The 115,343-nt window shown below is 66.6% G+C and carries 102 protein-coding genes and 2 tRNA genes (2 of these 104 cut by a window edge); 29 read left to right on the forward strand and 75 right to left on the reverse strand.

Annotation, left to right across the window (positions count from 1 at the left end; all coding sequences use genetic code 11):
* On the forward strand, positions 1-767 hold the 3' portion of the coding sequence (locus WI26_RS09990) for a hypothetical protein (protein WP_069225858.1). Its footprint begins 505 nt before the window's first position; the window shows 767 of its 1,272 coding nt (coding positions 506-1,272); its start codon lies off the left edge, out of view; the stop codon is at positions 765-767.
* Here the strand turns inward: WI26_RS09990 and WI26_RS09995 are convergent.
* Positions 747-1,301: an FKBP-type peptidyl-prolyl cis-trans isomerase gene (locus WI26_RS09995; protein WP_059980389.1), complete on the reverse strand. Its 555-nt coding sequence runs from the start codon at positions 1,299-1,301 to the stop codon at positions 747-749. The two genes, WI26_RS09990 and WI26_RS09995, sit on opposite strands and share 21 nt — an antisense overlap.
* Positions 1,302-1,333: 32 nt before the next feature.
* Between WI26_RS09995 and WI26_RS10000 the strand changes: the two genes are divergently transcribed.
* Positions 1,334-2,554, forward strand: coding sequence for a cupin domain-containing protein (locus WI26_RS10000; RefSeq protein WP_059464166.1), 1,221 nt, complete (start codon positions 1,334-1,336; stop codon positions 2,552-2,554).
* 54 nt (positions 2,555-2,608) lie between these two features.
* Positions 2,609-2,854, forward strand: coding sequence for a hypothetical protein (locus tag WI26_RS33400; protein ID WP_011657350.1), 246 nt, complete (start codon positions 2,609-2,611; stop codon positions 2,852-2,854).
* Positions 2,855-2,874: 20 nt separating this feature from the next.
* Here the strand turns inward: WI26_RS33400 and WI26_RS32680 are convergent, their stop codons facing one another.
* From WI26_RS32680 to WI26_RS10050, 11 genes are all read right to left on the reverse strand, one after another.
* Entirely contained in the window at positions 2,875-3,057 is a 183-nt protein-coding gene (locus tag WI26_RS32680) for a hypothetical protein (protein WP_162499716.1), read from the reverse strand.
* A 116-nt stretch (positions 3,058-3,173) separates the two neighbouring features.
* Positions 3,174-3,950 carry an MBL fold metallo-hydrolase gene (locus WI26_RS10005; RefSeq protein ID WP_069225859.1) on the reverse strand — a complete coding sequence of 259 codons (777 nt, stop codon included), beginning with the start codon at positions 3,948-3,950 and terminating at the stop codon, positions 3,174-3,176.
* A gap of 4 nt (positions 3,951-3,954) precedes the next feature.
* The gene (gene bamC / locus WI26_RS10010) at positions 3,955-5,100 is read right to left on the reverse strand and encodes an outer membrane protein assembly factor BamC (protein ID WP_059464168.1); all 1,146 of its coding nucleotides are present in this window, start codon (positions 5,098-5,100) and stop codon (positions 3,955-3,957) included.
* Positions 5,101-5,211: 111 nt separating this feature from the next.
* The gene (dapA, locus tag WI26_RS10015; protein ID WP_059464169.1) at positions 5,212-6,114 is read right to left on the reverse strand and encodes a 4-hydroxy-tetrahydrodipicolinate synthase; all 903 of its coding nucleotides are present in this window, start codon (positions 6,112-6,114) and stop codon (positions 5,212-5,214) included.
* 47 nt (positions 6,115-6,161) lie between these two features.
* Complete coding sequence (locus tag WI26_RS10020; protein WP_059510863.1) at positions 6,162-6,764, reverse strand: class I SAM-dependent methyltransferase; 603 nt, start codon at positions 6,762-6,764, stop codon at positions 6,162-6,164.
* Positions 6,765-6,773: 9 nt separating this feature from the next.
* A complete protein-coding gene (locus WI26_RS10025) occupies positions 6,774-7,976 on the reverse strand; it encodes a tryptophan--tRNA ligase (RefSeq protein WP_059450434.1) in 1,203 nt (400 codons plus the stop codon).
* 8 nt (positions 7,977-7,984) lie between these two features.
* Positions 7,985-8,647, reverse strand: coding sequence for a site-2 protease family protein (locus WI26_RS10030; protein ID WP_069225860.1), 663 nt, complete (start codon positions 8,645-8,647; stop codon positions 7,985-7,987).
* Positions 8,648-8,692: 45 nt separating this feature from the next.
* Positions 8,693-9,325 carry an L-threonylcarbamoyladenylate synthase gene (locus tag WI26_RS10035; RefSeq protein ID WP_059537904.1) on the reverse strand — a complete coding sequence of 211 codons (633 nt, stop codon included), beginning with the start codon at positions 9,323-9,325 and terminating at the stop codon, positions 8,693-8,695.
* Positions 9,326-9,397: 72 nt separating this feature from the next.
* Positions 9,398-10,228 carry a 3',5'-nucleoside bisphosphate phosphatase gene (locus WI26_RS10040; RefSeq protein WP_059464173.1) on the reverse strand — a complete coding sequence of 277 codons (831 nt, stop codon included), beginning with the start codon at positions 10,226-10,228 and terminating at the stop codon, positions 9,398-9,400.
* Between the two features lie 79 nt (positions 10,229-10,307).
* Positions 10,308-11,198 carry an alpha/beta fold hydrolase gene (locus tag WI26_RS10045; RefSeq protein WP_069225861.1) on the reverse strand — a complete coding sequence of 297 codons (891 nt, stop codon included), beginning with the start codon at positions 11,196-11,198 and terminating at the stop codon, positions 10,308-10,310.
* A 199-nt stretch (positions 11,199-11,397) separates the two neighbouring features.
* On the reverse strand, positions 11,398-12,255 hold the full coding sequence (locus WI26_RS10050) for a ferritin-like domain-containing protein (protein ID WP_069225862.1): 858 nt from the start codon (positions 12,253-12,255) through the stop codon (positions 11,398-11,400).
* Positions 12,256-12,399: 144 nt separating this feature from the next.
* Between WI26_RS10050 and WI26_RS10055 the strand changes: the two genes are divergently transcribed.
* From WI26_RS10055 to WI26_RS10065, 3 genes are all read left to right on the forward strand, one after another.
* Positions 12,400-12,924, forward strand: coding sequence for a gamma carbonic anhydrase family protein (locus tag WI26_RS10055; RefSeq protein ID WP_069225863.1), 525 nt, complete (start codon positions 12,400-12,402; stop codon positions 12,922-12,924).
* Between the two features lie 25 nt (positions 12,925-12,949).
* Entirely contained in the window at positions 12,950-13,900 is a 951-nt protein-coding gene (gene hslO, locus WI26_RS10060; RefSeq protein WP_059464177.1) for an Hsp33 family molecular chaperone HslO, read from the forward strand.
* A gap of 136 nt (positions 13,901-14,036) precedes the next feature.
* Positions 14,037-14,390 (forward strand): hypothetical protein, encoded by a 354-nt coding sequence (locus WI26_RS10065; protein ID WP_059537898.1) that lies wholly within the window; start codon positions 14,037-14,039, stop codon positions 14,388-14,390.
* A gap of 103 nt (positions 14,391-14,493) precedes the next feature.
* On the opposite strand, the gene ftsB is transcribed toward WI26_RS10065, so the two are convergent.
* From ftsB to WI26_RS10110, 9 genes are all read right to left on the reverse strand, one after another.
* Positions 14,494-14,919, reverse strand: coding sequence for a cell division protein FtsB (gene ftsB / locus WI26_RS10070; RefSeq protein WP_059537896.1), 426 nt, complete (start codon positions 14,917-14,919; stop codon positions 14,494-14,496).
* Between the two features lie 82 nt (positions 14,920-15,001).
* Positions 15,002-16,285 (reverse strand): phosphopyruvate hydratase, encoded by a 1,284-nt coding sequence (eno, locus tag WI26_RS10075; protein ID WP_027784848.1) that lies wholly within the window; start codon positions 16,283-16,285, stop codon positions 15,002-15,004.
* A gap of 106 nt (positions 16,286-16,391) precedes the next feature.
* A complete protein-coding gene (gene kdsA / locus WI26_RS10080) occupies positions 16,392-17,246 on the reverse strand; it encodes a 3-deoxy-8-phosphooctulonate synthase (RefSeq protein ID WP_014896643.1) in 855 nt (284 codons plus the stop codon).
* A complete protein-coding gene (locus WI26_RS10085; protein ID WP_059464180.1) occupies positions 17,243-18,901 on the reverse strand; it encodes a CTP synthase in 1,659 nt (552 codons plus the stop codon). Before WI26_RS10085 ends, kdsA begins: the two co-directional genes overlap by 4 nt.
* Before the next feature lie 173 nt (positions 18,902-19,074).
* Positions 19,075-19,920: an alpha/beta fold hydrolase gene (locus tag WI26_RS10090; protein WP_059464181.1), complete on the reverse strand. Its 846-nt coding sequence runs from the start codon at positions 19,918-19,920 to the stop codon at positions 19,075-19,077.
* A gap of 134 nt (positions 19,921-20,054) precedes the next feature.
* Positions 20,055-22,544, reverse strand: coding sequence for a DNA internalization-related competence protein ComEC/Rec2 (locus WI26_RS10095; RefSeq protein ID WP_069225864.1), 2,490 nt, complete (start codon positions 22,542-22,544; stop codon positions 20,055-20,057).
* 54 nt (positions 22,545-22,598) lie between these two features.
* A complete protein-coding gene (locus WI26_RS10100) occupies positions 22,599-23,387 on the reverse strand; it encodes a TatD family hydrolase (protein ID WP_069225865.1) in 789 nt (262 codons plus the stop codon).
* A 61-nt stretch (positions 23,388-23,448) separates the two neighbouring features.
* Positions 23,449-24,207 carry a lipoprotein-releasing ABC transporter ATP-binding protein LolD gene (gene lolD / locus WI26_RS10105; RefSeq protein WP_081051465.1) on the reverse strand — a complete coding sequence of 253 codons (759 nt, stop codon included), beginning with the start codon at positions 24,205-24,207 and terminating at the stop codon, positions 23,449-23,451.
* The gene (locus WI26_RS10110; RefSeq protein WP_059464184.1) at positions 24,200-25,453 is read right to left on the reverse strand and encodes a lipoprotein-releasing ABC transporter permease subunit; all 1,254 of its coding nucleotides are present in this window, start codon (positions 25,451-25,453) and stop codon (positions 24,200-24,202) included. Before WI26_RS10110 ends, lolD begins: the two co-directional genes overlap by 8 nt.
* A gap of 153 nt (positions 25,454-25,606) precedes the next feature.
* On the opposite strand from WI26_RS10110, the gene WI26_RS10115 reads away from it, so the two are divergent.
* The 5 genes from WI26_RS10115 to WI26_RS10130 all read left to right on the forward strand — a co-directional run bounded on the left by WI26_RS10115 (position 25,607) and on the right by WI26_RS10130 (position 32,331).
* Positions 25,607-26,683, forward strand: a complete 1,077-nt coding sequence (locus tag WI26_RS10115) for a regulator (protein ID WP_069225866.1) — start codon at positions 25,607-25,609, stop codon at positions 26,681-26,683.
* 10 nt (positions 26,684-26,693) lie between these two features.
* Entirely contained in the window at positions 26,694-28,391 is a 1,698-nt protein-coding gene (gene recJ, locus WI26_RS10120) for a single-stranded-DNA-specific exonuclease RecJ (protein ID WP_069225867.1), read from the forward strand.
* 160 nt (positions 28,392-28,551) lie between these two features.
* Positions 28,552-29,656 (forward strand): peptide chain release factor 2 gene (gene prfB / locus WI26_RS31060; RefSeq protein ID WP_155623234.1). Its coding sequence is split into 2 segments (ribosomal slippage): positions 28,552-28,632 and positions 28,634-29,656, totalling 1,104 coding nucleotides; the frame shifts between segments, so codons are not numbered across the junction.
* 74 nt (positions 29,657-29,730) lie between these two features.
* Complete coding sequence (gene lysS / locus WI26_RS10125; RefSeq protein WP_059450453.1) at positions 29,731-31,257, forward strand: lysine--tRNA ligase; 1,527 nt, start codon at positions 29,731-29,733, stop codon at positions 31,255-31,257.
* A 345-nt stretch (positions 31,258-31,602) separates the two neighbouring features.
* Positions 31,603-32,331 carry a glycine zipper 2TM domain-containing protein gene (locus tag WI26_RS10130; protein ID WP_069225868.1) on the forward strand — a complete coding sequence of 243 codons (729 nt, stop codon included), beginning with the start codon at positions 31,603-31,605 and terminating at the stop codon, positions 32,329-32,331.
* A 131-nt stretch (positions 32,332-32,462) separates the two neighbouring features.
* On the opposite strand, the gene iscX is transcribed toward WI26_RS10130, so the two are convergent.
* The 12 genes from iscX to WI26_RS10190 all read right to left on the reverse strand — a co-directional run bounded on the left by iscX (position 32,463) and on the right by WI26_RS10190 (position 41,603).
* Entirely contained in the window at positions 32,463-32,672 is a 210-nt protein-coding gene (iscX, locus tag WI26_RS10135; protein WP_040144569.1) for a Fe-S cluster assembly protein IscX, read from the reverse strand.
* Positions 32,673-32,716: 44 nt separating this feature from the next.
* Positions 32,717-33,058 (reverse strand): ISC system 2Fe-2S type ferredoxin, encoded by a 342-nt coding sequence (fdx, locus tag WI26_RS10140; RefSeq protein ID WP_059464189.1) that lies wholly within the window; start codon positions 33,056-33,058, stop codon positions 32,717-32,719.
* An 84-nt stretch (positions 33,059-33,142) separates the two neighbouring features.
* The gene (gene hscA, locus WI26_RS10145) at positions 33,143-35,011 is read right to left on the reverse strand and encodes a Fe-S protein assembly chaperone HscA (RefSeq protein ID WP_069225869.1); all 1,869 of its coding nucleotides are present in this window, start codon (positions 35,009-35,011) and stop codon (positions 33,143-33,145) included.
* Positions 35,012-35,065: 54 nt separating this feature from the next.
* Entirely contained in the window at positions 35,066-35,593 is a 528-nt protein-coding gene (hscB, locus tag WI26_RS10150) for a Fe-S protein assembly co-chaperone HscB (protein WP_069226396.1), read from the reverse strand.
* A 94-nt stretch (positions 35,594-35,687) separates the two neighbouring features.
* Positions 35,688-36,011: an iron-sulfur cluster assembly protein IscA gene (iscA, locus tag WI26_RS10155; RefSeq protein WP_011885413.1), complete on the reverse strand. Its 324-nt coding sequence runs from the start codon at positions 36,009-36,011 to the stop codon at positions 35,688-35,690.
* Between the two features lie 64 nt (positions 36,012-36,075).
* Positions 36,076-36,483 carry a Fe-S cluster assembly scaffold IscU gene (gene iscU, locus WI26_RS10160; RefSeq protein ID WP_009691729.1) on the reverse strand — a complete coding sequence of 136 codons (408 nt, stop codon included), beginning with the start codon at positions 36,481-36,483 and terminating at the stop codon, positions 36,076-36,078.
* A 68-nt stretch (positions 36,484-36,551) separates the two neighbouring features.
* Entirely contained in the window at positions 36,552-37,775 is a 1,224-nt protein-coding gene (locus WI26_RS10165; RefSeq protein WP_059450456.1) for an IscS subfamily cysteine desulfurase, read from the reverse strand.
* 63 nt (positions 37,776-37,838) lie between these two features.
* Positions 37,839-38,378 carry a Fe-S cluster assembly transcriptional regulator IscR gene (iscR, locus tag WI26_RS10170; protein ID WP_009691731.1) on the reverse strand — a complete coding sequence of 180 codons (540 nt, stop codon included), beginning with the start codon at positions 38,376-38,378 and terminating at the stop codon, positions 37,839-37,841.
* A gap of 117 nt (positions 38,379-38,495) precedes the next feature.
* Positions 38,496-38,978, reverse strand: a complete 483-nt coding sequence (locus tag WI26_RS10175) for a low molecular weight protein-tyrosine-phosphatase (protein WP_069225870.1) — start codon at positions 38,976-38,978, stop codon at positions 38,496-38,498.
* A gap of 101 nt (positions 38,979-39,079) precedes the next feature.
* Positions 39,080-39,307, reverse strand: a complete 228-nt coding sequence (locus WI26_RS10180) for a hypothetical protein (RefSeq protein ID WP_059510854.1) — start codon at positions 39,305-39,307, stop codon at positions 39,080-39,082.
* Between the two features lie 127 nt (positions 39,308-39,434).
* Positions 39,435-40,847, reverse strand: coding sequence for a lactate utilization protein B (locus WI26_RS10185; protein ID WP_069225871.1), 1,413 nt, complete (start codon positions 40,845-40,847; stop codon positions 39,435-39,437).
* Positions 40,848-40,880: 33 nt separating this feature from the next.
* On the reverse strand, positions 40,881-41,603 hold the full coding sequence (locus WI26_RS10190) for a (Fe-S)-binding protein (RefSeq protein ID WP_059510853.1): 723 nt from the start codon (positions 41,601-41,603) through the stop codon (positions 40,881-40,883).
* A 180-nt stretch (positions 41,604-41,783) separates the two neighbouring features.
* On the opposite strand from WI26_RS10190, the gene WI26_RS10195 reads away from it, so the two are divergent.
* Positions 41,784-42,593: an IclR family transcriptional regulator gene (locus WI26_RS10195; RefSeq protein WP_059464196.1), complete on the forward strand. Its 810-nt coding sequence runs from the start codon at positions 41,784-41,786 to the stop codon at positions 42,591-42,593.
* Between the two features lie 97 nt (positions 42,594-42,690).
* Here the strand turns inward: WI26_RS10195 and pbpG are convergent, their stop codons facing one another.
* On the reverse strand, positions 42,691-43,842 hold the full coding sequence (gene pbpG, locus WI26_RS10200) for a D-alanyl-D-alanine endopeptidase (protein WP_069225872.1): 1,152 nt from the start codon (positions 43,840-43,842) through the stop codon (positions 42,691-42,693).
* A 653-nt stretch (positions 43,843-44,495) separates the two neighbouring features.
* Here pbpG and WI26_RS10205 point away from each other — a divergent pair.
* Entirely contained in the window at positions 44,496-45,062 is a 567-nt protein-coding gene (locus WI26_RS10205; RefSeq protein ID WP_059450463.1) for a phasin family protein, read from the forward strand.
* Between the two features lie 212 nt (positions 45,063-45,274).
* Here the strand turns inward: WI26_RS10205 and lpdA are convergent, their stop codons facing one another.
* From lpdA to aceE, 3 genes are all read right to left on the reverse strand, one after another.
* A complete protein-coding gene (lpdA, locus tag WI26_RS10210; protein ID WP_069225873.1) occupies positions 45,275-47,044 on the reverse strand; it encodes a dihydrolipoyl dehydrogenase in 1,770 nt (589 codons plus the stop codon).
* A 276-nt stretch (positions 47,045-47,320) separates the two neighbouring features.
* A complete protein-coding gene (aceF, locus tag WI26_RS10215) occupies positions 47,321-48,970 on the reverse strand; it encodes a dihydrolipoyllysine-residue acetyltransferase (RefSeq protein ID WP_069225874.1) in 1,650 nt (549 codons plus the stop codon).
* Positions 48,971-49,040: 70 nt separating this feature from the next.
* On the reverse strand, positions 49,041-51,737 hold the full coding sequence (gene aceE / locus WI26_RS10220; protein WP_069225875.1) for a pyruvate dehydrogenase (acetyl-transferring), homodimeric type: 2,697 nt from the start codon (positions 51,735-51,737) through the stop codon (positions 49,041-49,043).
* A 273-nt stretch (positions 51,738-52,010) separates the two neighbouring features.
* Here aceE and fixL point away from each other — a divergent pair, with 273 nt between their 5' ends.
* The 4 genes from fixL (at position 52,011) to WI26_RS10240 (ending at position 58,595) form a co-directional block, all read left to right on the forward strand.
* Positions 52,011-54,527: an oxygen sensor histidine kinase FixL gene (fixL, locus tag WI26_RS10225; RefSeq protein WP_059464201.1), complete on the forward strand. Its 2,517-nt coding sequence runs from the start codon at positions 52,011-52,013 to the stop codon at positions 54,525-54,527.
* Complete coding sequence (fixJ, locus tag WI26_RS10230) at positions 54,524-55,162, forward strand: oxygen response regulator transcription factor FixJ (RefSeq protein ID WP_006493245.1); 639 nt, start codon at positions 54,524-54,526, stop codon at positions 55,160-55,162. The genes fixL and fixJ overlap by 4 nt, the downstream gene beginning before the upstream one ends.
* A 233-nt stretch (positions 55,163-55,395) precedes the next feature.
* Complete coding sequence (gene folD / locus WI26_RS10235) at positions 55,396-56,253, forward strand: bifunctional methylenetetrahydrofolate dehydrogenase/methenyltetrahydrofolate cyclohydrolase FolD (protein ID WP_059537876.1); 858 nt, start codon at positions 55,396-55,398, stop codon at positions 56,251-56,253.
* A 254-nt stretch (positions 56,254-56,507) separates the two neighbouring features.
* Positions 56,508-58,595 (forward strand): M3 family metallopeptidase, encoded by a 2,088-nt coding sequence (locus WI26_RS10240; RefSeq protein WP_059915578.1) that lies wholly within the window; start codon positions 56,508-56,510, stop codon positions 58,593-58,595.
* Between the two features lie 70 nt (positions 58,596-58,665).
* Here WI26_RS10240 and dinB read toward each other — a convergent pair whose 3' ends face one another.
* The gene (gene dinB, locus WI26_RS10245; protein WP_069225876.1) at positions 58,666-59,877 is read right to left on the reverse strand and encodes a DNA polymerase IV; all 1,212 of its coding nucleotides are present in this window, start codon (positions 59,875-59,877) and stop codon (positions 58,666-58,668) included.
* Positions 59,878-60,042: 165 nt separating this feature from the next.
* On the opposite strand from dinB, the gene WI26_RS10250 reads away from it, so the two are divergent.
* Positions 60,043-60,735 (forward strand): aspartate/glutamate racemase family protein, encoded by a 693-nt coding sequence (locus WI26_RS10250; RefSeq protein WP_069225877.1) that lies wholly within the window; start codon positions 60,043-60,045, stop codon positions 60,733-60,735.
* A gap of 82 nt (positions 60,736-60,817) precedes the next feature.
* Here WI26_RS10250 and WI26_RS10255 read toward each other — a convergent pair.
* A tRNA-Met gene (locus WI26_RS10255) sits at positions 60,818-60,894 on the reverse strand.
* Positions 60,895-61,064: 170 nt separating this feature from the next.
* Between WI26_RS10255 and xth the strand changes: the two genes are divergently transcribed.
* Positions 61,065-61,841 carry an exodeoxyribonuclease III gene (gene xth, locus WI26_RS10260; protein ID WP_196480708.1) on the forward strand — a complete coding sequence of 259 codons (777 nt, stop codon included), beginning with the start codon at positions 61,065-61,067 and terminating at the stop codon, positions 61,839-61,841.
* Between the two features lie 24 nt (positions 61,842-61,865).
* On the opposite strand, the gene WI26_RS10265 is transcribed toward xth, so the two are convergent.
* The 4 genes from WI26_RS10265 to glnA all read right to left on the reverse strand — a co-directional run bounded on the left by WI26_RS10265 (position 61,866) and on the right by glnA (position 68,368).
* Positions 61,866-63,983, reverse strand: coding sequence for a prolyl oligopeptidase family serine peptidase (locus WI26_RS10265; RefSeq protein ID WP_069225878.1), 2,118 nt, complete (start codon positions 63,981-63,983; stop codon positions 61,866-61,868).
* 80 nt (positions 63,984-64,063) lie between these two features.
* On the reverse strand, positions 64,064-65,602 hold the full coding sequence (ntrC, locus tag WI26_RS10270) for a nitrogen regulation protein NR(I) (RefSeq protein WP_069225879.1): 1,539 nt from the start codon (positions 65,600-65,602) through the stop codon (positions 64,064-64,066).
* A gap of 46 nt (positions 65,603-65,648) precedes the next feature.
* Positions 65,649-66,791, reverse strand: a complete 1,143-nt coding sequence (gene glnL / locus WI26_RS10275; RefSeq protein ID WP_059464208.1) for a nitrogen regulation protein NR(II) — start codon at positions 66,789-66,791, stop codon at positions 65,649-65,651.
* Positions 66,792-66,952: 161 nt separating this feature from the next.
* Entirely contained in the window at positions 66,953-68,368 is a 1,416-nt protein-coding gene (gene glnA, locus WI26_RS10280) for a type I glutamate--ammonia ligase (RefSeq protein ID WP_040144590.1), read from the reverse strand.
* 406 nt (positions 68,369-68,774) lie between these two features.
* Here glnA and WI26_RS10285 point away from each other — a divergent pair, with 406 nt between their 5' ends.
* Entirely contained in the window at positions 68,775-69,239 is a 465-nt protein-coding gene (locus tag WI26_RS10285) for a rhodanese-like domain-containing protein (RefSeq protein WP_059537864.1), read from the forward strand.
* Between the two features lie 148 nt (positions 69,240-69,387).
* Here WI26_RS10285 and WI26_RS10290 read toward each other — a convergent pair whose 3' ends face one another.
* From WI26_RS10290 to hrpA, 5 genes are all read right to left on the reverse strand, one after another.
* Positions 69,388-70,203, reverse strand: coding sequence for a competence/damage-inducible protein A (locus tag WI26_RS10290; protein WP_059464210.1), 816 nt, complete (start codon positions 70,201-70,203; stop codon positions 69,388-69,390).
* Positions 70,200-71,027, reverse strand: a complete 828-nt coding sequence (locus WI26_RS10295) for an EI24 domain-containing protein (RefSeq protein ID WP_059464211.1) — start codon at positions 71,025-71,027, stop codon at positions 70,200-70,202. Before WI26_RS10295 ends, WI26_RS10290 begins: the two co-directional genes overlap by 4 nt.
* 111 nt (positions 71,028-71,138) lie before the next feature.
* Positions 71,139-72,113 carry a sterol desaturase family protein gene (locus WI26_RS10300; protein WP_059464212.1) on the reverse strand — a complete coding sequence of 325 codons (975 nt, stop codon included), beginning with the start codon at positions 72,111-72,113 and terminating at the stop codon, positions 71,139-71,141.
* Positions 72,114-72,129: 16 nt separating this feature from the next.
* On the reverse strand, positions 72,130-73,119 hold the full coding sequence (locus tag WI26_RS10305) for a beta-propeller fold lactonase family protein (protein WP_059451787.1): 990 nt from the start codon (positions 73,117-73,119) through the stop codon (positions 72,130-72,132).
* A 178-nt stretch (positions 73,120-73,297) separates the two neighbouring features.
* Complete coding sequence (gene hrpA / locus WI26_RS10310) at positions 73,298-77,488, reverse strand: ATP-dependent RNA helicase HrpA (RefSeq protein ID WP_069225880.1); 4,191 nt, start codon at positions 77,486-77,488, stop codon at positions 73,298-73,300.
* Between the two features lie 23 nt (positions 77,489-77,511).
* On the opposite strand from hrpA, the gene argA reads away from it, so the two are divergent.
* Both argA and WI26_RS10320 read left to right on the forward strand, forming a co-directional pair.
* Positions 77,512-78,891 (forward strand): amino-acid N-acetyltransferase, encoded by a 1,380-nt coding sequence (gene argA / locus WI26_RS10315; protein ID WP_059464214.1) that lies wholly within the window; start codon positions 77,512-77,514, stop codon positions 78,889-78,891.
* A gap of 49 nt (positions 78,892-78,940) precedes the next feature.
* Complete coding sequence (locus tag WI26_RS10320; RefSeq protein ID WP_006478357.1) at positions 78,941-79,216, forward strand: oxidative damage protection protein; 276 nt, start codon at positions 78,941-78,943, stop codon at positions 79,214-79,216.
* Between the two features lie 176 nt (positions 79,217-79,392).
* Here the strand turns inward: WI26_RS10320 and WI26_RS10325 are convergent, their stop codons facing one another.
* The 3 genes from WI26_RS10325 to WI26_RS10335 all read right to left on the reverse strand — a co-directional run bounded on the left by WI26_RS10325 (position 79,393) and on the right by WI26_RS10335 (position 83,986).
* Positions 79,393-80,805 (reverse strand): MFS transporter, encoded by a 1,413-nt coding sequence (locus WI26_RS10325; RefSeq protein ID WP_059539809.1) that lies wholly within the window; start codon positions 80,803-80,805, stop codon positions 79,393-79,395.
* A gap of 200 nt (positions 80,806-81,005) precedes the next feature.
* Positions 81,006-82,235, reverse strand: a complete 1,230-nt coding sequence (locus tag WI26_RS10330) for a CaiB/BaiF CoA transferase family protein (RefSeq protein ID WP_420480775.1) — start codon at positions 82,233-82,235, stop codon at positions 81,006-81,008.
* Positions 82,232-83,986 carry an acyl-CoA dehydrogenase family protein gene (locus WI26_RS10335; protein WP_069225881.1) on the reverse strand — a complete coding sequence of 585 codons (1,755 nt, stop codon included), beginning with the start codon at positions 83,984-83,986 and terminating at the stop codon, positions 82,232-82,234. The genes WI26_RS10330 and WI26_RS10335 overlap by 4 nt, the downstream gene beginning before the upstream one ends.
* A gap of 174 nt (positions 83,987-84,160) precedes the next feature.
* Here WI26_RS10335 and WI26_RS10340 point away from each other — a divergent pair, with 174 nt between their 5' ends.
* Entirely contained in the window at positions 84,161-85,063 is a 903-nt protein-coding gene (locus WI26_RS10340) for a LysR family transcriptional regulator (RefSeq protein WP_059539807.1), read from the forward strand.
* A gap of 36 nt (positions 85,064-85,099) precedes the next feature.
* On the opposite strand, the gene WI26_RS10345 is transcribed toward WI26_RS10340, so the two are convergent.
* The 4 genes from WI26_RS10345 to WI26_RS10360 all read right to left on the reverse strand — a co-directional run bounded on the left by WI26_RS10345 (position 85,100) and on the right by WI26_RS10360 (position 89,393).
* Entirely contained in the window at positions 85,100-86,518 is a 1,419-nt protein-coding gene (locus WI26_RS10345; protein WP_069225882.1) for an amino acid permease, read from the reverse strand.
* A 92-nt stretch (positions 86,519-86,610) separates the two neighbouring features.
* Positions 86,611-87,681 (reverse strand): porin, encoded by a 1,071-nt coding sequence (locus WI26_RS10350; protein WP_420480776.1) that lies wholly within the window; start codon positions 87,679-87,681, stop codon positions 86,611-86,613.
* An 80-nt stretch (positions 87,682-87,761) separates the two neighbouring features.
* A complete protein-coding gene (locus WI26_RS10355) occupies positions 87,762-88,148 on the reverse strand; it encodes a RidA family protein (RefSeq protein ID WP_059510841.1) in 387 nt (128 codons plus the stop codon).
* Between the two features lie 30 nt (positions 88,149-88,178).
* Positions 88,179-89,393: an amino acid aminotransferase gene (locus WI26_RS10360; protein ID WP_069226398.1), complete on the reverse strand. Its 1,215-nt coding sequence runs from the start codon at positions 89,391-89,393 to the stop codon at positions 88,179-88,181.
* Positions 89,394-89,584: 191 nt separating this feature from the next.
* Between WI26_RS10360 and WI26_RS10365 the strand changes: the two genes are divergently transcribed.
* From WI26_RS10365 to WI26_RS10375, 3 genes are all read left to right on the forward strand, one after another.
* Entirely contained in the window at positions 89,585-90,067 is a 483-nt protein-coding gene (locus tag WI26_RS10365) for an Lrp/AsnC family transcriptional regulator (protein WP_059510840.1), read from the forward strand.
* Positions 90,068-90,150: 83 nt separating this feature from the next.
* Positions 90,151-90,225, forward strand: a tRNA-Val gene (locus tag WI26_RS10370).
* A gap of 173 nt (positions 90,226-90,398) precedes the next feature.
* Positions 90,399-91,643 carry a tyrosine-type recombinase/integrase gene (locus WI26_RS10375; RefSeq protein ID WP_069225884.1) on the forward strand — a complete coding sequence of 415 codons (1,245 nt, stop codon included), beginning with the start codon at positions 90,399-90,401 and terminating at the stop codon, positions 91,641-91,643.
* A gap of 67 nt (positions 91,644-91,710) precedes the next feature.
* Here the strand turns inward: WI26_RS10375 and WI26_RS10380 are convergent, their stop codons facing one another.
* Positions 91,711-92,148 carry a hypothetical protein gene (locus WI26_RS10380; RefSeq protein WP_050376386.1) on the reverse strand — a complete coding sequence of 146 codons (438 nt, stop codon included), beginning with the start codon at positions 92,146-92,148 and terminating at the stop codon, positions 91,711-91,713.
* Between the two features lie 398 nt (positions 92,149-92,546).
* Between WI26_RS10380 and WI26_RS10385 the strand changes: the two genes are divergently transcribed.
* A complete protein-coding gene (locus WI26_RS10385) occupies positions 92,547-93,284 on the forward strand; it encodes a DUF5677 domain-containing protein (RefSeq protein ID WP_141366110.1) in 738 nt (245 codons plus the stop codon).
* Positions 93,285-93,541: 257 nt separating this feature from the next.
* Here WI26_RS10385 and WI26_RS10390 read toward each other — a convergent pair whose 3' ends face one another.
* The 17 genes from WI26_RS10390 to hutH form a co-directional block, all read right to left on the reverse strand.
* Entirely contained in the window at positions 93,542-94,234 is a 693-nt protein-coding gene (locus WI26_RS10390; RefSeq protein ID WP_050376411.1) for a hypothetical protein, read from the reverse strand.
* Between the two features lie 265 nt (positions 94,235-94,499).
* Positions 94,500-94,931, reverse strand: coding sequence for a single-stranded DNA-binding protein (locus WI26_RS10395; protein ID WP_081334253.1), 432 nt, complete (start codon positions 94,929-94,931; stop codon positions 94,500-94,502).
* 142 nt (positions 94,932-95,073) lie between these two features.
* The gene (locus WI26_RS10400; protein WP_050376383.1) at positions 95,074-96,186 is read right to left on the reverse strand and encodes a helicase RepA family protein; all 1,113 of its coding nucleotides are present in this window, start codon (positions 96,184-96,186) and stop codon (positions 95,074-95,076) included.
* Entirely contained in the window at positions 96,173-96,985 is an 813-nt protein-coding gene (locus tag WI26_RS10405; protein ID WP_236849277.1) for a DUF7146 domain-containing protein, read from the reverse strand. Before WI26_RS10405 ends, WI26_RS10400 begins: the two co-directional genes overlap by 14 nt.
* The gene (locus WI26_RS10410) at positions 96,982-97,362 is read right to left on the reverse strand and encodes a hypothetical protein (protein ID WP_229768994.1); all 381 of its coding nucleotides are present in this window, start codon (positions 97,360-97,362) and stop codon (positions 96,982-96,984) included. Before WI26_RS10410 ends, WI26_RS10405 begins: the two co-directional genes overlap by 4 nt.
* Positions 97,313-97,516 (reverse strand): helix-turn-helix transcriptional regulator, encoded by a 204-nt coding sequence (locus tag WI26_RS10415; RefSeq protein ID WP_025404896.1) that lies wholly within the window; start codon positions 97,514-97,516, stop codon positions 97,313-97,315. Before WI26_RS10415 ends, WI26_RS10410 begins: the two co-directional genes overlap by 50 nt.
* 147 nt (positions 97,517-97,663) lie before the next feature.
* A complete protein-coding gene (locus tag WI26_RS10420) occupies positions 97,664-98,323 on the reverse strand; it encodes a hypothetical protein (RefSeq protein WP_141366132.1) in 660 nt (219 codons plus the stop codon).
* A gap of 479 nt (positions 98,324-98,802) precedes the next feature.
* Entirely contained in the window at positions 98,803-100,209 is a 1,407-nt protein-coding gene (locus WI26_RS10425; RefSeq protein ID WP_069225887.1) for an aspartate aminotransferase family protein, read from the reverse strand.
* A 38-nt stretch (positions 100,210-100,247) separates the two neighbouring features.
* Entirely contained in the window at positions 100,248-101,585 is a 1,338-nt protein-coding gene (locus WI26_RS10430) for a glutamine synthetase family protein (RefSeq protein WP_059511331.1), read from the reverse strand.
* Between the two features lie 12 nt (positions 101,586-101,597).
* Positions 101,598-102,404, reverse strand: coding sequence for a gamma-glutamyl-gamma-aminobutyrate hydrolase family protein (locus tag WI26_RS10435; protein ID WP_069226400.1), 807 nt, complete (start codon positions 102,402-102,404; stop codon positions 101,598-101,600).
* A gap of 730 nt (positions 102,405-103,134) precedes the next feature.
* The gene (hutG, locus tag WI26_RS10440) at positions 103,135-103,932 is read right to left on the reverse strand and encodes an N-formylglutamate deformylase (RefSeq protein WP_059540996.1); all 798 of its coding nucleotides are present in this window, start codon (positions 103,930-103,932) and stop codon (positions 103,135-103,137) included.
* 58 nt (positions 103,933-103,990) lie between these two features.
* Positions 103,991-105,367: a formimidoylglutamate deiminase gene (locus WI26_RS10445; RefSeq protein WP_069225888.1), complete on the reverse strand. Its 1,377-nt coding sequence runs from the start codon at positions 105,365-105,367 to the stop codon at positions 103,991-103,993.
* A gap of 18 nt (positions 105,368-105,385) precedes the next feature.
* The gene (gene hutI, locus WI26_RS10450) at positions 105,386-106,609 is read right to left on the reverse strand and encodes an imidazolonepropionase (protein ID WP_059511328.1); all 1,224 of its coding nucleotides are present in this window, start codon (positions 106,607-106,609) and stop codon (positions 105,386-105,388) included.
* A gap of 4 nt (positions 106,610-106,613) precedes the next feature.
* Positions 106,614-107,252: a HutD family protein gene (locus tag WI26_RS10455; protein ID WP_069225889.1), complete on the reverse strand. Its 639-nt coding sequence runs from the start codon at positions 107,250-107,252 to the stop codon at positions 106,614-106,616.
* Positions 107,253-107,254: 2 nt separating this feature from the next.
* Positions 107,255-108,943, reverse strand: coding sequence for a urocanate hydratase (gene hutU, locus WI26_RS10460; RefSeq protein ID WP_059467790.1), 1,689 nt, complete (start codon positions 108,941-108,943; stop codon positions 107,255-107,257).
* Positions 108,944-108,982: 39 nt separating this feature from the next.
* Positions 108,983-109,678 carry a histidine utilization repressor gene (gene hutC / locus WI26_RS10465; RefSeq protein ID WP_044847652.1) on the reverse strand — a complete coding sequence of 232 codons (696 nt, stop codon included), beginning with the start codon at positions 109,676-109,678 and terminating at the stop codon, positions 108,983-108,985.
* 4 nt (positions 109,679-109,682) lie between these two features.
* The gene (gene hutH, locus WI26_RS10470; protein ID WP_059467791.1) at positions 109,683-111,206 is read right to left on the reverse strand and encodes a histidine ammonia-lyase; all 1,524 of its coding nucleotides are present in this window, start codon (positions 111,204-111,206) and stop codon (positions 109,683-109,685) included.
* 224 nt (positions 111,207-111,430) lie between these two features.
* Here hutH and WI26_RS10475 point away from each other — a divergent pair, with 224 nt between their 5' ends.
* Positions 111,431-112,351: a glutamate/aspartate ABC transporter substrate-binding protein gene (locus WI26_RS10475; protein WP_069225890.1), complete on the forward strand. Its 921-nt coding sequence runs from the start codon at positions 111,431-111,433 to the stop codon at positions 112,349-112,351.
* 21 nt (positions 112,352-112,372) lie between these two features.
* On the opposite strand, the gene WI26_RS10480 is transcribed toward WI26_RS10475, so the two are convergent.
* The gene (locus WI26_RS10480; protein ID WP_069225891.1) at positions 112,373-113,125 is read right to left on the reverse strand and encodes a 4'-phosphopantetheinyl transferase family protein; all 753 of its coding nucleotides are present in this window, start codon (positions 113,123-113,125) and stop codon (positions 112,373-112,375) included.
* 149 nt (positions 113,126-113,274) lie between these two features.
* On the reverse strand, positions 113,275-114,318 hold the full coding sequence (locus tag WI26_RS10485) for an alpha/beta fold hydrolase (RefSeq protein ID WP_069225892.1): 1,044 nt from the start codon (positions 114,316-114,318) through the stop codon (positions 113,275-113,277).
* 119 nt (positions 114,319-114,437) lie between these two features.
* Between WI26_RS10485 and WI26_RS10490 the strand changes: the two genes are divergently transcribed.
* Positions 114,438-115,343, forward strand: the 5' portion of a protein-coding gene (locus WI26_RS10490; RefSeq protein ID WP_069225893.1) for a LysR substrate-binding domain-containing protein. The gene runs 36 nt beyond the window's last position; the window shows 906 of its 942 coding nt (coding positions 1-906); the start codon lies at positions 114,438-114,440; its stop codon lies off the right edge, out of view.

Here is a 115,343-nt window from a genome sequence, read left to right on the forward strand (position 1 = left end):
CCTATCGCGAAAACGCGCGTTGGTTGCATGACGACGTCGTCTACGTCGCACTGAACGCACCGGCGCCGAACAATCACTATCTGACGGCCGGCGGCCGCAACGGTGAATTCGAGGACCGCATCATCGCGAACGGTTTCTGGATCGACCACGCGGCCGAGTATGCGAAGCGACGCGAAGCGCGCGCATTGGTCGTGATTTTCGAAGGCGATCCGCAATTCGACCGCTATGAACGCGCCGAACGCTTTGCGTGGTTGCGTTTCAACCGGCCGCGCGTGCGCGACGGCTTCCGTGAACTGAAACGAACGCTGGTGAAGGCGGCGGCGACCTTCCGCGGCCCGATCCTGGTGATGCACGCGAGCAGCGAGCCGCTTGCGAACGGCTTCCTGATCGATCGCCCGCTGCATGCGGACGACGGCGTGCTGGTGGGAAATGTGACGCGTGTCGCGATCGGACCGCGTCATCCTGCGAATCAGTGGGTGAAGGTCAGCGTGTCACCGGCACGGCAGACGATCTTCAACGTGAGCGTGCAGGACGTCCCGAAGAATCTGCCGATCCCGCCCGCGCTGCCGGTCGTGCCGCGCGATGAGGTCCCGCTGCCGCAGATGCCGGAGATCCCGGCCTTGCCGGCACTGCCCGACTCGTCGTCGGTCGCGCCGCCGTTACAAGGCGACGGCACGACACCGGGCGGCGCTTCGTGGCCCGCGCCGCCCCCTGCTTCAGGGCCGGCGCCCGGCCTGCCCGCCAGCTCAGTGCAGGGTACGCCCTGACGGTGCGTCGCCGTCCTCGTCCTCGTCCTCGTCTTCGTCCTCATCGACGATTTCGAGGCCTTCCGCGCCATGCGCGTGCTCATGCTCGATCTCGTCCTCGGTCGCTTCGCGAACGTCCTTGACCGTCAGCGCGAAACGCAGTGCCATGCCCGCGAGCGGGTGGTTGCCGTCGAGCACGACCTTGTCCTCTGCGATGTCGGTGACCGTGTAGATCAGCGAATCCACTTCCTCATCGCCGTCTTCCGGCGTGCCTTCGAACTGCATGCCCACTTCGATCGGCTCGGGAAAACGATCGCGCGGCTCGATCTTCACGAGTTCGGGATCGTAGTCGCCGAACGCGTCCTGCGGCTCGAGCTGAATCTGCGCCTGGTAACCGGGCTCCTGGCCGTCGAGCTGTTCCTCGATCTTGGGGAACGTGCCATCATAGCCGCCGTGCAGATAAACCATCGGCTCGTCGCTTTCCTCAATCAGATTGCCTTGCGCATCCGACAGCTTGTAAGCGACCGACACGACGGTGTTTTTTGCGATTTTCATCCAATTCTCCCAAATACAAGTCTCATTATACGATGCGCAACCGGTCTCAAGCCGAACCGCGGGATGCCGCTGCCGCCCCGCTCGGCGCGCCGCCCTCCGATCTTCCCACGCCGCTGCTCGGCGGTCTCTCGCCAGCGCAATTCATGCGCCGCTACTGGCAGAAGAAGCCCCTGCTGATCCGCCAGGCGATCCCCGATGTGAAGCCGCCGGTCTCGCGCGACGCACTGTTCGAGCTGGCAGCGGACTATGACGCCGAATCGCGACTGATCACCCATTTTCGTAACAAGTGGCAACTGGCCCACGGTCCGTTCGAGCCGGGCGCGCTGCCTGCCGTTTCGCGCAAGTCCTGGTCCTTGCTCGTGCAGGGGCTCGACCTGCACGTCGACGCGGCACGCGCGCTACTCGACCGCTTCCGCTTCATCCCGGACGCACGCCTCGACGATCTGATGATTTCGTACGCGACTGACGGCGGCGGCGTCGGCCCGCACTTCGACTCGTACGACGTATTCCTGCTGCAGGTCGAAGGCCGGCGCCGCTGGCGCATCGGTGCGCAGAAGGACCTGTCGCTGCAGCCGGACGTCCCGCTGAAGATCCTCGAGCATTTCGAGCCGAGCGACGAGTGGGTGCTGGAGCCGGGCGACATGCTGTACCTGCCGCCGCACATCGCTCACGACGGTGTGGCCGAAGGCGAGTGCATGACCTGCTCGATCGGCTTTCGGGCGCCGTCCGCCGGGGAGCTGGGCGCGCAATTCCTGTATTACCTCGCGGAACGCGGCGGCCTGCGCAACGAGCGCGGCGACGCGCTTTACCGCGACCCGAAGCAGCCGGCGGTCGACACCCCTGCGCAACTGCCGCCGGCGATGGTCGATCGCGTCGCCGAGATCGTCGATGCGATCCGCTGGCGCAAGCGCGACGTCGCCGAATTCCTCGGTTGCTACCTGAGCGAGCCCAAATCAAACGTCGTATTCGAGCCGCCTGCGCGTCCGCTATCCGAGGCCGCGTTCGTCGCGCAGGCGTCGCGCCGAGGCGTATATCTCGACAGACGGACCGCATTGATGTATAACGCGCGCTCGTACTTCGTTAATGGCGAGGAAGAACCACTCGAGCAGGCCGGCGAATGGCTGCCCGAACTGGCCAATCTGCGCCACATGGAGGCGAAACGGTTTGTAACACTATCCCGGGTTCCCTCAATGACAGCCTTGCTGCACGAATGGTATTGTGCGGGCTGGATACGGGTCGGAAACCGGATTTAGTGAGCCGCCCCGTATGCCCGTGCAGATCAAATTCTGTATGGGAAAGACAACGTATTGACCCCGCATTTGTCGACGGTCGATAGGAAAGTGCATATAATTTCCGCCCAAGCCGTAGGGAAGATTCACGCTCTAGAAGTGCGTCTCCACCAGCGGCCCAGGTCGGTGTTGGAGCACATTACCGGTATTGTTTCGCGCTGTTGCTTACCTTTAACCATAAAAGGACGTGATCATGAAGAAATCCCTCCTCGTAGCTTCCCTGTTGGCTGCTGTTGCACTGGCTGCTTGCAACAAGAGCGCTGATCAAGCTGCTTCGTCGGCTGCTAGCGACGCATCGGCTGCTGCTTCGTCGGCTGCTTCGGCAGTTGCTGGTGCTGCGAGCGACGCTTCGGCTGCTGCTTCGTCGGCGACGGCTGCTGCGAGCGACGCAGCTGCTGCTGTGGCGTCGGCTGCTTCGGCAGCGACGGCTGCTCCGGCTTCGGGCGCAAGCCAGTAAGCCTCAGCATCAGCTGAAAAAAAACCGGCCCTTCGGGCCGGTTTTTTTACGTCTGTCGGTTCCGTGGATCGACTCCGGCAGGCGGCCGGCACGGGCGCCGCCCCGCCCCCCCCTTCCTGCGTGCGCTCAACCGAGCGTCAGCCAGTCGAAACCCGCGTCCTGCGTGGCCACGACCACTTCCTCCCCGTCCGTTCCCAGCACACCGGCCAACGCCTGGCGGGCCAGCTCGGGCCGATTGTTCTGCTGGCTCAGGTGCGCCGCGACGAGGTGCTGGAGGCGGCTGCGCTCGAGCGAGGCGAGAATGCCCGCGGCGGCATCGTTGCTCAGATGGCCGTGATTGCCACCGATCCGTGCCTTCAGCGACTGCGGATAGCGGCTTCCTGCGAGCATCGCGGTATCGTGGTTGGATTCAAGCACCAGCGCGTCACAACCGCTCAGAACGGCCGTGATATGCGGCGTGGCCATCCCGACGTCGGTCAGCACGCCGAGCCGGCGGCAACCGTCCATGAAGACGAACTGGAGAGGTTCCCGTGCGTCATGGGGCACGGTATAGGGAATTACGGCCAGATCTCGGATCGCGGCCGTCTCGTCGCCCCACAACACGTGCAGGTCGACATCGGCTTCGTCCGCGCCCACCGCGCGCGCCGTGCCCCAGCTCATGTAGAGCGGCAGCGACCCGCGCCGTGCGAGCGTCAGCGCGCTGCCGACGTGGTCGCTGTGTTCGTGGGTGATGAGAATGGCATCGAGATCGTCGATGCCGAGATTCAGGCGACCGAGGCGGCGCTCGACCTCCTTCGCGGAAAAACCGCAGTCGAGCAACACGCGGGTGGTCGTCGTGCCGCTCGAGACCTCGACGACCAGCGCGTTGCCTTCGCTGCCGCTACCGAGGCTGGCGAAGCGCACGCGATCAGTTCAGCTGGGCGTGCAGCAGCGAGATGATCCGCTGCGCGTCCGACGAGTTGTCGACCTTGCCATTCGCGTCGACTACCGCGACCTGCGTGCCGCCACTGCCCTGCGCGCGCACGTTGACCAGGTATTCCTTGCCCGGCTTGGCCGCCGACGGGCCGCCGTAGAACAGCTTGCCGAACAACCCGTCGCGCTTGAGCTCTTCCATCGTGTTCGCGTAGCGGACCGTGTACACGCCCTTCTCGCGATCGCGATTGTCGACCGCGAAGTTGGTGCGGTCGAGCGCGAGACCGACGCGCAGCCACGCACGGTCGAACGATTCCGCCAGTTGCAGCGTCGCGGCGCCGCCGCTCGTATCGCTGACCTGCGCCGGCGCCGTCGCGGGACGCGCATCGGTCAGCAGTTGCTTCGCCTGCGCATCGCTCAGGCCGAACTTCTGCATGAGCTTCGACAGGAACACGGCCTCGAGCACCGGGTTGCGCGGACGCTCTTCCCAGCGCGACGACGTGCCGCCCTGCGGGCCGACCATCATTTCCTCCATCGCGCTGTGCGTGATCGAGATGTCGGTGTTGCCGTCCGGCGTACGGTTCACGAGCGTGCGGAAACGGTCGCGCGTGCCCGACGAGTACGCGAAGTCGATGACCTTGCCGATCGTGCGGCGGAACCAGTCATCGGGAATGTTTGCGCGGTTCTCGGCCCAGTCCGTGGCCATGATGCCGGTCGACGGTGCGTCGGTCTTCAGCGAGAAGCCGTTCTCCTGCCAGAATTCCTTCAGGATCGGCCACAGCTGCTCGGGCGTGCGTCCGTCCACGACGAGCCAGCGGCGGTCGCCGTCGCGCTCGATATGCATGCCGAGCGGATCCTGCGCGCTCGGAACACCGTCGGTTGCGTTACCGGCGGCAGTCGCCGCCCGCGGCGGCAGCGTGCCGAGACCGGCGTTGCTCGGCGGCGCGACGAACTGCTGGGTCGTCGGCACCGGCTTCAGGTCGCTCGGCACCGCGAGCGGCGGCGCCGAACCCGTGTTCTTGTAGTTGACCCGGTCAGGAGCCAGATAATCGTTCAGCGTATCGCAGCCGGCGAGCGCGCCCAGCGCCAGCGCCACCACCGAAACCTGGATGGCGCGAGAGGAAAAGGCGAAACGTTTCATGAAATCCTTCGTCTTGCTAGAACGCTCGTCAGGAGCGGCGCCGGACGGAGCCGGCCGGTGCGGGTTGATGAGGAGTCGAGCCGGCGGCCGCAGGACGCGGCCGCCCGAGCATCAGAGGACGCCGGCCTCGACGAGGGCCGAACGCACGACATCGTGACAGCGCTCGTCGAGCGGCGTGAGCGGCAGGCGGATGCCGCCCTGCATCTTGCCCATTGCCTGCAGCGCCCACTTCACAGGAATCGGGTTCGCCTCGACGAACAGGTTCTTGTGCAGCGACAGCAGCTTCATGTGCAGTTCGCGCGCCGTTGCGACGTCGCCGGCCAGTGCCGCGCGGCACAGGTCGCTCATCGCGCGCGGCGCGACGTTCGCCGTCACCGAGATGTTGCCATGGCCGCCGAGCAGCATCAGCGCGATAGCGGTCGGATCGTCGCCGCTGTAGATCGCGAAATGCTTCGGCGCGGCCTTGATCAGGTGCGCGGCGCGGTCGATGTTGCCGGTTGCGTCCTTCACGCCGATGATGCCCGGCACCTGCGCGAGGCGCAGCGTCGTCTCGTGCGCCATGTCCGCGACCGTCCGGCCGGGCACGTTGTACAGGATCACCGGCAGGTCGACCGCCTCGGCGATCGTCTTGAAGTGCCGGTACATCCCTTCCTGCGTGGGCTTGTTGTAGTACGGCACGACCTGCAGCGTCGCGTCGGCGCCAACGGCCTTTGCGTGCTTCGTCAGTTCGATCGCCTCGGCGGTCGAATTGCCGCCCGCTCCCGCGATGATCGGGATGCGCTTCGCCGCATGCTCGACCGCCGTACGGATCATCAGGATGTGCTCTTCGACGTTGAGCGTTGCCGACTCGCCGCTCGTGCCGACCACGACGAGTGCGTCGGTGCCTTCCGCGATGTGCCAGTCGATCAGTTTGCGAAACGCCGGCAGGTCGAGACTGCCGTCTTCGAGCATCGGGGTGACGATCGCGGGGATGCTGCCGCGGATTTGAATGCCGTCTTGGGTGCCGTTAGCCATGAAACGCGATTGATTGATGTACCGGTAAACGTTGAGATTGTAGCGGATTAGCCGGGCAGTTCGTAACGTGGAATTCCCGCCCCCGCCGTCGGGGTCGCGCCCTCGCGTACCGCGCAGATGCGCTGCACGAACGCTTCGCGCGGCGCGGCGACGAATCCGTCCTCGTATGCGACCACCCGGAGGGGGCCGCGCACCGCGTCCAGCAGTTCGCCCGGGGCGAGCAGGAACGCGGGGTTGGACGGCTTGCCGACCGTTTCGTTTCCTTGCGCGAAGGTTTCGTAGATCAGCACGCCGCCCGGCGCCACCGCGTCGAGCAGTTGGGGCCAGAGCGGGCGATGCAGATAATGGGTGACGATCACCGCCGCGAACGACGCATCGGCCGGCAGCGGCCAAGGCGCGCCCTCGAGATCGGCGTCGCGCACATCGACGCCGGGAATCGCGCGCAATGCGGCCAGCGCGGCCGAATCGCGATCGAGCGCGACGACCGGATGCCCGCGCGACGCAAACCAGCGTGCATGGCGGCCGCCGCCCGCGGCGACGTCGAGCACCGTGCCGCCCGCCGGGACGAGCCGCGACCAGCGGGCGACCCAGCGCGACGGTTCGGTCTGGACGACGTGACCGCCCGCGGCAGCAATGACAGGTTCGCGCATGCGGTCAGGTCAGGTGTACGACAGGCCCATCGCCTCGCGCACGTCGCGCATCGTTTCGACCGCGTGCTTGCGCGCCTTGTCGCAACCGTCCGCGACAATCGCGCGCAGCAGCGACGGATCGTCCATGTATTTCTGTGCACGCTCGAGCATCGGCTGCTGCTCGCGCAGGATCCCTTCGACGACCGGCTGCTTGCAGTCGAGACAGCCGATGCCCGCCGAGCGGCAACCGCTCTGCACCCACTGGTGCGTCGTTTCGTCCGTATAGACCTGATGCAGCTGCCACACCGGGCACTTGTCGGGATCACCCGGATCGGTGCGGCGCACGCGCGCCGGGTCGGTCGGCATCGTGCGGACTTTCTTCGTGATCGTCTCCGCGTCCTCGCGCAGGCCGATCGTGTTGCCGTACGACTTCGACATCTTCTGGCCGTCGAGGCCCGGCATCCGGGACGCTTCGGTCAACAGCGCCTGCGGCTCGACCAGGATGATCTTGCGCGCGCCTTCGAGATAGCCGAACAGGCGCTCGCGGTCGCTCATCGACAGGCTCTGCGATTCCTGCAGCATCGCACGCGCCTGCTCGAGCGCCTCGTCGTCGCCTTCCTGCTGGTACGCATTGCGCAGCTCGTGATAAAGCTTCGCGCGCTTGCCGCCGAGTTTCTTCGCGGCTTCGAGCGCCTTCTCCTCGAAACCCGGCTCGCGGCCGTACAGATAGTTGAAGCGGCGAGCGATCTCGCGCGTCATCTCGACGTGCGGCACCTGGTCCTCGCCGACCGGCACGAGCGAGCCGCGATACAGCAGGATGTCAGCCGCCATCAGCACCGGGTAGCCGAGGAAGCCGTAGGTCGACAGGTCCTTGTCCTTCAGCTTCTCCATCTGCTCCTTGTAGGTCGGCACACGTTCGAGCCAGCCGAGCGGCGTGCTCATGCCGAGCAGCAGCGCGAGTTCCGCATGCTCGGGCACCTTGCTCTGGATGAACAGCGTCGCCTGCGCGGGATCGATGCCGGACGCGAGCCAGTCGATCAGCACGTCCCACACGTTCTTCTCGATGACCTCGGGCGTTTCATAGTGCGTCGTCAGCGCGTGCCAGTCGACCACGCAGAAGAAACACGGATACTCGGACTGCAGTTTCACCCAGTTTTTCAGCACACCGTGGTAGTGGCCGAGGTGCAGCGACCCGGTGGGCCGCATGCCGGAGAAAATACGATCTGGGAACATGATTGTCGTTAGAAAAGCGAGGCGAAGGGAGACAGGATGGCGCTCAGCACGCCGGCCGCGACGTTCACGAGCGGACGCAGCCAGAAGTTCGTCAGCACGCCCGTCATGACCAGCACGAGGACGATGATGAAACCGTACGGCTCGATGCGCGACAGCGCGATCGATTGCTTCGGCGGCAGCAGCGCGGCCAGGATGCGACCGCCGTCGAGCGGCGGCAGCGGAAACAGGTTCAGCACGCCGAGCACCAGGTTCGCGCTGACGCCTGCGTAGGCCATCCGCGTGAAGAACGGCTCGTCGATGCCGGCAGCGGGCAGCACGATGGTCAGCACGCCCCAGATCAGTGCCTGCACGAAGTTGCAGGCCGGGCCCGCCAGCGACACCCAAAGTGTGCCCCAGCGCGGATCGCGCAGATTGCCGAACGATACCGGCACCGGCTTCGCATAGCCGAACAGGAACGCGCCGCCCGTCAGGAAATACATTGCGAGCGGGATCGCGATCGTGCCGAGCGGATCGATGTGACGCATCGGGTTGAACGACACGCGCCCCATCATGTAGGCGGTGTTGTCGCCGAGCAGGCGCGCGGCATAGCCGTGCGCGGCCTCGTGCAGCGTGATCGCGAAGATCACGGGCAGCGCGTAGACGGCGATGGTCTGTATCAGGGAAGCGTCCATATCGCGTTATTGTAACAAGCGCACTCGCGCAAAAATGAATGGCGCTTACGCGGCAGAAAGCCCGAACGGTTCGAGCGCACCGCGCCCCGCCCGCAGGAGCTGCGGCTCGTCGCCCGTCAGGTCGATCACCGTCGACGGCTCGCGCGGACACGCGCCACCGTCGATCACGAGATCGACCTGCTTCTCGAGCCGTGCGCGGATGTCCTCGGGATCGTTGAGCGGCTCGTCGTCCGGCGGCAGGATCAGCGTCGTGCCGAGCAGCGGCTGGCCGAGCGATTCGAGCAGCGCAAGCGTGATCGCGTGATCGGGCACGCGCAGCCCGATCGTCTTGCGCGACGGATGCGACAGCCGACGCGGCACCTCCTTCGTCGCCTGCAGAATGAACACGTACGGGCCCGGCGTCACCGACTTGATCTGCCGGTACTGACGGTTGTCCACCATCGCGAAGTTGGCCAGTTCCGACAGGTCGCGCACGAGCAGCGACAGGTGCTGCTTCTCGTCGAGGCCACGGATGCGGCGCACGCGTTCGACCGCATCCTTGTCATCGAGGTGGCACGCGAGCGCATAGCTCGAATCGGTCGGCATCGCGATCACGCCGCCCTTGCTGACGATGTCCGCGGCCTGCTTGATCAGGCGCGGCTGCGGATTATCCGGATGAATCCTGAAGAACTGGGACATGGGGACACGTAAAGAGGGAGAAGTCGGATGCGCGCCTCGGCGGCAGCGCCAACGGCAAGCGGCCGCGGTACGTCAGAGCCAGCGCTCCCAGAGCGGTTTCAGGTCGGGCGGCAACGGCGGTAGGCTGCCGAGCTCGATGCGGCCCTCGCCCGGCGCATGGAAATCCGAGCCGCGCGACACTTCGAAACCGAAGCGGCGCGCGACGTCCGCGTATTCGCGGTATTGGTCGGGCGTGTGGCTGCCCGTAATGACCTCGATCGCGCAACCGCCGAGATCGATGAATTCGCCGAAAAACGCATCGAATTCGACCGGCGTGTAGCGATAGCGGCCCGGATGCGCGACCACGGCCTCGCCGCCCGCCGCGCGAATCCACGCCACGGCGTCGGACAGCGTCGCCCAGCGGTGCGGGACGAACCCCGGCTTGCCGTCGCCGAGCAGGCGGTCGAACACGTCGGAGGTCGATTCGGCATGGCCGTTCTCGACCAGGAAGCGCGCGAAGTGAGTGCGGGAGATCAGATCGGGATTCGATACGTACTTCAGCGCGCCTTCATACGCGCCCGGAATGCCGAGCGTCTCGAGTTGCGCGGCGATCGCCCGCGCACGAGCGGCGCGGCCGTGGCGTGTGCGGTAGAGACCGTCGACGAGCGTCGGGTTCGACGGATCGATGTTCAGCCCGACGATATGCACGGTGCGCGACGCCCACGTAACCGAAATCTCGACGCCGCTCAGGTAGCGCATCCCCAGCGCCTCCGCCTCGCTGCGTGCCGCCGCCTGGCCGCCGATCTCGTCGTGGTCGGTCAGCGCCCACAGGGTCACGCCGCCGGCATGGGCGCGGCGCGCGACGTCGGCAGGCGACAGCAACCCGTCGGAAACATTCGAATGGCAGTGGAGATCAGCGTTCATTGTCGGCATGGCAGGTGAAGCTTCATTCTACTGCAATGCGGCAATCGCGCCGCCCGCTTGCCCCGCCGCCGCCGCAGGCCTATGCGCAAAACGCCTCGATCAGCGCGGCGATCTGCTCCGGCTGGTCGTGGTGAACCATGTGGCCGGCATCCTCGACGAGCTTTTCGCGCCAGTCGGGGAACGCGCCGAAGCGCGCCTTGAACTCCGGCAGCGGGATGTCGCCGGCGAGATACGCGAGCGTCGGCGAATTGACGGCCTCGACGTGCAGCACCTTCGCGCGCACCTGCTTCCACACGGCCATCACCTCGTCGAGCCGGTACAGCTGCGGGCCTGCCATCTTGTGCGCGGGGTCCGCCAGCAGATGGTAGAGCCCATCGTCGCCACGCTTCGACCAGTGCGCGGCGAGGAACGCGGCGCGGCGCGGATCGAGCCGCGGATTGGTCTTGATCAGCCGGGCCGCCACATCGTCGAGCGACGCGTACGGGCGCAACACGGGCGGCTCGCGCAGCTCGTCGAGCCAGCCGCGCAGCCGGCGCGGCGCCTGCTCCGCCCGCGCGGGGGCGAGCCCGAACCCTTCGAGGTCGACCACGCGCCGCACGCGCTCCGGGCGCGCGCCCGCGTACAGGCAGACGACGTTCGCCCCCATGCTGTGCCCGACCAGATTGACTTCGCCGCTGGGCGCATAGTGATCGACAAGCGCATCGAGGTCGCCCAGGTACTCGTGGAACCAGTAATGCCCGCCGCCCTGCCTCGCGACCGGCCAGTCGGACAGGCCGAAGCCGCGCGCATCCGGCGCGATCACCTGCCAGTCGCCCGCGAGCGCGTCGACGACGAACTGGAACGATGCCGCGACGTCCATCCAGCCGTGCAGCATGAACAGCGTCGGCGCATCGGGCCGGCCCCAGCGCCGCACATGCAGCTTGACGCCGCGCACCGTGACGAAATCGGAAACAGAACTCGACGCACTCATTGCAACCGCCAGAAAAAAGAATGATCGTTCGATTATAGCGATGACGCTTCCGTTCCGGCGCCTGGCAGTGGAGGCAGCTCTCTAGCGATGGCGCGTGGAATCGGCGTATCCGACGCCGCGGACATGCCGCCGAACGATCCACAAGGCCGGCGTAGCGACATCCTTCGCCCGCCTGTCGGGAGCCGGCGACGCCCACGCCCTAATCCGCCGCCTTGCCGTCCGCCGCGTCCTGCGCGGCAAGTTCGTCCAGCTCCGCCTGCTCGAATCCGGCGGTTCGGCGCGCGTCGAAATTGAACGGACCGCGCAGCCGTGGCGCATGGTACTGCGCGGCGAGCGCGCGATAGGCCGGCACCGGATCGCGGCCCGCCTCGTCGCACAGGTACCGGAACCAGCGATTCCCGATCGCGACATGGCCGATCTCGTCGCGCAGGATCACGTCGAGGATCGCCGCGGACGCGTCGTCGCCCGCCTGCACGAGCCGCGCACGGATCGGCGGCGATGCGTCGAGCCCGCGCGCCTCGAGCGTGCGCGGCACGAGCGCCATCCGCGCGAGCACATCGGCCTTGGTCCGCTCGCACATCTCCCACAGCCCGTTGTGCGCGGGAAAATCACCGTACGCATGCCCGAACTCGGCAAGCCGCCCGGACAGCAGCATGAAGTGATGGGCCTCCTCGGACGCGACCTTCAGCCAGTCAGCATAGAATGCATCGGGCATCCCGGCGAAGCGCCACACGGCGTCGAGCGCGAGGTTGATCGCGTTGAATTCGATATGCGCGAGGGCGTGCAGCAGCACCGCGCGCCCCGCCGGCGAACGCATGCTGCGACGCTCGAGCTGGCGCGGTTCGACGAGCGGAGGGCGCGCCGGACGGCCGGGCAGGTCAGCCGGTTCGTCCAGATCGAGCGTCGACGCGATCGCGGCCTGCCCGGCCAGCAGCGCGTCATGCAGCGCGCGGACCCGCGCGGCTTTCGCGGCCGGCTCGGACATCCGCAGCGCGTCGAGCGCGGTGCGTCGCACGCAGTGCGGCGCAGCCATGAAAGAAGAAGGCTCCATGTTCATCAAACGGGGGCACCGCCCTTGCGCATCGCGAGAGCGCATGCACGCGACGGTTTACAATGTGCGTTTGTGCCGTCACGCAATGCGCCCGGCACGCCAGACGCGCCATTCTACCGGCGCCCATCATCGAAGAGACCAGGAGACTCCGTGACGATCTACAAACTGGGCGAAACGGCCCCGACGATCCACGAAAGCGTATTCGTCGCCGATACGGCGGCCATCATCGGCAAGGTCGTGCTCGAGGAAAACGCGAGCGTATGGTTCAGCGCGACGATTCGCGGCGACAACGAGACGATCACGGTCGGTGCCGGCAGCAACGTCCAGGAAGGCGCGGTCTTGCATACGGACCCCGGCTTTCCTCTGACGATTGCCGAAAACGTGACGATCGGGCACCAGGCGATGCTGCACGGATGCACGATCGGCGAAGGTTCGCTGATCGGGATTCAAGCGGTGGTCTTGAATGGAGCAGTCATTGGCCGCAATTGTCTGGTTGGTGCCGGCGCGGTCGTGACGGAAGGCAAGACGTTCCCGGACAACTCGCTGATTCTCGGCGCGCCGGCGAAAGTCGTGCGCGAGCTGTCGGCAGACGACATCGCGCGGCTGCGCGCAAATGCCAAGACGTACGTCGAACGACGCGCGCATTTCAAGGAGCAACTCGTGCGGATCGGCTGATTCGCGCGGATTTCAAGGAAGAAGAGTGAGCGACCAGTTACAGAAATTCATGTTCAATTCGGCACCCGTGCGCGGCGAAATCGTATCGCTGCGCAACACGTGGCAAGAGGTGCTTTCCCGCCGTGACTACCCTGCCCCGGTGCGCACGGTGCTCGGCGAGATGATGGCCGCGTGTGCGCTGCTGTCCGCGAACCTGAAATTTCACGGCACCCTGATCATGCAGATCTTCGGCGACGGGCCGGTCCAGATGCTGGTCGTCCAGTGCAGCTCGGACCTGTCGATGCGCGCGACGGCCAAGTTCGCCGGCGACGCCGCGCAGACGATCGGCGACGACACGCACTTCGCGTCGCTCGTCAACGCGAGCGGCCACGGCCGTTGCGTGATCACGCTCGACCCGGCCGAGAAGCTGCCGGGCCAGCAGCCTTACCAGGGCATCGTGCCGCTGAACGGTGTCGACGGTCCGCTCGAATCGGTGTCGCAAGTGCTGGAGCACTACATGCACCACTCGGAGCAGCTCGACACGAGGCTGTGGCTCGCGGCCGATCGCGACCGCGCGGTCGGCATGCTGCTGCAGAAGCTGCCGGGCGACGGCGGCATCGTGCCGCGCAACGCCGAGACCGACGCCGACACGTGGGAGCGCGTCTGCACGCTCGGCGGCACGCTGTCCGCGAAGGAACTGCTCGAGGTCGAACCGGAAGTCGTGTTCCGCCGGCTCTTCTGGCAGGAAAACGTGCAGCACTTCGATCCGGCCGGTACGCGCTTCCAGTGCTCGTGCTCGCGCGAAAAGGTTGGCGCGATGCTGCGCATGCTCGGCCGCGATGAAGTCGACAGCGTGATCGTCGAACGCGGACACGTCGAGATCCACTGCGAGTTCTGCAACCAGCGCTACGAGTTCGATCCGGTCGACGTCGCGCAACTGTTCGCCGCGCCGGAACTCGCGACCGGCATCACGCCCGCGACCGACCAGCGCCACTGAGCGAGTCGCGCGCCTGTGCTCGCCATGCGCGCGCGGGCGCATAATGGCGCATGAGCGTCGCTCGCACGGCCCTGCGCTGAAGGCCCGCCTTCGGCGCAAACCGCTTTCCGCTGTCGGCGCGCTGCTGGAGAAACACATGAATCGCCCGTTCCGCACCCTCGTCCTGACCAGTGCCGCAGCCGGCACACTGACCCTCGTCGGCTGCGCGGTGCAGCCGCCTTCGTCGACGATCCTGAGCCGCCTGCCCGAACCGGGCGCATCGGGCGGTCAGCCGCCCGCACTGTCGAGTGCGGAGCGCAAACGCTACGACGAAATCGACCGGCAGGTGCTGCGCGAGCAGAACAACGCGATGGCGGCAGAAGCCGCCGCACGTGCGTGGTCGTATTACTCGCCGCCCCCCGTGACGGTCTACGGCGGCTATTACGGCGGCGGCTGGGGAAACCGGTGGGGCACCGGCATCGGCTACGGTTACCCGGGCTGGTGGTGGTGATGCGCGATCACGTCGACCAACTCGACCGGCTCGATTGACGACTGACAGGAAATAAAAAAGCGCGGTATTTCCCGCGCTTTATCAATGGTTCGGACTCCCGCGCTCAGTGATGCGCGGCCTTGCCCTTCTCGCCGCCATGATGCCGCGACGGCTTCGCGATCGACTGCGGGTTCGGCACGACACGCACGGGCGCCGCGGACACGGTGCCGCGCGTCGACGTGTTCGAAGGCGCGTTGCTCAGCGGCGCGGCTGGCGCATTCGGCGACACGAACTGCACGAATACTTCGCCGTCCTTCACCATGCCCATTTCGTAGCGCGCGCGCTCCTCGATGGCCGCGGTACCGCCCTGCAGATCCTGCACTTCGCCCGCGATCCGTTCGTTGCGCAGCTTCTCGTCCGCATTCTTCTGCAATTGATCGCCGAGCTGCTGGCGCAATTCGTGCACCCGCAACCATCCGCCGTGTCCCCACCATAGGGGGTACTGAATGAGCGCCAGCAAGGCAATCAGGACGACAGTGACAAGCCGCATGTACGAGACGCAGATATAAGAAGCGCCGCTCCGCGCGACATGCACAGAGCGGCGTCGAGATGACGAACCCGATAGTAGCGCGTTAGCGCAGGTTATAGAAAGCCGATTTGCCCGGGTAGCTCGCGATATCGCCGAGGTCTTCCTCGATGCGCAGCAGCTGGTTGTACTTCGAGATACGGTCGCTGCGCGACAGCGAGCCCGTCTTGATCTGACCGGCGTTCAGGCCGACCGCGATGTCCGCGATCGTCGAATCTTCCGTTTCGCCCGAACGGTGCGAGATCACGGCCGTATAGCCTGCGCGCTTCGCCATTTCGATTGCCGCGAATGTTTCGGTCAACGTACCGATCTGGTTGATCTTGATGAGGATCGAGTTCGCGATGCCCTTCTCGATGCCTTCCTTCAGGATGCGCGTGTTCGTGACGAACAGATCGTCGCCGACGAGCTGAACCTTCTTGCCGAGGCGCTCGGTCAGCAGCTTCCAGCCGTCCCAGTCGCTTTCGTGCATGCCGTCCTCGATCGACACGATCGGGAACTTGTCGGCGAGCGTCGCGAGGTAGTCGGTGAATTCGGCCGACGACAGTTGCAGACCTTCGCCCGCGAGCTGGTACTTGCCGTCGTGGTAGAACTCCGATGCCGCGCAGTCGAGTGCGAGCAGCACGTCCTCACCCGCACGGTAGCCTGCCTTCTCGATCGCCTGCAGGATCGTCGACAGGCACTCGTCGTTGCTGCCGAAGTTCGGCGCGAAGCCGCCTTCGTCGCCGACTGCCGTGCTCATGCCGCGGTCGCTCAGAATCTTCTTCAGTGCGTGGAACACTTCCGCGCCGCAACGCAGGGCTTCACGGAACGTCGGCTGGCTCACCGGGACGATCATGAATTCCTGGATGTCGAGGCTGTTGTTCGCGTGCGCGCCGCCGTTGACGATGTTCATCATCGGAACCGGGAGTTGCATCGCGCCCGAGCCGCCGAAGTAGCGGTACAGCGGCAGGCCGGCTTCTTCAGCCGCTGCCTTCGCGACGGCCATCGATACGGCCAGCATCGCGTTCGCGCCGAGGCGCGACTTGTTGTCGGTGCCGTCCAGCTCGAGCAGCGTCTTGTCGAGGAACGCCTGTTCCGACGCGTCGAGGCCCATGATGGCTTCGGAGATTTCGGTGTTGATGTGCTCGACGGCCTTCAGCACGCCCTTGCCGTTGTAGCGGCCGGCTTCGCCGTCGCGCAGTTCGATCGCTTCACGCGAGCCGGTGGACGCGCCCGACGGCACCGCCGCGCGGCCCATCGTGCCCGATTCGAGCAGCACGTCGCATTCGACGGTGGGGTTGCCGCGCGAATCCAGAATCTCGCGGCCGATGATATCTACGATTGCACTCATGGGTTTCCTCTGAGAATGACGATGGATTCTTCAAACTGCGACGGCACGCACGCCGAAACTGCCTACGCTACTGACGCGCGAAGCCGCCGCAAGGTTCATTCGATCTTTAGTTGAAATCGTTTTCCAGGAACGGATTGCGCTTCACCGCCTGGTCGAGCGTGACGAGGGTCTCCAGCAGCGCGCCCATCCGGTTCAGCGGCACCGCGTTCGGGCCGTCCGACTTCGCTTCCGCCGGATTCGGGTGCGTTTCCATGAACAGGCCCGCAACACCCGTCGCGACTGCGGCACGCGCGAGCACCGGCACGAATTCGCGCTGGCCGCCCGAGCTCGTGCCCTGCCCGCCCGGCAGTTGCACCGAGTGGGTCGCGTCGAACACGACCGGCGCGCTCGTCTCGCGCATGATCGCGAGCGAACGCATGTCGGACACGAGGTTGTTGTAGCCAAACGAGACGCCGCGTTCGCACGCCATGAAGCGGTCTTCCGACAGGCCGGCTTCACGCGCCGCGTCGCGCGCCTTGTCGATCACGTTCTTCATGTCGTGCGGCGCGAGGAACTGGCCCTTCTTGATGTTGACGGGCTTGCCCGAGCGCGCGCACGCGTGAATGAAGTCGGTCTGACGGCACAGGAACGCGGGCGTCTGCAGCACGTCGACGACCGACGCGACCTGCTCGATCTCCTCGATCGAATGCACGTCGGTCAGCACCGGCAGGCCGAGCTGGCGCTTCACCTCGCCGAGGATCCGCAGCCCCTCGTCCATTCCGAGGCCGCGAAACGACTTGCCCGAGCTGCGATTCGCCTTGTCGTAGGACGACTTGTAGATGAACGGAACGTTCAGCTTCTCGCAGATTTCCTTCAGGCGGCCCGCCGTGTCGATCGTCATTTGCTCCGATTCGACGACGCAGGTACCCGCGATCAGGAAGAAAGGCTGGTCGAGACCGACCTCGAAATCGCACAGCTTCATGCTTGCACTCCGCGCGCTTGCTTGTTGGCGAGCGCGGCTTCGACGAACGACTTGAAGAGGGGATGACCGTCACGCGGCGTGGACGTGAATTCCGGGTGGAACTGGACGCCGACGAACCACGGGTGCATCGAACGCGGCAGCTCCATCATTTCCGGCAGATCCTCGCTCGGGGTACGGGCGCTGATGATAAGGCCGCCGGCTTCGAGCTGGGGCACGAAGCGGTTATTGACTTCATAACGGTGGCGGTGGCGCTCGTTCACGTCCTTGCCATAGATCTCTTCGGCCATCGTGCCGGGCTTGATCGGGCAACGTTGCGAGCCGAGGCGCATCGTGCCGCCGAGATCGGATTCCTCGGTGCGCGTCTCGACCTTGCCTTCGCGGTCGTACCACTCGGTGATCAGCGCGACCACGCGTTCCGGCGTGTCCGGATCGAATTCCGTGCTGTTCGCCTGCTTCAGGCCGACGACGTCGCGTGCGAATTCGATCACCGCGAGCTGCATGCCGAGGCAGATGCCGAGGTACGGCACCTTCGACTCGCGCGCATAGCGGATCGCGGCGATCTTGCCTTCCGTGCCGCGACGGCCGAAACCGCCCGGCACCAGCACGGCGTCGAGATGCTTCAGGCTGTCGACACCGTTCGTCTCGATTTCTTCCGAGTCGATGTACTCGATGTTGACCTTGGTCGACGTGTGCAGCGATGCGTGGCGCAGCGCCTCGATCAGCGACTTGTACGACTCGGTCAGGTCGACATACTTGCCGACCATGCCGATCGTGACTTCGTGCTTCGGGTTTTCCAGCTTCTCGACGAGCGCCGACCACATGCTCAGGTCAGCGTCCTTCGGCGACAGCTTCAGTTCCTCGCAGATGATCCGGTCGAGGCCCTGGTCGTGCAGCATCTGCGGAATCTTGTAGATGCTGTCGGCGTCCCACACCGAGATCACGGCGTCTTCCGGCACGTTCGAGAACATCGAGATCTTCTTCGATTCGTCGTCGGGAATGCGGCGATCCGCACGGCACAGCAGCACGTGCGGCAGGATGCCGATCTCGCGCAGCTTCTGCACGCTGTGCTGGGTCGGCTTCGTCTTCAGCTCGCCGGCCGTCGCGACGTACGGCACGAGCGTCAGGTGCACGAAGCACGCGCTGTTGCGGCCGAGGCGCAGGCTCATCTGGCGCGCGGCCTCGAGGAACGGCAGCGATTCGATGTCGCCGACCGTGCCGCCGATCTCGACGATCGCGACGTCCGGCTCGCCGCAGGTGGCCGATGCCGCCCCGCGCTCGATGAACGCCTGGATTTCGTTCGTGATGTGCGGAATTACCTGCACGGTCTTGCCGAGATAGTCGCCGCGGCGTTCCTTGCGGATCACCGATTCGTAGATCTGGCCGGTCGTGAAGTTGTTGGCCTTGCGCATCTTCGTGCTGATGAAGCGCTCATAGTGGCCGAGGTCGAGGTCGGTCTCCGCTCCGTCTTCCGTCACGAACACTTCGCCGTGCTGGAACGGGCTCATCGTGCCGGGGTCGACGTTGATGTAGGGATCGAGTTTGAGGAGGGTGACTTTCAGACCGCGCGATTCGAGGATCGCGGCGAGGGAGGCGGCGGCAATACCCTTGCCGAGGGAAGAAACTACGCCGCCGGTGACGAAAACATATTTGGTCATCGCTGGATGCTCGCGGGAAAAACGGATTATACCGTAAAGCCCGCCCTTCTCTCAGCAATTGACGCGATGATCCCGCCCTTTCGCGCTGTGCCGCGTCAGCCGTGCGCGCCCGGGCGAACCGGCCGGCCGGTCGGTGCAACTGCGCACGCCGGCGGGCGCACCGGACCGATGTATCAGGCGCTTTTCGCGAGCGCCGCGCTGCCGTGCGGCACGCCGCCCTCCACCGTTTTCAGCACACTCAGCATCCGCTGCAATGCGCGGGCCGTCTCGATCGGCCGCTCCATCGGGAACAGGTGGCTCCCCTCGATCCATTCGATGCGCCCGCGCGCCGCGCGACGCGTCGCGTCGAGCCCGACCTGCCGCACCTCGCGCGAGCGCGTGCCGGCCAGAAAGCCTAGCGGTACCGGCGCGCCATGCGCGAGCCGCGGGCCGAGCGTATGCGGCAGCGTCCGGTAGATCAGGTATTCGACCTGCCGGTCGAACGCGAGTGCGCGTTCGCCGTCGGCGCCCGCCTGCGGAATGCCGTAGTCGATGTAGTCAGACAACATCCGCTCGTCCCAGCGTGCGAATGCGGGTTTCTCGTGAAAGTGCCGCCAGGCCTCGTCGCGACTGACCCAGCGCGTGCGCCGGTTGCGCGTCGCTGCAGCCGGCGACAGCCGCTCGTCAAGCCCCGCCCATTGGCTTGCGCGCAATGCGCCGGCGCGCCATCCCGCGATGATCGGCGAATCGATCATCACCACGCCGCGCACCCAGTGCGGCTTCTTCAGCGCGGCCATCAGCGACAGGTAGCCGCCGAGCGAATGGCCGACGAGCCAGACCGGGCGCTCGTAGCGGCTGCCGATGTCGTCGAGCAGTTGCTCGACGAGATGCGGCCAGTCGCGCGTCACCGGGTAGCGGCGATCGTGACCGATGCGCTCGATGTAGCGCAGCTCATAGTCGTCTGCCAGCTCCGCGAAGATCGTCCGGTACGTCGATGCCGGAAAACCGTTCGCATGCGAGAAATGGAGGATGTCCTTCAAACGCCAATGTCTCCTTTGTCGACCGGAGTTAGCGCTTCAGCGCTTATTCCGGTCCCATGCTTCGCGGTCGACCGGAGTTAGCGCTTCAGCGTCTATTCCGGCCTCCTCTTTCTTGACCCGCGCCATCGCGCCGCTCACCGGTCCATCCAGTACCGCCGCCGTGCATCGCGATGACGCTCGAATGCGAAACCGCCGCCCGGGGCGACGTCGAACCTCACGGCCCCGTCGCGATCGGTGCGCGGCAACGGAATCCCGCGCATTTCGTAGCGCGCGAGGACCGTCCGGTGCGGATGCCCGAATCGATTGCGATAGCCTACAGGAAATACCGCGACGCGCGGCCCGACCGAATCGAGGAAAGGCTCGACCGAAGACGTGCGGCTGCCGTGGTGCGGCACGACGAGGATCTGCGCGACCAGCGCGTCGCGCGCGTGCTCCACCAGCCGGCGCTCGGCGCGTGCCTCGATGTCGCCCGTCAACAGCGCCGACGTGTCGCCTGCGTCGATGCGCAGCACGCACGATCGTTCGTTCGTGGCACCAGCGCCGGCAGCACCCGGCGGCCACAACATCGTGAATACGACGCCGTCCCAGGCCCACCGCTGCCCGCCCGCGCACGGCAGCCGATCCGCCACACCGGCCACCTGCGCGTCACGCCACAGCCGGTGCTGCGGCGCAATGCCAGCAAGCAGCTGACGGACGTCGGCGGCCGCATAGACGGCCGCCGCGCCGCCCGCGTGATCGGCATCCGCGTGACTCAGCACGAGCGAATCGATCGTCCGGATCCCCCGCGCGCGCAATGCCGGCGCGACGATCCGCGCACCGGCATGGGTCGACTCGGCCCCCGGCCCCGCATCGAACAGCAAAGTCCGGCGCGCGGTTTCCACCAGCACCGACGCGCCCTGCCCGACGTCGAGCACGGTCAGCCGGAAGCCGCCGAGCGGCGGCACATCGGGCGCCGGCGCGACCAGCGGCAGCCATGTCATCGGCGCCGCCCAGCGCAGCGGCCAGCCGCGCGGCATCAAGACCCACGCGACGCCCACGCATGCGAGCGTCAGCGCCGGCCAGTCGGGCATGCGTAACCAGAACACGCCGGCCGGCCAGTCGGCGAGGTGCCGGAGCAGCGCCATCATCGGTTCGAGCGCCGCATGCGCGAGTCGGAACGCGTACGCGTCCAGCGGCGCGGGCAATCCGATCCCGGCGAGCACGACCGGCGTCACGACTGCGCTGACCCACGGGATCGCAAACGCATTGCCGAACGGGCCCGATACCGAGATCTGGGCGAACCACGCGGCCGTCAGCGGCGCGAGACCGATCGTCACCGCGTACTGCACACGCGTCGCCTCCGCGACACGGCGCCCGGCACGCTTGCACCAAGCGCACAACCGGCGCCAGCGGTCGACCGCGGCTGTACCGTCCGTCCCACGGTCGTCGCCGCGGTCGAATTCGCGTACCGCGCGCCAGCCCGCCACGGCCATCAGGATCACCGCAACCGCGCCAAAGGACAGCCAGAATCCGGCCGACACCACCGCCCACGGATCGACAAGCAGCACGCCGCCGAGCGCCGCGCACAACACGGCGGACGTCGGCACGCTGCGTCCGGCAAGGTACGCAGCCGCCCCGGCCGCGATCATCCACCACGCGCGCTGTGCCGGCACGTTGAAACCGGCGAGCGCCGCATAGCCGGCGGCGGCCGTCAGCGCCGCCACCGAAGCCGCATAGGGCGCCGGCATCGCGAGCGCCGCGGCATGGCCGCGCCAGCGCAGACGCCGCCAGACCCACGATACGATCCCGCCCGCGATCGCGCCGATGAGCCCGACGTGCAGGCCCGAAATTGCGACCAGATGGCTCGTGCCCGTATTGCGCAGCACGCGCCAGTCGGCGTCGCCGATGCCGGATTGATCGCCTACCGCGAGCGCGGTCACGATGCCGCGATGGCGCGCGTCGCTGCCGAGCGCGTCATCGATACCGCTGCGCAGCGCGTCGCGCATCCGATCGATCGACGCGCGCCATCCCGATGCACGCGCGTCGAGCAGCTCCGCTCGCTCGGGCGCAACCACATAGCCGATCGCACGAATGCCCGCGGCAAGCCACGTCGCCTCGCTGTCGCGCACACCGGGGTTCGCCTCGGCATGCGGGCGCTTCAGGCGCACGACGAGACGCCAGCGCTGCGCGGCGCGCAAATCGGGTACCGCGCCGCGTGCGGCGGGCGCGCCGTACGTGCGCCACGACAACCGGATCACCGGAGGGAAACGGTCCAGCCCCGCATCGTTCGATTCGACGGCCAGCAGCAGTCGCGCGCCGGTGCCGTCGATCACCGGCAACCCGCTGATCACGCCCGTGACGACGATGTCGCGCCCTTCGCGCTCGACAGGCAGGCTGTCACGCAGCCGCCATTCGGCGCGCGCGGCGGCATAGCCGAATCCGATCGCGCAGGCGACGCATGCGCAGAGCATCCACCGAAGCGCGACGATCGCGCGAGTTCGACCGCGCCGTGCGCACCATGCGAGCAGCGCGCCGCACCCGGCCAGCACGATCGCCCCGCTTATCCAGCCGCCCATGCCCGGCAACGCCGCCTGCCGCTGCAGCACGACGACGCCGAGCGCGAACGCGATCCACCACACGCGCATCGCACCTCCTCGTCGACCTGGCGCCGCCGTCGATGCGGCACCTTCCGGCGACGATTATGCGGACGAACGTGCGAGACGCGGCAGCGCGGCGAGCGCGTTAGCCGTTGTGGATAGGGATAGCGCGTGCGCGTCGATCCCGCGCAGCTCGGCGAGCACGCCGCCGATGCGCGGCACCTGGTCGGGCGTGTTGCGGGACTTGTACGCCCATTCGGGCGCGATGTCGGGCGCGTCCGTCTCGACGACGATGGCGTCAAGCGGCAACTGCGCGGCGAGCCGACGAATCTGCAACGCGCGTCCGAACGTCACGTTGCCGCCGAAACCGAGATGCAACCCCTGTGATAGATACGCGTCGGCCTGCTGAAAACTGCCGTTGAACGCATGCGCGATGCCGCGCCGCACGCCGAAGCGGCGCAGCCCGGCGAGCACGCGGTCCTGCGACTTGCGCACGTGGCAGAGCACCGGCAAGTCGAATTCGCGTGCGAGCTTGAGCTGCCCCTGATAGAAGAATTGCTGCCGCCCTTCGTCCAGGCCAGGCACGAAATAGTCGAGGCCGATCTCGCCGATCGCGACGAAGCGCGAATCATCGAGGCTCGCTTCGATCTCCATGCGCAAGCGGTCGAGATCCTCGTCGCGAGCGTGCGGCGTATACATCGGATGGATGCCGAGCGCATAGACCGCACCGGGCGTACGCTGCGCCAGTTCGCGCACGGTCGTGAAATTGTCGCGCCCGATGCTCGGGATCACGATGCGTGACACGCCTGCCGCGCGCGCCGCGTGCGCGACGGCGTCGCGGTCGGTGTCGAACTCGGCGGCATCGAGATGGCAATGCGTATCGATCCACATGACGGCTTTCCTGCACCCTCGCCGCCGCGTCGGAACTCGCCCGGCACGGCGGGGTGTTGGTTCATACCGGCAGCGCCGGCTCCTCGTGCAGCACGCCGTCGCGCAGGCGCATGATGCGGTCGCAACGCGCCGCAAGCTCGGGGTCGTGCGTGACGATCACAAAGCTCGTTTCGAGCGTCTCGGACAGTTCGAGCATCAGGTTGAACACCGTGTCGGCGGTCGTGCCGTCGAGATTGCCGGTCGGCTCGTCGGCGAGTACGCACGCGGGCTTCGTCACGAGCGCGCGCGCGATTGCCACGCGTTGCCGCTCGCCGCCCGACAGCTCGCCCGGCCGGTGCTTCGCGCGCGGACCGAGACCGACTCGTTCGAGCATCGCCTGTGCCTGTGCGCGTGCGTCCTCGGTCGTCATCCGGCGGATGCGCAGCGGCATCGCGACGTTGTCGAGCGCGGTGAATTCCGGCAGCAAATGATGAAACTGGTAGACGAAGCCGAGCGCGCGGTTGCGCAGCTCGTTGCGCTCGCGCTCGGCGAGTTGCGTAAACGGCTTGCCGAGCAGCGACACCTCGCCCGCGCTCGGTTCGTCGAGGCCGCCCAGCACGTGCAGCAGCGTGCTCTTGCCGGAGCCCGACGCGCCGACGACCGCGAGCTTCTCGCCGCGCCGCACCGTCAGTTCGGTGTTGTTGAGCACCTGCACGTTGAAGCCGCCCTGCACGAACGCCTTCGTGATGCCGCGCGCCTGAAGCACGTATTCCTGCATACCTGCCGAATCCTGTCTGATGGGTTGTCGTGAATCCGCGAATGCGGTCGCGCGGTCATTCATAGCGCAGCGCCTCCGCCGGCTTCACCTTCGCGCCGCGCCAGCTCGGATAGAGCGTCGCGACGGCCGACAGCGCGAACGCGATCAGGCCGATCTTGATGACGTCGCCCGCGACGAGTTCGGACGGCAGCTCGCTGATGAAGTACACCGACGGCGGCAGGAACTGCACGCCGAACAGATGCTCGATCATCGGGATCAGCCATGGGATGCTCCACGCGATCAGGCAGCCGAGCGCGACGCCCGATGCGGTGCCGACAAAGCCGATCGTCACACCCTGCACGACGAAGATCTTCATGATCGAGCCGGGCTGCGCGCCGAGCGTGCGCAGGATCGCGATGTCGGCCTGCTTGTTGGTCACCGTCATCACGAGCGACGACACGAGGTTGAACGCGGCCACTGCGATGATCAGCGTGAGGATGATGAACATCATCCGCTTCTCGATCTGAACGGCCGAGAACCAGGTCTTGTTCTGCTGGGTCCAGTCGCGGATGTACAGGCTGCCCGACAGCGTATGCGACAACTCGACCGCGACCTGCGGCGCCTTCTGCATGTCGGTGAGGCGCAACCGCACGCCGGTCGGCGCGGACATCCGGAACAGCGCCTGCGCATCGCGGATGTCGATCATCGCGAGCGTGCTGTCGTATTCGTAGTGGCCGGACTCGAACACGCCGACCACCGTGAACTGCTTGAGCCGCGGCATCATCCCGGCCGGCGTGATCGTGCCTTCCGGCGCGACGAGCGTGACCTTGTCGCCGACCGTCACGCCGAGGTTGCCGGCGAGCGCGTCGCCGAGCACGATGCCGAACTGGCCGGGCACGAGCGCGGAGAGCTGGCCCGCCTTCATGTCCTTGCCGATGTCCGACACCTGCGGTTCGAGCGACGGCTCGATGCCGCGCAGCATCACGCCGCTCACCGCGTCCTGGCGCGTGAGCAGCGCCTGCGCATCGACGTAAGGCGCCGCGCCGATCACCGACGGATTGCGGCGCGCTTCCTGCGCGGTCAGTTGCCAGTCCGGCATCGAACCGGTCGGCGAGAACACCTCGACGTGCGCGAGCACCGACAGCATGCGGTCGCGCACCTCCTTCTGGAAGCCGTTCATCACGGACAGCACGACGATCAGCGCCGCGACGCCGAGCGCGATCCCGAGCATCGATACCAGTGCGATGAAGGAAATGAAGCCGTTGCCGGTCGTGCGTTTGCCGGCGCGCGTGTAGCGCCAGCCGATCTGCCATTCGTACGGAAGTTTCAAGCGAATCCTTTCTGCTGGTTACGGCGGGGATGGCGGCCCGCGGCCGGAGCGCCGTCCGGCGGCGGAAGGCCGCCCCGGGCACGGCCGAAAAAACGGTCGCCGGATGCAATCGGGCCGTCCGCCGGCCCGATCACGCGCGCAGTTTGCCATACAATGCGCACCATCATGCACGACCGACGCCTCCATTTTCTCGTTCCGTTCGCGCTGCCGTCGGCGGCCGATGCGGCCTCGTCCCTGCACACGCTGGACAGCCCCGCGCTCGAAAAGTTGCTCGCCCGCGCGAGCCTCGTCGAGCGCGTGGCCGGCGAGGACTTCCAGCGCACGCTGCCGCACGAGCGCTGGCTGGCCCGCCAGTTCGGCGCGACCCAGGGCAACGCCGCCGACGAGGCGCCGCTCGCGCCCTACATGCTGCTGGCGGACGGCGGCGACCCGGGCGCCCAGGCCTGGGCGTGCGTCGAGCCCGTCCACGTCGAAATCGCGCACGATCACCTCGTGCTCGTCGACCCGGCAAGCCTCGCGCTCGATGACGGCGACGCCGCCGCATTGCTGGCGGTCGCGCGCCCGCTTATAGAGGAGCTCGGCGTGCGACTGGAGGCGCCGCAGCCGGCGCGCTGGTACTTGTCCAGCGAGCAGCTCGCCCGCCTCGCCGGCGCAGCGCCGCTGCGCGCGAGCGGCCGCAACATCGAGATCTGGCTGCCGCACGAGGCGCACACCGGCGAACGCTCGCGGATGTGGATGAAGCTGCAGAACGAAGTGCAGATGGCGTGGTTCCAGCATCCGGTCAACGAAGCGCGCGAAGCACGCGGGTTGCCCGCCGTCAATTCGATCTGGTTCCATGCGCAAGGCACGATGAAGCCGGTCGACAAGCCGTTCGCGCGCGTGCTGTCCACATCGCCCGCGGCACTCGGCCTCGCGCGCGCCGCGCGGGCCGAGGCCGGCACCGTGCCGGCGGCATTCGGCGCCGTGCCCGTCGCCGCGGGCACGACACTCGTCGAGCTGCCCGCGCTGTCCGCCCCGTTCATCGAACAGGACTGGGCACGCTGGCACGAGGCGCTCGCCGCGCTGGAGCGCGACTGGTTCGCGCCATCGCTCGCCGCGCTGCAGAACGGTGAACTGGCCGGCGTCGATTTCACGCTGTGCGGCGACACCAGCTCGGTGACGCTGCGCGCGACGCGCGGCGACCTGCGCAAGTTCTGGCGCCGCCGCGCGCTGGCATCCCTGTTCGAATAACCCGACCTGTATGACCCGGATCGTTACCCGCCCCGTCGCGCCCGCCGACGCCGAAGCGCTCGCCCGCCACGGCCTGCACCCCGTCCTCGCGCGCCTGTATGCGTCGCGCGGCGTGCAGTCCCCGACCGACATCGAGACGGCGCTCGCGCGCCTCGTCCCGCCCACCGAACTGAAAGGCTGCGCGGACGCCGCGGCGCTGCTCGCCGACGCAATCGCCGACAAGCGGCGCCTGCTGGTCGTCGCCGACTACGACTGCGACGGCGCGACCGCCTGCGCGGTGGCGGTGCGCGGCCTGCGGATGTTCGGCGCGCAGATCGACTACCTGGTGCCGAACCGCTTCGAATACGGCTACGGGCTCACGCCCGAGATCGTCGAACTCGCGGCCGCGCGCAAGCCGGACCTGCTGATCACCGTCGACAACGGGATCGCGAGCGTCGCGGGCGTCGAAGCCGCGAACGCGCGCGGCATCGACGTGCTCGTCACCGACCACCATCTGCCGGGCGACGCGCTGCCGGCCGCGCGCGCGATCATCAACCCGAACCAGCCGGGCTGCGCGTTCCCGAGCAAGCATATCGCCGGCGTGGGCGTGATGTTCTACGTGCTGCTCGCGCTGCGCGCCGAACTGCGCCGCCGCGGCGCGTTCGCGAGCAAGGAGGCCGAACCGCGCCTCGACGGGCTGCTCGACCTCGTCGCGCTCGGCACGGTCGCCGACGTGGTGCGGCTCGACGGCAACAACCGCGTGCTCGTCGCGCAGGGGCTGCAGCGCATCCGCAACGGCCGCATGCAGCCGGGCATCGCCGCGCTGTTCCGCGCGGCCGGCCGCGACGCGCGCACCGCGTCGGGCTTCGACCTCGGCTTCGGCCTCGGCCCGCGCCTGAACGCCGCCGGGCGGCTCTCGGACATGTCGCTCGGCATCGAGTGCCTGATCACCGACGACATCGGCCGCGCGTGGGACCTCGCACAGCAGCTCGACACGATGAACCGCGAGCGCCGCGAGATCGAGGCCGGCATGCAGCAGCAGGCGCTCGCCGATCTCGCGGACGTCGATCCGGCCGACGCATGCACGATCACGCTGTTCAACCCCGAATGGCACCAGGGCGTGATCGGCATCGTCGCCGGGCGGCTCAAGGAGAAATTCCACCGCCCGTCGTTCACGTTCGCGCATGCGGACGAAGCCGGCACGCGGGTCAAGGGTTCGGGCCGCTCGATCCCGGGCTTCCACCTGCGCGATGCGCTCGATCTGGTGTCGAAGCGCGAGCCCGACCTGATCGTCGCGTTCGGCGGCCACGCGATGGCTGCCGGCCTCACGCTCGACACCGACAATGTGCCGCGCTTCGCGGCCGCGTTCGAGGCCGTCGCGCGCGAGTGGTTGTCCGACGACGCGCTGGCACGCGTGATCGAGACCGACGGCGAGCTCGAGGACGCGTATTTCACGCCGCAGTTCGTCGGGCTGCTCGACGAAGCCGTCTGGGGCCAGGGCTTTCCGGCCCCGCTTTTCTCCGGTGAATTCGACGTCGTGTCGCAGTCGCTCGTGAAGGAAAAGCACCTGAAGCTGCAGTTGGCGCGCGGCCGCCAGCGCTTCAACGCGATCTGGTTCAACCACACCGAGCCGCTGCCGGCGAGCGCGCTGATCGCGTACCGCCTCGTGGCCGACACATGGAACGGCGTAACGCGCGTTCAGCTGATCGTCGAGCACGCAGCCGGCTGAACCACGCCCGCCTGGCCGACCGGCCCGCCGCACTGGCGGGCCGCATGCGCGCCGCGCCGAACCGGCCGCAGCGCGCATGCGAGCACGTTCCGCGTCACCGGGAAAGCCCGCCGATCGGCTATAATTCCGCTTTTTTACGAAGCAAGAAAAGCGAACGATCATGGAAGCGGAACGTCTCAACGCGATCGAAAGCTCCCTGCTCGACCTGCGCACGCGCGCGGGCGAGCTTCGGGGGTATCTTTGACTACGACGCCAAAGCTGCGCGTCTGAACGAAGTCAACAAGGAACTCGAAGACCCGAACGTCTGGAACGATTCGAAGAACGCCCAGGCGCTCGGCCGCGAGAAGAAGCTGCTCGAAGGCGTCGTCACGACGCTGACGGCACTCGATAGCGACCTGCGCGACGCGCTCGACCTGTTCGAACTCGCACGCGAGGAAGGCGACGAAGACACCCTCGTCGCATCCGAAGACGACGCGAAGAAGCTCGAAGCGCGCGTCGGCGACATCGAATTCCGCCGGATGTTCTCGAACCCGGCCGACCCGAACAACTGCTTCATCGACATCCAGGCCGGCGCCGGCGGCACCGAGGCGTGCGACTGGGCGTCGATGCTGCTGCGCCAGTACCTGCGCTACTGCGAGCGCAAGGGCTTCAAGGCCGAAGTGCTCGAAGAGTCCGACGGCGACGTCGCAGGCATCAAGAACGCGACGATCAAGGTGTCCGGCGAATACGCATACGGCTTCCTGCGCACCGAAACCGGCATTCACCGTCTCGTGCGCAAGTCGCCGTTCGACTCGTCGGGCGGCCGCCACACGTCGTTCTCGTCGGTGTTCGTGTATCCGGAAATCGACGACTCGATCGAAGTCGAAGTCAACCCGGCCGACCTGCGCATCGACACGTACCGCGCATCGGGCGCGGGCGGTCAGCACATCAACAAGACCGACTCGGCGGTGCGCATCACGCACATGCCGACCGGCATCGTCGTGCAGTGCCAGAACGACCGCTCGCAGCACCGCAACCGTGCCGAAGCGATGGCCATGCTGAAGTCGCGCCTGTACGAAGCCGAGATGCGCAAGCGCCAGGCCGAGCAGGACAAGCTCGAATCGAGCAAGACCGATGTGGGCTGGGGTCACCAGATCCGCTCGTACGTGCTCGACCAGAGCCGCGTGAAGGACCTCCGCACGAACGTCGAAATGAGCAACACGAAGGCCGTGCTCGACGGCGATCTCGACGACTTCATCAGCGCGAGCCTCAAACAGGGCGTGTAAGCGCCGCGGCGCGGCCCCTCCGGTCGCGCCGCCCTTCCCGTTGCGTTGCCGCACCACTCCGAATTCCGACCATCATGACCGAACCGACCCAAACGCAGCCCGCCGTCGCCGCGGACGAAAACCAGATCATCGCCGAGCGCCGCGAGAAGCTGCGCGCATTGCGCGAGCAAGGCGTCGCCTATCCGAACGATTTCCGGCCGACGCATCACGCCGCCAATCTCCAGGCAGACTTCGCCGATTCGGACAAGGCCGCGCTCGAGGCAAATCCGGTCGAGGTGGCGGTCGCCGGCCGCATGATGCTCAAGCGCGTGATGGGCAAGGCGAGCTTCGCGACGGTGCAGGACGGTTCGGGCCAGATCCAGTTCTTCGTGACGCCGAACGACGTCGGCGCGGAAACCTACGACGCATTCAAGAAGTGGGACCTGGGCGACATCGTCGCCGCACGCGGCGTGCTGTTCCGCACCAACAAGGGCGAGCTGTCGGTCCAGTGCAAGGAGCTGCGCCTGCTGTCGAAGGCGCTGCGCCCGCTGCCGGACAAGTTCCACGGCCTCGCCGACCAGGAAATGCGCTATCGCCAGCGCTACGTCGATCTGATCGTCACGCCGGAAACGCGCGACACGTTCCGCGCGCGCACCAAGACCATCGCGTCGATCCGCAAGTTCATGGACAACGCCGACTTCATGGAAGTCGAGACGCCGATGCTGCACCCGATCCCGGGCGGCGCCGCGGCGAAGCCGTTCGTCACGCACCACAACGCGCTCGACATGCAGATGTTCCTGCGCATCGCGCCGGAGCTGTACCTGAAGCGCCTGATCGTCGGCGGCTTCGAACGCGTGTTCGAGATCAACCGCAACTTCCGGAATGAAGGCGTGTCGCCGCGCCACAACCCGGAATTCACGATGATGGAGTTCTACGCCGCGTACACCGACTACCGCTGGCTGATGGACTTCACCGAACAGCTGATCCGCCAGGCGGCGATCGATGCGCTCGGTACCGCGACGATCCAGTATCAGGGCCGCGAGCTCGATCTCGCGAAGCCGTTCCACCGCCTGACGATCACGCAGGCGATCCAGAAGTACGCGCCGCAGTACACCGACGGCCAGCTGTCGGACGACGCGTTCCTGCGTTCCGAGCTGAAGCGCCTCGGCGTCGACGTGTCGCAGCCGGCCTTCCTGAACGCCGGCATAGGCGCGTTGCAGCTCGCGCTGTTCGAGGAAACCGCCGAATCGCAGCTGTGGGAGCCGACCTACATCATCGACTACCCGGTCGAGGTGTCGCCGCTCGCGCGCGCATCGGATACGGTGCCGGGCATCACCGAGCGTTTCGAGCTGTTCATGACCGGCCGCGAAATCGCGAACGGCTTCTCCGAGCTGAACGATCCGGAAGACCAGGCCGCGCGCTTCAAGAAGCAGGTCGAGCAGAAGGATGCAGGCGACGAGGAAGCGATGTTCTTCGACGCCGACTACATCCGCGCGCTCGAACACGGGATGCCGCCGACGGGCGGTTGCGGGATCGGCATCGACCGTCTCGTGATGCTGCTGACCGACAGCCCGACGATCCGCGACGTGCTGCTGTTCCCGCACCTGCGCCGCGAGGACTGACGGCCAAGCCCGCGTGTGCGCCGCGCTTGGGGCGCGCACGCGTCAGCTTTGTAACCACGCGTAAATCCCGCCTGCCGGCGTTCGCCGGCTTTCGATCCTCCCCCGTTTTATCTCCTCGTCGCGACAGCATTCTACTGGTTTTCCCCGCAACGCGCGCCGGCTCCCCGCTGCAATTCGTTACACCTTGATACGGTGCGCCCCTCGCCCGTGGACGACACTCCTGTTGCGTCACCACGCATGACCACGGGACCAGAACGCGGCGCCGGAACGCCAAGTCTGCTCGCTCCCGAGCGTGGGATCCGGCCAGCGCCAACACGCGAAGCCGGGTCGACACCGGAGAACAAAATGGACAACCAGAATCAAACCACGCCGCAAAAGCAACGCCTTCACCCGCTCATCGCGACCGCGGCAGGCGCCGTCATCGTCGCGAGCCTCGCGGCCACTGCCGCGATCACGGGCATCTTCCCGAAGGCCAACAGCAACAACGCGCAGAATGGCCAGACCCAGGCGGCGCTGATCGCGTCGCAGCCGGCCGTCGATACGGCCGCGGCAGCCAGCGCCGCGCTTGCCGCGCAGGCGCAGCAGCAGGCAGCCGAAGAGGCCGCGCGGCAGAAGGCAGCGGCAGTCCAGGCCGAATCGAAGCCCGCGCCGCGCCCTGCAGCCACGCACCGCCGCCACACGCCCGCGCCGCAACCGCCGCAATACGCGCAGCAGCCGTCCGCGCCCACGCAGCCGGCCTATTGTCAGACCTGCGGCACGGTCGTCGCGATCACGCAGACGCGTACGCCGGGCCAGAGCTCGGGGATTGGCGCGGTCGGCGGCGCAGCGGCCGGCGGCCTGCTCGGCAACCAGTTCGGTCATGGCAACGGCCGCACCGCGATGACGATCATCGGCGCGCTCGGCGGCGGTCTCGCCGGCAACCAGGTCGAGAAGCAGGTGCGCGCGGAGACTGACTATCAGGTGCAGGTCCAGATGGAAAGCGGCGCGACGCGCACGTTCACGTACCACAACCCGCCGCCGTTCGGTCAGGGCCAGCGCGTGCGGATCGAGAACGGCACGCTGGTCGGCGCGTAACGCCTGACGCGTCGCCGGGCGGCCCCGGCGCCGCGCCTGAAATGAAAAAGGCTCGTGAAGCATCACGAGCCTTTTCCTTTTGCGCGGGGCTTTTGCCGGGCCACCGCCTTGGTGCGACCCCAGCGCGAGCGTCAGTCTTCGTCGTCGAAGTCGGATTCGTCGATCCAGTGGGCCTGGATCGCTTCGAGGATCTTCTCGCCCGAGTGTGCCGGGTCGTCGGTGAAACCGTCCAGTTCGATGACCCATTGGCGCAGGTCGACGAAATTGATCCGCTGCGGATCGACGTCCGGATGCTTGTCTGCCAGCGCGATGGCGATTTCGCGCGAATCGGTCCACTTCATGGCCTGCTCTCCCGTGTACACGGCGAGTCCGCCCCGCCGAACCGTCAGTGATTTTCCTTCGCGTGGTTGATCGAGTACTTCGGGATCTCGACCACCAGGTCAGAATCTTCCTTCACGATTGCCTGGCACGACAGGCGCGACGTCGGCTCGAGGCCCCACGCCTTGTCGAGCAAGTCGTCTTCGTCTTCGTCGGACGGGTCGAGATCGTTGAAACCCTCGCGAATCACCACGTGGCAGGTCGTGCATGCGCACGACTTCTCGCACGCATGCTCGATCTCGATGCCGTTGTCGAGCAGGTTGTCGCAAATACTCTTGCCGGGCGTCGCGTCGATCACTGCGCCGTCCGGGCACAGTTCGACGTGAGGCAGCACCACCAGTTGAGGCATGTCCGTTCCGTCAGTCAGGGTGCGGCGACTGGCGCCGCACGGTTCAATATCGCGCGGGCCGTCGCCAGCCCGCGTGCAGTTCGTTCAGATCTCGTCGAGGCGTCGGCCCGATAGCGCGCGCTTGATGCTCTTGTCCATCCGGCGCGCCGCGAATTCGTCGGTGCCGTCGGCCAGCGTCTTGGTCGCCGCTTCGATCGCGTCCGTGTCGTCGCCCTGCGCGACCGCGCGCAATGCCGCGACGAGCGCGTCGATCTGCGCGCGTTCGGTGTCGTCGAGCAACTCGCCGTCGGCGGCCAACGCCGCCTGCGTCGCCTCGATCATCCGCTGGGCCTCGACCTGCGCTTCGCGCAGCGCGCGCGCCCGCATGTCGACCTCGGCGGTCTTGAAGCTGTCTTCGAGCATCTTCGCGATGTCGTCGTCGGCGAGGCCATACGACGGTTTCACGACGACCGATGCCTCGACGCCCGACTGCTGCTCGCGCGCGAACACCGACAAGAGTCCGTCCGCATCGACCTGGTACGTCACGCGGATGCGCGCCGCACCGGCCGTCATCGGCGGAATGCCGCGCAGCTCGAAGCGCGCGAGCGACCGGCAGTCAGCCACGAGCTCGCGCTCGCCTTGCACGACGTGGATCGCCATCGCGGTCTGGCCGTCCTTGAAGGTCGTGAATTCCTGCGCACGCGCGATCGGAATCGTCGAATTGCGCGGAATGATCTTCTCGACGAGGCCGCCCATCGTCTCGACGCCGAGCGACAGCGGGATCACGTCGAGCAGCAGCCAGTCGTCGCCGCTGCCGCGATTGCCGGCGAGCAGGTCGGCCTGGATCGCCGCGCCGAGCGCGACGACCTGGTCCGGATCGAGATTGACGAGAGGCGGCTGGCCGAAATATTTCGCGACCGCCTCGCGGATCACCGGCATGCGCGTCGCGCCGCCGACAAGCACGACGCCCTTGATGTCGGCCGGCGTGACCTGCGCATCGCGCAGTGCCTTGCGGGTCGGCGTCAGCGTACGCTGCACGAGCGGCTCGACGAGCGCGGCGAACGTGTCGTGCGAGATGGTCTGCTCGAGTCGGGCACCGCTCGACAGCGTCACGTCGAGCAACGCCTGCGGCGCGGACGACAGCGCTTCCTTCAGCACACGCACGCGATCGAGCAGCAGGCGCACGTCCTCGGGCGCCAGCGCCTTCGCATCGATGCCGGCCTGTGCGAGCACGTGGTCGAACAGCGCGTGGTCGAAATCGTCGCCGCCGAGCGCGGAATCGCCACCCGCGGCCAGCACTTCGAACACGCCCTTCGTCAATTTCAGGATCGACAGGTCGAACGTGCCGCCGCCGAGGTCGTACACCGCGTAGAGGCCTTCGGCCCCGTTGTCGAGACCGTAGGCGATCGCGGCCGCGGTCGGTTCGTTCAGCAGGCGCAGCACGTTGAGGCCCGCGAGACGCGCGGCGTCCTTCGTCGCCTGGCGCTGCGCGTCGTCGAAATACGCGGGCACCGTGATGACCGCGCCGACCAATTCGTCGCCGAGCGTGTCTTCCGCGCGGTAACGCAGCGTCGCGAGAATCTCGGCCGATACTTCGACCGGGCTCTTCACGCCGTCGATCGTGCGGATCTGCACCATGCCCGGTGCATCGACGAATTCGTAGGGCGCGTTCGCCGCGCCTTCGACCTCGGCCTTGCCGCGTCCCATGAAGCGCTTGACCGACACGATCGTGTTGCGCGGATCGGTCGCGGCCTGCTCCTTCGCTTCGTGACCGATGCGGCGGCCGCCCTTCTCCAGATAACGGACCACCGACGGCAACAGCACGCGGCCCGCCTCGTCCGGCAGCACTTCGGGCACGCTGTTGCGCACGGCCGCGACGAGCGAGTTCGTCGTGCCGAGATCGATCCCGACAGCGAGTCGCCGCTGATGCGGCGCCGGCGCCATGCCCGGTTCGGAAATTTGCAGTAAAGCCATCTTGGTTCGTTCGGGCGCTCGGCCCGTTTGCTGCGCGTGCCGCGAGGCACGCGGTTAAGTTTCGAGGCGCTCGATCTGCGCGCCCACTTCCGACGCGACCCGTTCGATGAACATCAGCTGGCGCACGGCTTCGGCGGCGGCTTGGTCGGCCCCGGTGTCGAGCAGCGTGCCGAGGCGCTCGAGGCGTACGCGCTTTTCGTCGCGCAGTTCGGCGAGCAGCGCATCGAGCGCGTCGATGTTGCGGGCAGCCGCGGCATCCTCGATGCCTTCGCGCCACTCCATCTGCTGCATCAGGAACGCCGGCTCCATCGCGGTGTTGTTTTCGGCGCCGATGTCGACGCCGCGCAGCGACAGCAGGTAGGTCGCCCGCTTGAGCGGGTCGCGCAGCGTGCGATACGCTTCGTTCGCACGGGTCGCCCATTGCATCGCGATGCGCTTTTGCGCATCGCCGGCCGCCGCGAAGCGGTCCGGATGCACCTGCGTCTGCACCGTGCGATACGCGCTGTCGAGCGCCGCCTCATCGAGCGCGAATTGCGCCGGCAGGTGAAACAGGTCGAAGTGGCTGTCTTTCAGCGAAACCATCGTCGCGTTCAATTCCGGTTCGTCGCGCGGCAAGCGCCGCACATTAAAAAGGCGGCCCGTGCCGCCTCTTGCCCGCATCGCGCGGAAACCCGCGTCACACGCGGAAGGATTCGCCGCAGCCGCACTCGTCCTTCACGTTCGGGTTGTTGAACTTGAACCCTTCGTTCAGGCCTTCGCGCGCGAAGTCGAGCTCGGTGCCGTCGATGTACGCGAGGCTCTTCGGGTCGACAACGACCTTCACGCCATGGCTCTCGAACACCTGATCCTCGGGGGCCAGCTCGTCGACATACTCGAGCTTGTACGCGAGCCCCGAGCACCCGGTCGTGCGAACGCCAAGCCGCAGGCCCACACCCTTGCCGCGACGGACGAGGTATTTCTGGACGTGCTGTGCTGCTTTTTCGGTCAGTGTAATTGCCATGATGTCCTTGCCGCGGCGCACCACCCGGGCTCGCCGCGATCCTTCACAAGCCGCTCAATGCCGCTCAGGCCGCTGCCTGATCGCCTTCCTTGGTGTCGTGGCGCTTCTTGTAATCGGCCACGGCTGCCTTGATCGCGTCTTCCGCGAGAATCGAGCAGTGAATCTTCACCGGCGGCAGGGCCAGCTCTTCGGCGATCTGCGTGTTCTTGATCGACAGCGCCTCGTCGAGGGTCTTGCCCTTCACCCATTCGGTCACGAGCGAGCTCGACGCGATCGCCGAACCGCAGCCGTACGTCTTGAACTTTGCGTCTTCGATCACGCCGTCCGCGCCGACGCGGATCTGCAGCTTCATCACGTCGCCGCAGGCCGGCGCGCCGACCATGCCGGTGCCCACCGCGTCGTCGTCCTTCGCGAACGAACCGACGTTACGCGGGTTTTCGTAGTGATCCAGAACCTTGTTGCTGTATGACATGACTCAGACTCCTTGACTCGTTACGTCTGCGTGCGCAAATCCGCCCGCGAATGTATTCAATGCCGCGTTCAGTGTGCGGCCCATTCGATCGTCGACAGATCGATACCTTCCTGGTGCATTTCCCAGAGCGGCGACAGTTCGCGCAGCTTCGCGATCTTGCTGTTCAGCAGGTCGATCACGAAGTCGACGTCCTGCTCGGTCGTGAAGCGACCGACCGTGAAGCGGATCGAGCTGTGCGCCAGTTCGTCGTTGCGGCCGAGCGCACGCAGCACGTACGACGGCTCCAGCGACGCCGACGTGCAAGCCGAGCCCGACGATACCGCGACGTCCTTGATCGCCATGATCAGCGATTCGCCTTCGACGAAGTTGAAGCTGATGTTCAGGTTATGCGGGACACGGTGCTCCATGTCGCCATTCACGTACGTTTCCTCGATCTGCGACAGGCCGCGCAGCAGCTTGTCGCGCAGCATGCGGATGCGCTCGTTCTCGGTGGCCATTTCTTCACGCGCGATGCGGAATGCTTCGCCCATGCCGACGATCTGGTGCGTCGGCAGCGTGCCCGAACGCATCCCGCGCTCGTGACCGCCGCCGTGCATCTGCGCTTCGATACGCACCCGCGGCTTGCGGCGCACGTACAGCGCGCCGATGCCCTTCGGGCCGTAGGTCTTGTGTGCCGAGAACGACATCAGGTCGACCTTCAGCTTCGCGAGGTCGATCTCGACCTTGCCGGTCGACTGTGCGGCGTCGACGTGGAAGATGATGCCCTTCTCGCGGCAGATCTCGCCGATCGTCTCGATGTCCTGGATCACGCCGATCTCGTTGTTCACGTGCATCACCGACACGAGGATCGTGTCCGGGCGCAGCGCGGCCTTGAACACGTCGAGGTCGATCAGGCCGTCTTCCTTCACGTCGAGATAGGTGACTTCGAAGCCGTCGCGCTCGAGCTCGCGGCAGGTGTCCAGCACGGCCTTGTGCTCGGTCTTCACCGTGACGATGTGCTTGCCCTTGCCCTTGTAGAAGTTCGCGGCGCCCTTGATGGCGAGGTTGTCCGATTCCGTCGCGCCGGACGTCCAGATGATCTCGCGCGGATCGGCGTTCACGAGCGCGGCCACCTGCTCGCGCGCTTCCTCGACCGCGCGTTCCGCGTCCCAGCCGTACGCGTGGCTACGCGACGCCGGGTTGCCGAACTGCTCGCGCAGGTACGGCACCATCTTGTCGACCACGCGCGGGTCGACGGGCGTCGTCGCGCTGTAATCCATGTAGATGGGCAGGTGGAGAGTCTCTTGGGTCATCTGTCGCTCCGGGAATTCTGTGCAGGGACTATGTGCGTTATGGGGTGTGCGGCGCGTTCGCGCTCACGAACTCGCGATGTTGAACACCGAATTGGGACCGAGCGGCATCGTGCGCACCGGTTCGGCCGGCGCCGCGACAGGCTCCGGCGTGCGCCGGTCGCGCAACACCGCGGGCGCGCCCTCGCGCGCGCGCTGCTGATCGACGAGATCCTGCAGCGATACCGAATCGAGGTATTCGACCATCTTCTGATTCAGGGTCGACCACAGCTCGTGCGTCATGCAATGGCCGTCGGGCTGCTTCGAGCCGTCGCACGTGCCTTTGCCGCCGCACTGCGTGGCGTCGAGCGGTTCATCAACCGCGATGATGATGTCGGCAACGGTGACGTCCTGCGCACGGCGCGCGAGGTTGTAGCCGCCGCCCGGGCCGCGCACGGATTCGACGATTTCATGCCTGCGCAGCTTGCCGAACAGCTGTTCGAGATACGAGAGCGAAATCCGCTGGCGCTGGCTGATGCCTGCAAGCGTCACCGGGCCCTGCTCCTGGCGCAGTGCCAAGTCAATCATCGCCGTGACGGCGAAACGGCCTTTGGTGGTGAGTCTCATGGTGTCTAGGGGACTGCAATCTTGACGATTTTGGTCAAGTATAAATATTTGACGTTTTTAGTCAAGTATCCATGTCTTCGACAGGGTATTCGCAGATCGCTGAATACCTCGCCGCGATCAGCGTGCAGCGCCGCTCCGGATGGCTTCGAGCAGGCCCGCGCACGCGCGCTCGACCTGATCGAGCACCGCTTCGAAGCCCTGCGCGCCGCCGAAATAAGGATCCGCCACTTCGGTCTCGGTCGCGCCCGGCGCGAATTCCATCAGGAGGCGCACCTTGTCGCGATGCTCGGGCGGGCAGCGCCGCCGCAATTCCGCGAAATTGGCCTCGTCCATCGCCAGCAGCAGGTCGAACCGCTCGAAATCCGCCGCACTTACCTGCCGCGCCCGCAGCGCCGACAGGTCGTAGCCACGGGTGCGGGCCGCCGCCTGCGCGCGCGTGTCGGGCGGCTCACCGACGTGCCAGTCCCCGGTGCCGGCCGACTCGATTGCGATCCGATCGGCCAGCCCAGCCGCATCGACCTGGTGGCGCATCACGCCTTCCGCCGTTGGCGAACGGCAGATATTGCCGAGACAGACGAAACAGATGGCAACGCGGGTCATCGCACTATCGGAAAGCCGCGGCGAACCGCGTGGGAGAAGAACGCGCCATTATACAAAGGCGCCCGGAATCGCGCCGCCGCGCAAAGCGACGGCGGCGTGCCTTACAGCGCCTTCGGTGCGGCGAGCACGACGTCGCCGGATGCCGCCGGCAACGGCTGCGCCACGTCGCCGACCAGCCCGAACGACACCGCGCGCGCGAGTTCGGCCGATGCCTGATGAACGGCGATCGGGCCACGCGCCGGCGCGTCGGCCATCGCGTGCAGATAAGCGACCGCGGCGAGCGGGACGACGATTGCCAGCGGCCAGTACATCGATATTGTCTTTCTCATGATGCGGCTCCTTGACCTCATGCCCCGGAACCCGATTCCGGAGACTACAGGCAGGATTCTATAGATCGCATCTATCGAGATAAATACATGAATAGCGAACGCACTGTTGCCCCTCGATGAACAGTCGTCAGCCGAGGTGACTTTGCGAAGCCGCGTACAGTTCGCGAAACGTGCGGCCGGTCGGCGTCGGCATGTCGCGCGTGTCCATCCAGCCACTCATCATCGGCAAGCGCCGCAGCGTGCCGCCATTGCCGCCCAGCCGCTCGAGGATGCGCACCGCGAGCTTGGTCGTCAGCGCGTACAACATGGGCCGGCGCGCGAAAAAGCCCCAGGCGGCAAGCGCGGCCCGCTCGCGCCACGGCCGCAGATGCCGCTCGACCTGTTTCTCGCGCAGCGTGCGCAGCAAGTGCGACAACGAGATACCGGCCGGGCACACGCTGTCGCATTCGCCGCACAGCGTCGCGGCCTGCGGCAAATCGAGCGCCCGGTCGATTCCCACGTAGCTCGGCGTCAGCACCGAGCCCATCGGGCCCGGATAGACCCATCCGTACGCGTGCCCGCCAACCTTCTGGTATACGGGGCAGTGGTTCATGCATGCGCCACAGCGGATGCAGCGCAGCATCTCCTGGAATTCGCCGCCGATCAGTCCCGTCCGGCCCCCGTCGACGAGCACCACGTAGTTGTGCTCCGGCCCATCCTCGTCGCCGGGGCCGCGCGGCCCGGTGAGCAGCGAAAAATAGTTGGAAGTCTTCTGCCCGGTCGCCGAACGTGGCAGCAGGCGCATCGCGGTCGCGAGATCCTCGAGCGTCGGCAGCACCTTCTCGATGCCCGTCACCGCAACGTGCACGCGCGGCATCACCGTGCACATCCCTTCGTTGCCTTCGTTCGTGACGACCGCGACGGATCCCGTCTCGGCGATCACGAAGTTGCCGCCCGTCACCCCCATGTCGGCCGACAGGAAATGCGGGCGCAGCACTTCACGCGCCTCGCGCGTCATGTCGGGGATCTCGGTCAGCCGCTCGCGGTGGTGCGTGCGCGCGAACAGGTCCGCGATCTCGTCCTTGTCCTTGTGCACCACGGGCGCGATGATGTGGCTCGGCGGCTCGTTGTCATTGATCTGCAGGATGTATTCGCCGAGGTCCGTCTCGATCGACTGCACGCCCATCTCGGCGAGCACCGCGTTCAGGCGCATTTCCTCGGACACCATCGACTTCGTCTTGATGACCTTCTTCACTTCGTGGCGTCGCGCGATGTCGGCGACGAGCCGCGCGGCGTCGGCGGTCGTTTCCGCGTACAGCACCGTCGTGCCGCGCCGCGTCGCCTCGCGCTCGAATGCCTCGAGCCACACGTCGAGGTTTTCCAGCGCCCGGTTGCGCCTCGCCTTCAGCGCGGCGCGCGTCGCCGGGAAGTCGATCGCCGTCATCGCGTCGGCGCGTGCGGACACGAATTTCGTCGACAGCTTCTTCAGGTTCTGCTGCAAGCGCTGGTCGGCCAGCTTCTGGCCGGCTCGCGCCTTGAAATGCATCGATTGGACTTGCATCGCGGTATCGGGAAAAGTGAGCGGAACCGGGCGTCAGACGTCGCCCGCCAGCACCTGCGCGACGTGCAGCACGCGCGTTTCGCGGTCGCCGGTGCGGCGCAACCGCCCTTCGATGTTCAGCATGCAGCCGAGATCGCCGAGCACGACGGCGCCGGCACCGGACGCACGCACGTTCGCGCACTTCTCGTCCGCGATGGCCGCCGAAATATCACCGTACTTGACCGCGAACGTGCCGCCGAAGCCGCAGCAGTGCTCGCAGTCCTTCATCTCGGTGATGGCCACGCCGCGCTGCGCGAGCAACGCGCGCGGCTGCGCCTTCACGCCGAGCTCGCGCAGGCCCGAGCACGAGTCGTGATAAGTCACGGGCCCGGTGAATTCGCCGGGCGCGAGCGTCACCTTCGCGACGTTCGCGAGGAAATCGGTCAGCTCATGGACCTTCTGCTGGAGTCTCGCATAACGCCCCATCAGTTCGGGGTCGTCGCGGAACAGGTCGCCATAGTGCGCGCGGATCATGCCACCGCACGAACCCGACGGCACGACGACGTAGTCGAACTGCTCGAACTCGCGCAACGTCTTTTCGGCGAGATCACGTGCGAGGGCACGGTCGCCCGAATTGTAGGCTGGCTGGCCACAGCAGGTTTGCGCGGGCGGCACGAACACCTCGTAGCCGGCATCGCGAATCAGTTTCAGCGCCGAGAAACCGATTTCCGGACGCATCAGGTCGACCAGGCAGGTCACGAACAAACCGACTCGCATACGCGCTCCTTCGAGAAAACGGCTCTCATTATCCGCCGTTTGGCCGGCAAGACCAACGCCGGCGCGCGCGCAAGGGCGCACGGCCGGAAACGAGGACTTCCTCGAACGGCGTTCGCTTTTTTCACGATACGAGATACAATCGACGCAACACCGCTTGATGCGTCAACATTCTCCCCCGACATGAGCCAACCCACCCCGGACTCCAAAACGTCGATCCAGGTGATCGAACGCATGATGCGATTGCTGGACGCGCTCGCCGCGCACAGCGACCCCGTCAGCCTGAAGGAGCTTGCCCAGCGCACCGATCTGCATCCATCGACCGCGCACCGTATCCTCAACGACATGGTGACCTGTCGCCTCGTCGATCGCTCCGACCCCGGCACCTACCGGCTCGGCATGCGGCTGCTCGAACTCGGCAACCTCGTGAAGGCGCGACTGTCGGTACGTGACGCCGCGCTGATGCCGATGCGCGAGCTACACCGCCTGACCGGCCAGACCGTGAACCTGTCGGTACGCCAGGGCGACGAAATCGTCTATATCGAGCGCGCGTATTCGGAGCGCTCGGGGATGCAGGTCGTCCGCGCGATCGGCGGCCGCGCGCCGCTGCACCTGACGTCGGTCGGCAAGCTGTTTCTCGCGGTCGACGAAACGTCCCGCGTGCGCGCGTACGCGACGCGCACCGGGCTGTCCGGCCATACGCAGAACAGCATCACCGACATCGCGAAGCTCGAGCGCGAACTGACGCTCGTGCGCCAGCAGGCGTGCGCGCGCGACAACGAGGAGCTGGAGCTGGGCGTGCGCTGTATCGCGGCCGGCATCTACGACGACTCCGGCAAGCTCGTCGCGGGCCTGTCGCTGTCGGCACCGGCCGATCGCCTGCAGGATGCGTGGCTCGGCCAGTTGAGCCGCACTGCGCTGACCATCTCGGAATCGCTCGGGTACCGGCCGGAGCCGGCGAAGGACGCCGAAGGGCTGCAACGGCACGCATGATCCGGGCCGCACGGCGACCAGACGAAAAAGCCCCGCGATTGCGGGGCTTTTTCTTTGCGGCGCGGGTACGGCACGGCGGCGAACCGCCGTGGTGCGATCAGGTGCCCCCGTTCGCCGTGTTGGCCGCCGTCAGGCGCTCGCCGCCGCCGGCGTCGAGCCAGTTGCGCAGGCGCGACGCGTCGGCGAAACGCGAGTACTTGCCGAACGAATCCAGCAGCACCATCACCATCGGCCGACCATGGATGGTCGCCTGCATCACGAGACATTCGCCTGCCTCGTTGATGAAGCCCGTCTTCTGCAGGCCGATATCCCACGACCCGTTGCCGCGAATCAGCGCGTTCGTGCTGTTGTAGACCAGGTTGCGCTTGCCCGTATTGACGTCGTACGTACGGTCGGTCGAGAACTGGCGAATCATCGGGTACTGGTACGCCGCATTGACCATCTTCACGAGGTCGCGCGCGCTCGACACGTTCGAGCTCGACAGGCCCGTCGAATTCTCGAAGTGCGTGTCGTTCATGCCGAGCGATTTCGCCTTCGCATTCATCGCGGCGATGAACGCCGGACGGCCGCCCGGGTAGTAGCGCGACAGCGCGGCAGCGGCACGGTTTTCCGACGCCATCAGCGCGATGTGCAACATGTCCTCGCGCGACAGGACCGAGCCGACCGACAGGCGCGAGCCCGTGCCCTTCTCGTAGTCGCGATCTTCGTCCGTGACCTCGAGCTGATCGGTCATCGGCGCCTTCGAGTCGAGCACGACCATCGCCGTCATCAGCTTCGAGATCGACGCGATCGGCACGACCGCGTGCGAATTCTTGTCGAACAGCGGCTCGCCGGTGTTCTGGTCGACGACGTACGCGACGCTCGAGCGCAGCGCGAGCGCGTCCGGCGTGTCGTGCAGGCCGAATGCCTGGCCGACCGTCGGCCGGCGCGGCTGGAACGCGACCTTGCGCACCGCGCCGTGGTGGCCGTGCACATTCGACGCGAGCGTCGCGCGCTTGCGCGTTGCCTTCGGCGCGTCGGCCGACGCGACGTTGGCGGATTTCGCGGAGGCGGCCTTCACCGTCTTCTTCTTCGCCGAAGAAGTAGAAGCGGCTTTCCTGGCGGCCTGGTGAGTCTTCGCAGTGGCGGCAAAGGCGTCAGCGGGTGCGACGGACGCAGCAGTCGCCAGCAAGGCGACGGCGACCGACACAGCCGTGCCGAGCGTCATGCTCTGCAACAATCTGCGCGGTGAAAACGATTCGGCTTTCATTGGGGTCTGGACAAAGCGGGCGGGAGTTTCCGCAAGTGTAGTTAAAGCTGAAAAAAAGAGCAATATTAGGCACTTACCGATCGTCGTTAAACCGGAATGTAAGCGTTGGCCAACGACGAATCGATCAACCCTCCCGCTCCCATCGAAAAAATTGATGAGATGCGCTGCCCGACAGTAACCGTCTCCCGATTACCACACGGTTAATTGAGATAACGTCACTTTGGCGACGAATTAAAGCGGGGAAAGTACGTACCCGGCGCTCGGTGTTCCAGCGGCACCGGTGTCGACCGGGCGGCGGCACGTCGCCACGGCACGCGCATTGAAACGGCGCGCTTTTCGACAGGAACAGAAGCATAACGTTCCACATGCCTGTCAGGTTTACCTGTGCATGATCATGGTGCGCCGCGCGTTGCCGGCCACGTGCGCACCATGTTGGAACACGTCTGAAACCGATTCCGAATCGGCCACGATAACTCGTTGTTTTATCGATAATTTGTCGCGATTGTGCAACGCACAAAAAATACTTGACAAGCGATTTCTCTGCCCTAAAATACGACTCATTGCTGCGTTGCACAAAGCACGCGGATCCGAGGTTCCCCAGCGTAGTGCCCCTTACCCCTGCGATCGACGCGATCGCTTTTCAGGAGCTTGACATGTCCTTGCTGACCCCCGAGCAAATCGCCGCCGCCCAGAAAGCCAACCTCGAAAGCCTGTTCGGTCTGACGACCAAGGCGTTCGAAGGCGTCGAAAAGCTGATCGAACTCAATCTGCAGGTCGTGAAGTCGTCGCTGGCGGAAAGCCAGGAAAACGCGCAGCGCCTGCTGTCGGTGAAGGACGCACAGGAACTGATCGCGCTGCAAGCGAGCCTGTCGCAGCCGGTCGCGGAGAAGGTGCTGTCGTACAGCCGTCACCTGTATGAAATCGCGTCGTCGACGCAAGCCGAGTTCGCGAAGGTTGCCGAAGCGCAATTCGAAGAGCAGAACAAGAAGGTCCAGGCGCTCGTCGACAACGTCGCGAAGAACGCCCCGGCCGGTTCGGAAACGGCTGTCGCCGCACTGAAGTCGGCACTGAACGCAGCGAACACGACGTACGAAACGGTCCAGAAGGCTGCCAAGCAAGCCGTCGAGATCGCCGAAACGAACTTCAACGCGGCTGCCGCTGTCGCGACGAAGGCTGCGAGCGCTGCCGCATCGCGCCGTTCGAGCAAGCCGGCCGCGTAAGCGTCCCCTGCGCCTGAGAAAGCCGCGCACTGCGCGGCTTTTTTTCGTTCCGGCGCCGGAATATCCGGGCATCCGGCGGTCGCCGGCGCGTTGACGCGACGGACACGGACAGGCTACTGCCGTCTGCTGGGAAAAGAAAACGCCGCCGCCCGGATATCCCGAGGCGGCGGCGTTTTTTCGTGGCCGGCACAAGGCCGGCCATGCCGGTCGCGTTACTTCTTGCGTTGCGGCGGCAGGTCCGTGCAGACGCCTTCGTACAGCTCGGCGGCCATGCCGACCGATTCGCCGAGCGTCGGGTGCGGATGGATCGTCTTGCCGATGTCTTCCGCGTCCGCGCCCATCTCGACGGCGAGGCACACTTCGCTGATCAGGTCGCCCGCGTTCAGGCCGACGATGCCGCCGCCGATCACGCGATGGGTTTCCTCGTCGAAGATCAGCTTCGTGAAGCCTTCGTCGCGGCCGTTCGCGATCGCGCGGCCCGATGCGGCCCACGGGAACACGGCCTTGCCGTACTTGATGCCTTCGGCCTTGCACTGGTCTTCCGTCTTGCCGGCCCAGGCCACTTCCGGATCCGTGTACGCCACCGACGGGATCTGCAGCGCGTCGAAGTACGCCTTTTCGCCGTGCGCGGCTTCCGCTGCGACGTGGCCTTCATGCACCGCCTTGTGCGCGAGCATCGGCTGACCGACGACGTCGCCGATCGCGAAGATGTGCGGGACGTTCGTGCGCATCTGCTTGTCGACGTCGATGAAACCGCGGTCGGTCACCGCGACGCCCGCCTTGTCGGCACCGATCTTCTTGCCGTTCGGGCTGCGGCCCACCGCGACGAGCACGAGGTCGTAGCGCTGCGCTTCCGCCGGCGCCTTCTCGCCCTCGAACTTCACGTAGATGCCGTCTTCCTTCGCTTCCGCGCCGACCGTCTTGGTCTTCAGCATCACGTTGCCGAAGCGCTTCGCGTTGTACTTTTCCCAGACCTTCACGAGATCGCGGTCCGCGCCCATCATCAGGCCGTCCATCATTTCGACGACGTCGATCTCGGCGCCGAGCGTCGAGTACACCGTCGCCATTTCGAGGCCGATGATGCCGCCGCCGATCACGAGCATGCGCTTGGGCAACTGGCGCAGTTCGAGCGCGCCCGTCGAATCGACGACGCGCGGGTCTTCCGGCATGAACGGCAGCTTCACCGCCTGCGAGCCCGCGGCGATGATCGCCTGCTTGAACTTGACGACTTTCTTGCCGTTCTCGCCCTGCACTTCCATGTGATACGGATCGACGAACGCGCCGACGCCGGTCACGACTTCGACCTTGCGGGCCTTCGCCATGCCGGCGAGGCCCGTCGTCAGCTTCTTGACGACGCCGCCCTTGAAGTCGCGCAGCTTGTCGAGGTCGACCTGCGGCTTGCCGAACGAGATGCCGTGCGCAGCGAGCGCTTCGGCTTCTTCAACGACGAGCGCCGTGTGCAGCAGCGCCTTCGACGGAATGCAGCCGACGTTCAGGCACACGCCGCCGAGCGTCGAGTAGCGCTCGACCAGCACCGTCTTCATGCCGAGGTCGGCGGCGCGGAACGCGGCCGAGTAGCCGCCGGGGCCGGCGCCGAGCACGAGCATGTCGCACTCGATGTCGGCGGAGCCGCTGTAGCTGCCGGATTGCGGTGCGGGTGCCGGGGCGGCGGCGGGCGCAGCGGCCGGAGCCGGTGCTGCGGCCTTCGCGGGTTCGGCAGCTTTCGCGGGAGCGGCGGCGCCTGCCGAAGCTTCTACGATGGCGATGACCGTGCCTTGCGAGACTTTCTCGCCGGCCTTGACCTTGACTTCCTTGACCGTGCCGGCGACATCGCTGGGCACTTCCATGGAGGCCTTGTCCGATTCGAGCGTGATGAGCGTCTGCTCTTTTTCGATCACGTCGCCCGGCTTCACGTTGACTTCGATGACATCGACGCCGCTGAAATCGCCGATATCCGGAACCTTGACTTCGATGAGACTCATTACTGTCCCCTTCTTGATTAGCTGCAGACAGAGGGGGAGAAACCCGGAAGAACCCGCTTTACGGCCTGATCAAGGAACGCGAACCCGGGCAGGACCACCTTTGCCGTCCGCCCAAGGACGCGCCTTTCTTTTGGTTACTTTTCTTTGGAAAACAAAGAAAAGTGACCGCCGCCCCGCGCGGGGACGACGCTAATAGACCGTTAGCACAACAGGTTCAACGACGAGGCGCGGATCACCGACAAAAAACCCACGCCCCGCGAGCCACTCCCACGCTCATCAAAGAATGATGCGGCGGAAATCGGCAAGCAATGCACCGAGATACGCATTGAACCGCGCGGCTTCCGCGCCATCGATGACACGATGGTCATACGACAGCGACAGCGGCAGCGTCAGACGCGGCACGAACTGCTTGCCGTCCCACACCGGCTTCATCTGGCCGCGCGACAACCCGAGGATCGCGACTTCCGGCGCGTTGATGATCGGCGTGAAGTGGGTGCCGCCGATCCCGCCGAGCGACGAGATCGAGAAGCAGCCGCCCTGCATCTGGTCCGGTTTGAGCTTGCCGTCGCGTGCGGCCTTCGACAGCTCGGCCATTTCCTTCGCGATGTCGACGAGCCCCTTCTTGTCCGCGTCGCGGATCACCGGCACGACGAGACCGTTCGGCGTGTCCGCAGCGAAACCGATGTGGTAGTACTGCTTGAACACCAGGTTGTCGCCGTCGAGGCTCGCGTTGAAGGTCGGGAACTTCTTCAGCGCGGCGACGACCGCCTTGATCACGAATGCGAGCATCGTGAATTTCACGCCCGCCTTCTCGTGCTCCTTGTTCAGTTGCACGCGCAGCGCTTCGAGCTCGGTGATGTCCGCTTCGTCGTTGTTCGTGACGTGCGGGATCATCACCCAGTTGCGATGCAGGTTCGCGCCCGAGATCTTCTTGATGCGCGACAGCGGCTTCGCCTCGAACGGGCCGAACTTCGAGAAGTCGACCTTCGGCCACAGCAGCAGGTTCAGCTCGCCGCCGCCAGCCGGCGCGGCCGCCGCGGCCGGTGCCGCGCGCTGGCCCGTCATCACGCCCTTCACGAAGCCGGTGATGTCGTCCTTCGTGATGCGGCCCTTCGGACCGCTACCCTGCACGCGTGCGACTTCGACGCCGAGTTCGCGCGCGAACTTGCGCACGGAAGGCGATGCGTGGCTCGCGCGGTACTCGCCCGACGGGGCGGCGGCCGGCGCGGCAGCAGCCGGAGCCGGCGCAGCCTTCGCGGGCGCCGGTGCGGCGGCGGGTGCCGGCGCGGCAGCGGCCGGTGCCGGTGCGCTCGCTTGCGGTGCAGCGGCAGGCGCTGCGCCGGCGGCGGCGTCGAGCAGCACGATCAGCGTGCCTTCCGACACCGAATCGCCCACCTTGACCTTGATTTCCTTCACGACGCCGGCGGCCGGGCTCGGCACGTCCATCGTCGCCTTGTCCGACTCGAGCGTGACGAGCGACTGCTCCTTCTCGACCGTGTCGCCGACCTTCACGCCGATCTCGATCACCGGGACGTCCTTGTAGTCGCCGATGTCGGGCACCTTCACTTCGAGCGTGCCGCCCGCAGCAGCGGGAGCGGCGGCCGGCGCTGCGGCGGCTGGTGCCGGCGCTGCCGCCGGAGCCGGCGCTGCTGCCGGCGTTGCTGCGCCGTTCGCCTGCGCCGCGGCGCCGCCGTCGAGCAGGATGATCAGCGAGCCTTCCGACACGGAATCGCCCACCTTGACCTTCACTTCCTTGACCGTGCCGGCGGCCGGGCTCGGGACGTCCATCGTCGCCTTGTCCGACTCGAGCGTGACGAGCGACTGCTCGGGCTCGACCGTGTCGCCCGCCTTCACGAGCACCTCGATGACGGGCACGTCCTTGTAATCGCCGATATCCGGCACCTTCACTTCGATCGCTTGACTCATCTTTTTCTGTCTCCATGGCCGCGCGCGCCCCTCCCGGAAGCGGCGCGCAGCATCACACGGCGCGTGTGCGTTAAACGGTCATCGGGTTGGGCTTCGACGGATCGAGGTTGTACTTGGCAATCGCGTCCGCGACCACCTTGCGCTCGATCGTGCCTTCGTCGGCCAGCGCGTTCAGCGCGGCGACGGTGACCCAGTGACGGTCGACTTCGAAGAAGTGACGCAGCTTCTCGCGGGTATCCGAACGACCGAAGCCGTCCGTGCCCAGCACGACGAAGCGGCGATCGATCTGGCCGCGGATCTGGTCGACCAGCGCGCGCACGTAGTCGGTCGATGCGATGACCGGACCCTGCGTGTCCTTCAGGCACTTCTGCACGTGCGACAGGCGGCGCCCCTCGGTCGGATGGAGCAGGTTCCAGCGCTCGACGTCATGGCCTTCGCGCGCGAGTTCGGTGAAGCTCGGCACGCTCCACAGATCGGCCGCGACGCCCCAGTCGTTCTTCAGCAGGTCGGCCGCGGCGATCACTTCGTTGAAGATCGTACCGGCGCCGAGCAACTGCACGCGGGGCGCCTTCGCGTCGGCGTCGGCCTTCTTGAACGCGTACATGCCCTTGATGATGTCGGCCGCCACGTGCTCGCCCTGCGGAATCGCCGGGTGCTCGTAGTTCTCGTTCATCACCGTGATGTAGTAGTACACGTCTTCCTGGTCCTGCACCATGCGGCGCAGGCCGTCCTGGACGATCACCGCGAGTTCGTAGCCGAACGTCGGGTCGTAGCTCACGCAGTTCGGCACCGATGCCGCCCACAGGAGCGAGTGACCGTCTTCGTGCTGCAGGCCTTCGCCGTTCAGCGTCGTGCGGCCCGCGGTGCCGCCGAGCAGGAAGCCACGCGAGCGCATGTCGCCCGCCGCCCATGCCAGGTCGCCGATCCGCTGGAAGCCGAACATCGAATAGAAGATGTAGAACGGCACCATGATCTCGCCGTGCGTCGAATACGACGTTGCCGCCGCGATCCAGTCGCACATGCCGCCCGCTTCGTTGATGCCTTCCTGCAGGATCTGGCCGGTTTCCGATTCCTTGTAGAACATCAGCTGGTCGGAGTCTTCCGGCACGTACTTCTGGCCTTCCTGGTTCCAGATGCCGATCTGGCGGAACAGGCCTTCCATGCCGAACGTACGCGATTCGTCCGGGACGATCGGCACGACGCGCTTGCCGAGCGCCTTGTCCTTCAGCAGGATGTTCAGGATCCGCACGAACGCCATCGTCGTCGAGATCTCGCGGCCTTCGCCCGTGCCCTTCAGCAGCGGCTCGAACGCGTCGAGCGCCGGCACCGGCAGCGACGTCGCCTTCTCGCGGCGATGCGGCAGGTAGCCGCCGAGGTCCATGCGCTTCTGGCGCATGTATTCGAGTTCCTTCGAGCCTTCCTCGAACTTCAGGTACGGCACGTCGGCGATCTGTTCGTCGGTGATCGGCAGGCGGAACTGGTCACGGAACTTCTTCAGTTGCTCGACCGGCAGCTTCTTCTGCTGGTGCGTGATGTTCATCGCCTGGCCGGACTCGCCCATCCCGTAGCCCTTGATGGTCTTCGCGAGGATGACGGTCGGCGCGCCCTTCGTGTTGCTCGCTTCGTGGAATGCCGCGTAGATCTTGTGCGGATCGTGGCCGCCGCGGTTCAACGCCCAGATGTCGTCGTCGGACCAGTCGGCGACGAGTGCCTTCAGCTCAGGCGTGTTGAAGAAGTGCTCGCGCACGTACGCGCCCGACTCCGACTTGTACGTCTGGTATTCGCCGTCGACGGCTTCCATCATGCGGCGCATCAGCGCGCCCGACTTGTCTCGTGCGAACAGTGCATCCCAGCGGCTGCCCCAGATGACCTTGATCACGTTCCAGCCGGCGCCGCGGAATTCCGATTCCAGTTCCTGGATGATCTTGCCGTTGCCGCGCACCGGGCCGTCGAGACGCTGCAGGTTGCAGTTGATCACGAACACGAGGTTGTCGAGCTTCTCGCGGCTCGCCATGCCGATCGCGCCGAGCGATTCCGGCTCGTCCGTCTCGCCGTCGCCGAGGAACGCCCAGACCTTGCGGCCGGCGGTCTTCGCGATGCCGCGCGATTCCAGGTACTTCATGAAGCGTGCCTGGTAGATCGCCATGATCGGGCCGAGACCCATCGACACGGTCGGGAACTGCCAGAAGTCCGGCATCAGCCACGGGTGCGGGTACGACGAGATGCCCTTGCCGTCGACTTCCTGACGGAAGTTGTCGAGTTGCTCTTCCGACAGGCGGCCGAGCAGGAACGCGCGCGAGTATACGCCCGGCGACGAGTGGCCCTGCACGAACACGAGATCGCCGCCGTGCTGGTCGGACGCCGCGTGCCAGAAATGGTTGTAGCCGACGTCATAGAGCGTCGCGGCCGATGCGAACGACGCGATGTGGCCGCCGACGTTCGTGTCCTTGCCTGCGCGCAGCACCATCGCCAGCGCGTTCCAGCGCGTGTACGAACGAATGCGGTGCTCGAGGTCCTGGTCGCCCGGGATCTTCGCCTGGGCTTCGACCGGGATCGTGTTGATGTACGGGGTATTAGCGGAGAACGGCAGGTGTTCGCCGTGCATGCGGGCGAATTCGATCTGCTTTTCGATCAGGTAGTGCGCGCGGCCGGTGCCCACGGAGGAGATCACGCCGTCGAGCGACTCGAGCCATTCAACGGTTTCTTGCGGGTCGTCGTCACGATCGGCGGCGACATATTTCATCACTTCGTTCGGTACAGCGGACATTCTCGTCTCCTGGGTCCTGGAATGTGAGGATCGCTCTCGTGCAGACGACGCGACGCGGCCGGCTGCGGGCAAGCTCCGACGGATTGTAATGAGCGTGGACGGCCACGCGCAACAAAATTTTCGAATTATGAGATCTTTTCTCGCAATGCGGAATATTGCTGCGCTGCACCCTCGCTTCGGGCTTCTCCGGCACGCGCCGCGAGCACAAATTCGTTTCCGTTCAACATATCCGGTATGGGTTTTCCATGTATTGCGCTGCGCTACAATCCTGCCATGTTGACCGATCGGCTTTTCGCACGCTCGGCGCGACCGTCGGGCCCGCCGGCGGAGTCGCAGCCGTCCCGCTGGCACCACGGACCGTGGTGGTCCAACTCCTATCTGCTGACACCGCTGCTGTCGATCCTCGTGTTCCTCGTGGTGATGAGCCTGATTCTATGGAGCCTCAATCGCCGCGAACAGCAGCAGCAGGAAGACACGCTGTTCCGTAACGTCGCGTGGGCGCAGCAGCAGATCCGCCTGTCGATGACGGGCGCGCAGGAGCAACTGCAGGCGCTGTCGCGCGATCTCGCGTCCGGCCGCCTCGACCAGAACGCGTTCCAGATGGCCGTCGCGGACGTGATGCAGACGCATCCGGAAATCCTCTATCTGAACTGGTACACCGCGCCCGGCGTGCAGCGCTGGCCGACCGTGCATCCGCCGCTGCTCGGCCAGCGACTCGCGAAGCCCGGCGACGCACAGATGCAGGACGCCGTGCGCGGCGCATACGACGAGGCGCGCAGCACGCGCCGCCAGGCCTATTCGCCGCTGATCTACGACGACTTCGGCAACGGCTTCATCACGCTGCAGACACCCGTGATGCGCGGCGATCGCGAATATCTCGGCTCGATCGCCGCGGTGTTTTCGGTCGAAGGGATCCTGAAGCACGACATCCCGCAGGAGCTGTCGTCGAAGTACAAGATCTCGATCACCGACTCGAACAATCGCGAGCTGTCGTCCACGTCGACGCGCCCGCGCCTGCCGCGCGACTCCCACTACGACCTGCCGCTCGATCCGCCCGGCCAGGGGCTGACCGTGCGCGTATACGCATTCCCGCAGCTCACGAACCTGACCAACAATACGCTCGTGTGGCTGGTCGCCGGGCTGTCGTGCTTCGTGCTGTGGAGCCTCTGGAGCCTGTGGAAGCACACGCGCCAGCGCTTCGAGGCGCAGCAGGCGCTGTACGCGGAAGCGTTCTTCCGCCGCGCGATGGAAAACTCGGTGCTGATCGGCATGCGCGTGCTCGACATGCACGGCCGCATCACGCACGTGAACCCCGCTTTCTGCCGGATGACGGGCTGGGACGAGACCGACCTCGTCGGCAAGGTCGCGCCGTTCCCATACTGGCCGCGCGACGCGTACCCGGAAATGCAGCGCCAGCTCGACATGACGCTGCGCGGCAAGGCGCCGAGCTCGGGATTCGAGCTGCGCGTGCGGCGCAAGAACGGCACGCTGTTCCATGCGCGCCTTTACGTGTCGCCGCTGATCGACAGCTCGGGCCGCCAGACCGGCTGGATGTCGTCGATGACCGACATCACCGAGCCGAAGCGCGCGCGCGAGGAACTCGCGGCCGCGCACGAGCGCTTCACGACGGTGCTCGAAAGCCTTGACGCCGCGGTGTCGGTGCTGGCCGCCGACGAAGCCGAGCTGCTGTTCGCGAACCGCTACTACCGCCACCTGTTCGGGATTCGCCCGGACGGCCACCTCGAGTTGTCGGGTGGCGGCTTTGACCGCGCGCAGGCGTCGTCCGACTCGATCGACATGGTCGACGCGTTCGCGGGCCTGCCGGCGGCCGCGCTGACGAGCAGCACGGCGGATGCGCAGGAGGTGTACGTCGAAAGCATCCAGAAGTGGTTCGAGGTGCGCCGCCAGTACATCCAGTGGGTGGACGGCCACCTCGCGCAGATGCAGATCGCGACCGACATCACGACCCGCAAGAAAGCGCAGGAGCTCGCGCACCAGCAGGAAGAAAAGCTGCAGTTCACGAGCCGATTGATGACGATGGGCGAAATGGCGTCGTCGATTGCTCACGAATTGAACCAGCCGCTCGCGGCGATCAACAATTACTGCTCGGGCACGCTCGCGCTCGTGAAGAGCGGCCGCGGCACGCCAGAGACGCTGCAGCCCGCGCTGGAAAAAACCGCGCAACAGGCGTTGCGCGCGGGGATGATCGTCAAGCGGATCCGCGAATTCGTGAAGCGCAGCGAGCCGAAACGCCAGCCCGCGCGGGTCGCGGACATCGTCGCCGACGCGGTTGGGCTCGCCGAAATCGAGGCCAGGAAGCGCAGGATCCGGATCGTCACGGAAATCCTCGCAAGAATGCCTATTATTTATGTCGACCCCGTGCTAATCGAGCAGGTGCTCGTGAACCTGATGAAGAACGCGGCCGAGGCGATGGCCGACGTGAAGCCGGCGTCGGCGGACGGCGTGATCCGCGTCGTCGCCGACATCGACGCGGGTTTCGTCGACATCCGCGTGATCGACCAGGGTCCGGGCGTGGACGAAGCGACCGCCGAACGCCTGTTCGAACCGTTTTACAGCACCAAGTCCGACGGCATGGGCATGGGGCTGAATATCTGCCGTTCGATCATCGAATCGCATCGGGGGCGTCTGTGGGTGGTCAACAATGTCGAACCGGACGGCCGCATTTCCGGCGCGACATTCCACTGCAGCCTGCCCATTGGGGAACCCGCTGATCTCGGCCAAGGGGGGCGCGAGGCATCGGCATCACATACCGTTACGGGAGAACTATGAATAGCCCTGTCACCACCACTCAGGAAACTGTCTTCGTCGTCGACGACGACGAGGCCGTACGGGACTCGCTGCGCTGGCTGCTGGAGGCGAACGGCTATCGCGTGCAATGCTTCTCGAGCGCCGAGCAGTTCCTCGATGCCTATCAGCCGGCGCAGCAGGCCGGCCAGATCGCGTGCCTGATCCTCGACGTGCGGATGTCGGGCATGAGCGGCCTCGAACTGCAGGAACGCCTGATCGCCGACAACGCCGCACTGCCGATCATCTTCGTCACGGGCCACGGCGACGTGCCGATGGCGGTATCGACGATGAAAAAGGGTGCGATGGACTTTATCGAGAAACCGTTCGACGAGGCCGAGCTGCGCAAGCTCGTCGAGCGGATGCTCGACAAGGCCCGAAGCGAAAGCAAGAGCGTCCAGGAACAGCGCGCCGCGAGCGAGCGCCTGTCGAAGCTGACCGCGCGCGAGCAACAGGTGCTCGAGCGGATCATCGCCGGCCGTCTGAACAAGCAGATCGCCGACGATCTCGGGATCAGCATCAAGACGGTCGAAGCGCACCGCGCGAACATCATGGAAAAACTCAACGTCAACACGGTCGCCGATCTGCTGCGCCTCGCGCTGTCGAAGAAGCAGGCCTGAACGTTGCGCGCGGTTCCGGGCAGCCCTGCCCGGCCGCACCACCGTGCCGCGCGATGCGGACCCTCCGCGCGGCGCGGCCCGGCGCCGCCTCCCGGGGCGCCGTCACCGCCGCCATGACGCTTTCCTTGTATTCGCTGTCGGACGACGGCAAGCGACCGGTATAATTGCGTGCTTTGCTGCGGCGCTTCGCGCGCCGCACGCCCGCATTCCAACTTCCCGGCAGGACCACCACCATGACAGCCCTCCTCATCGACGGCAACGCCCTCTCGAAGACATTGCGCGCGCAGGCCGCCGAACGCGCCGCCGCCCTGACCGCACGCGGCCACCAGCCCGGTCTCGCGGTGATCCTGGTCGGCGCCAACCCGGCGAGCGAAGTCTACGTGCGCAACAAGATCAAGGCGTGCGAGGACAACGGCTTCTTCTCGCTGAAGGATGCGTACCCGGACACGCTGTCGGAAGCCGACCTGCTTGCGCGCATCGACGAACTGAACCGCGATCCGAAGATCCACGGCATCCTGGTCCAGTTGCCGCTGCCGAAGCACATCGACAGCCACAAGGTGATCGAAGCGATCGCGCCGGAAAAGGACGTCGACGGCTTCCACGTCGCAAACGCCGGCGCGCTGATGACGGGCAAGCCGCTGTTCCGCCCGTGCACGCCGTACGGCGTGATGAAGATGTTCGAAGCGCATGACATCCCGCTTCAGGGCGCGAACGCCGTCGTGATCGGCCGCTCGAACATCGTCGGCAAGCCGATGGCGATGCTGCTGCTCGAAGCCGGCGCGACCGTGACGATCTGCCACAGCAAGACGCGCGACCTCGCCGCGCACACGCGCCAGGCCGACGTCGTGGTCGCCGCGGTCGGCAAGCGCAACATCCTGACGGCCGACATGGTCAAGCCGGGCGCGACGGTGATCGACGTCGGCATGAACCGCGACGACGCGGGCAAGCTGTGCGGCGACGTCGACTTCGCCGGCGTGAAGGAAGTCGCCGGCTACATCACGCCGGTGCCGGGCGGTGTCGGCCCGATGACCATCACGATGCTGCTGATCAACACGATCGAAGCCGCCGAGCGCGCCGCCGCGGCAGCCTGATCGCCACCCGATCGCCCTGCCCGTCCAGCCGGCGCGCATTCGTGCGCCGGCGTCTTGCCGGCCGCCCGCCGCGGCCGCGCCGTCGCACTGAATTCCCCCGTATCCGACCCCGCACCGAGCGCAGCCAATCGCACCGTTAGAAACTAACGATTGGAAAGCGCACGATGCGCCCCAATAATGTCGGTATCGGGCGCCGCCGCATCGCGCCTCACCCTTTTCACCCCGGTTCATCCGGCAACAGACAGGGAGTCTTAATGTCCGCCAGCGCCAACACCAATCCGCTCCTCGATTTCTCCGGCCTGCCCCGCTTCGGCGAGATTCGTCCGGAACACGTGACGCCCGCGCTCGACACGCTGCTCGAAGCCGCCAACCGCGCGGTCGACACCGCGAGCGCCCCCGCGACGCCGGCGACATGGGCCGCGATCGTCGAGACGGTCGAGCAGGCGACGGAACCGCTCGGGCGCGCATGGGGCGTGGTCGGCCACCTGAACGCGGTCGCCGATACGCCGGAGCTGCGCGCCGCCTACGGCGAAAACCTGCCGCGCGTGACGGAGTTCTGGTCGAGCGTCGGCCAGAACCTCGCGCTGTACGAGAAGTACAAGGCGATCGCAGCGAGCGCCGAATACGCGACGCTGTCCGCCGAGCGCAAGAAGATCCTCGACAACGCGCTGCGCGATTTCCGGCTGTCCGGCGCCGAGCTGCCCGAGGACCAGAAGCCGCGCTTCGCGGAGCTGCAGGAGCAGCAGGCCGCGCTGTCGAAGGCGTTCTCCGACCACGTGCTCGACGCGACCAATGCGTACGCGTATTTCGCGCACGACGAAGCCGAGCTCGCCGGCCTGCCGGGCGACGCGATCGAAGCGGCGCGCGAAGCCGCGCAAAAGGAAGGCAAGGAAGGCTGGAAGTTCACGTTGCACTTCCCGTCCTACTTCCCGGTGCTGCAGTACGCCGAGAACCGCGCGATGCGCGAGACGCTGTACCGCGCTTATGCAACCCGCGCGTCGGAACTCGGCCCGCAGTACGGCGGCGGCAAGGCCGAGTGGGACAACACGGCGATCGTCGCAGACGAACTGAAGCTGCGCCGCGAAGAAGCGCAGATGCTCGGCTACCGCAACTTCGCCGAAGTGTCGCTTGCGCCGAAGATGGCCGAATCGCCGCAGCAGGTGATCGCATTCCTCGAGGATCTCGCGACACGCGCGCGACCGCACGCCGAAAAGGATTGGGACGAGTTGCGCGCGTTCGCCGCGAAGGAACTCGGTCTGGCCGAGCTCGCGCCGTGGGACGTCGCGTTCGCGGCCGAGCGGCTGCGCCAGCAGCGCTACGCGTTCTCGGAAAACGAGGTCAAGCAGTACTTCCCGGAGCCGGCCGTGCTGAAGGGCCTGTTCACCGTCACCGAAACGCTGTTCGGCGTTCGGATCAAGCCGGACGACGCACCGGTGTGGCACAAGGACGTGCGCTTCTTCCGCGTGGAAAACCGCGACGGCTCGCTCGTCGCGCAGTTCTATCTCGACCTGTATGCACGCGAAGGCAAGCGCGGCGGTGCATGGATGGACGATGCGCGTGCGCGCGCGAAGCGCGGCAACGCCGTGCAGACGCCGGTCGCGTACCTGACCTGCAACTTCTCGGCGCCGGTCGGCGGCAAGCCCGCATGCTTCACGCACGACGAAGTCATCACGCTGTTCCATGAATTCGGCCACGGGCTGCATCACATGCTGACGCGCGTCGACGAACTCGGTGTGTCGGGCATCAACGGCGTCGAATGGGATGCGGTCGAGCTGCCGTCGCAGTTCATGGAAAACTTCTGCTGGGAATGGGACGTGCTGTCGTCGATGTCGTCGCACGTCGACACGGGCGCCGCGCTGCCGCGCGAGCTGTTCGACAAGATGATCGCCGCGAAGAACTTCCAGAGCGGCTTGGGCACGCTGCGCCAGATCGTGTTCTCGATGTTCGACATGCTGCTGCACGTCGACTTCGACCCGGCCGGCGCGACCGGCGTAAACGCGTTCGCGCGCGAGATCAACGAGCGCTACCACGTGATCCCGCAGGCGGCGTTCTCGCGCTGGCCCAACACGTTCAGCCACATCTTCGCCGGCGGCTATGCGGCCGGCTATTACAGCTACAAGTGGGCCGAGGTGCTGTCCGCCGACGCGTACGCGGCATTCGAGGAAGCGGCCGCCGCAAGCGGCAGCGTGCTCGACGCGGCGACCGGCACGCGCTATCGCCGCGAGATCCTCGAAGTCGGCGGAAGCCGGCCGGCAATGGATTCGTTCAAGGCATTCCGCGGCCGCGAGCCGGAAATCGACGCGCTGCTGCGCCATAACGGGATGGCTTCCCCCGCGCACTGACTATTGGCATGCCCTGCCCGGCTCGTCCGGCAGCATCGAAAGGCACCGCTTCGGCGGTGCCTTTTTTTCATCACGCCGGCGTTTCGCCGCCCGCTTCGTCCGTGTTGTCCGTGTTGTCCGTGTTGCGGTCGGCCTCGTCGTCGAACAGCAAAAACTGCCCGTGACGCTCGGCCGTGTCCTCGTCGATGCGCACGCCGACGCCGAGCAGCCGCACGGCCTGCGCGCGCCGCTGCAGCCCCTTCGCGAGCAGCGAGACGGCCGTCTGCGCATTCGTCGCGTCGGCCACGCACTCGACCGTCGTGCGCTGGAAATCGGCGAAGCGGATCTTCACGTATAGCTTGCGGATCATGCGGGCCGCGCCCGCGCGTGCGATCCGCGCGTCGAGCTGCACGACGAGGCGACGGATCTCGTCCGCGCATTGCTCGAGCGTCGTCAGGTCGGTGACGTAGGTCGTCTCGACGCTGACCGACTTGCGCTCCTGGTCGGCCTGCACTGGCCGCTCGTCGATTCCGCGTGCCAGCTGGTACAGCCGCCGGCCGAACGCGCCGAACTCGCGATGCAGGTCGATCAGCGACCAGTCGCGCAACTGCGCGCAGGCCTGGATGCCGAGCCGGTCGAGCCGCGCGGCCGTTACCTGGCCGACGCCGTGCAGCTTGCGCACCGGTAACGCCGCGACGAATGCATCGACCTCATGCGGGCGAACGACGAACAGGCCGTCGGGCTTGTTCCAGTCGGACGCGATCTTCGCGATGAACTTGTTCGGCGCGACGCCCGCCGAAACCGTCACGCCGACCGTGTCGTATACGCGCTGGCGAATCTCGCGTGCAATCAGCGTCGCGCTGCCCTGGCACAGTTCGGAACCGGTGACGTCGAGGTATGCCTCGTCGAGCGACAGCGGCTCGACGTCACGCGTGTAGTCGCGATAGATCGCCATGATCTGCCGCGACGCCGCGCGGTACTTGTCCATCGCGGACGGCAGGATCAGCAGGTCCGGGCACTTGCGCATCGCCAGCGCCGACGACATCGCCGAATGCACACCGTATCGGCGCGCCTCGTAGTTGCAGGTCGCGATCACGCCACGCTGGTCGGGCCGGCCGCCGACCGCCAGCGGCCGGTTGCGCAGCGACGGGTCGTCGCGCATCTCGACCGATGCGTAAAAGCAATCGCAGTCGCAATGGATGATCTTGCGCACGCGCGACGGCGCGTCGCCGGGTGGCGGCACGCGCGGATCGGCAGGCGGGATGATGGTCGGATTCACGGTGCCGATACTGTACAAAAACACAGTGCCCGTTTCAACTGTCGCGTGCTGCCGCGCCGCTCGCTTCCCTGCCCCGGCCAGCCGCCGGCGACAGCGTTGTACCGGCCCGCTTCGCACGAAGCGTATCGCCGTGCGCGCGGACCGACCCCTATACTCGTCCGTCACGAGATACGACACATACGGTGACGCATGAAAACGATCGGACTGATCGGCGGGATGAGCTGGGAATCGTCGGCGGAGTACTACCGGATGATCAATCGCCATTCGAAAGCGCTGCACGGCGGCCATCACAATGCGAAGAGCGTGCTGGTCACGGTGGATTTCGCGGAGATCGAAGCGCTGCAGCGCGCGCAGGACTGGGCCGCGCTCGGTGAACGGATGGCCGATGCCGCGCGCCGGCTCGAAGCGGCCGGCGCCGATCTCGTCGTTCTGACGACCAACACGATGCACCGCGTGCACGGCGCGATCGAGGCTGCGGTGGCGCTGCCGTTCCTGCACATCGCCGATCCGACCGGCGCCGCGCTGCGTGCCGCCGGCGTCGAGCGCGTCGCGCTGCTCGGCACGCGTTACACGATGGAATTGCCGTTCTACGCGGAGCGTCTGCGCGACAAATTCGGCCTCGACGTGGTGGTGCCGGACGAATCCGCGCGCGGCGACGTGCACCGGATCATCTACGACGAGCTGTGTCATGGCGTGATCGATGCCGGGTCGCGCGCGACCTACGTGGCGATCATCGAAGAACTGGCGAAACGCGGCGCGCAGGCGGTGATACTCGGCTGCACGGAAATCACGCTGCTGATCGGCGCGGACGATTCGCCGCTGCCGGTGTTCGATACGACCGCACTGCATGCGAAGGCGGCGGTCGAGTGGGCGGCGGGCTGAAAACAAAAAACCCGGCACGGGGCCGGGTTCCTGTCGACGAAGCGCGCATCGGTCACTTGCGCTGCACATCGTCTGGTGTGCTTGGTTGCGGGGGTAGGATTTGAACCTACGACCTTCGGGTTATGAGCCCGACGAGCTGCCAGACTGCTCCACCCCGCGTCAGAGAAATAAATTATAGGGTGATGAAGCACTCACGTCAACACTTTTGTCACAATTTCTTTGCAGGCCATCGATAGGCCGATGCGTCGCGCCGTGTGTCGCGCGCGTTCGCGCCCCTTGCTCGCGGTAAGATGGCGGCCTTCGCATTCACCCCGCACGCATTCCCGTTCATGAAAATCGCCACCTGGAACGTCAACTCGCTCAACGTCCGCAAGCAGCATGTGCTCGACTGGCTCGCGCAAAGCGGGACCGACGTGCTGTGCCTGCAGGAACTGAAGCTGCCCGACGAGAAGTATCCGCGCGCCGATCTCGAGGCCGCCGGCTACCGCAGCTGGTTCACGGGCCAGAAGACCTACAACGGCGTCGCGATCCTCGTGCGCGACACGCTCGCCGTCGACGAATCGGACGTCGTGCGCAACATCCCCGGCTTCGACGACCCGCAGCAGCGCGTGATCGCCGTGACGGTCGAAGGCGTGCGGATCGTGTCCGCCTATTTTCCGAACGGCCAGGCGCCCGACTCCGACAAGTTCGTCTACAAGATGCAATGGCTCGACGCGCTGCATGCGTGGCTGAGCACCGAGATGCAGCGCTACCCGAAGCTTGCGCTGCTCGGCGACTACAACATCGCGCCGGAAGACCGCGACGTGCACGACCCGGCGAAATGGGAAGGCCAGAATCTCGTGTCGCCGCAGGAGCGTGCGCACTTCGCGAAGCTGATCGAACTCGGCTTCGTCGATGCATTCCGCCGCTTCGAACAGCCGGAGAAGACCTTCACGTGGTGGGACTACCGGATGTTCGCGTTCCGCCGCAACGCGGGGCTGCGCATCGACCACGTGCTGCTGTCGCCAGCGCTCGCCGCCACCTGCACGTCGTGCGAAGTCGACCGCGTGCCGCGCACGTGGGACCAGCCGTCCGACCACACGCCCGTCGTCGCGATCGTCGGCTGAGCCCCTGCCCGCTCGCGCCTGCGCTCAACCTCGCGCGGGCGCGGGCCCGAGATGAGCCCACAGGAAGCCGAATTCCGCCGCATCGGATTCGGCGCGCTCCAGATCGTCGGCGCTGCCGTGGCCGCCGTCGGTGTTCTCCCAATACCACACCCGTTCGTGTCCGAGCGCATGCATGCGCGCGGCCATCTTGCGCGCATGCGCGGGATGCACGCGGTCGTCGCGCGTCGATGTCGTCAGCAGCAGCGGCGGATACACGACACCTTCGCGTACGCGGTGATACGGCGAGTACGCGGCCAGTGCCGCGCCCTCGCGCGAATCCTCGGGATCACCGTACTCATCGAGCCACGCGGCGCCCGCATGCAGCTTCGGATAGCGACGCATGTCGAGCAGCGGCACGCGGCACAGCACCGCGCCGAACAGCTCCGGACGCTGCACCATGCATGCACCGACCAGCAGCCCGCCGTTGCTGCCGCCCTCGATGCCGAGTTGCGCGGCCGTCGTCACGCCGGTGCGGATCAGGTCCTCGGCCACCGCGATGAAGTCGTCGAAGGAGCGCTGCCGGTGTTCGCGCTGCGCGTCGACGTGCCACCCCGGCCCGAATTCGCCGCCGCCGCGGATGTGCGCGAACGCCGCGACACCGCCGCGTTCGAGCCATGCGATGCCGAGTGCATCGCTGTAGCCCGGCAGGTTCGGAATCGCGAAACCGCCATAGCCTGACAACAGACATGGCCGCGCGACGCGGGTGCCGCCTTCCGCACGATCCGGCGCATCGAGCGCATCACGCGGCCCGATCAGCGTGTACGGCACCACCGTGCCATCGCGCGAACGGGCGTTCGCGCGGCGCACGACGAGCCCGGCCGCATCGAACCGCACCGGCGGCCGATCGAGCAGCACGCGGCGCGACGGCGCATCGGCCGCGCGATCGGCCAGGTCGGCGAGCCAGCATTCGGGCGGATCGAGATAGGTATCGACGTCCACGTACACGTCGTCGTTCAGCGTCGACTCGACCGGCTCGACGTCGATCTGCGCATCGCCCGGCCAGTCGAACGGCCGTGCGTCCCACGTCCACGCGCCGTCCTCGCGCTGGCGCGGCTGCCACAGCATCGTGCGGTTGTGCACGTCGTCGAGCCAGCTCGCGATCAGCATCGTGCGCGTGTGCGTCCACGTGCAGGCGGACGTCGACGGCCGCGGCGCGAACAGCGTCGTGAGCTCGCGCGAGCCTGCCAGGAACGCCTGCTCGCGGATCGCGAGCAGCGAGCCGCCTGCGTGGCGCACGCCGCCGCAGTCCCAGTCGAGCCGCGGCTCCAGCACGAGCCAGCCTTCCCAGAAGCCGACCTCGACATGCGTCGGCACGTCGTAGCGCGCCCACTCGCCCGCGTCGGTCAGCCGGTACGCGTGTGCGTCGAAGAAATCCACGCTGCGCCACGCGACGTGGCGGCCATCGATCGGATCGAACCACGCGCCCGCGCTGATGTCGTCGGGTTCGCCGCGAAATACGACCGGCGCATCGGCGAGCGGCGTACCACGCACCCAGCGGCGCGCGTCGTACGGATAGCCGGCCGCGGTCGCATGCGCTTCGCCGCGATCCCAGCTCACGTAGACGGTATCGCGATCGATCCAGCCGACCGTGTGATGCCCCGGCTCGTCGATCGTGAAACCGCCATCGACGAAACGACGCTGCACGAGATCGAACTCGCGCACGACGACGGCGTCGGCACCGCCCGGCGACAGCGACAGCAGCGCGCGGTCGCCGTCCGGGTACAGGATCGCATCCTGCTCGAACACCCACGATTCGCCCTCTTGCGCGCCGAGCGCGTCGACGTCGAGCAGCGTTTCCCATTCGGGCCGGCCGGCACGCCAGTCGTCCCAGCGCGCGCGGCGCCACAGCCCCTTCGGGTGGAGATCGTCCTGCCACAGGTCGTACGCCCAGTCGCGCCAGCGGGTGGGAATCACCGGGCGTTCGCGCGGCAGATACGCGTGCGCAAGCCGCGCGGTGAGCGCGCGATACGCATCATCGTCGCGCAGCGCGGCGCGCGTGCGCGCGTTCTGCTCGTCGACCCACGCACGGGCGCGCTTGCTGTCGAGCGCTTCGAGAAAACGGAAGGGATCGGCCCCGGCGGGCCAGCGGAAGGAATCGGACATGACGGAAGCGCACGTGACGGCAAACCGCGATTATGTCCGATCGCGGCATGCGCGACGCACGCGCATGCCGCGACGGTTGCTTACGGCTCCAGATGCAGTTCCTGGATCTTGCGCGTGATCGTGTTGCGGCCGATGCCGAGCCGCTCCGCCGCCTCGACCTTGCGGCCGCGCGTGAAGTCGAGCGCCTCGCGGATCACGGCCGCCTCGAAACGGCGCGCGAGCTCGTCCATCACGTCGGCCGAATTCTCGCGCAGCAGCCGCGCGACTTCGGTGCGCAGCCCGCTTTCCCACATCGGATAGCCGGCCGGCGCACCGTTCGGCGCGGCCGTGACGGGCGCCGTCGTCAACGGCACGACACCGCCCCCCAGCTGCGCGCGCGCCGCGTCGCCGGCGCCGCCACTCCCGCTTCCGCTCACGCCGCCGTGCGCATCCGCGCCATCGGCCGTCGCGGCCACCGGCGTGCCCGCCGGCACGAGGTCGGGCGGCAGGTCCTTGATCTCGACCGTCTGCGCGGGCGCCATCACGGTCAGCCAGTTCGCGAGGTTCTCGAGCTGCCGCACGTTGCCGGGAAACGGCAGCGACGTCAGATACGCGAGCGCCTCGTCCGATACGCGCTTCGGCTCGACGCCGAGATCGCGCGCGCTCTTCTGCAGGAAGTGACGCGTGAGCAGCGCGATGTCCTCGCTGCGTTCGCGCAGCGGCGGCAGCCGCAGCCGGATCACGTTGAGCCGGTGGTAAAGGTCCTCGCGGAACAGCCCCTGCCGCACGCGCGCCTCCAGATTCTGGTGCGTCGCGGCGATCACGCGCACGTTCGCGCGCAGCGGGTTGTGGCCGCCGACCCGATAGAACTGGCCGTCCGACAGCACGCGCAACAGGCGCGTCTGCAGATCGAACGGCATGTCGCCGATTTCGTCGAGGAACAGCGTGCCGTTCTCCGCTTGCTCGAAGCGGCCCTGGCGCGTCGTCTGCGCACCGGTGAACGCGCCGCGCTCATGGCCGAACAGTTCGGATTCCAGCAGGTCCTTCGGAATCGCAGCGGTGTTCAACGCGATGAACGGACCGTTCGCCCGCGGGCTGTGACGGTGCAGCGCCCGTGCGACGAGTTCCTTGCCGGTGCCCGATTCGCCGGTGATCAGCACGGTCGCGGCCGAATGAGACAAGCGGCCGATCGCGCGAAACATGTCCTGCATCGCGGGCGCCTGGCCGAGCATCTCGGGCGCCTCGGCGACGCGCTCGTCCTGCGGCGCGCCTCCGCGCAGGCTTTCCTCGACCGCGCGGCGAATCAACTCGACGGCCTTGTCGACGTCGAACGGCTTCGCGAGATATTCGAACGCGCCGCCCTGGAACGCCGCGACGGCGCTGTCGAGATCGGAGAACGCCGTCATGATGATGACGGGCAGGCCCGGCAAGCGCTCGTGCATCGCCTGCAACAGCTCGAGGCCGGAGCCGCCCGGCATCCGGATGTCGGATACGAGCACCTGCGGCGTCTCATGGTCGAGCGCGGCCAGCGCGTCGCGCACGTTCGCGAAGCTCTTCGTCGCGAAGCTGTCCCGGGCGAGTGCCTTTTCGAGCACCCAGCGGATCGATTGGTCGTCGTCTACTATCCAGATCGGCTTCATAGGTCGGTCAGGTATGGGTGAATCCGGTGAATCGCCATGCTGCCGCTCAATGATCGAGCGGCAGCAGGATCTGAAATTCGGTGCGGCCGGGCCGGCTCTCGACCTCGATCATCCCGTCGTGCTGCTGCACGAACGTCTGCGCGAGCGTGAGTCCGAGGCCGCTGCCGTCGTCGCGCCCGGACACGAGCGGGTAGAAGATCCGGTCGCGGATCTCCTCCGGAATGCCGGGCCCGTTGTCGACCACGTGCAAGTCCAGTGCCAGCTTGTACAGGCGCTTCGCGATCGTTACCTTGCGCGCGATGCGCGTGCGCAGCTCGATCTTCGCGTCGCCCTGCGCGATCCGTTCGCGCAGCGCCTGCGCGGCGTTGCGCACGATGTTCAGCAGCGCCTGGATCAGTTGCTCCTTGTCGCCGCGCAGGTCCGGCACGCTCACGTCGTAGTCGCGCTCGATCGTGAGCCCGCGCGGAAATTCCGCGAGCATCACGGCGCGCACGCGTTCGCACACTTCATGAATGTTCACGTCGCCGACGATGTGCGGATGCCGGTGCGGCTCCAGCAACCGGTCAACGAGCGTCTGCAGGCGGTCGGACTCCTTGATGATCACCTGCGTGTATTCGCGCAACTCGCCGCGCTCGCGCTCGCTCAGCTCGAATTCGAGCAGCTGGGCTGCGCCGCGAATGCCGCCGAGCGGGTTCTTGATCTCGTGCGCGAGGTTGCGGATCAGTTGCTTGTTGACCGCGGTCAGGTCGTGGATGCGCTCTTCGCGATCGGTGCGCGACTGCCGTTCGTTCTCGAACAGCTCGACGAGCACGAAATCGGGGGCCGTCTCGAGGAAGCCGACGATCGCGTGCACGTGCAGCGGCTCGCGGCCGGGCCGGTCGAGCACGGTATCGAGATGCGTCGCGTGAAAGCGCTCCTCGCCGATCGCGGTCAGCGTCGACGCGAGCTCGTTCGCGTTCGGGAAAATCTCGCCCCACGGCCGCTGCGCGAGCTGCCGGCGCGAGATGTCGAGCATCGCCTCCGCGGACGGATTCGCGAACGCGACCCGCAGCGTCTTGCGGTCGAGCACGATCACGACCGTCGGCAACGCCTCCAGCCCGGCAAGCAGGCCCGAGCGCGCGAGCCGCTCGTCGTCCGTCAGTCGCTCGGGCTGCCCCGTCTTCGCCTTGATCAGATTCTTCAGAGCCATCGTGCGTATCGTCGCGCCTCACCGGGTCGGAAAATGGAAATGCTCGGAACAAAAAAGGGACGGCTGGACGCCGTCCCCTTTCAGACTCCGCGGTTCCCGCCGCAAGCCGCGCGACGGGAACGAACCGGCATGACGGCGCTGAATCGAAGCGCCATCGCCGATTACAGCGAGTAGTACATCTCGAACTCGATCGGATGCGTCGTCATGCGGAACTTCGCCAGCTCCTGCTCCTTCAGCGCGAGGTACGCATCGATCATGCCGTCGGTGAACACGCCACCGCGCGTCAGGAACTCGCGATCCTTGTCGAGCGCTTCCAGTGCCTGGTCGAGGCCTGCGCAGACGGTCGGGATCTTTGCATCCTCTTCCGGCGGCAGGTCGTACAGGTTCTTGTCCGCGGCTTCGCCCGGGTGGATCTTGTTCTGCACGCCGTCGAGACCGGCCATCATCAGTGCGGTGAAGCACAGGTACGGGTTGGCCATCGGGTCCGGGAACCGCGTTTCGATGCGGCGGCCCTTCGGGTTCGACACGTGCGGAATGCGGATCGACGCCGAACGGTTGCGCGCCGAGTACGCGAGCTTGACCGGTGCCTCGAAGTGCGGAACCAGACGCTTGTACGAGTTCGTCGTCGGGTTCGTGATCGCGTTCAGCGCACGGGCGTGCTTGATGATGCCGCCGATGTAGAACAGCGCGAATTCCGACAGGCCGGCGTAGCCGTTGCCCGCGAACAGGTTCTGGCCGTCCTTCCAGATCGACTGGTGAACGTGCATGCCCGAACCGTTGTCGCCCACGACCGGCTTCGGCATGAACGTCGCTGTCTTGCCGTACGAGTGCGCGACGTTATGGATGATGTACTTCGACCATTGCGTCCAGTCGGCGCGCTGCACCAGCGTCGAGAACTTCGTGCCGATTTCGTTCTGGCCCTGGCCTGCCACTTCGTGGTGGTGCACTTCGACCGGGATGCCGAGCTGTTCGAGCAGCAGGCACATTTCCGAACGCATGTCCTGGAACGTGTCGACCGGTGCGACCGGGAAGTAGCCGCCCTTCGTGCCCGGACGGTGGCCCGTGTTGCCGCCTTCGAATTCCTTGCCTGCCGACCACGGCGCTTCTTCGGAGTTGATCTTCACGAAGCAGCCCGACATGTCCGTGTTCCACTGGACCGAGTCGAAAATGAAGAATTCCGGCTCCGGACCGAAGTAGGCGGTGTCGCCCAGGCCCGTGCTCTTCAGGTACGCTTCGCCGCGCTTCGCCAGCGAACGCGGGTCGCGCTCGTAGCCCTTGCCGTCGGCCGGCTCGACCACGTCGCAGGTCAGCACGAGGGTCGACTCTTCGTAGAACGGGTCGATGAACGCGGCGCTCGGGTCCGGCATGAGCAGCATGTCCGACGCCTCGATGCCCTTCCAGCCGGCGATCGACGAGCCGTCGAATGCATGGCCGCTTTCGAACTTGTCTTCGTCAAACGCCGAAACCGGCACCGACACGTGCTGTTCCTTGCCGCGCGTATCCGTGAAGCGGAAATCGACGAACTTGACGTCCTCGTCCTTCACGAGCTGCATGACGTCGGCGACGGTTTTACTCATAACCTCTTCTCCTGATTGAACAATTCCGGCGGACTGGGAACCGCCTCGTTTATCGAGCTGCCCGGAGTCTGGCTTTGGCGCAGCGCGCTCCGGGTCGACCGAATTCTATATAGCAGCAACCGTGCCAGCCAGGCGCAGAAGCGACATGAATCGCGCCAGCCCGCGCCACGGCAGGGCCCGGCTGCGCAATTCCGGGGCCGGGCGCCGCATCGTCGGCCGGTCGGTCGCACCTGCATGGTGCAAACGACCAAGCACGCCGACGTTGCGGAATCATTCTGGTGCATGCATGCCATTCTGCACTTTTTTGGTGAACGCGTGGGCGGTGCATGCGCCGCTCGGCACGTGGACATCCGCGCGGCGGCGCCGCGCTAGAATGATCGTTTGACCGATACGGAGACCTCCTGCCATGAGTACGCTCGACCAGCTTTACGCGAAGGCCGAAGAACGCCGCGCCCAGGGCGCGCTCCACTATGCCGGCGCACTGCTGCCGGTCGAGGCATTCGAACTGCTGCAGCTCGACCCGTCGGCACGCCTCGTCGACGTGCGCACGCGCGCCGAGCTCGACTGGGTCGGCCGCCCGCTCGTCGGCGACGGCCAGTACCTGCACCTCGAATGGACGCGCTATCCGGGCGGCGTGCCGAACGCCGAATTCATCGATCAACTGAAAGCGGCTCTCCCGGCCGATACGCCCATCCTGTTCCTGTGCCGCAGCGCCGCGCGCTCGAAGCTCGCCGCGGTCGCGTCGGCGCAGGCCGGCTTCACGAAGGCGTTCGATCTGCTCGAAGGCTTCGAGGGCGGCAAGGATGCCGAAGGCCACCGCAAGACGGTCGACGGCTGGTGCTTCCGGAAACTGCCGTGGATCGGCGCCTGACGGCGCATTCGCTTGGGCACGCCCGACTGCGACATCGTCGAGCCGGGCGATGACATCCCGATGACGGGCCGCATTGCGCGGCCCGCGGTTTTTGTGCGGTTTTTGCCCGGCCTTTGCGCCGCCCGCATGGGTGACCGGTACGCGGCCCTCAGGCGCGCGGCGCGTCCGGTTCAACCACGTCGCCGCCGAGCAGGTGCACGCCTTCGCGCAGCTTCACGAACGCGGCCGCGACCGCCTCCGGCTCCCCCTTCACGCCGAGATCGATATGCCGCCGCGCATAGATCCCGCCACGCTCGGCATCGCCGACGCTTGGCAGGCTGAATACGCGCACGCCCTGGAAATCGCGCTCGATCTTCTCCATCAGCGGCGTGAGCGTCGATTCCGGCAGCTCGAACACGTACAGCGAGCGCTCCGCGTGCGGCGTCGCGTGGTGGAGATGCTGGTACTTCGTGTCGAGCACCCATTCGATCATCGGCCACGCCATCACCGGGAAGCCCGGCACGAAGTGGAGATCGCCGACAGAGAAGCCGGGAATCCGGTTGTAGCCGTTCGGGATGATCGTCGCGCCCGCCGGGAATACGCCCATGTTGAAGCGATGCTGGTTTTCGGGCGATTCGAAATCGACCGGCGTGGCCGGATCGGCATGCGTCTCGCGGATGCGCTCCGCGATCAGCGCCTTCGCTTCCGGGTGCAGCTCGAGCGGCACGCCGAGCGCGGCGGCCGCGCACTGGCGCGTGTGGTCGTCCGGCGTCGCGCCGATGCCGCCCGTGGAGAAGACGATGTCGCCCGACGCGATCGCGCGCGCGAGCGTCGCGGTGATCCGCGCCGGATCGTCGCCGACATATTCGGCCCAGTCGAGCGCGAGGCCTCGCGCGCCGAGCAGCTCGATAACCTTGGCCAGGTGCTTGTCCTGCCGGCGGCCCGAAAGGATCTCGTCGCCGATGATGATGATGCCGATGCTCATGCCTGCCCCATGTCGATTGCGGTGGCGCGCGAACTCGCGCGCAGGTCGTCCAGCGCGCGCAGGCAATAGTGCCCGAACCACAGCGCCGAGAAAACGAGGATGAAAGCGTAAACCCAGATCATCGCCGCCGCCACGAACGGAAACAGCACCATCATCCAGACCGACGACACCCATACGAAGGTCGGCACGGTGCCGAGCAGCCCGGTCGCGACGCCAATGCCGATCAGCGGCCAGCGATGCTGCCGCACCAGCGCACGGCGCTCGTCGCGGCTCGCGTGCTGCGCGAGCGCATCGTAGGTCATCACCCGGTAGGTCAGCCAGCCCCAGATCACGGGCGGCAGCAACGCGAAGAACGGCGGAATCAGCCACAGCGGGATCGTGACGACGAGCAGCACGACGCCGACGACGGCCGCGCCGAGCGAATTGAACACGCTGCCGAAGAACGTGCCGCCCCGCTTCGCCTCCAGCGCGGCGAACTGCCGGTTCGACAGGTGCCTGATCACGACGGGCATCGAGATCGTCGCGATCAGCAGCAGCACGGTCAGCACGATCAGCGGAATCGCGAGCGACACGACGACGAACGGCGCGACGACCGCATGCAGCTGCGACATCCCGATCGCGTCGAACATGCGGTACAGCACGGCCGTGAGCACGAAGCCGTCGAGCGCGCCGCGCGCCGCGTCGATCAGCGTCTGCCACGAGAACCACAGCACGACGCCCCACAGCAGCGCCGAGACGACGAACGGCATCAGGGTGAGCCAGAGCATGCGCGGGTGCAGCGCGCTGGCGAAGGCCCGGACGAAAGAGCGCAGCAAGTCGTTCATGCGAACCTGTATCGACGAAGAAAAACGGGGAAAGGATAAACCACACGGCCCGCATGCGCCAAAGCGCATGCGGGCCGTGCGGGAGAACCGTTCAACGGGAGAGCGACAGGGTCAGGCCGACGCCGCGCCGCGCTTCGCGGGGACGAGGCGCCGGAAGATCCGCACGAACGCGAGGCCGTGCTGCGACCAGAAGCCGTCGCCGTAGGACACGCCTTCGACCTGCTCGCGGATGCCGGTCGGCTCGACCGTGCGGTTCCACGACGCGGTGCCGAACATCATGTCCCACCACGGAAACAGCACGCCGAAGTTGCAGCCGTACTTGGTCCCTTCGTGACCGTAGCCGACTGCATGATGGCGCCGGTGGAAAGTCGGGCTCACGAGCAGGCGCTCGCCGAGCCAGCCGAACGACAGCCGCGCATTCGTATGCTGGATGCTCTGCACGAAGTTCGTGACCGCGGTCAGCACGACGAACTGCGAGGGCGTCACGCCGATCACGAGCGCGATCGACGCGAAGAAGCACGACTGGATCACGTTGTCGAGCAGGTGGTTGCGGTCGTCGCACCAGAGCGACATCTGCCGCTGGCTGTGATGCACCGCGTGCAGTTCCCACCAGATGCCGAACTTGTGCTGCCAGCGGTGATACCAGTAGCCGGCGAAGTCGAGCACGACGAGGTAGATCGCGAACGCGACGATCGGCCGCGAGGTCACGCCCGGCCACAGATAGTCGAGGTTGATGTTCGCGATGCCGTGCAGGCGCAGCCACGCCTGGAAGCCGTCGAACACCGGCTGCAGCGCGAAGAAGAAGAACAGCGTGTAGATGCCGAGCTTCGCGATCGCCGTGTAGATCACGTCGACCCGCACCGCGCGGCGGCTCTGCCAGCGCTCGACCGGCAGCAGCGCCTCGAGCGGACGCAGCAGCGCGAACATCAGCACCATCTGCAGCGCGCCGATGATCACCCAATACAGCGCGTCGTAGGTGTCCTCGTCATAGCCCATCAGGTTGAACTTGAAGAGGAGCGGCTGCACGACGTCGACGTACAGCCAGGTCTGGATGTCCGACACGAACGCATCGATCAGGTGCAGCATCGCTCGCCTCCGTCCGTCACGCGCCGTTCGCAGCCTTCCACGGCGCGCGGTCGTAGAAGTAGATCCCGTGCGGCGAACGGCCGACGGCGATCGTCTGCACCAGCTTGCGCGATGCGAGATCGATGATACCGACCTTCTTCGCGAAGCGGAACGTCACCCACAGCGTCTTCTTGTCGGCGGACAACTCCATGTCATCCGGCCCCGGCAGCAGGCCGGTGATGTCGCCGACGTTGGTGAGCGTGTTCTCGTCGATGATGCTGATCGTGTTCGCGACCCGGTTGGTGACCGCGACGTGCGTGCCGTCGGCGAGCGAGCGGAAGTTGTGCGCGCCGTTGCCCGTATGGATCTGCTTGACGACCTTCTGGTTGCGCCAGTCGACCACCGCGACATAATCCGCGCCGGTCATCCCGACCAGCAGGAACTTGTCGTCCGGCGTGAGCCACAGGCCTGCCGGCACCTTGCCGACCTTCATCTTCCACTTGACCGTCTGCGTCGGCAGATCGATCGCCGCGATCTCGCCGGACACCTGCAGCGACACGAGCAGCGTCTTGCTGTCCTTCGTAAACGCGAGGTGGCTCGGCATCACCGCGAGCGGCACGCGCTTGGCGAGATGCACGTCGTGGCCGTCGTAGCTGTAGATGTCGACGCGATCGAGCCGCAGCCCCGCCGCGGCGAACCACTTGCGGTCGGGCGAGAAGCCGAGCTGGTACGGGTCGTCGATCCCCTCGACGGTGCGCTGCAGCTTGCCCGTCTTCGGATCGAGGAACATCAGGCTGTTCGAGACCGAATTTGCGACGATGAGCGACGAATTGTCGGGCGTCGCCATCAGATGGTGCGGCTCCTTGCCGGTCGGCATCGTGGAAACGACTTCGCGGGTCTGCTGGTCGATCAGGGAAAGCGTCGCTTCGGCCGAATTGAGGATGATCACGTTATTCGCATGTGCGGCGGGCGCCAGCACGGCGGCGGCCAGCGCAAGCGTGCGGCCGAAGGAAAGGAAAGTGCGCATGAAGACTCACGTCGTGGAACAGCGGTCATTGTAAAACGTTCGGCCGGCCCCGCCGGTTGACGAAAGCCCGAGTTGCGCCACTTCGACGCACGTCGCGGCGGCCGTGGAGCCGGCCGCGGCCGGCGCCCCGGGACCGCCCCGGCCAGCAGCCGGTGCGGCGCGGCCAATCGCCGTCGCGCTAGCGCTGCATCGATTCCCACACCTTGTGCAGACGCTTGACAGAGACAGGCATCGGCGTGCGCAGTTCCTGCGCGAACAGCGAAATTCGCAGTTCCTCCAGCAGCCAGCGGAATTCCGCGAGGCGCGGATCGGCGACGCCGCCGCGCTGCGACACCGCGCGCTGATACTGCTGGACGAGCGGCAGCAGTTCGCCGGACTGCTTCGCGTCGCGCGCCGGGTCGGCTTTCAGCTTGTCGATCCGCAGCGCGATGCCCTTCAGGTAGCGCGGGAAATGTGCAAGCTGCACGTAAGGCGTGTCGATCACGAAGCGCTTGCCGACCAGCGCGGCGAGCTGCTGCTGCAGATCGGCGTGCGCCTGTGCGAACGGCTTCGCCTGCGCGAGCTTCTTCGCAAGCCCCGCATACTCGGCGAGGATTTGCCCGACGAGCCGCGCGATCTCCTGCGCGAGCAGGTTCAGGCGGCTCCTGCCCTCGTCGCGACGCGCGTGGAAGCTCGCGTCGTCGTCGGGCAGCGGATCCTGCAGGCACGCGCGGTCGAGCGCCGTGTCGATCAGTTGGTCGCGCAGTTCGTCCTGCGTGCCGAGCGACATGTACTGCATCGCCATCTCGCGCAGCCCCGGCAGGTTCTTCTCGAGGAACTTGATCGGCTCCTTGAGCTGCAGCGCGAACAGCCGCCGCAAGCCGGCCCGGTGGATCCGCACGGCCTCCTCCGGTGAGTCGAACACCTCGACGTCGCAATGCGTGCCGCGATCGACGAGCGCCGGATAGCCGTACAGCGTCTGGCCGCGGCGGCGAATCTCGAGCAGCTCCGGGAGCTTGCCGAAGTTCCACGTCGTCAGGTTCTCGTACAGCGCGGTCGCGCCGGCGTCCGCCGGAGCGGCCGTGTGCGGCGCCGCGCCCTTGCCCGGCTTGCCGCCCTTCGCCGAACCCGGCGCCGCGGCGAGCGCCGGCGCGTCATGCGCATCGCCCTCGCCCGCTTCGCCGCCGGGTGCGATCGTCGACGCCGCCGCGATCTTCTGGAACTGCTGCTGCGCCTGCGCGCCGAGCTCCTGGCGCAGTTGCGCGAGATTGCGCCCCATCGCGAGCTGGCGGCCATGCTCGTCGATCACCTTGAAGTTCATGAACAGGTGCGCGGGCAACGTCTCGAGCTTGAAGTCGGCCGTCTTCATCGCGACCTGGGTCTCGCCGCGCACGTCGGCGATCAGCGCCTCGACGAGGCCGCCCGCGCCGAAGCGCTCGCGGCCCGTGCGCTCGACGAAGCCGGCCGCGTATTCGGGCAGCGGCACGCAGTGCCGGCGCAGCTTCTGCGGCAGCGACTTCAGCAGCAGCTGCACCTTTTCCTTCAGCATCCCCGGCACGAGCCATTCGCAACGGCGCGCGTCGACCTGGTTCAGCGCGTAGAGCGGCACCGCGAGCGTCACGCCGTCGCGCGGCGTGCCGGGCTCGAAATGGTACGTGAGCGCCATCTCGACGCCGGCCATCGTCGCGCGCTTCGGGAACAGCTCGGTCGTCACGCCGGCCGCCTCGTGGCGCATCAGGTCGTCGCGCGACAGGTACAGCAGGCGCTGCTTCTCCTCCGCCTGGCCGCCCTTCCTCACCTCGTCGCGATACCAGCGCTCGAACGCGGCGCCCGTGTGAATACCCTCGGGAATCGCCTGATCGTAGTACGCGTAGATCAGCTCGTCGTCGACCAGCACGTCCTGGCGGCGCGACTTGTGCTCGAGCTGCTCGATGTCGGCGAGCAGCTTGCGGTTGTGCGCGAAGAACGGCAGCTTCGTGTCGAATTCGCCTTCGACCAGCGCGCCGCGGATGAACAGCTCGCGTGCGCGCGCCGGATCCTGCTTGCCGAACGCGACGCGCCGGCGGTGGTAGATCGGCAGCCCGTACAGCGTCGCGCGCTCGAACGCGCTGACCTGCGCGGGACGCTTCTCCCAATGCGGCTCCGACAGCGATTTCTTCAGCAGGTGCGCGCCGATCTTCTCGACCCACTCCGGCTCGATCTTCGCGAGGCAGCGCGCGTACAGCCGGCTCGTCTCGACGAGTTCGGCCGCCATCACCCAGCGGCCGGCCTTCTTCGCGAGCGCCGAGCCCGGCCACAGGTAGAACTTGATCCCGCGCGCGCCGAGATAGTGCGGATCGTCGTCGGCCTTCATGCCGAGGTTGCCGAGCAGGCCCGTCAACAGGGCGAGATGGACCTGCTCGTAGGTCGCTTCGACTTCGTTGAGCCGCCAGCCGTGCTCGCGCACCACCGTCAGCAGCTGCGAATGGACATCGCGCCATTCGCGCAGCCGCAGGTGCGACAGGAAGTTCTGCCGGCACGCGTCGACCAGCTGGCGGTTCGACTTCTTGTGCGCGACGGCTTCCTCGAACCACGCCCAGATCTTCAGCCACTGCAGGAATTCCGAGCGTTCGTCGGCGAACCGGCGGTGCGCCTGATCGGCCTGCTCCTGCGCGTCGATCGGCCGGTCGCGCGGGTCCTGCACGGACAGCGCGCTTGCGATGATCAGCACCTCGCGCAGCGACTGCTGGTCGCGCGCGGCGAGAATCATCCGGCCCACGCGCGGGTCGAGCGGCAGGCGCGCGAGTTCGCGGCCGAGCGGCGTCAGCGCGTTGTCGTCGTCGACCGCGCCGAGTTCGTTGAGCAACTGGTAGCCGTCCGCGATCGCGCGGCCCGGCGGCGGCTCGAGGAACGGGAACGATTCGATCGCGGTCAGGTGCAGCGACTTCATCCGCAGGATCACCGACGCGAGCGACGAGCGCAGGATTTCCGGATCCGTGAAGCGCGCGCGCGCCTGGTAGTCGCTTTCCTCGTACAAGCGGATGCAGACGCCGTCGGCCACCCGGCCGCAACGGCCCGCGCGCTGGTTCGCAGCGGCCTGCGAGATCGATTCGACCTGCAGCTGCTCGACCTTGTTGCGGTACGAGTAGCGCTTCACGCGCGCGAGGCCAGTGTCGACGACGTAGCGGATGCCCGGCACCGTCAGCGACGTTTCGGCCACGTTGGTCGCGAGCACGATGCGGCGTGCGTTCGACGCCTTGAACACCTTGTCCTGGTCGGCCGCCGACAGCCGCGCGAACAACGGCAGGATCTCGGTATGCGGCGGATGATGCTTGCGCAGCGCCTCGGCCGCCTCGCGAATCTCGCGCTCGCCGGGCAGGAACACCAGCACGTCGCCCGGGCCTTCGCGGCACAGTTCGTCGACCGCGTCGACGATCGCGTCCATCAGGTCGCGTTCGGCCTCGCGCGCGGTCTTCACGCGATCGCGGCCGCCCGTGCCTTCGGCGTTCTTCACGGCCGGGCGATCCTCGGCCACCGGCCGGTAGCGCATCTCGACCGGGTACAGCCGCCCGCTCACCTCGATCACGGGCGCCGGGCGCTCGTCGGTGCCGAAATGGCGCGCGAAGCGATCGGCGTCGATCGTCGCGGACGTGACGATCAGCTTCAGGTCCGGCCGCCTCGGCAGGATCTCCTTCAGGTAGCCCAGCAGGAAGTCGATGTTCAGGCTGCGTTCGTGCGCCTCGTCGATGATCAGCGTGTCGTACGCCTTCAGCAGCGGGTCGGTCTGCGTTTCGGCGAGCAGGATGCCGTCCGTCATCAGCTTGACGGACGCGCCCGGCGCGAGATTGTCGGTGAAGCGCACCTTGTAGCCGACCACTTCGCCGAACGGCGTGCCGAGCTCCTCGGCGATGCGCCGGCCCGTCGACGACGCGGCCAGGCGCCGCGGCTGCGTATGGCCGATCAGGCCCGTGCCGCCGGCGCCGAGGCCACGGCCAAGATCGAGACAGATCTTCGGCAGCTGGGTCGTCTTGCCCGAACCCGTTTCACCGCAGACGATGACGACCTGATGACCGGCGATCGCGCGCGCGATTTCGTCGCGCTTGCCCGACACGGGCAGGCTTTCGGGGTACGTGATCGGCGGAACGGGATTGGGCGCGACGGCCGCGCGCGGCGGACGTTCGCGGCGCGGCGCGCGCTCGCCGGCGCCCTGCGGCGCGCCCTTCGCGGCCGGCTGGCCCGGCTCGCGGCGCGGCTCGTCGCCGCGCGGCCCGCGCGGCGGCTTGCCCGCCTGCTGTTGCTGCCGGCGCGGCGGCTGGCCCTGCTGCTGACGCGCATCGGCCGCACCATCCAGGTGCTTCGCCGACGGCGCGTTTGCCCGCGTCGGCGCGGGACTTTTAGGTACATTCGACATGGGGGCGCATTATAATCCCGCCCATGAATTCCCAAACCGACCTCCCACCCGCCCAGACCGGCGCCGCGACGCCGCCGGCCGCCGACGATTCGGCCGCCAGCCACGCTCAGTTCGTCGACTGGATGCGCTCCGTCGCGCCCTACATCCACAAGTTCCGCAACAGCACGTTTGTCGTGGGGTTCGGCGGCGAGGTGGTGCAGCAGGGGCTGCTGAATGCGCTCGTGTCCGACATCGCGCTCCTGCAGGCGATGGGCATCCAGATCGTGCTCGTGCACGGCTCGCGGCCGCAGGTCGAGGAGCAGCTGAGCCTGCATGGTGTCGAATCCGAGTTTTCGCACGGTCTGCGCATCACCGATGCACGCGCGCTCGAATCCGCGAAGGAAGCGGCCGGCGAAGTGCGTCTCGACATCGAGGCGGCGATCAGCCAGGGTCTGCCGAACTCGCCGATGGCGCACGCGCACATCAGCGTCGTGTCCGGCAACTTCGTGACCGCACGGCCGGTGGGGATTCTCGACGGGGTCGATTTCGCGCACACGGGCATCGTGCGCAAGATCGACGCCGAATCGATCCGTCATTCGCTCGCGAGCCGCAAGCTCGTGCTGCTGTCGCCGCTCGGCTTCTCGCCGACCGGCGAGGCGTTCAACCTGTCGATGGAAGACGTCGCGTCGGCCGCCGCGATCGCGCTGCGCGCCGACAAGATCATCTTCCTGACCGAAGCGCCCGGCATCGTCGACGATGAAGGCGAGCTGGTGCGTGAAATGTCGCTCGACGCAGCCGCCGAGCTGCTCGATTCCGGCAACATCCAGGGCGACGACGCGTTCTTCCTTAAGCACTCGATCCGCGCATGCCGCGGCGGCGTGACCCGGGCCCACCTGATTCCGCAGTCGCTCGACGGCAGCATGCTGCTCGAACTGTTCCTGCACGACGGCGTCGGCACGATGATCTCGTACGAGAACCTCGAAAGCCTGCGCGAAGCGACGCCGGACGACGTCGGCGGCATCCTGTCGCTGATCGAGCCGCTCGAGTCGGACGGCACGCTGGTGCGGCGCGGCCGCCACCAGATCGAACGCGACATCGACCACTTCTCGGTGATCGAGCACGATGGCGTGCTGTTCGGCTGCGCGGCGCTGTATCCGTACCAGCAGGAGAAGATCGGCGAGATGGCGTGCCTGACGGTCGCGCCGGAAGCACAGGGTTCGGGCGACGGCGAACGCCTGCTCAAGCGCATCGAGCAGCGCGCCCGCGCGCGCGGCCTCACGCACATCTTCGTGCTCACGACGCGCACCGAGCACTGGTTCCTCAAGCGCGGCTTCGTCAAGGTCAGCGTCGACGACCTGCCGGAAGACCGCCGCAAACTCTACAACTGGCAGCGCAAGTCGCTCGTGCTGATGAAGCAGCTCTGAGCGCAGGCACGACTGCCCTCCCCCAGACCGATTACAGGAGAAGTACACGATGGCTCGAATGATCCAATGCGCGAAGCTCGGCAAGGAAGCCGAAGGTCTCGATTTCCCGCCGCTGCCGGGCGAACTCGGCAAGCGCATCTACGAAAGCGTGTCGAAGGAAGCATGGCAAGGCTGGCTCAAGCAGCAGACGATGCTGATCAACGAGAACCGCCTGAACATGGCCGACCCGCGCGCGCGCCAGTATCTGATGAAGCAGACCGAGAAGTACTTCTTCGGCGACGGCGCGGACCAGGCGTCCGGCTACGTGCCGCCGACGGAAGGCTGAAGCAGCGCGCATCGCGCAGGACGGCCGCGCCGGCCCCTGCGCCACGCGAAGCAACGCAAACGGCACCGTGTATTGCACGGTGCCGTTTGCTTTTGGGGAACACCAAACCGCGCCGACGCTATCCGGCTGGCGCGTTCGTTGCCGCCGAACGGGGCAAGTCGCGCGGCCCGGCGGATTCAACCCGCCGGTTTCAACGCACCGCGCTCGCCCGGCTGCGCGGTCTCGTCGGCCGGAGTTTCAGCGCTCGCGCCTTCGGCACGCCATTCGGCCGCATCGCTGCGCTCGGCCGTCGACAGCTCGTCCGCGCGGTAGCCGGTACGATTGAGCAGCGCGAGCATGCATGCAAGCGACACGAGCGCGTACAGGCCAGACGCGATCGCGACGCCGACGATGCTGCCGGTCGCGTTCAGGATTGCCTGCGCGAGCACCGGGGTGCCACCGCCGACGACGAGCGCACTCAGCTGGTAGGCGAGCGACAGGCCCGTATAGCGGATGTTTGCCGGAAACACACGCGCAAGCACGCCGCCGACCGCGCCGTAGAACATCGCCGACGGGATCGTCGAGACGCACATCCCCGCGACGGCGACCCAGTACGACCGCGTCGCGAGTGCGTGGAACATCACCGGCATCAACACGATCTCGGGAATCAGGATCCAGCACATCGCGCGCCGCATGTCGACCTTCGATACGAACCACGCGCCGACCGGCTGCATCACGAACTGCACGACGAGCGAGATCGACAGGATGCCGAGGAACGTGCCCTGCGCATAGCCGAGCTCCCTGGTCGCCCACGACAGCGCGAACGTGCTGCGGAAATACGTGACGTTGATCACCGGCAGCGTGCCGGCCGCGAGCAGCACGACGAGCCAGTGGTCACGCACGACGTCGCGCAGCGGCAGCTTCACCGTGCGCTTGCGCGCGAGCACGCGCTGCATGTCGATCGACTCCTCGAGCCGCAGCCGGATCACCATCCCGATGATCACGAGCACCGCCGACAGCAGGAACGGAATGCGCCAGCCCCACATCAGGAACGACGGCGTCGGCAGCGTGCTCAGCGCGAAGAAGGCTGCGGTGGCGAGCAGATTGCCGGTGGGCGAACCCTGCTGCGCGAACGCCGCATAGAGGATGCTGCGATGCTTCGGCGCGTTCTCGCTCGCAATCAGCACCGCGCCGCCCCACTCGCCGCCGACCGCGATGCCCTGCAGCACGCGCAGCATGACGAGGCCAGCGGGCGCCCACACGCCGATCGATGCATAGCCGGGCAGCAGGCCGATACCGGTCGTGGCAAGTCCCATCATCACCAGCGTGATCACGAGCGCGGTCTTTCTGCCGACGCGATCGCCGAGATGGCCGAACACGATTCCGCCAAGCGGCCGCGCGGCGAAGCCGGCCCAGAACGTGACGAATGCGAGCAGCGTCGCGACGCCGGGATCCATCGTGCTCGAGAAGAACACCTTGCCGAACACGAGCGCGGCGGCGGTGCCGTAGATGTAGAAGTCGTACCACTCGATCGTGGTGCCGACGAATGCCGCGACGGCGGCACGGCCGGGCCGCGGCTGCGCGGCGGACGGGGATTGCGGACGGCTCATCGATGTCTCCAAGTTCGTGAATCGGCGGCGCGACTGTCGCGCGCCTTGCCGGATGGCCGGCCTTGCGCCGCCGGCTGGCGGTGTTGCTTTACGTTGCTTCGAGTCGCTTTACGTCGACCTACATTGATTGAATTGCGTTGCGCTGCTTTTCCCCGCGATGCGTTCGCGGAGGATCCTCGCGTGCCGGCTGCCTGCACCGGTCACGCCGGGTCCGGCGCGATCTTCAGCACGCCGGCGTCGAGCAGCCGTTGCTGGAGCGCCGGATCGATGCCGAGGCGGTCAAGCACCGCGCGCGTGTCGCGGCCGAGCGCGGGTGGCGGCGAACGGTAAGTCGCCGGCGTACGCGACAGCTTCACCGGCGATGCGGTGCCACGATATGCGCCGATCTCGACGAACAACGCACGGTGCAGCGCATGCGGGTCGCGCGCGACGTCGGCGACCGTGCGCACCGGCCCGCACGGCACGCCCGCGGCCATCAGGTCGCGCGCCAGCGGCTCGCACGGATGGGCGGCGAGCCGTGCCTCGAGCTCGGCCTTCAGTTCGGGCCGGTGCGCGCAGCGGCTGCGGTTGTCGGCGAAGCGCGGATCGCCCGCGAGCGCCGGCGCGCCGAGATGCGCGACGAGGCGTGCGAACTGCCGATCGTTGCCGACCGCGAGGAAGATCGGCACCGTCGCCGTGCGATAGCTGTCGTACGGCGCGATGTTCGGATGCGCGTTGCCGCTGCGTTCGGGCACGCGCCCCGCGCCGAAGAAGTTCGGCAGGTGCGGATGCAGCAGCGACACGCCGCAGTCGTACAGCGCGATATCGATCGACTGCCCCTGCCCGCTCCTTTCGCGCTCCGCGAGCGCGAGCAGGATGCCGGCAAGCGCGTTGAGCCCGGTGACCATGTCGACGATCGGCAACCCGATGCGCATCGCGTCGCCACCGCGCTCGCCGTTGACGCTCATCAGCCCGGCCATCGCCTGAATCACCGCGTCGTAGCCGGGCAGCCCGCCGAGCGGGCCGTCCTCGCCGAAGCCCGTCACCGCGCAGTGGATCAGGCGCGGGAAACGCGGCTGCAGGTCGCGCGCATAGTCCATCCCCCAGCGCGCGAGCGTGCCGGGCTTGAAGTTCTCGACGAGCACGTCCGCGTCTTCGAGCAGGCGCCACAGGATCGCGCGGCCTTCGTCGCGGGACAGGTCGAGCGCGAGCCCCTCCTTGTTGCGGTTCACGCCCATGAAGTACCAAGCGGTGTCGCCGAGGAACGGCGGCCCCCAGCCGCGCGTCTCGTCGCCGTCCGGCGGCTCGATCTTGATCACCGTCGCGCCGTGGTCGGCGAGCGCCTGCGTGCAGTACGGGCCGCCGAGCACGCGGCTCAGGTCGATGACCTTCAGCCGGTCAAGTGCGCCGCGCGCCGCTTTCGTCGCATTCATCGCTTCCGCTGCATTCATCGCTCGACCTCCGGCAGCAGGTCGAGCGCCATGTCGAGCGCCACCGGCGTGCCGCGCAACAGCGCGTCGAACGCCGCCGCTTCGTCGTCGCGCGACGCCGGTGCGAGCGGGTCGACCGGCAGCAGCTTGTGGCGCACGATCAGGTGCGCGAGCGCGAGACGCCGGTAATCGGGCGCGAGCCGTGCCCCCTCGCACGCCATCAGCACGGCTGCGCTCGCGTAGTACAGCGCCGAGGCGGCCTGCCGCACGCACGCGTCGTCGCCTTGCGCCGCGACCCGTGCAAGCGCATCGCACGCGCGCGAGAGAATGCGCCGCAGCGCCGCACGGCTTGCGTCGGGCAGCGGCGCCGAGCCGAGCAGGTCGCCCAGGAACGTGCGCAGCGCATCGAGCGCCTGCTCGCGCTGCGCGGCGCGCGCGACGTCGAGCGCGACGATGTTGCTGGTGCCCTCCCAGATCGAACCGAGATGTGCATCGCGCACAAGGCGCGCATCGCTCCACTCCTCGATGTAGCCGGTGCCGCCGCGCACTTCCATCGCGTCACCCGTCACGCGGCGCGCATCGCGACACGCGCGGAACTTGATCAGCGGCGTCAGGATGCGCACGCAGCGCGCGGCCTGCGCGTCGCCCGCATCCGCCTGCGGCAGCAGCAGCGCGATCTGCATGAACATCGCGCGCGCGGCCTCGGCGGGCAGCAACATCTTCATCAACTGGCGCTGCATCAGCGGCATCTCGATCAGCTTGCGGCCGAACGCGGCGCGATGCGCGGCCACGTGCAGCGACTCGTTCAGCGCGCGCCGCATCAGGCCCGCCGCGCGCACGCCGTTTGACAGCCGCGACATGTTGATCATGTCGGCCATCTGGTGAAAGCCGCGGCCGATCTCGCCGATCAGCCAGGCCTGCGCGCCTTCGAGCGCGATCTCGCCGCTCGCCATCGAACGGCTGCCGAGCTTGTCCTTCAGTCGCACGATCCGGTAGCGGTTGCGCGTGCCGTCCGGCAGCGTCTTCGGCAGCAGGAACAGCGCGAGGCCCTTGATGCCGTCCGGCGCGCCGTCGGGCCGCGCGAGGACCATCGCCAGGTCGGCGTCCGCGTTCGAACAGAACCACTTGTCGCCGTACAGACGCCACACCGTCCCGCCCTGCGCATCGGTTTCGCGCGCCGCGCGCGTCGCGATGCGGCCGACGTCGGAGCCGGCCGCCTGCTCCGTCATGAACATCGCGCCCTGGAACAGCGTGTCGAAATCGCGCGACGCGAGCATCGGCAGATAGCGCTCGACGAGCGCCGGGTCACCGAAGCGGCGCAGCGTGCGCGTCAGCGAATCGGTCATGCTGACCGGGCAGCACAACCCGAATTCCGCCTGCACGAACAGGAACGTCAGCGCGTACTTGACGAGCGGCGCCACCGCCTCCGGCTGGTGGCTCAGCGCCGCGAGCCCCAGTTCCGAATAGGCAACGCGTTCGAGCGCGACATACGCGGGATCCTTGTCGATCCGCTGCACGGCTTCGCCGCGCCGGTTGCGATGCTCGAGCACGGGCGGATGCTTGTCCGCGCGCGACGCCCACGCGTCGAGTTCGTCCGAGACACGCGCGCCGAGCGCGTGCAGCTGCGGTTCGAGTTCTGCGTATCGGACGGCACCGAGATGCAGCTTCAGCAACGTGCCGAGATCGGGATCGGCCGAGAAGAAATTGATGCCCCGGCTATCGGGGATGTTGTTGGCCGCGCCGGTGTCCGGCGTGCAAGCGGTGTCGTTCATGCGTGCGTCTCCATGGTGGCCCGGCTGCCGGCCGGCGCCCGCGCCGTGGCTGCGCGGCCGGCTTCGTGCCAGGCGTTCAGCAGAGCGTAGGCGCGCGATCGATAAGCGTCCAATACAGGATTTATCCGGTACGATAGACGACGCTTATCGATGCCGATTTGGCGAGGAGACAGCATGGAACTGAGGCAGTTGCGCTACTTCGTGGCGGTCGCCGAGGAACTGCATTTCGGGCGGGCGGCGAAGCGCCTGTTCATCTCGCAGCCGGCGCTGAGCTTCGACATCCGCAAGTTCGAGGATGCGCTCGGCGTGCAGCTCTTTTCCCGCACCAACAAGACGGTCGCGCTGACCAACGCGGGCGCGGTGCTGCTCGGCGAGGCGCGCCGGCTGCTGCTGCAGGCGGCCGAGGCAGAGCGGCTCACGGTGCGCTCGGCATCCGGTCTCGCGGGCCGGCTGCGGATCGGCTTCGTCCATTCGATGCTGTATCGCGGGCTGCCCGACGCGGTGCGGCGCTTCGAGGCCGACTATCCGGGCGTCGAGATCGTGCTGAGCGAGATGAACACGCAGGCGCAGGTGCAGGCGATCCAGCGCGGTCAGATCGATCTCGGTTACGCGCACTGGGGCCACTGCCCGCCCGAAGTCGAATCGACGCAAGTCTATGCCGAACCGTTCGTCTGCTGCCTGCCGGCCGCGCATCCGCTCGCACGGCGCCGGCAGGTCGCGCTCGCCGCGCTGGCGACGGAACCGTTCATCCTGTTTCCGCGCGACGCGGCACCGCACTACCACGACCTGATCATCGCGCAATGCGTGAACGCGGGATTCAGTCCGCTGATCCGTCACGAGGCGCGGCTCTGGCAGACGATCCTGTCGATGATCGAATTCGGGATGGGCATCGCGCTCGTGCCGCGCGTGCTGCAGCAGGTGAAGAGCGACCGGCTCGCGTTCCGGCCGCTGAAGGACGCGTCGCTCGAATCGCGCACGCTGGAGCTCAAGCGCAGCGGCACCGCCGAACCGGTCGCGCTGCGCTTCGCCGACTACGTGCGCGCGTCGATCGACGCGCTGCCCGCGCTCGCCGGCTGAGCCGGCGCGCCCGTACTGCGCGCCGGTACTTCCGCGCTACTTCGCTTCAGGCTGCAGCATCGGCTGCGCGCGCCGATACCACACCGCATACACGACGGACAGCGCGATCAGGAACGGAATGCCGAAGATCAGCGTCATGTGGAATTCGGCCGTGAAGTATGTCGTCACCATCACCGCGAGCATCAGCGCCGCGCCGAGCAGCGTCAGCAGCGGAAAGCCGCGCATCCGGAACGCGGGCGCCGGCAGGCCGAGCGCGGCGCGCCGCCGACGGAAGCAGTAATGCGTAACGAAGATCATCATCCACGTGAACAGCGCGCCGAACATCGACACCGCCATCATGATCGTGAACGACGCGTCCGGATACAGCACGCTCAGGACCGTCGCGAGCGCAATGCCGAGCGTCGACAGCATCAGCGCGCCGAACGGCACGCCGCGCGCATTCACTTCGCCGAGCGCCTTCGGCGCGTAACCCGCGCGCGACAGGCTGAACATCATTCGCGTCGTGATGTAGAGCTGGCTGTTCATCGCCGACAGCGCGGCGATCAGCACGACGAAATTGATCAACCCGGCCGCGCCCGGCAGATGAATCGCCTCCATCACCTTCACGAACGGGCTCTCGTCGCGCCCCGCTGCCGTCCACGGCACGATCGCGAGCATCAGCGCGAGCGTAACGAGATAGAACAGCACGAGCCGCACGATCGTCGAGCGGAACGCGCGCGTCACCGCGCGCTCGGGATCTTCCGCCTCGCCCGCGGCGACCGCGATCATCTCGATGCTCAGGTAGCTGAAGATCGACACGATCACCGCGACCCACGTCCCCCACATCCCCTTCGGAAAGAAGCCGCCATGCCCGGTGTAATGGTGGAAGCCCGCGCCGGCCGCGCCGTTGCCGACCAGCGCCGGATTGCCGAATACGACGTACGCGCCCAGCACGATGAAGCCGACGATCGCCGCGATCTTCACGACCGAGAAACCGTATTCGACCGCGCCGAACACGTCGACGCTGCGCGCGTTGACGAACACGAGCAGCGCGGAGAAGCCGACGATCCACAGCCAGCCCGGCACGCCCGGGAACCAGTACTTCATGTACAGCGCAATCGCGGTGACTTCGGTGCCGACCGCGAGCACGATGCACGCCCAGTACGCATAGCGCACGAGGAACCCGGCCCACGGGCTCACGTAATGCTCGGCATACGCACCGAACGACCCGGAGGTCGGGTGCGCGACCGTCATCTCGGCGAGACAGCCCATCAGCAGCAGCGAGATGAACGCGCCGATCGCATAACTCACGAGCACGCTCGGGCCGGCGAAGCCGATCGCGAACCCGCTGCCGAGAAACAGACCCGTGCCGATCGCGCCGCCGATCGCGATCATCGCCATCTGCCGTGCGGAAAGCGTGCGGCGCAGACCCTGCTCGCGCGCCGCGATGTGCTGGAATTGCCCTTCTGGTTGCATCGAATGACCTCGTTCGAAAACGTGTGTCCGGTCGAAACGTCGACGGCGCACGGACCGGCGCCGGACCGCACCGGCCACCGCGCGCCGCGTGCTCAGAACAGGTGGCGCAGGCCGGCCGCGATACCCGTCTGGTTGCCGCGTCCGGGCATTTCGGTGAACGCGCCGCCGGTCACCCGGTTGTAGTCGACCGTCGCGTAGACCTGCGTGGCCTTCGACAGAGCGTACTCGGCCTCGAGCACGCCCGTATAGCGCTTCCCGCCGTTGCCCGCGAGGCCGTTGACGTTGCGGATGTCGTCGTAATACGCGACGCCCGTCACCGATACCGCCGGCGTGACCTGCACGTTCGCGCCGGTATAGAAGATCGCGTCGCGGCGCGGATTGTCGGCGAACGAACCGTAGGCTACGTCGCGGCCCGGCGCGTTCAGCAGCTGCCGGTCGAGCATGCCCGTGCGGTCGATGCCGCCGAGATAGCCGGCGTACAGCGTCGCCGCGCCGAATGCGTAACGCGCGCCCGCGCCCCATGCCTGCTGCGCGCGGCTCGTCAGGTCGCGCACCTGCTGGTAGGTCGCGCCGACCATCAGGCCGCCGCGCGTGTACGACACGCGCGTGCCCCAGTACGCATTCGCGCCGAAGCTGCCCGCGACACCGCCGAACCCGTAGCTCGCGCCGACGTTCAGCCCGCCGAACGTGCCGTCGTAGCTGACCACGTTGCTCGCGCGGCCCTGCGTGAGAAAGTACGGCCACATGTTGGCCGTGTAGTTGCCGACCGTCAGCGGGTCGAGATCGCCGAACAGGTTGAACGCCTCGGTTGCCTGTCGGCCGAGCTTCACGGTGCCCCAGTCGCTCGCGAGGCCGACGTACGCGTAGCGGCCGAACAGCGCGCCGTCGATCTGCCCGTTCTGCGGCTCGAAGCCGCTCTCGAGCCGGAAGATCGCCTTCAGCCCGCCGCCAAGCGCTTCGCTGCCCTTCAGGCCCCAGCGGCTGTTGGTGATCGCGCCGTTGGTCATCTGCACGCTCGCGTCGTTCGATGCGTTCGCATGCGTCGTGTAGCGAATGCTCTGGTCGACGATGCCGTACAGCGTCACGCTGCTCTGCGCCATCGCGCCGCTCGCGGCTAGCAGACCCATCATCGTTGGTACTGCGAATCGAGTGATATGCGTCATCTTCGTCTCCATCCTTGTCTGAATTGTTGGTGCTTGTCGGTAATCGCGGGTGATGCAATCGTCGCGAAGTCGCGTGCCGGCTAGCCGCGTGCCGCCGGCAACGCGACGTACGCGACGAGTTCGACGCGCATATCCGGGTGCGCGAAGCCCTGCACGCCCACGCATGTGCGGTTCGGGTACGGCTCGCGGAAGTGGCGCCGATACTCGGCGTCGAATTCGGGCATCGCCTTCACGTCGGACAGGTAGACGAGCACCTGCGCGACGTCGTCCATCGCCGCGCCGGCCGCCGCGACCGCCTTCGCGAGATTGCCGAGCGTGATGCGCGCCTGCTCGGCCATCGTGTCGCCGGCGATCGCGCCGGACGCATCGACCGGCCCGTGGCCGGTAAACATCAGCCCGCCCGCGCGCGTCGCCCACGAGAACGGCTGCGCAAGCTGCGGCAAGTCGACGGGGATCGTATCTGCCATCGTGTGCTCCTTCGGTTCGGGATCGGCCGCTCAGGCGGCCTGGCGCGACTTGGCGCCGAGCACGTCGGCGATCGCGTTCGCGACATGATCGACGTTCGCGTCGTTCAGGCCCGCGATGCACATGCGGCCCGAGCGCAGCAGGTAGACGCCGTGCGACGCGCGCAGCCGGTCCACGTCGGTCGCGGCGATGCCGGTGTAGCTGAACATGCCGCGCTGCGTGACGAGCGCGTCGAACGCGGGCGCAGGCAGGCGCGCGTCGAGCCGCGCCTTCAGCGCGCCGCGCATGCGCTTGATGCGCGTGCGCACCTCGGCCACCTCGTCTTCCCAGCACGCACGCAGGACGTCGTCGTTCAGCACGGCCGACACGAGCTGCGCGCCGAACAGCGGCGGGCTCGAATACGTGCGGCGCACGCCGGCCTGCAACTGGCTCAGCACCGTCGCCGCTTCGCCCGCGCTCGCGCAGACGATCGACAGGCCGCCGACGCGCTCGCCATACAGCGAGAAGTTCTTCGAGAACGAGTTGCTGACGATCGCCGGCAGTCCCGCTTCGACGATCGCGCGCACGGCCCATGCGTCGTCTTCGAGGCCGTCGCCGAAACCCTGGTACGCCATGTCGACGAACGGAATCAGCCCGCGACGCGCAAGCACGTCGATCACCGCGCGCCATGCGTCGCGGCCGAGGTCGAGGCCCGTCGGGTTGTGGCAGCACGGTTGCAGCAGCACGACGCTGCGTGCAGGCAGCGCGTCGAGCGCCGCGAGCATCGCGTCGACGCGCAGGTCGTTGCGCGCTTCGTCGTAGTACGGATACGTGTGCACGTCGAGGCCGGCCGCCGCGAAGATCACGCGATGGTTGTCCCATGTCGGATCGCTGATCCAGATCGCGCTGTCGGGGAAATAGCGCTTCACGAACTCCGCGCCGAGCCGCAGCGCGCCCGAGCCGCCGAGCGTCTGCAGCGTCGCGATCCGCCCTTGCGCGAGCGCCGCGCAGTCGGCGCCGAACACGAGGCGCTGCACGCCCTGCCGATACGCGGCGAGCCCCTCCATCGGCAGATACGTATGCGGCGCGCCGGCTTCGCGCATGCGCTCGGCCGCGAGACGCGTGCTCTCCAGCACGGGGATGCGGCCCGCGTCGTCGTAGTAGAGCCCGATGCTGAGGTTGACCTTGCGCGGATGGGCATCCTGCTGGAACGCCTGGAACAGCGACAGGATCGGGTCGCCCGAATAGGCGGGAATGTGCTCGTACATGGCGGTATGGCGGTAGAAGTTGAAGGCGGCGAGACGGCCGGCGGCGTGACAGCGCATCGGGCCGTGCGGTCGAGGCATGGGGCGCATGTTATCGAGGACGAAATAGAATGAGCTTCACTTTTCGATGACGAATCGCGCCATTTGCAGTAGAGTCTGCGACTGTCATCTCAAAAATTACGGGATTCTGCGAAATGAATCTGGATCGAACCGACATGCGGATCCTCCGGCATCTCGAGCGGGACGGACGCATCAGCAATCAGGACCTCGCGAACGCGGTCGCGCTGTCGCCGTCCGCGTGCCTGCGGCGCGTGAAGCTGCTGGAGGAACGCGGCGCCATTTCGGGCTACCGCTGCACGATCGAGCCGAAGAAGGTCGGCGTCGCATTCGAGGCGCTCGTGCATGTGTCGATGCGGCCGGACGTGCCCGAATGGCACGACCGTTTCGTGGAGGCGATCCAGCAGTGGCCGGAAGTCATCGCCGCGCAGATCGTGACGGGCGGCTCGAACTACGTGCTGACGGTGCGAGCGCGCGACCTGGACCACTACTCCGACTTCGTGATCAACCGCCTGCACCGCGCGACGGGCGTGATGTCGATCAATTCGAGCATCGTGCTCGCGACGCTCAAGCGCGACGGCTCGATCCTCGATCTCGTCGAGCCGTCGACGGCCAGCTGACGAACTTTTTGCACCGGCCTGAAAAATATTTGAAGAAAGTGCTTTACGAACCCAAAAAGCTCTGACATAATTTCAGCTTCTTTGGGCGGTTAGCTCAGCGGTAGAGCACTGCCTTCACACGGCAGGGGTCACTGGTTCGATCCCAGTACCGCCCACCAAAGAATATTCCGGGGTGTTCTCGGAACATCCCGAAACCCGCTTAGCTGCAAGGCTTAGCGGGTTTTTTCATTCCCGGGAATTCCGGAAAACGCCAACGGCAGCCGGGGGTATGTAGGGGTATTTTTAGGGGTACGCGCCGCGAAATGCTGCGCGTCCGCTCGGAGATACCCCCATGCCGCTCACCGACATCGCAATCAAGAACGCAAGGGCCGGCGACAAGCCGCAGAAGCTGTTTGACGGCGGCGGTCTGTTCCTACTCGTCACGCCGGCAGGACAGCGCTACTGGCGGTTCAAGTACCGAATCGCCGGTAAGGAAAAGTTGCTCGCGTTCGGCGTCTATCCGGACGTATCGCTACAAGCGGCGCGCAAGAAGCGCGATGACGCCCGCGAGAAGCTGGCGGCCGGTATCGATCCCGGCGAAGCGAAGAAGGCGGACAAGCGCGCCGCCCGCCTCGCCGCCGCGACGAGCTTCGAAGCCGTTACGCGCGAATGGTTCAACAAGCATTCGCCCGGATGGGCAACAAGCCATTCGAGCAAGATCATCGCCCGCTTCGAAAACGATGTGTTCCCGTGGCTCGGGAAGCGCCCTATCTCCGAAATTCAGCCGGCCGAGGTGTTCGACGTTATCCGCAGGATCGAAGCACGCGGAACGCTCGACACGGCCCACCGGGCGAAACAGAACTGCGGCCAAGTATTCCGATATGCCGTCGCAACCGGTCGCGCAACGCGCGACGTAACGGCCGACCTTCGTGGCGCACTTCCGCCGATCCGACAAAAGCATTTCGCGGCCATCACTGACCCCGGCAAGGTCGGCGAGTTGCTGCGTGCGTTCGACGCCTTCGGCGGTACGTTTCCGGTTCACTGCGCGCTCAAGCTCGCGCCGATGCTGTTCCGTCGCCCGGGCGAGTTGCGTGCCGCTGAATGGTCGGAAATCGACTTGGATAACGCGACGTGGGAGATTGATGGCACACGCATGAAACGCAACAAGGCGGCCAAGATGGATGGCGGAGCGCATATCGTGCCCCTACCCGATCAGGCCGTCGCCATCCTGCACGAATTGCACGCGTTGACCGGCGACGGTCGTTACGTATTCCCCGGGGCACGCGACCGGAATCGACCAATGAGCGAGGCAACGATTAACGCCGCGCTGCGCCGGCTCGGCTACGATACGCGCACCGAAATCACCGGCCACGGCTTCCGAGCGATGGCGCGTACCATCATGGTGGAAGTGCTCGGTGTCGCGGTCGAGGTCATCGAATCACAACTGTCCCATACCGTGAAAGACCCGCTCGGACGCGCGTACAACCGCACGACCTTCCTTCCTCAGCGTCGCGAAATGATGCAGAAATGGGCGGACTATCTCGACCGACTCAAGGCGGGTGCGGAAGTTATCCCGATAAGTGCATCGGCACGGTAAGCGGTCGGTTTCCACTACTCACCTACGTCCAAGCGAAGGTGCCGTCGATTCGGTCGAACTCTCGTCGCTATGCATCCGCATAGGTAAGCGGCGGCACACCTATCAAACGGAACGGAGGCAGCTCAACGCCCTTACCCGTGTTCGGTTGAACATCGTCCCGCATCGCGCGCAGCAAGTCGTTCAACCGCCTGTCGTGCGTCGCTCGGCTTCGGTCTGCGTTGCGATAGGTTGTTTCGTCTTGGTACGCATATAAAGCCGCGAGAACTTCGCCCGATGCGACGAGCGCCAACGCGTTCAGCGCATCGGCATACCGCTCATGGGCAGCCGCCGGGATGCTTCTACCCTCGATTACGCCGGAAAGTGCCGCGACGTACTCTCGATAGTGTTCCAACTTCGTTTTGCGCCAGTCCGCGTCATGCTCTCGTTTCCGAGTCAAATACGACGTTAGGATGACCCCTACAATCGCCAAACAACCCGTAACGACGCCGGTCAGCAAGGCGTTCATTGCGACTCTCCTTATGCGCCCCCGCGCGCCTGTCCGAAAGTTTAAGCGACAAACTGCACATTCCAGCGTATCCGCCCGGCCGGCGCACTCGGCGACGACAGATTTAGCACGCCCGTGCTTAATTTCGCGGCGGTAAAAATTCGCCTTGCGCCACGATCATCGGCGCGGTCGCGCTAGAGATTGGCTACCCCTACCCATCCTCATACGGCCCCATGGACGCACCGCAAAGCCCTTCAGCACGGCCCGCGCGCATCGGCCAAGGCAAAACGTCGGTGCGCACTCCGACCGCATAAGACGGCCCTCGACCAAGAAGCGACTCCTTGTCGACGGTAAAATGCGGCTGAAACGCGACGCGTCTGGGTCATTCGACCTGTTTGGCGCCGCCCAAAGGAACAGGAATGGACACGATAAAAGTCGTTGATCTTCTTAACACGTCGGGGCGAATTCTGGACGGAATGCGAAACCTCATAGTGCGTTCTCGACCGCCAAAGGGCGGCCCCGACCGTATGCGAGTGGCGCTGGTGCTGACAATCGCAGAACAATTCGAGGCTGCCTTGCGGCTCGGAAATGCTCATATGAGCACACATGCGGCTACACACGTTCGCTCGATGATCGAAGCGCTAGTTGTCATGCGAAAGCTAAAGACGAATGCTGGCTACGTAAATCAGTTGCGTTACGACAAACTGCACGGGGAAAAACGTGTCTACGAGGGAATACTTGCCGATCCGAGCATTCCCGATGAAGCGAAGCTGCCGGTCAAGAATCGACTCGATACTTGTCTGTTGGAGTTCAACTCACTACATGCCGAAAAGTATCGCCCGAAGAAGATCAGCCAGGAATTTGGCGATACTGGTCTTTTTCATCTCGTCGGCCCCTACGCGATGCTTTGCGGCTTTTCACATAACGACCTCGCAGTGCTCGCTTTTCGACATCAGGGCGATAGCAGTATGGTGTACAAGCAGGATGACGATCCCACGTTCGTGCAGTCCGTTTTTTCCACTGGTCTTATAGTGCTTATGGATGCCGCCCATCAGTTCGGCGAGATCGCGAAATTTCCGGACGATTATTTTGAGCCGATTTTTTCCTCCATGAACAAGGAGTGGCACGGCGTACTCGACAAGACCGTTGTAAGCTGATGTCGTTCAAGTTGCGCGGGAGGGTGTTAGTGTTAGCGAGCAGCACTGCTGCTTCGAACGTCTTATATCGGTGATACAGCGGACCGGCACCTATGCTGACTCGGGCGACTCAACCGGGTCGATGAGCGACCTTCATTTCGCCGCAAACTTACGAAGAACATCCGTCGAGAGAGTTTCGCTTCGGTCAATAGCTTGTGGACGATAAGGCGGCGCACGGGCGCGGCTCAAGCCGTCGATGCACGCCGCCCTGTGTACGGCTAGTTCCCGTAGCCTGCGACTTCGGCCAACAGGTCGCTATACGGTCGCGAAAGACGAGTTTCCCACTTCTGGCGCGGCACGAATTCGAACATCGGCTGAAGTGCCTCATCCACGCACGCGCGTACACGCGATACCAGTTCGCCGCTCGAAATCGAGCCGTCGTGGACAAGCGCACGAATGTTTCGTTGAGCTTCGGCGATTTTCTCGCGAGCCGCCTTGATTTGGGGCATGTTCGTCGTAACGTTGCCGACGCGAGCGCCCAGCCAGTTTTTCTCCGTGAATACGTCGGTCCGAACTGCGGCGCGCAGCAAATCATCGGCGCTCGACAACTCGTCGAGCGCCTCGCCGACTTCGGGCGGCGCGGTGCGTTCGAGTTCGGTCAAGATGCGCTGCCGCCTCCCCTCGTGCATCTGCGACGTAACAACGTGCCGGGTACGCGCGTCCACCATCGCGCGTTCGGCGTCGCGGTAAGCCGTTTCGGCCTTGATGAAATCGGCTTCCGTCCGCGTCGCTTCTTTCGCCGAGGCGGAAAGCTCGCGTTCGGGATTCGGCACCGCCTTCAGTTCGCGCGCCAGTTCGGCGCGACGCGCATCGAGCTTCGCTCGTTGTTTCGCCGCGAGTTCGTCGGCGAGGCCGGTATCGGAGACGAGCGCTTCGAGGATTTCCATACGCTCGGGCAGGGGTTTTTTCATGACATTCTCCAAAAGGCGCGTTAGCGCGGGATTACGACGATGTAACCTGCGGGACAAATTTCGACGCGGTACTTCACCGGGCCGGGCTTCACTACTTGGTATGGCGTCCGGCCGCCCGGACCGGGCCAAACGAGCATGCTGTAACTGCCATGCGCGGCGTCAAAATTCAGCCGCTCCAGAAGCCATTTCTGAACAGACACTTCCATTATTTCGTACCCCTATTTACTGACGTAAAACACCTTCACCGTACGGGTTGCCCCGCGCCCTAGAAATCGTCCTGCATGTCCGACGTGTCGTCGCTGTAGAACGCCGCCGCCTGCCGTGTGCCAGACATCGCCGGCCGACCGCTTTCGCGTTCGCTGCTGTCGCCCGCGCCATGCACGGCGGCGCGCTTGCGCCGGACGTGATACGCCGACAGCGCCGCGTGCGCGACCATATCGAGCGACGGCTTAGCTTCGCCATTGCGGTCGGTCCAAACCTTCGGCGTCAGCGTCCCGGCGAGCGCGACCGAATCGCCGTCATCGAGCGCCAACAAGGCGGCCTTCGCATCGTCCGCGAACGCGATGATGTTGACGAACAGCGCTTCGCCGTCGCTAGCAGCAGCACGAACCTTCGCCGTCACGAACGAGCGACCGCTCGCGCCCATGCGCTCTGCCGACTTGCCGTGCAGCTTCCCGCTAACCAAACCATCAATCATTTGCGCCTCCTGTTTTTATCAACCGCGCTCGGCACAGCTAGGTACGCGTGGTACCCCCCTAAAGGGGGGTGTACCTAAACGTACCTATCGGGTTAGGTACCCGACAGGTACGCGTACCTAAACGTACCTTCGCGTACTGCCCTTACTTGGCCGCATTCGCGATGCAGACAATCCCGGCTGCCTCGTGAATGGCATTCGCCTCAACCAAGGTTTGCATCGCGCGATAAACCGGACCGCTTTTGTATCGGCCTGCGAGGTGCTTAACTACGTTGCTTTTTTTGATCCCAACCTTATGCGAAGCGAGGAATTCCAAGACTGCCCCCTCAACAGCCCCGTAACGCTTCTCGCTTTTGGGCTTCTCGGGTGCATTGGCCGGAACCACGACGCAACTCGTCGCGAGCTTCCCCCATTTCGTCGTGCCGAGCCCTACAACGTCGAGTCGAAAGCCGATACGCTCACCCTTGGTCGGCAAGTCGCGCTGTTTTGTAATTTCGGCACAACGGCCGCCTGCACCGTCCGTTACCTCAATTTCGGTATCGACGGCCGCGCGCACGCCGGACCATCCGCGCGCGCCGGCGGCGGCGTTCTTGCCGCTGTGGTGAATCAGCATGAAATGGGCTTCGCACTCCGTACGGATGCGGTCGAAGCGCTTGATGACGAGGCCCATATCTTGCCCTGCGTTCTCGTTCGCACCGGCACTCAGGCGAGCGAGGGTGTCGCCCACAATCAGGCGAACTTTCATTCCTCGTTCAGCCTCCAAGCGTTTCACGGTCGCGATGATTGCCGATGCATCGAAGTCGCTTTCGAACAGGTTCACCGGGCTTTGGATGATGGCGAAGTTAGGGACGCGCAGGCCGTAATATTTTTGGTACGCCTGAAGCCGGGCGCAAACCGATGCGGGAGATTCGGCCGCCAGGAACACGACGAGGCCCTGTTCCGTTTGGCGTCCCATCCAAGGCACGCCGCGCGCAACGGCCGCCGCCACGTCGATGCAAAAGAACGTCTTGCCACAGTTGGTATCGCCGTACAACACACTCCCGCCGTCTGTCGTGAGCACACCTTCGATCAATTCGTCGGGCGGGTCGTAATCGACCGGCAATTCATCCGCAAAGGCAACGTTGAGCGGCAATTCATCGCACACCGTAATCGCGTCACGCTCGGATTGCTTCGGGACGTGCCTGCCGTTTGCAACAGCAACGCGTACAGCATCCGCGCCGCCTTCGGCCGCCACATCGTTCAAATCACGCCCCGTCATGACCGACCTCCACAAGCGTAACCTCTCGATCAGCGAGCGCCCACCGCTCCGCGCACGCATTCCCAGCCGTTACACCGGCCGGGTCATTGTCCGCGCCGACAACGAGGCTTTCGACGCCGGACAGGTGCGGGAACACGGCGAGATTACCTGCGTCGATGAGCGCCCAAACCGGCGCATAACCCCATGCGAGCGAAAGCGCCGATTCAATGCCTTCCGCAACGCCAAGCCCGCTCGTTACGGCCTCGTCGGGCCACAAGCGAATGACGCCGCCCGCCTTGCGATGCCCGCCGAGCAGCAGGCGCGGCGGGTCAACGTCAGCCTTGCGGCCATCGGTCCGAATCCAAGTTTTGTGCAAGGTCATGAATTCGCGCGTTACCGCGTGCGTCACGAGCCCGACAAGCGCCGGGCCGGCATAGCCGGTCGGATGCTTCAGCGAGGGATGCCAGCGCAAATCGCCATCGGAGGGCGGGATGCGGCAGTGCCGAGCGTCGAGATAGGCCAGCGCGTCGCCGGAAATGGTGCGACACGCGTTCCAAAGGTCGAACCCGTAGTTAGACAGGACGCGATGCTTCGCGAACGGCGTAACGACCGGAATGCGCGCCATGCTACGCGCCGAGTCGTACACGCCGCGTTCGGGGCGGTACGTTTCCGTGATGTCGCATCGGAAACAGTGCGCGACGCCCGCACCGCTTGCGGCGATGGTCAGTCCGAGCGTCTTATCACGTTCGCCGCGCCCGCAAACGGGGCAACTCACGCGGTAGTTGCCGGTCGCGTAATGGCTCCATGCAATCGCGCTCACGCGACCTCCCGCACTTTGAGCCAGCGAGCGAGCTTGCGGCGATCGGTGGTCGTGAGGCGATACACGCCTCGACGCACTTCTCGGCCGTCGCGGTCGATGTACGGAACGCGCTCGCACGGCAGCACGAGGCCCTTCGCGCGCAGGCTTGCGACGAGAGCGGGGGAGTTCGAGCAGCCGGCGAAATGGTCGAGTTCTTCACGCGACATCGGGCGGCGTTGCAGCACGGTCAGCGCACGCAGGTGACGGTGATTTTTCGTTCCGGTAAACTTGCGGTGTTGGTTCGCGCTCGTCGGCTTCGGTTGGCGGGCGTTTTTCTTTTTCATCGCCTCAGCCCTCGATGCGGTAGCCTGCGGGATTGGCAATCCACGCATCAACATCGGCACGCCGCCATGCGACGGAACGTGCGCCGAGCCGGACGCATTGCGGAAAGGTACCCGCCTTCATGCGGGCGTAAATCGTCGAACGGCTTAAGCCGGTCTCGACCTCAATTTGCTTGCGACGGATGAGCGCCTGTTGGACTTGGTGCACCATATGCGGCTCCATGAGAACGCTCCCGGCCAACCCGGGAATGGAGCCAAGGCTATTGATGGCAACAGCTACGGCGACATATGCAACACCATGCGCCTTATTTGGCGCGGGTTTCCGGACAATTCGCGCAATAGCGAATGCAACAGCGGTTCAATCGACGCGACGTTTGCGCCCGACGTTCGAAGTACTCCCGTGGGTAAACACGGAAACAGGTTTTGTGCTGAGTTTGGCCTTCGCGTCCTTGAGCAACGTCCCGATGCGTGCACGACTCACGCCATACCTGTCCGCGAGCTTCTGTTGCGTCATCGCCGGCAACTTCGACTGTTCGAGAAGTTGCATCAGGTCCGCGTTGCTCCACTTTGCGCCCGGTGTCCGCCCCACGACAGCGGCCCCGGATCGGCCCACGTCGCGTCCATGCTGGTCACTACCGCCCTTCGCGCGCGCGCGCATCCCAACACTGATGATTTCTGCATGGGCGCGCAGCGAACGCCATACCAAGCTCGTACTGACATTCCCCGTCGTATCGTCGTTCTTGAAACACATGCGGATTTCGTTGAGCGCGGCACGAAATTTTTCCGCATCGGGAGCCATGTTCGCTTCCAACTCTTCAACGAATCGGTCGATGTCCCACAAGTTCGCGCCAGAAAACAGGGCGCGATCAGGATCGAGCCCGCTATCCGGATGAAACGCTCGCACGCCGAGCATAATCGCAAGGCTTTGGTTTTGCGGGTCCGCGTACTCGTAAGAGCCATCAAGCCTTTGCCGGCGTTGCGCCGTCGGATGACCTATCCAATCCCGTTCCTTGGTCATTTCACGCCCTTCATGCGTGGCCTTCACAGTGGGCCCCCACCGGGCCGGTGAAGGGACCGGCTTTCGCTCCGTCGAGCTAGGCGGGGACAAGGATCAATTTACCGGGTTCGGGGACGTATCGCACGTTCGACTCGACAACTCGCCTTACCGCAAGCCGAGCTAGGAGAAGCATACGAGGAGTAGACCTGCAAACCGCTCGTGTCGAATGGGACAGCGGCCACCATCCGGGGGTATCTTTGGGGGTACATTCCATTGGGCTAAGCGCTACCGGCCATACTAGACGTGGATTCCAAAGGACAATTTCAGGGAAGTACCGCCACCAAAGAATTCAAGGGCCTGCGTCTCACGACGCAGGCCCTTTTCGTTTTGCGGCCGCTTTTCTGCCGCCCGCTTCCCCTGCGCGCTTCCTTGCGCTCGCGAACAAGTTCGTCGGGCAACGACGTGTGGACCACCTGCAGTCGACGCATCGCAACGACCGGCTATCCCGTCCGCCCCACACGCTCCGCCGTCGCATCGAACGCGCGCTTCGCCTTGTCGACGATCTCGTCGACCTCCGCCTCCCGGATCACGAGCGGCGGCGACAACAGCATCCGGTCGCCGGTCGCACGCATGATCAGGTTGCCGTTGAAGCAGAAGTCGCGGCAGATCGTGCCGATATCGACGCTGCCATCGAACCGTTCCCGCCGCTCGCGATCACGCGCGAGCTGGACGCCCGCGACCAGCCCCGCCCCCGCGATCTCGCCGACGATCGGATGATCGCCGAGCGCTTCGCGCAGCCGACGCTGGAAATACGGCCCGATGTCACGCTTCACGCGCTCGACGATTCCTTCGTCGCGCAGCAGCTTCAGGTTCGCGACCGCCACCGCCGCCGCGACCGGATGGCCCGAGTACGTGAGGCCGTGATTGAATTCGCCGTTGTCGATGATCGGGCGCGCGATGCGCTCGTGGATGCCCACCGCGCCCATCGGCACGTAGCCCGACGTCAGGCCCTTGGCCATCGTGATGAGGTCCGGCTCGAAGCCGAAGTGCTGATGCGCGAACCATTCGCCGGTGCGGCCGAAGCCGCCGATCACTTCGTCGGCCACCAGCAGGATGTCGTACTTGCGGCAGATCCGCTGGATTTCCGGCCAGTACGTCGACGGCGGGAAAATCACGCCGCCCGCGCCCTGGAACGGCTCGCCGATGAACGCGGCAACGTTCTCCGCGCCGAGTTCGAGAATCTTCGCCTCGAGCTGCTGCGCGCGCGCGAGGCCGAACGCCTCGGGCGTCTCGCCGGCTTGCGCTTCGCCGAAGAAGTACGGCTGGTCGATGTGCACGATGTGCTCGACCTTCGACGGCATCTGCTCGTGCATGTAGCCCATCCCGCCGAGCGTGCCGCCGGCGATCGTCGAACCGTGATAGCCGTTCTTGCGCGAGATCACATACTTCTTCTGCGGCTTGCCCTGCACGCGCCAGTACTGATGCACGAGACGCAGCACCGTGTCGTTGCCTTCCGAGCCGCTGTTGCAATAGAAGAAGTGGTTGAAGCCGGCCGGCGTGACTTCGGCGAGCATCGCTGACAGTTCGATCACCGGCGGGTGCGTGGTCTTGAAGAACGTGTTGTAGAACGGCAGTTCCTGGATCTGGCGATATGCGGCATCGGCGAGCTCCTTGCGGCCGTAGCCGACGTTCACGCACCAGAGGCCGGCCATCCCGTCGATGACCTTGTTGCCGTCGGAGTCCCACAGGTAGACGCCGTCGGCTTTCACGATCACGCGGCTGCCCGCGCGATTGAGCGCACCCATGTCGGAGAACGGGTGGATGTGGTGCGCGGCGTCGAGCGCGCGGTATTCGGCACTCGAGCGTGCCTGCGTCGTGCGCGGTGCGGCTTCGCTTCGTTCTGTCATGTTGCCTCCGTATTTCCGTGATGCGGTTGCGCGCGCACTTACACGTGCAGCAGCAGATGACGACGTTCCCACGAGCTGATCACGCGGAAGAACGCTTCGTATTCGGTTTCCTTCAGCGCCAGGTACGCCTTCACGAACTTGTCGCCGAGAATGCCGGCCAGCGGCGTGCACGCGGCCATCAGCGAGATGCCCTCCTCGAGATTGCGCGGCAGCTGGTACGGCAGGTCGTAGCCGTCGGACGCGATCGGCTCGGTCGGCGCAAGCTGCTGCGTAAGCCCGAGATACCCTGCCGCGAGCGTCGCTGCGAATGCGAGGTACGGATTGCAGTCGACGCCCGGAATCCGGTTCTCGATGCGCCGCGCGACCGGCGTCGACTGCGGGATGCGAAAGCCGACCGTGCGGTTGTCGTAGCCCCATTGCACGTTGATCGGCGCGGCCATGAAGCGCGACAGCCGACGGTACGAGTTGATGTACGGCGCGAAGATCGGCATCAACGCGGGCGTGTATTTCTGCAGCCCCGCGAGATAGCTGTGGAACATCGGCGACACGACGCCGCCCTCGTCGGCGAACAGGTTGTGGCCGGTGCGCGCATCGGCCAGGCTCTGGTGGATATGCATCGCGGAGCCCGGCTCGTTTTCCATCGGCTTGGCCATGAACGTCGCGTACATGTTGTGGCGCAACGCCGCCTCGCGCACCGTGCGCTTGAACAGGAACACCTGGTCGGCAAGCGACAGCGCGTCGCCGTGCACGAAGTTGATTTCCATCTGCGCGGCGCCGACTTCGTGGATCAGCGTCTCGATGTCGAGGCCCTGCATTTCGCAGTATTCGTAGATGTCCTCGAACAGCGGATCGAACTCGTTGACGGCCTCGATCGAATACGACTGGCGACCCGTCTCCGCGCGGCCCGTGCGCCCGACCGGCGGGCGCAACGGCAGATCGGGATCGGCGTTCATGTCGACCAGATAGAACTCGAGCTCCGGCGCGACGACCGGCTTCCAGCCCTTCGCCTTGTACAGGTCGAGCACGCGGCGCAGCACGTAGCGCGGCGAGATCTCGACGGGCGAGCCGTCGAAATGCACGCAATCGTGAATCACCTGCGCGGTCGGATCGACGGCCCACGGAATCAGGCAGATCGTCGACGGATCGGGCACGCACACCATGTCGGGGTCGGTCACGCCGGTCAGCGAGCCGTCCTCCGGATAGTCGCCGGTGACGGTCTGCACCATCACGGCCTGCGGCAGGCGCATCGATTCGCCGGACTCGAATTTGTTGCGCGGAATGATCTTGCCGCGCGCGATGCCGGCCATGTCGGGAATGATCGCCTCGACTTCGGTGATGCGGTGCTGCCTCAGGAATTCGCTCAGTTCGGGTTGCATGATCGGCCTCGTTCAGTCGATATCGGATGCGGGCAGCGACGGCATGGGGCCGCCGGCCGCATGAATGCGGTGTGTCATGCGCGCGCGGCACGCCGCGCCGAATGCCGCGAAGATGTCGCGCGACAGCGGCTGTTCCGCGTAGCGCCATTCGGGATGCCACTGCACGCCGAGCGCGAATGCGCGCGCGCCGCGCACGCTGACGGCTTCGACCAGCCCGTCGGGCGCGCTCGCTTCGACCGCGAGCCCCGCACCGAGCCGAGCGATGCCCTGGTCGTGCAGCGAATTGACCATCGCGTCGTGCGCGCCGCGCGCGACCCGTTGCAACAGGCCGCCCGGCGCAAGCTGCACGCGATGCGCGGGGCCGTATTGCCGCTCGAGCGGATCGCCGTCGCGCTCGCGATGATCGTGGAAACCCGCACTCGCATGCAGCCGTTGATGCAGCGTGCCGCCATATGCGACGTTCAGCTCCTGCATGCCGCGGCAGATCGCGAGCACGGGCACGCCCGCGTCGATCGCCGCGCGGATCAGCGGCAGCGCGGTCGCATCGCGCGCGGGATCGTGCAGCGTGTCGGGCACGCTCGCCGGGCCGCCGTAGTGATGCGGCTCGACGTTCGAATAGCTGCCGGTCAGCAGCAGCCCGTCGATGGACGCGACGATCGCGTCGACCGGCTGGCGCGCGCCCAGCGCGGGCAGCACGAAGGCGAGCGCGCCGGCACCGTCGACCAGCGCGACGAGATACTTCTCGCCGGCCGTGTGGTTCGGATGGGCGCCGCGCATGACACGGTCGGCTGTGACGGCTACGAGCGGGCGCGGTCGCATGATCGCCTCCACGATGAACGTGCGACGCGTGCGTACGCGCGGGACGATGGCAATGCGCGGCCGCGCCGCATGCGCGCGTGCGCGATCCTGCCGCGCGAACGGCGCGGCAACGGGCATTGCGACCCGATGCGAAAGCGGAAATGGACGCTAGGGCAACAATGAAGCGCTGCCGTCGCACTGCACCGCGCTGAACACGTGCGCGGTCACGACGTTGAAGCGGCGCAGGCCGCAATGGGGCACAGCGAAGAGACGGGGCTCGCGTATGAGGGCGGCGCGCGTGCCGCGATCAGCATGCCGGATCGGCCCGGCCTGAGGCGGCGCGCCCGCCGACGGACTTCGGGTCCGGCATATCGAAGGGCTGGCGGCTTTCACGATCGTACTCGACTGACTGATGAAGGCAGGACACGTGTCGCGATGAAACGGAGGCGGCAACGCCGCACGGCGACACGTCGGCAAGATGCCACGCATCGGATTCCGGCGCGGTGCGGCGCTGATCGACGCCGTCGCGGCCGGCGCGCGTGACGACTTCCTGACATTCAGCTTATATCACCTAAAAATTGCGTCAAATTTTCAGGAATCGATCCCGACATTCGATCGGACGAAAAAACGGCATCGACCCGGGCGGTCGATGCCGTTTTTGTGCGCTGCGTCGGCGCGTGCGTTGCCGGCTCGCGGGCCGGGGGGCCGGGTGGCGCCGCGCCGCCGCACGCACGCAGCGCGCGCCGGCGGCTCAGCGATGCGCGAGCGCGGTTTCGACGAGCGTCTGCAGCAGCGGCACGATCCGGGCGGCGCGCGCTTCGTCGTACGCATACGGGCGCGTCTCTTCCATGTAGGTAATCTGCGACAGCTCGAGCTGCACGGCTTCGACGCCGGTGGCGGGCACGCCGTAGTGACGCGTGATGTAGCCGCCCTTGAAACGCCCGTTCGCGACGGCCGTATAGCCGCCGTGCGCGATCACGCATTCAGCCAGCGCCTCGGCGAGGCCGGGCGCCGCGCTCGCGCCGCTCGACGTGCCGAAGTTGAAGTCCGGCAGGCGGCCTTCGAAGAAGCGCGGCACGTGCGAGCGGATCGAATGCGCTTCCCACACGAGCACGCGGCCGTGCTCGCGCTTCAGCCGCGCGATCTCGCCTTGCAGTGCGTCGTGATACGGGCGCCAGTAGCGGTCGCGGCGGCGCATGATCTCGTCGTTGCCGGGCAACGCGTTCGCCGGATACAGCGGCGCCTTGTCGAACGTGTCGACCGGCACGAGCCCGGTCGTGTCCTGCCCCGGGTACAGGTTCTCGTTGTCGGGCGGACGGTTCAGATCGACGACGTAACGCGCGTGCGACGGCACGAGGATCGACGCGCCGAGCGTCGCCGCGAAACCGTACAGCCGCTCCAGGTGCCAGTCGCAATCGTCGACGAAGCGCGCGTCGGGCGTCATCGTGGCCGCGATGTCGTCGGGAATGTGGGTGCCTGCGTGCGGAATCGAGATCAGCAGCGGCAGCGTGCCCTGCTTCAGCGTGAAAACAGCTGGTTGTTCAGTCATGTCGCATCACCGTAAGAGTCTGCCGGCGCGCGCACGCGGCGCGCCGGGTGCCGCGCGTTCAGCGCAGCAGTTGCGCCAGTGCGGCGCGGTAGTCGGCATACGCGGCGGCTTCGTCGCGATGGCGGCGGCCGCTCACGACGCGTTCGCCGCCGGTGTAGACGTCGAGCACCGGCGTGTCGCCGTGCTCGGCGAACACCGCGCCCGACAGCCACGCCGTGCTGTCGTGTTCGGCAATCGCCGGATGATCGGGATCGAGCACGAGCCAGTCGGCGCGGCAGCCTTCACGCAGCGCGCCGATGCGCCGACCGCTGGCCTGCGCGCCGCCCGCGAGCGACGCGTCGAACAGCCGGTCGGCGACACGAGTCTGCGTGTCGCTCGCGAGCACGTTGCGCGCGCGATGCAGGAGCCGCTGCCCGTATTCGAGCAGGCGCAGTTCCGAGCGCCAGTCGACCGACGCATGGCTGTCCGAGCCGACGCCGATCACGCCGCCCTGCGCGAGATAGTCGACGGCCGGGAACACGCCGTCGCCGAGATTCGCCTCGGTGGTCAGGCACAGGCCGGCCACCGCCCGCCGCTTCGCGAGCGCGGCCGTTTCGGCCGCATCGACGTGCGTCGCGTGCACGAAGCACCAGCGCGCATCGACGTCAAAGCGATCGAGCAACCATTGCACGGGACGCGCACCGTAAGCCCGCACGCAATCGTCGACCTCGGCAGTCTGTTCGGCGATATGGATATGCACGGGCGCGTCGTCGGGCAGGCCGTCGAGCAGCACGCGCAATCCGTTCTCGGACACCGCGCGCAGCGAGTGCGGCGCGACGCCGTAGCGCAAGCCGCCGTGCTCGGGCGCGACGCGGCGCATCGCGTCGAGCAGTTCGAGCAGGCCGTCCGGCGTGTTGATGAAGCGGCGCTGGTCGTCGCGCGGCGGCTTGTTGCCAAAGCCGGCGAACTGGTATGACACGGGCAGCATCGTGATGCCGATGCCCGCCGAGCGGGCCGCGTCGATCACGCGCGTGCCGAGTTCCGCGATCTGCGGATAGCGCGAGCCGTCCTGCGCATGATGCACGTAGTGGAATTCGCACACCGACGTGTAGCCGCACTTCAGCATCTCGACGTACAGCCACCGCGCGATCGCCGCGAGCGCGTCGGGCGTGATCTTCAGCGCGAAGCGGTACATCAGGTCGCGCCAGCTCCAGAAGCTGTCGGCAGGATTCGCGCGGTATTCGGTGAGCCCGGCCATCGCGCGCTGGAACGCGTGCGAATGCAGGTTCGGCATGCCGGGCAGCACGGGCCCCGCCGCGCGGGCGACGCCGGTCGGCGCGTCGGCGTCGGGCGTCACGTCGGTCAGCGTGCCGGCCGCGTCCCAGCGCAGCAGCACGTTGCGGCGCCAGCCATCGGGCAGCCGGGCATGGTCCGCGAACAGCGTCATTTCGGTCATCGTGAGTCTCGTCTGTTACTAGCCGTTCATCCGGCGAAACACCGTCGTACCGCCCCGCACGACCTGCTCGCACAGCGGCCGGCCGATCCAGTAAGCGAGCTCCGACAGCGAGCCGACCGACCAGACCGCGAAATCGGCCTGGCGACCGATCTCGAGCGCGCCGTGACGATCCGCGCGGCCGAGTGCCGCGGCCGCATGGCGCGTCACGCCCTGCAGCACCTCGGGCACCGTCATGCGGAACAGCGTGCAGCCCATGTTCATCGTCAGCAGCAACGATTCGAGCGGCGACGTGCCTGGATTGTGATCGGTCGCGAGCGCGATCGGCACGCCGTGCTTGCGCAGCAGCTCGATCGGCGGCAATTGCGTTTCGCGAATGAAGTAATACGCGCCGGGCAGCAGCACGGCGACCGTGCCGGCCGCCTTCATCGCCTCGATGCCGGCTTCGTCGAGAAATTCGAGGTGGTCGGCGGACAGCGCGCGATAACGTGCAGCAAGCGCGGTACCGCCGGCGTTCGACAATTGCTCCGCGTGCAGCTTCACCGGCAGGCCGCGCCGCGTCGCGGCTTCGAACACGCGCTCGGTCTGCGCGAGCGAGAAGCCGATGCGCTCGCAGAACACGTCGACCGCGTCGACGAGGCCTTCGTCGGCGAGTGCCGGCAGCATCCGTCCGCACACTTCATCGATGTATTCGTCCGCGCGGCCCGCGTATTCCGGCGGCAGCGCGTGCGCGCCGAGGAACGTGGTGTAGACCGTGACCGGGAAGCGCTCGCCGAGCTGGCGCGCGACGCGCAGCATCTTGCGCTCGGTCGCGAGGTCGAGCCCGTAGCCCGACTTGATTTCGATCGCGCTCACGCCTTCGGCGAGCAGCGGCTGCAGGCGTGCGGCCGCCTGCACGAACAGCGCCGTCTCGTCTGCCGCGCGCGTCGCGCGCACCGTCGACACGATCCCGCCGCCCTGCCGCGCGATCTCCTCGTAACTGACGCCGGCGAGGCGCTGCGCGAACTCGTCGGCGCGCGTGCCGCCGTACACGAGGTGCGTATGGCAGTCGACAAGGCCCGGCGTCACCCACGCGCCGTGCAGGTCTTCCCGGTGCCAGTGCGCATAACCGTGCGGCAGCGCGGAAAACGCGCCGAGCCACACGATCGTGCCGGTTTCGTCGACGGCGATCGCCGCGTCGTCGATCGTTTCGTCGGGGTGGCCGTGCGGACACAGCCTCAGGTGATGCCAGACAATCGGTTTCATGCGTTCAGTCTCGTTCGCCGACGGCGAGCGACACGGCGAGCAGCGCGCCGCCTCCGCTCACGACGACGTCAAACGCACGCTGCGGCCCGTCGAGCCGCAGCGTGTCCATTTCCTGCAGTGCATAGTGCGCGCCGTCGATCTCGATGCCGACGGCGCCCGTCGCACAGAACAGCAGCACGGTATCGGCGCGCTCGACACGGTGCGTGCCTTCGGGCCACACGTCGACCGTCCCGCGCGCGGCCGAACGGCGCGTCATCAGGTTGAAGTCGCGCGTCGCGCCGTCATGCAGCGTCGCGTCGATCGCCGTTTCGCCGGCGAAATCCGCACGGGCGAGCCGCGTATCGAGCACATGGCGCGCGCCGCCCGCCTCCACGAGCGTCATGCCCGCGCCGGACAGCAGCACGAGCGTGCGGTCGACGCCGTCGAAACGCGAGAACGGGCCGGGCGCGCCGACGTCCGCGACGCTCACGCGCCATGCGAACGCATCGAGCGCGCCGCCCGACGGCGCCGCGGCGGCAGCCCCTTCGGGGATGAATGCCGCGATTTCGCGTGTCACGCCACCGCCGTTCTTCCACGGCGACGCAACGAGATCCGAGGCGCGGATCATCGTTGCATGCACCGGCGCCTGGTCGAGCGCCGTCATGCTCAGCGGCCGAGCATCGGCAGCTTCAGGCCGGCTTCGCGGGCCGTCTGCTGCGCGAGTTCGTAGCCGGCATCCGCATGGCGCATCACGCCCGTCGCCGGATCGTTCAGCAGCACGCGACCGAGACGCTCGTGCGCATCGGCGGTACCGTCGGCGACGATCACGACACCCGAGTGCTGCGAGAAGCCCATCCCGACGCCGCCACCGTGATGCAGCGACACCCACGATGCGCCGCCTGCGGTGTTCAGCAGCGCGTTCAGCAGCGGCCAGTCGCTCACGGCGTCCGAGCCGTCCTTCATCGATTCCGTCTCGCGGTTCGGGCTTGCGACCGAACCGGTGTCGAGGTGGTCGCGGCCGATCACGATCGGGGCCTTCAGTTCGCCGTTCTTCACCATCTCGTTGAACGCCTGGCCAAGGCGATAGCGATCCTTCACGCCGACCCAGCAGATCCGTGCGGGCAAGCCCTGGAACGCGATGCGCTCGCGCGCCATGTCGAGCCAGTTGTGCAGGTGCGGATCGTCGGGGATCAGCTCCTTCACCTTCTGGTCGGTCTTGTAGATGTCTTCCGGATCGCCCGACAGCGCGACCCAGCGGAACGGGCCCTTGCCTTCGCAGAACAGCGGGCGGATATAGGCCGGCACGAAGCCCGGGAAGTCGAATGCGTTCTCGACGCCCATCTCCAGCGCCATCTGGCGGATGTTGTTGCCGTAATCGAGCGTGGCCGCGCCGCGTTCCTGCAGCGTGAGCATCGCGCGCACCTGGACGGCCATCGACTGCTTCGCGACCTTCACGATGCTTTGCGGGTCGACCTTCTGCGCTTCGCGCCATTGCGCGACGGTCCAGCCCTGCGGCAGGTAGCCGTTGATCGGGTCGTGCGCGCTCGTCTGGTCGGTCACGCAGTCCGGCGTGATGCCGCGCTGGACGAGTTCCGCGAACACGTCGGCAGCGTTGCCGAGCAGGCCGACCGACACCGGCTTGCCGGTGCGCTTCGCTTCCTCGATCATGCCGAGCGCTTCGTCGAGCGTCGTCGCCTTCTTGTCGACGTAGCGCGTCTTCAGGCGGAAGTCGATGCGCGTCTCGTCGCATTCGACCGCGATCATCGAGAAGCCGGCCATCGTCGCCGCCAGCGGCTGCGCGCCGCCCATGCCGCCCAGGCCGCCGGTCAGGATCCAGCGGCCCGACGGGTCGCCGTTGAAGTGCTGGTTCGCAACCGAGAAGAACGTTTCATACGTGCCCTGCACGATGCCCTGGCTGCCGATGTAGATCCAGCTGCCGGCCGTCATCTGGCCATACATCATCAGGCCCTTGCGATCGAGCTCGTGGAAGTGATCCCAGGTCGCCCAGTGCGGCACCAGGTTCGAGTTCGCGAGCAGCACGCGCGGCGCATCCTTGTGCGTGCGGAACACACCGACCGGCTTGCCCGACTGGATCAGCAGCGTTTCGTTCTCCTCGAGATCCTTCAGCGACGCGAGGATCTGGTCGTAGCATTCCCAGTTGCGCGCCGCGCGGCCGATGCCGCCGTACACGACGAGCGCGTGCGGATGCTCGGCGACTTCCGGATCCAGGTTGTTCTGGATCATCCGGTAGGCGGCTTCGGCCAGCCAGGTCTTGCAGACCTTCTCGCTGCCGCGCGGCGCACGGATCGTGCGCGTCGGATCGAGACGAGGATCGATATGTTTCGGATGGTTCATGACGGCTGCTCCCGAAGGAAAGTGAATATCAAATAGGAATCAGAAATGCCCGGTGAAGCGATAACGGCTGCCGGGGTGCCACAAATTCGCCACCGAGGCGACGACGCCCTGCGACCAGGTGCGCCGATGTAAAACCAGACACGGCTCGACGTCGTCCATCCGCAGCTGCTCGCGCCGCTCGGGCGCCGGGGCCGCCGCTTCGATCCGGTACTCGACGCGCTGCAGCGGTGCCGCGCGCATCAGGTACAGGTTCGGCGTCGTGTTCGTGAAATCCTGCTCGGCATAATCCGGCGCGACCGCCGGATTCACCCACCGTTCTTCGAGCTGGACGGGTTCGTCGTTCTCGAAGTGCAACACCTGCGAATAAAACAGCTTCGCGCGCACGGCCATCTGCATTTCGTCGGCGAGCGCCTCGTCGGCGCGGATCGTCTCGAGGCCGAGCACGCTGGCGCGGTACGCATGCCCGCGCGCGTCGACCTCCTCCGAGATGCTGCGGATCGCGACGAGCGTCGACTCGTACTTCGGCCGCGCGACGTAGGTGCCGGCGCCTTTCATGCGCGTGAGCACCTGCTCGGCCGTCAACTCGCGCAACGCGCGGTTGACGGTCATGCGCGCGACCTTGAACTCGCGGGCCAGTTCGTTCTCGGAGGGCACCTGGTCGCCCTCCGCCCACTCGCCGGCGTGAATGCGGCCCAGGATGAAATCCTTGATCTCCTGGTAGACCGGCGCGCTCATGGGCTTACTGTTCCGACGCGAACGAGAACGGCGCGACCTTCGCGAACGCACGCTCGCCGACGAGCTTCGCGATCACCGCGATGTCCGGGGCGAAGTAGTGGTCGAGTTCGTAGTGCGCGACCTTGCTGCGGATCGTTTCCATCACCGGCGCGAGCTTCGGGCTCGTGTGGTGCGGCGCGCGCAGGTCGACGCCCTGGGCGGCGGCCAGCAGTTCGATCGCGAGGATGTGCTTCGTGTTGTCGGCGATGTCGGCGAGCTTGCGCGCGGCGAACGTCGCCATCGACACGTGGTCTTCCTGGTTCGCCGAGGTCGGCAGCGAGTCGACCGACGCCGGGTGAGCAAGCGTCTTGTTTTCCGATGCGAGCGCGGCCGCCGTCACGTGCGCAATCATGAAGCCCGAATTCACGCCGCCGTCCTTCACGAGGAACGGGGGCAGGCCCGACAGCGTCGCGTCGATCAGCAGTGCGATGCGGCGCTCGGCCAGCGCGCCGATTTCCGATGCGGCGAGCGCGAGGTTGTCGGCCGCGAACGCGACGGGTTCCGCGTGGAAGTTGCCGCCCGACAGCACTTCGCCGGTATCCGGGAAGATCAGCGGGTTGTCCGACACCGCGTTCGCTTCGACCAGCAGCACGTCGGCCGCGTGGCGCATCTGGTCCAGGCACGCGCCCATCACCTGCGGCTGGCAGCGCAGGCTGTACGGATCCTGCACCTTGTCGCAGTCGCGGTGCGACTGGTTGATCGGCGAACCTTCGAGCAGCTCGCGGTACGACGCGGCCGCATCGATCTGGCCCTGGTGGCCGCGCAGTTCATGGATGCGGGCATCGAACGGCTTCACCGAACCGGCTGCCGCATCGACGGACAGCGCGCCCGCGACGAGCGCGGTGCGGTACAGGTCTTCGATCGCGAACATGTTGTCGAGCGCCAGCGCCGTCGACGCTTGCGTGCCGTTCAGCAGCGCGAGGCCTTCCTTCGCCTGCAGCGTGAGCGGCGCGAGGCCCGCGACGCGCAGGCCGTCGAGCGCGCTGGCGCGCTCGCCGCGGATGAACACTTCACCGACGCCCAGCAGCACCGCCGACATGTGCGCGAGCGGCGCAAGGTCGCCCGATGCGCCGACCGAGCCCTTCACCGGGATCAGCGGCAGCACGTCGGCGTTGAACAGCGTGATCAGCGCGTCCATCACCTCGCGGCGGATGCCCGAGTGGCCGCGGCCGAGGCTCGACAGCTTCAGCGCCATCAGCAGGCGCACCGACGAGCGCGCCATCGGCTCGCCGACGCCGACTGCGTGCGACAGCACCAGGTTCTTCTGCAGCAGCTCCAGTTGGTCGTGCGGGATGTGCGTGCTGGCCAGGCGGCCGAAGCCCGTGTTGATGCCGTATGCCGGCTCGCCCTTCGCCGCGATGTCGGCGACGGCCTTCGCGCCTGCGTCGATCTTTGCGAAGCTCGCCGGGTCGAGCTTGAGCTGCACGGATTCGCGAGCGATCTTGCGCAGTTGCGGGAGGGTCAGGTGGCCGGGGGTCAACGTAATCATGTGAGCAATCCTGTCTAGACAAGTTCGGGATGGATTGCAGTGTAGCCATCGCAACTTGTCTAGACAACCCCGTTTTTCACGATTTCGACTTGGGAGTTTCCCTGATGTCCGGCGTAGGCCGCGGGGCCGGCCCGACAGACCTCGTAGTTAACACATGTTGCAATTATTTTGTTTTTGGCAACATACGAATCAACACTTCCCACGATCCGTCACGGAGACCCGCCATGACCATCCCGCACCGGTTGACCGCCCTCCTCGGCCGCAGCCTGCTCGTCGCCGCGTGCACGCTCGCGTGCGGCGCGTCGCTCGCCGCGGAACCGCTGTCCGGCACGCTCGAGAAAATCCGGCAAGGCGGCCTGATCTCGATCGGCCATCGCGAGACGTCGGTGCCGTTCTCCTACGTCGACGCGAACGGCAAGGTGATCGGCTTCTCGCAGGATCTGTGCGACCGCGTGATCGCCGCCGTGAAGGCGCGCACCGGCAAGCCGGACCTGCACGTGCGCTTCATCCCGGTTACGTCGCAAAACCGCATTCCGCTGGTGCAGAACGGCACGGTCGATCTCGAATGCGGGGTGACCACCAATCTCGCCGCGCGTCACGCGCAGGTCGCGTTCTCGACCACCTTCTTCGTCGCGACGACGCGCCTGCTCACGCGCACGAGCTCGGGCATCCGCGACTTCCCCGATCTCGCCGGCAAGACGGTCGTGACGAACCAGGGCACGACGTCCGAACGCCTGCTGCGCAAGATGAACGAGGAGAAGAAGATGAACATGCAGATCATCAGCGCGAAGGACTACGGCGAAGGACGCCTCACGCTCGAATCGGGCCGCGCGGCCGCCTACATGATGGACGACGTGCTGCTCGCCGGCGTGCGCCAGCTCGCGGCGAAGCCGGCCGACTGGACGATCGTCGGCACGCCGCAATCGTCGGAAGCGTACGGGTTCATGCTGCGCAAGGACGATCCGCAGTTCAAGGCGCTCGTCGACGGCGTGCTCGTGCAGTTGATGAAGAGCGGCGAGATCAACGCGCTGTACGACAAGTGGTTCATGAAGCCGGTGCCGCCGAAAGGGCTCGCGTTCGACTTCCCGATGAGCGACGTGATCAAGGCGCGCTACGCGGCGCCGAACGACGTGCCGCTCGAGTGAGCGTCGCGCGGCGCAGCGGGTTCAGCGCGTCCACGCGACGCATGCGGCGTAGCCGGGCGCCGCGTCGAGCCAGCCCGCGTCGAACGCAGCCACGCCGGCCGCGGGCGCGGCCGGCTCGACGATCGTCGTCGCGGGCGTTTCGGCACCGCGCGGCGGCACGACCGCGAACGCGCGCAGCCCGCCGACGATGCCGGTGCCGAGCGCCTTCAGCAACGCCTCCTTCGCGGACCAGATGCGCATGAACGCATCGGCACGCGCGGCGAGCGGCAGGCTCTCGAGATACGCGGCCTCGGCGCTCGCGCATACTTCGCGCGTCAGCGCACGCCAGTCGGTGGATCGATTGCAGCTTTCGATATCGACGCCGACACGGCCTGCAGGCGTCCATGCGATCAGCGCGTGATCGCCCGCATGCGACACGTTGAAATCGAGCGGTGCGCGATGCGCGGCGTCGAGCGACGGCCGCCCCGCTTCGTCGACGACGATCACGATGTCCTTCGGCGCCACGTCGAGCGCCGCGCCGAGCACATCGCGCAGCGCGGCGCGCGTCGCGGCGCTGCGCACCGCATCCTCGTGCCGCAGGTAGCGCCCGGCACGCGCGCGCTCGGTGTCGCTCAGTGCCGCATAGGCGGGCGATGCGAGCGGCACGTGCCAGTCGAAATCGATGCGCGCGACGTGCACGCCGGCACGCGACGCGGCAGTCGGCACGTCGAGCGGATGCGTCTGCCACGCTCGGGACAGATCGGTGGAAATCGCGGAATCGGGCGGAATGGACATCGGCAAGGGACAGCCAGTCGAATGAAACGTCCGATGTTAATCGATCGCGCGGCGCGGAGACCGACACGGGGCGCGGCGTCGATTCGTCGGCAGCGGCAACCGGCGCGGCCGACGAATCGACGCGATGGCCCGGCGGCGCGCGGGCGCGCTCACCCGTGCGCGACGGCGCCCGGCACGCCGCTTCCCGCCGGCCGCGCATGCCGCGCCGGATGGCGCGCGTGCACGCGGCCCGGCGCATCGGCCGGCAGCACGCCATGTTGCAGCCAGGACAGCGCGACGGGCCATAGCGTGTCGGTGAAGCGGCTGTGGAAGAACGCGAAGTGGCCGATCGCATCGACGCCGATGTCGCGCGGCGCGATCCGCAGATGCGTGACGTCGCTGCCCGTGTAGTAGCCCGCCAGCCGCTCGATCGCGTCGACCGTGCCGAACCCGTCGTCGTCGAGACCGATCGCGAGCATCTGCGCCGGCAGCCGCGCGAAGCGCGCCGGCAGCGCAGCGCGGCTCTCCGCGGTTTCGGCGAGCGGGCCGCGCGTGTAGGCGTCTTCGAAGCGCGCTTGCGCGCGCACCCACGACAGCGCGACGCCGCGCGGCGTGTCCTCCATCCAGCCGAGCCGTTTCGCGGGCACGTAGCCGAACACGGCCGCGAGCGCCGGCATCGCGATATGCCACTTCCACCACATGCGCCGCCGCTCTTCCGGCCGATAGTCGCGCCAGTACGCATATTGCGCGCCGACGGTCACCGCGTGGCGCACGTACGCGTTCGACGCCGCGAGCCCGAGCACGCAACCGCCGATGCTGTGCGCGACGACGTCGAGCGGCTGGCCGGGAAACGCGTCGCGCGCGTACTGCAGCGCGGCCTCGCAATCGAGCCGCCCCCAGTCGAGCCAGTTCGCGCGCAGCTTCGCGAGCCGCGCGGGGCGCGAACCGCCGATCCCGCGATAGTCGTAGACGAGCACGTCGCGCCCCTGCGCGAAGAGCCACGCCGCGAAGCGGAAGTAGTAGTCGCAGCGCACCGACGTCGCGCAATTGACGACCGTCACGGGGCGTGCGGCGCCGCCGCCGCGATGCCGCCACACATAGCCGCGCAGCATATAACCGTCGGCCGCGGTCAGCGTCACGGGCTCCGGCGGCAACGTGCCCGCCGCGCGCCCGGCCACCTGGTCCGCCCCGGCTGCTTGATTCGAAATCGTCATCCTGTCTCCTGTGCAGCGTCGCGTCATCCGGCGTCCGCCTGGTCGGTCAGTCTCCATTGAACTTGACGCGCCCGGTGTTCTCAACCAATCTTGCTGCTCCGTTCGCATGAGCCCTACGCATGTCAACGCCGCTCGTCCGTCTCCCGTCGCTGGACCTCGTGCGCGGTTTCGTCGCCGTCGGCCGCCGCATGAGCATCACGCTCGCCGCGCAGGACCTGTGTGTCACGCAGTCGGCGGTCAGCCGCCAGGTGCATGCGCTCGAGGCACATCTCGGCGTCGCGCTGCTGCAGCGCGGCTATCGCAAGATCGCGTTCACGCCGGAAGGTGAGCGGCTGTTTCGCGCCGCCGACGCGGCGCTGCTCAGCCTGCAGCACACCGTCGCGTCGCTCGCCGCCACGCGCGAGCGCCAGCCCGTCACGATCACCGCGAGCATCGGCGTCACCGCGCTGTGGCTGCTGCCGCGGCTCGGGCGCCTGCAGGCGCGCCTGCCCGACGTCGACCTGCGCGTGGCCGCGAACGACAAGGTACTCGATTTGCGCGCGGAAGGCATCGACCTCGGAATCCGCTACTGCCCGCGCGAGCGTGCGCCCGCCGGCGCGCTGCACCTGTTCGACGAAGTCGTCGTGCCGGTCGCGCACCCGGCGCTGGCCGCGCGGCCCGTCACCGACGTGGCCGCGATCGCCGACCACGTGCTGCTTGAATTCGACGGGCCGCCGCAAACGCAACTGCAGTGGCGTGCGCACCTGCACGCGGCCGGGCTCGACGACGCACGCCCGAAGGGCGTGCTGCGTTTCAACCAGTACGACCAGGTGATCCATGCCGCGATTGCCGGCCAGGGCGTCGCGCTCGGAAGGCTCGCGCTCGTCGCACCGATGCTCGCGGACGGCCGGCTCGCGGTGCTCGGCCCGCACTCGCAGGCGTTGTCGGATGCGTACGGCTATTGGCTGTTCCGGCACGATCCCGCACCGCGCCGCGAAGTCGCCGATGTGCGCGACTGGATTCTCGCGGAAGCGGCCGAATGCGAC

The organism is Burkholderia diffusa (assembly GCF_001718315.1).
Classification (GTDB): domain Bacteria; phylum Pseudomonadota; class Gammaproteobacteria; order Burkholderiales; family Burkholderiaceae; genus Burkholderia; species Burkholderia diffusa_B.

Coding starts and splice junctions, on each gene's coding strand:
- argA (WP_059464214.1), top strand. CDS start 77,512: ATGAATTCCCAAACCGACCTCCCACCCGCCCAGACCGGCGCCGCGACG.
- hutU (WP_059467790.1), bottom strand. CDS start 108,943: ATGAACCATCCGAAACATATCGATCCTCGTCTCGATCCGACGCGCACG.
- folD (WP_059537876.1), top strand. CDS start 55,396: ATGACAGCCCTCCTCATCGACGGCAACGCCCTCTCGAAGACATTGCGC.
- dapA (WP_059464169.1), bottom strand. CDS start 6,114: ATGGCTAACGGCACCCAAGACGGCATTCAAATCCGCGGCAGCATCCCC.
- glnL (WP_059464208.1), bottom strand. CDS start 66,791: ATGGCTCTGAAGAATCTGATCAAGGCGAAGACGGGGCAGCCCGAGCGA.
- WI26_RS10445 (WP_069225888.1), bottom strand. CDS start 105,367: ATGACCGAAATGACGCTGTTCGCGGACCATGCCCGGCTGCCCGATGGC.
- WI26_RS10325 (WP_059539809.1), bottom strand. CDS start 80,805: ATGAGCCGTCCGCAATCCCCGTCCGCCGCGCAGCCGCGGCCCGGCCGT.
- lpdA (WP_069225873.1), bottom strand. CDS start 47,044: ATGAGTCTCATCGAAGTCAAGGTTCCGGATATCGGCGATTTCAGCGGC.
- WI26_RS10385 (WP_141366110.1), top strand. CDS start 92,547: ATGGACACGATAAAAGTCGTTGATCTTCTTAACACGTCGGGGCGAATT.
- hscB (WP_069226396.1), bottom strand. CDS start 35,593: ATGGTTTCGCTGAAAGACAGCCACTTCGACCTGTTTCACCTGCCGGCG.
- fdx (WP_059464189.1), bottom strand. CDS start 33,058: ATGCCTCAACTGGTGGTGCTGCCTCACGTCGAACTGTGCCCGGACGGC.
- WI26_RS10130 (WP_069225868.1), top strand. CDS start 31,603: ATGGACAACCAGAATCAAACCACGCCGCAAAAGCAACGCCTTCACCCG.
- WI26_RS10205 (WP_059450463.1), top strand. CDS start 44,496: ATGTCCTTGCTGACCCCCGAGCAAATCGCCGCCGCCCAGAAAGCCAAC.
- kdsA (WP_014896643.1), bottom strand. CDS start 17,246: ATGAAGCTGTGCGATTTCGAGGTCGGTCTCGACCAGCCTTTCTTCCTG.
- eno (WP_027784848.1), bottom strand. CDS start 16,285: ATGAGTGCAATCGTAGATATCATCGGCCGCGAGATTCTGGATTCGCGC.
- WI26_RS10085 (WP_059464180.1), bottom strand. CDS start 18,901: ATGACCAAATATGTTTTCGTCACCGGCGGCGTAGTTTCTTCCCTCGGC.
- WI26_RS10040 (WP_059464173.1), bottom strand. CDS start 10,228: ATGAACGCTGATCTCCACTGCCATTCGAATGTTTCCGACGGGTTGCTG.
- hutH (WP_059467791.1), bottom strand. CDS start 111,206: ATGATTACGTTGACCCCCGGCCACCTGACCCTCCCGCAACTGCGCAAG.
- WI26_RS10020 (WP_059510863.1), bottom strand. CDS start 6,764: ATGCGCGAACCTGTCATTGCTGCCGCGGGCGGTCACGTCGTCCAGACC.
- WI26_RS10295 (WP_059464211.1), bottom strand. CDS start 71,027: ATGAACGACTTGCTGCGCTCTTTCGTCCGGGCCTTCGCCAGCGCGCTG.
- WI26_RS10330 (WP_420480775.1), bottom strand. CDS start 82,235: ATGAATGCAGCGGAAGCGATGAATGCGACGAAAGCGGCGCGCGGCGCA.
- iscX (WP_040144569.1), bottom strand. CDS start 32,672: ATGAAGTGGACCGATTCGCGCGAAATCGCCATCGCGCTGGCAGACAAG.
- hrpA (WP_069225880.1), bottom strand. CDS start 77,488: ATGTCGAATGTACCTAAAAGTCCCGCGCCGACGCGGGCAAACGCGCCG.
- glnA (WP_040144590.1), bottom strand. CDS start 68,368: ATGAGTAAAACCGTCGCCGACGTCATGCAGCTCGTGAAGGACGAGGAC.
- hscA (WP_069225869.1), bottom strand. CDS start 35,011: ATGGCTTTACTGCAAATTTCCGAACCGGGCATGGCGCCGGCGCCGCAT.
- WI26_RS10420 (WP_141366132.1), bottom strand. CDS start 98,323: ATGACCAAGGAACGGGATTGGATAGGTCATCCGACGGCGCAACGCCGG.
- WI26_RS10175 (WP_069225870.1), bottom strand. CDS start 38,978: ATGACCCGCGTTGCCATCTGTTTCGTCTGTCTCGGCAATATCTGCCGT.
- aceF (WP_069225874.1), bottom strand. CDS start 48,970: ATGAGTCAAGCGATCGAAGTGAAGGTGCCGGATATCGGCGATTACAAG.
- WI26_RS10480 (WP_069225891.1), bottom strand. CDS start 113,125: ATGTCCATTCCGCCCGATTCCGCGATTTCCACCGATCTGTCCCGAGCG.
- lysS (WP_059450453.1), top strand. CDS start 29,731: ATGACCGAACCGACCCAAACGCAGCCCGCCGTCGCCGCGGACGAAAAC.
- WI26_RS10045 (WP_069225861.1), bottom strand. CDS start 11,198: ATGAGTGCGTCGAGTTCTGTTTCCGATTTCGTCACGGTGCGCGGCGTC.
- WI26_RS10290 (WP_059464210.1), bottom strand. CDS start 70,203: ATGAGCATCGGCATCATCATCATCGGCGACGAGATCCTTTCGGGCCGC.
- WI26_RS10320 (WP_006478357.1), top strand. CDS start 78,941: ATGGCTCGAATGATCCAATGCGCGAAGCTCGGCAAGGAAGCCGAAGGT.
- WI26_RS10345 (WP_069225882.1), bottom strand. CDS start 86,518: ATGCAACCAGAAGGGCAATTCCAGCACATCGCGGCGCGCGAGCAGGGT.
- WI26_RS10410 (WP_229768994.1), bottom strand. CDS start 97,362: ATGTTGATGCGTGGATTGCCAATCCCGCAGGCTACCGCATCGAGGGCT.
- WI26_RS10455 (WP_069225889.1), bottom strand. CDS start 107,252: ATGACGGCGCTCGACCAGGCGCCGGTGCATGCAACGATGATCCGCGCC.
- WI26_RS10100 (WP_069225865.1), bottom strand. CDS start 23,387: ATGTGGATCGATACGCATTGCCATCTCGATGCCGCCGAGTTCGACACC.
- WI26_RS10430 (WP_059511331.1), bottom strand. CDS start 101,585: ATGCAACCCGAACTGAGCGAATTCCTGAGGCAGCACCGCATCACCGAA.
- bamC (WP_059464168.1), bottom strand. CDS start 5,100: ATGAAACGTTTCGCCTTTTCCTCTCGCGCCATCCAGGTTTCGGTGGTG.
- hutG (WP_059540996.1), bottom strand. CDS start 103,932: ATGACTGAACAACCAGCTGTTTTCACGCTGAAGCAGGGCACGCTGCCG.
- WI26_RS10000 (WP_059464166.1), top strand. CDS start 1,334: ATGCGCAACCGGTCTCAAGCCGAACCGCGGGATGCCGCTGCCGCCCCG.
- ftsB (WP_059537896.1), bottom strand. CDS start 14,919: ATGCGGCTTGTCACTGTCGTCCTGATTGCCTTGCTGGCGCTCATTCAG.
- hutC (WP_044847652.1), bottom strand. CDS start 109,678: ATGAGCGCGCCGGTCTACCAGGAGATCAAGGATTTCATCCTGGGCCGC.
- WI26_RS10365 (WP_059510840.1), top strand. CDS start 89,585: ATGAATCTGGATCGAACCGACATGCGGATCCTCCGGCATCTCGAGCGG.
- iscU (WP_009691729.1), bottom strand. CDS start 36,483: ATGTCATACAGCAACAAGGTTCTGGATCACTACGAAAACCCGCGTAAC.
- WI26_RS10485 (WP_069225892.1), bottom strand. CDS start 114,318: ATGACGATTTCGAATCAAGCAGCCGGGGCGGACCAGGTGGCCGGGCGC.
- aceE (WP_069225875.1), bottom strand. CDS start 51,737: ATGTCCGCTGTACCGAACGAAGTGATGAAATATGTCGCCGCCGATCGT.
- WI26_RS10285 (WP_059537864.1), top strand. CDS start 68,775: ATGAGTACGCTCGACCAGCTTTACGCGAAGGCCGAAGAACGCCGCGCC.
- WI26_RS10335 (WP_069225881.1), bottom strand. CDS start 83,986: ATGAACGACACCGCTTGCACGCCGGACACCGGCGCGGCCAACAACATC.
- pbpG (WP_069225872.1), bottom strand. CDS start 43,842: ATGAAAGCCGAATCGTTTTCACCGCGCAGATTGTTGCAGAGCATGACG.
- WI26_RS10425 (WP_069225887.1), bottom strand. CDS start 100,209: ATGACAGAACGAAGCGAAGCCGCACCGCGCACGACGCAGGCACGCTCG.
- WI26_RS10265 (WP_069225878.1), bottom strand. CDS start 63,983: ATGTCCGATTCCTTCCGCTGGCCCGCCGGGGCCGATCCCTTCCGTTTT.
- recJ (WP_069225867.1), top strand. CDS start 26,694: ATGACCCGGATCGTTACCCGCCCCGTCGCGCCCGCCGACGCCGAAGCG.
- WI26_RS10355 (WP_059510841.1), bottom strand. CDS start 88,148: ATGGCAGATACGATCCCCGTCGACTTGCCGCAGCTTGCGCAGCCGTTC.
- WI26_RS10065 (WP_059537898.1), top strand. CDS start 14,037: ATGAATCGCCCGTTCCGCACCCTCGTCCTGACCAGTGCCGCAGCCGGC.
- WI26_RS10300 (WP_059464212.1), bottom strand. CDS start 72,113: ATGCTGCACCTGATCGATGCGTTCGTGTCGGACATCCAGACCTGGCTG.
- ntrC (WP_069225879.1), bottom strand. CDS start 65,602: ATGAAGCCGATCTGGATAGTAGACGACGACCAATCGATCCGCTGGGTG.
- WI26_RS10305 (WP_059451787.1), bottom strand. CDS start 73,119: ATGCGCACTTTCCTTTCCTTCGGCCGCACGCTTGCGCTGGCCGCCGCC.
- WI26_RS10380 (WP_050376386.1), bottom strand. CDS start 92,148: ATGAACGCCTTGCTGACCGGCGTCGTTACGGGTTGTTTGGCGATTGTA.
- WI26_RS10360 (WP_069226398.1), bottom strand. CDS start 89,393: ATGTACGAGCACATTCCCGCCTATTCGGGCGACCCGATCCTGTCGCTG.
- WI26_RS10030 (WP_069225860.1), bottom strand. CDS start 8,647: ATGGACGCTTCCCTGATACAGACCATCGCCGTCTACGCGCTGCCCGTG.
- WI26_RS10375 (WP_069225884.1), top strand. CDS start 90,399: ATGCCGCTCACCGACATCGCAATCAAGAACGCAAGGGCCGGCGACAAG.
- WI26_RS10050 (WP_069225862.1), bottom strand. CDS start 12,255: ATGAACATGGAGCCTTCTTCTTTCATGGCTGCGCCGCACTGCGTGCGA.
- WI26_RS10400 (WP_050376383.1), bottom strand. CDS start 96,186: ATGACGGGGCGTGATTTGAACGATGTGGCGGCCGAAGGCGGCGCGGAT.
- lolD (WP_081051465.1), bottom strand. CDS start 24,207: ATGAATGACCGCGCGACCGCATTCGCGGATTCACGACAACCCATCAGA.
- WI26_RS10415 (WP_025404896.1), bottom strand. CDS start 97,516: ATGGTGCACCAAGTCCAACAGGCGCTCATCCGTCGCAAGCAAATTGAG.
- WI26_RS09995 (WP_059980389.1), bottom strand. CDS start 1,301: ATGAAAATCGCAAAAAACACCGTCGTGTCGGTCGCTTACAAGCTGTCG.
- iscA (WP_011885413.1), bottom strand. CDS start 36,011: ATGGCAATTACACTGACCGAAAAAGCAGCACAGCACGTCCAGAAATAC.
- WI26_RS10390 (WP_050376411.1), bottom strand. CDS start 94,234: ATGAAAAAACCCCTGCCCGAGCGTATGGAAATCCTCGAAGCGCTCGTC.
- WI26_RS10340 (WP_059539807.1), top strand. CDS start 84,161: ATGGAACTGAGGCAGTTGCGCTACTTCGTGGCGGTCGCCGAGGAACTG.
- hutI (WP_059511328.1), bottom strand. CDS start 106,609: ATGAAACCGATTGTCTGGCATCACCTGAGGCTGTGTCCGCACGGCCAC.
- WI26_RS10180 (WP_059510854.1), bottom strand. CDS start 39,307: ATGAGAAAGACAATATCGATGTACTGGCCGCTGGCAATCGTCGTCCCG.
- WI26_RS10095 (WP_069225864.1), bottom strand. CDS start 22,544: ATGCGCGTGTGGTGGATCGCGTTCGCGCTCGGCGTCGTCGTGCTGCAG.
- WI26_RS32680 (WP_162499716.1), bottom strand. CDS start 3,057: ATGCTGAGGCTTACTGGCTTGCGCCCGAAGCCGGAGCAGCCGTCGCTG.
- WI26_RS10185 (WP_069225871.1), bottom strand. CDS start 40,847: ATGCAAGTCCAATCGATGCATTTCAAGGCGCGAGCCGGCCAGAAGCTG.
- WI26_RS10035 (WP_059537904.1), bottom strand. CDS start 9,325: ATGTCCCAGTTCTTCAGGATTCATCCGGATAATCCGCAGCCGCGCCTG.
- WI26_RS10115 (WP_069225866.1), top strand. CDS start 25,607: ATGCGCACCATCATGCACGACCGACGCCTCCATTTTCTCGTTCCGTTC.
- WI26_RS10165 (WP_059450456.1), bottom strand. CDS start 37,775: ATGACCCAAGAGACTCTCCACCTGCCCATCTACATGGATTACAGCGCG.
- WI26_RS10250 (WP_069225877.1), top strand. CDS start 60,043: ATGAAAACGATCGGACTGATCGGCGGGATGAGCTGGGAATCGTCGGCG.
- fixL (WP_059464201.1), top strand. CDS start 52,011: ATGTTGACCGATCGGCTTTTCGCACGCTCGGCGCGACCGTCGGGCCCG.
- WI26_RS10190 (WP_059510853.1), bottom strand. CDS start 41,603: ATGCGAGTCGGTTTGTTCGTGACCTGCCTGGTCGACCTGATGCGTCCG.
- WI26_RS10475 (WP_069225890.1), top strand. CDS start 111,431: ATGACCATCCCGCACCGGTTGACCGCCCTCCTCGGCCGCAGCCTGCTC.
- WI26_RS10350 (WP_420480776.1), bottom strand. CDS start 87,681: ATGACGCATATCACTCGATTCGCAGTACCAACGATGATGGGTCTGCTA.
- WI26_RS10435 (WP_069226400.1), bottom strand. CDS start 102,404: ATGCGACCGCGCCCGCTCGTAGCCGTCACAGCCGACCGTGTCATGCGC.
- WI26_RS10240 (WP_059915578.1), top strand. CDS start 56,508: ATGTCCGCCAGCGCCAACACCAATCCGCTCCTCGATTTCTCCGGCCTG.
- xth (WP_196480708.1), top strand. CDS start 61,065: ATGAAAATCGCCACCTGGAACGTCAACTCGCTCAACGTCCGCAAGCAG.
- fixJ (WP_006493245.1), top strand. CDS start 54,524: ATGAATAGCCCTGTCACCACCACTCAGGAAACTGTCTTCGTCGTCGAC.
- iscR (WP_009691731.1), bottom strand. CDS start 38,378: ATGAGACTCACCACCAAAGGCCGTTTCGCCGTCACGGCGATGATTGAC.
- WI26_RS10195 (WP_059464196.1), top strand. CDS start 41,784: ATGAGCCAACCCACCCCGGACTCCAAAACGTCGATCCAGGTGATCGAA.
- WI26_RS10025 (WP_059450434.1), bottom strand. CDS start 7,976: ATGTTCCCAGATCGTATTTTCTCCGGCATGCGGCCCACCGGGTCGCTG.
- WI26_RS10395 (WP_081334253.1), bottom strand. CDS start 94,931: ATGATTGATGGTTTGGTTAGCGGGAAGCTGCACGGCAAGTCGGCAGAG.